The following is a 99625-nucleotide window of genomic DNA, read 5'->3' on the forward strand; positions in this document are numbered from 1 at the left end:
TCGCACGGAAGAGTTATTGGCCTTAAGCCCGTACGCGCTCATTCGCGGATTCTCCGGGGCCGACTGCTTCATCAGGGCGGTCAAGCAGGACTTCCAACCGTCTGAACCCCTCACCATTCGCGAGCACTTCTCAGCCAGTATCGTCCTCAACCAGCTCAACGTCACCATTCGACAACTGCTCGACCTCACGCACCAGACCAGCCACGGAGAGACCACCCGTGTGGTCGCCGATGCCGTGGCAGTGGGGCACCTCCAGTCCGAAGTCACCCGACTCGCCAGTCATAACTCATGCTCACGCCAGATCCTCATGGAGGCGATCAGACAGGCGACGGGAATCAGAGAACACGACGCCCTCCACGAAGCCTTCGAGGAGAGAGTCAGCATCCTCCATCTCTTCGGCACCACCGGCGGACTCGCGCACACCGAGGTGACGAGCCGCAGAGACCGCCGAAGCCCTTACTACTACGCACATCTGCTGGAGCATCTGAGCGTCCTGTCCGAGACGCCGCATCCTCCTCGCTTCGGACCGAAACTCGTCATGGAACTGCGGTCTCTGCCGAGTTGGAGCCACTTTGCGGCTTATCATATCCGTCTGGTCGATCATCTCATGCATCGCACGAACAAAGAACCCGGGATAGGCGACCTGGAACCAGGGTTCACCTGGACCCGGCGTATTCCTGAGTTCGAGCCCATCAGAACAGCGGTGCGACGCCATTGGGAGACGAGGGACCATTGATGAGGGTATTCGAAAAGTTCGCCGACGCGTGGCTTTCCTGCTTAGGCGATGTCTGGACCCACGGCAGCGACGTCACCGACGACGGCGTCTTCCTGCGCGAACGCCTGAACGTCAGCCTTTCAGCGCGCACCTGCGACCGGAGAGATTTCGTCGCAGCGGGCGCTGATGAGCGTCGCATCGATCTCATGCTCAGGAAGTACACGTCTCTTGAGCCGGTCGAGCCGTACGAGACCAGTTACGGCCGGTTGTTCCGCCGCCACATGGACGTTAATCAGATTGATTGGCTGATCGGGCGACTCAGAGCCAAGACGCACACGAAATCGGCTACCATCGGCTTCCATGCGCCGGGGAGCGATGCGTTGAGTTGCATCTCCCTCATGGACTGCAAGATCAGAGACGGCGCCCTGTCCCTCACCGCTGTTTACCGCAGCCAGAACATCTTGGCCAGTCAGCCTGGCAACGTCTGCGCCCTGCGTGATTTTCAGCAGGAGATCGCGCACGCAGTAGCGGCCGGTGTGGGCGCGCTGACTCTCCACATACTGTCGGCGCACATATACCAGCACGACTGGGATGCCACCCAAGAGCTCATCGGCGCACGTCAGCGAAGTGGGATGAATGTCTTATGAAGCGGAGATTCGGTAGGGTGAGGAAAGTCGAGTCCCGAGGCAGCAACAAGCTGGCCGAGGAGTGGGACGAGTTGGCCGCCGACCGTGATGCGATGATCAGCGAAGGCCGGGACCTCAGTTACCACCACATTCTTCTCCCCGCGCTCCACGGGTTGAGCGCATGCACTCTGGAGAAGACGGGTCGCATCCTCGATGTGGGATGCGGCACCGGAAAACTGGCGGCCGAACTGGCGGAACGATATCCGCAATGCGAGGTCGTGGCGATCGACCCGAGTTCACGAAGCATTGACATCGCGCGCTCGAAAGGCGGCCATTTCGAAGACGTGACGTTTCGCTGCGCCTCGATCGAGGGATACGCCGCCGACCTGGAAAACGCATCCTTCGATCTCGTCATCGCGAACATGCTGTTCCAGAACGTCGCCTCCATGCCCGACGCCCTGAAAGGATGCGTTGAGGTGATGAGGCCGGGCGCGGTACTCGTTTTCGCTGTGGCGCACCCCTGCTTCTGGCCGCGCTACTGGAAGTACGAGAAGGAACCATGGTTCCGGTACGACCGCGAGATCTGGATCGAAGCTCCGTTCCGCACCTCCCTTTCCCCGCACGAGACGTTGACCACCACGCACACCCATCGCCCCCTGAGCGCCTATCTCACCGCTTTCTCGCAGGCCGGACTCATCCTGGAGGAGTTGGTGGAGCCGTATCCGGATGAAGGCATCGAAGGCGAATACCCGATTGCCTGGGAGTTCCCCCGATTTCTGCTGGGACGCTACCGAAAGGCCTGTTAGCACACCTGTCAGCGTGTGAGCGAGGAGCCCCACATGTGGCAAGCACACGCCGCTGATGCCGGCGGCGAGCACATACCGATGCACCTGTCCCCTCACCGGCGGGCCGTGTGACTGAGTCGGAGCAGATTTCAGGTCGCGCCAGCGAACGGGCGGTCGAGACGGCATGGCATATTCACACGGAGCTGGGAAACTGGACTGCCAAGGCAGACGCCAAGGCGTCGTTCGCCCTCACCCTCGACTCGGCCGCCAGCGCTGGCGTCATCGCGCTCTCCAGCGACGACCATGTCTTCGCTCATCTGCACGGTTGGGGCGCCCGCTCCCTACTGTGGAGTGGAACCGCGCTCATCATCGTCTCCGGGCTCTTCGCCATGCTGGTCGTGATCCCGCGCATGCGGGCTCGCGCCATGGAGGCGGAAGCCGCCTCGAACTTCATCTACTTCGGCCACCTCATGCACCGACACACGGACGAGCTCGCGCGAACGCTCGAAGAGACCGACGTCCTTCCCGTCCTGAGCCGGCAACTCATCGTCATGAGCAAGATCGCCTGGGATAAGCACCGTCACGTCCAACTGTCCTTCGCCGCTTTCGGCGCAGGCGTCACGCTCGCCTTCCTCGCCTTCCTCGCCCGTTAAGCCGCGGACCTCCGTACAGCTCGACGAGCGACGGCCCATCCTGGCCCACAGCCGCCTGATCCAGTGCCGCATGAGGCAACGGGCAAACGAACGGCTCCCGACCGTCCACCCTGGTCAGGAGCCGTTCTCACTGTTCAGCGAGCGGAGGCGGTGGGATTTGAACCCACGGTGACATCGCTGCCACGACGGTTTTCAAGACCGTTCCCTTCGGCCGCTCGGGCACGCCTCCCCGCGCCGCCCTCGGTCGGTGGCGCGGGGACAAGACTAACGGGTCGGCAGGCGCGGGTGCGGGTCAGTCGTCGCCGAGGCGGGAGCCGAGGGTGACCTGGGTCGTGTGCTCCTGGCCGCCGCGCTTGTAGGTGATCGTGACCTTGTCGTCGGGCTTGTGGGTCCAGATCTCGCCGATGAGGGTCGGGCCGGAGTCGATCACCCGGTCGTCGAGCTTGGTGATGACGTCGCCGGGCTTGAGGCCCGCCTTGTCGGCCGGGCCGCCCCGCTCCACCGCGGCCGCGCCGCCCGCGCCCTGGTCGGTGATCTTGGCGCCGCTCGAGCCGTCCTCCAGCGAGACCGAGGCGCCGATCTTCGCGTAGACCGGCTTGCCCGTCTTGATGAGCTGCTGGGCGACGTACTTGGCCTGGTTGATCGGGATGGCGAAGCCCAGGCCGATCGAGCCGGACTGGCCGGCGCCGCCGAGGCCGCCGCTGCCGCCGCTGGTGGAGGACTGGATCGCGGAGTTGATGCCGATGACCGCACCGCGGGAGTCCAGGAGCGGGCCGCCGGAGTTGCCCGGGTTGATGGACGCGTCCGTCTGGAGGGCGCTCATGTAGGACGCCTTGCTGTCCCCGCTGCCGTCGCTGGAGGCGACCGGGCGGTTCTCGGCGCTGATGATGCCGGTCGTCACCGTGTTCGACAGGCCGAAGGGGGCGCCGATCGCGATCGTCTCATCGCCGACGGCCACCTTGTCGGAGTCGCCCAGCGCGAGCGGCTTGAGGTCCGAGGGGGCGTTCTTCAGTTTGACGACCGCGACGTCGTAGCCCTGCGCGTGGCCGACGACCTCGGCGTCGTACTTCCTGCCGTTGGGGAACGTGGCGGTGAGCTTGCCGCCGTTCACCGCGTCCGCCACCACGTGGTTGTTGGTGACGATGTGGCCCTGGGTGTCGAAGACGAAGCCGGTGCCGGTGCCGCCCTGGCCGTTGGCGCCCTCCGCCTCGATGGTGACGGTGCTCGGCAGCGCCTTGCCCGCCACGCCCGCGATCGAGTTCGGATCGCGCTTGATCTGCGCGGCGCCGCTGTCGGAGGCGGAGACGGTGGTGGACCCGTTGTCGTCGCCGCGGGCCAGCGTGTAGCCGATGCCCCCGCCCAGACCGCCCGCGACCAGCGCGGCCACCAGCACGGCGGCGACCAGCCCGCCGCGTCGGCCCCGGTGCTTCGGCTCGGGCTGCTGATAGGGGTACGGCGAGCCCCAGCCGCCGGTCCCGCCCGCGCCGCCCTGCGCGCCGCCGTGCATGTACGCCGGTGTAGCGGGGGCGGGCGGCGGCCACGAGCCGTCGACGGGCGAGCCGCTCTGCCCGACCGCCTGGGCCCCCTCATAGGGCGCCCCCTCGTAGGGCATCCCTTCGTAGGGCGCCCTCTCGTAGGCGGCGCCGGTCCCGCTCGCCGGCGTCGCGCCGTGCGGAGCGGCGCCGGGCATGTGCGGAGGCGCGCTGGGGGGAGGGGGAACGGCGCCGGCGCCCTGGCCCGCGTGCGGCTGCGGGGAGGCTGCGGGGTCCACCGGCACAGGAGGTGCGGACGGGGCCGGGGGTACCTCGGCGCCCTCGTTCTCGGTGCTCACAGCTCTTCTCCTCGATCCACGGCTGCTGTTGTCGGTCGCTCTCGGTCGCACTCGCCGAGCCCGCCGACGACCCGGCGTGCTCCACGTGCTCGATGTGCTCGATGTGCATCACGTGCACCACGTGCACCACGTGCTCCCGCTGTGCAGGTCACACGTGCGTCCATGTGTATGTCGTCAGCTTTTCCCACCGGGCGTCAGAGCACCATAAGCGGTCGCTGTGGGTCCGATCCCATTCCTTATATAGGGCATCTCCTGCGAAACGGACACTTTATCGACCTCCGTTCGCCGTCACGTCTACCCCGCGACGGTGGCACGATGACGCGGTGACCCACGCTCGCCGGCACCCCATCCAAGTCGTCGCCCACCGCGGAGCCTCCGAGGCCGCCCCGGAGCACACGCTGGCCGCCTACCGGAAGGCCATCGAGGACGGCGCCGACGCGCTTGAGTGCGACGTACGCCTCACCGCGGACGGCCACCTCGTCTGCGTGCACGACCGCCGGGTCAACCGTACGTCGAACGGGCGCGGCGCCGTCTCCGCCCTGGAGCTGGCCGACCTCGCCGCCCTCGACTTCGGCTCGGTGCGCGCCCGCGCGGCCTGGCGCGGCCGGGACGAGGAGCCCGACTGGGAGGTGCGGCCGGAGGACCCCGAGGAGACCTCGGTGCTCACCCTGGAACGGCTGCTGGAACTGGTCGCCGACGCCGGGCGGCGGGTCGAGCTGGCCGTCGAGACCAAGCACCCGACCCGGTGGGCGGGGCAGGTAGAGGAGCGGCTGCTGGCCCTGCTGAAACGGTTCGGCCTGGACGCCCCCGCCTCGGCCGCCGAGTCCCCGGTGCGTGTGATGAGCTTCTCGGCGCGGTCGCTGCACCGGGTGCGGGCCGTCTCGCCGACCTTGCCGACGGTCTACCTGATGCAGTTCGTCTCGCCCCGGCTGCGCGACGGGCGGCTGCCGGCGGGGGTGGGGATCGCGGGCCCCTCGATCCGGATCGTCCGCACCCACCCCGGCTACGTCGAGCGGCTGAAGCAGGTGGGACGCCAGGTGCACGTGTGGACCGTGAACGAGCCCGAGGACGTGGACCTCTGCGTCGAGCTGGGCGTGGACGCCCTCATCACCAACCGGCCGAGCGCCGTCCTGCGGCAGCTCGGCCGCTGATCGGACGCGGTTCCGTCACGGGGCTTGACCTGGGAGGTTCGGCTGAAGCATTGTCCAGGTCCCGGTTTCGGCCATACCGCAGAAATCCGGCCACACCCCGACGTGTGACGACGTGGGACGACAGGGAGTGCTCCGGCGCGCTCGGCGCGTGTGCGAAGCGTGTTCGGTCGTCGCGCGTGCGTCACCGGACGCGGAACGGCCGGTTTCCGCTTCCGGCCGCTGGGGCATCCACACCGTGGCGTGGGGCGAAGGAGGTCTCGGGGGTGGCGTTGGTGGTGGCACAGGAGGTGCCCGCGTCGTCGAGCATGGCCGTACCCCACGGCCCTGCGGGCGTGAGGGAAGCCCGGCACCGGATGCGCGATCAGTTGCGCGGCGGCGGCGTGCCGGAATCGATCGTCGACGACGCCGTGCTGATCCTCTCCGAACTGCTGGGCAACGCGTGCACGCACGGGCGGCCCCTGGGCGGTGCGGCCGTCGGCGACGGCGACGTACGGGCCGCCTGGCGCGTGGACGCGGACGGCCGGCTGGTGGTCGAGGTCACCGATGGCGGCGGTCCGACCCGGCCCGCCCCGGCCACTCCCTCGGTGACGGCGCACGGCGGTCGCGGGCTGAACATCGTCACCGCGCTCTGCGCCGACTGGGGCGTACGGGACGACGTGCACGGCGAGGTCACCGTGTGGGTGATCGTCCATGACGACGCGCGGGACCCGGACGCCGGGCGCCGCCGCGACGACTTCGCTACGCGCGTCACCGCCCCCTCGGTGTCGGCGATGGCCGAGCTGAGCTTCGCGGATGCTGTGGAGGAGCTGGACTGACGGTTGGGGGCGGCGTCTGGGCGCGGGGCGGGCAGTGTCTGGGTGCGTGGAGCGGGCCAGCGTCTGAGCGCGTGGAGCACGAGGGGCGGGCGCGGCGTCTAGGCACGGGGGGCACGCGGCGTCTGGGCGCGCGGGGCACAAGGGGCGGGCACGGCGTCTGGGCGCGAGAGGCATGCGGCGTCTGAGCGCGTAGGGCACAAGGGGCGGGCACGGCGTCTGGGCGCGCGGGACGCACGGCATCCGGGCGCGCGGGGCGCCGGCTCCGTCGCCCCGCCGCCGCCCCTTTTCCTCGCCCCGTGCGCAGCTCCCCTTCGGGGACGGCGCGAACGGCTAGGCTCGCGCCCGTACGAGACGAGCCGTAACCGGGAGACACCCAGATGGCCAAGAAGCGACCCCAGACGAAGGCCGAGCGCCCGCAGCTCACGGACGGGGAGATCCCGGTCGTCGGCGCCCGCGAGCCGTGCCCGTGCGGCAGCGGCCGGCGCTACAAGGCCTGCCACGGCCGAGCCGCCGCGCACGCCGCGACCGAGCTGGTGCAGCGGCCGTTCGAAGGGCTGTCCGGCGAGTGCGACTGGGTGGCGCTGCGCGAGCTGGTGCCCGCCGCCACGGCCCCGTTGACGCTCCGCGAGGGGCTGCCCGAGGGCGTCCCGTCGGTCAGCCTGGCCACGGTGCTCCCGATGGCCTGGCCCGCGCTGCGCCGCGAGGACGGCTCGGTGCTGATCGGCTTGCAGAACGACACCGCCTCCGGCGACATCAGCCGCGATCTCGCCGACACCCTCCAGCGCGCCCTGGAGGCCGAGCCGGGCACGCCCGTGCAGGGCCGCCGCGCCCCTGCCGAGGGCCCGCGACTGCAGGACCTGCTCGTCGCCGACGCCCCGTTCGAGCCGGTGGTGCACACGGGCTTCGAGTTCTGGGTCCCGGACGCGGAGAACGCCGCCCCGGAGGTCTCCGCGTCCCTGGAGCGCGCCAACGCGGCGGCCATCCCGACGGTGCGCCTGCACAGCGTCGAGGCCGCGTACTGGTGCGAGACGCCGGAGAAGAACCACCTGCGCTGGGTCATGCCGCACCCGGAGGAGGCACTGCTGGACGCCCTGGCGCGACTGCACGCGGCGGGCCGTTCGGACCTCGGCGAGGGCACCCGCCTGGTCGGCTCGTTCCGCGCGCACGGCCTCACGGTTCCCGTGTGGGACCTGCCCAGCGGGATGGGCGCCGAGGACATGGAGAAGCCGGCCGCCGAGTTCGCCGAGCGGCTGGCCGCCGCGCTGGCCGCGGACGCGTCGCTGACTCCCGAAGAGCGCCGGGCCCGTGGCGGCCTGACCAACCGGCAGGTCACGCTGAGCTGACGCTTCCGGGCCGCCGCCCCGCGGGCTGCCGCACCGCCCGCCGCGTGCGGTCGGCGCCGGTTCCGGAACAGGTGACCGCTGTCACAACTCCCGTCGCGTACGGGCCAGTCGGTGACCGGAAACGCAACCTGCGGGGTGACTGGAAAGCCAGGATCGAATTTGCGAACCGGCGATCTCTTGTTACCGTTCCAGTAGCCCGGTTGCTGGTGCATCCCCCGTCGCCAGCAACCGGGTCTTTTCATGCCCGCCGCCGCTCACCGAACGCGGTCGGACGGCAACTGCCCTCTTCCGAAGAAAAGTTGCTTGCCGCGCGCACTGGGTCCGCACGGTGCGGTCGCCGGGGGCCGCGCGAAGTCCGCCCGCCTGTCCCGTGTCCCGCGCGAGCCGCCGCGTCCGCATCGCCCTGGTCGCCCACCCGCCCCGCGGAAGCCGCCGCGTTCGCATCGGCCCGGTCGCCCCCGCCTCGCGGAAGCCGCCGCGTTCGCATCGCCCCGGTCGCCCACCCGCCCCGCGGGACCCGCCGTGCCCGCGGAACGGCGACCGCCCGCCCGTCCCGCTGGGGCGACGGCGAGCGGCAGGGCGACGGCGCGCGACCCCTACAACTCGGGCGCGCTCACACCCGTGTGCGTGAGGGCGTCGACCACGGCGTCCACCACCGCCTCGACGTCGGGCGCCCAGGGCGAGGCGGAGCCCGGCAGCGGGGCGCGCTGCCAGCGGATCCGCCCGGCGCCGGTGCCGGAGGGCGGCAGGGCAAGGTAGCCGCCCTCGCCGTGGAAGCGGAGCGAACCGGGCACGAAGTCCTTGGCGTGCAGCAGTTCGCCGAGCTGCTCCAGGGAGTACGGCTTGACGAGGATCGCCCAGCGCGCGGGCGAGGCGACGACCGGGCCGAGCCGCATCCCGGCGCGGTCGAGGGCGCGGACGGCGCGGGCGGCGGGGAGCGCCGGCAGGCTCACCGCGCAGGGCGCCCGGCCGCCGGTGGCCAGGACGACGGGCGCGGTCGGCCGGTTGGTCCACCACCAGCGCACCATCCGGGCGTCCGTGGTGGCCGCGAGGAGACCGGGTTCGAACGGGTGTGCTCCGGGCACCGTGCACGCGGGGTCGGAACAGCCGCAGCGGCCCGGCCGCCGCGCGTCCGGGGCCACGCCCGGCAGGACCGGCCACCCCCACCGGGCCGCGTAGGTCAGGGCCGCGCCGATCGGCTCGGACGTCCCGTCACCGCGCCCGGGGGTCGGCCTGCGTCGCCTTCCGGGGATCTCGCGCATGAGCGCTCGTTCCTTTCCGTTGCACCGCTGGCAACACCGTGGGCCACATCACACCATGGGTCGATCGCTGCACTTCGCCGTGCTGTGCGTACCTGTTGGCGCATCACGCCCCTGCCGCGAGCACGGGGCGCCTCTCCGGGCCGAGCATGGGCCGCCGTCGCGGCAGCCCGTCCACGCGTCTCACCAGAGCACGGGCATGGCGTGGGGTGGCGGAGCGTGGCGCTTTGCCGCCGCGCGTTCTGCTCTCCGCCGCCGTCACGCGAGGATGGGGCACGGTCGTCGGTGGCTAAGACGTCCGGGTCCGGCACCAGGTTCCGGGCGGCCCCCACCACCCCTGGCCTTCTCCGAGTACGTACCCATCACGACCGCTGTGACGCTCTGTCGAGCGCACCCAGTCGACCGCAGCGGACCTTCACCCGAGGCAGTTTCAAGCCAACTTCGTTACCGCGCAAGGGGTGTGAAGAGAGATCCCCGGAGACGCACGGACACCAGGAATCCCAGCAGGACAATACTGGACATCACCGCACGAGTGTGTGTACATGTGGAGACACTGCCGGCGGCGCAGAGGACATGGGGGTTCGCGATGCTTTTGAGCGGTACGCACCGGCCGGAGAGCCGGACGCCATGAACGCTCCCCACGCTTCGAAAGTGTCCGAAATCAATTCAACGGTTCCCGCTCCCGCACACACTGCCCCGCCCGCCTCCCCGGCCCCGGAGACCCCCGCCGACCCGCGTCCCGCACAGGCCCCGCACACGCTCCCCGCACCCGCCGGGCCGCACCGCCCGCCCGGCGCCCTCCTCCAGGACCGGCTCGCGGGCTGGGTCTGCGGCCTGACCGCCCTGCACGAGCTGACCGAGCGGCTGGCCAGGACCGACGAAGTCGACGACGCCCTGCGGGAACTGCTGCGCGCAGGCGCGGTCCTGGTGGGCGCACGGCGCGGCCTCGCCGTGCTGGAGCCCGAGGACGGCCTGGGCCCCGACACCACCGTCGGCCTGGGCCTGTCCCGCGCCGACCTCGGCTGCCTCGAGACCGTGCCGCGCGACGCGATGCCCCACGCCCCGCTCCTGGACGCCGCGGCCGGACCGCCCGGCGGCGACCGCGAGGCAGTGCGCCCCGACCTGTTCGCCGAGCCGGGCCTCGACCCGCGCCACCGCGAGGTCGCCGCCCGCCTCGGCTACGCCGCTAGCTACGCGCTGCCCCTGTCCGCCGAGGGCGCCGGTCGCCTCGGCGCCGCCCTGTGGCTCTACGACGAGCCCGCCGAACCCTCCGCGCGCCAACGCCGCCTCGCCGGCCTGTACGTCCGCTGCGCCGCCGAGCACCTGGGGCGGCTCCTGGAGCGTCACCGTACGCGCGCGTGCATGACGACGTTGTACGAGGAGCTGCTCCCCTCCCGGCTGCCCCGCGTCCCCGGCGTCCAGCTCGCCGCCCGGCGCCGCACCGGCCCGCGCGGCGGCGGCGACTGGTACGACGCGCTGCCGCTGCCCGACGCCGCGCTCGGCCTCGCCGTCGGCTCGGTCACCGGCGCCGGGCCCGGCGCGGTCGCCGCGGCGGGCCGGCTGCGCGCCTCGCTGCGGGCGTACGCGGTCATGGAGGGCGAGGATCCGGTGGCCGTGCTGTCCGACCTCGAACTGCTGCTGCGCCTGACCGAGCCCGCCCGCCGCGCCACCGCCCTGTTCGCCTACTGCGAGCCCGCGCTGCGCCGGGTCACCGTGGCCGGCGCCGGGCACAGCCCGCCGCTGCTGGTCGGCGAGCGGCGCACGGAGTTCGTGGAGACCTCCCTCTCCGCGCCGCTGGGCATGCTCGCCTGCTGGGAGGCCCCCAGCGTGGAGTTCCAGGCGGCCGCGGGCGAGACGGTGCTGCTCTACACCGACGGGCTGCTGCACCGCACCGGGGACCCCGCCGACCGCGCCTTCGCCCGGCTGCACGCGGCGGCCGCCGGCGTCCCGCGCGCGCTGCGCGGCGATCCGGGCGCGGTCGCCGACCACGTGCTGCGCACCGTGCTGCCGGACGGCCTGGACGCCTCCGGGGGCGTGGAGGACGTGGCGCTGCTGGCGGTGCGCTTCGAGTAGCGGGGCAGGGGGAGGGTCCGCAGCGGGCTGAGGGTCCGCAGCGGGCTGCGGATGACCCGCGCGTGGCCCGTGCGTGGTCCGTGCGTGGTCCGTGCAGAGCCCGCGTGCCGTTCGGGGGAGCGCACGCCAGTGCTGATGGGGGTCCTGTGGGGCTCCTGTGGGGCTCCTGTGGGCCCCTCCCCTCGGACGGCGGGGCCGACGGCTGGGGCGGACCGCTTCGGACAGCGCCCCCTGATGCACCCCTCCGCCCGGCCGGGGCGCGGCCGGGCGCTCGTCGGAGCCCTGGGCCATCGGGTCTGTCGGCCCGCCAGCCCGGAGTCCGTGCGGCGGGGGTCCGTCCATTGGGCTGGGGTCCGTTGGCCCAGGGTCCCGTGGGGCCGGGGGTCCGGGGGGGCCGGGGTCCGTAGGGCCCGGGTCCGTGGAACTCCCGGGATCCGTCAACGCCCTCCCGGGCCCCGGACCCCGAAGCCCCCGGGCCGCTCGCTCCCCGGGCTCCTGGGTCCCCCCGGTCCGTTCCCGCAGCTCCCGCGGTTCCCGTGTGGACGGGACGCCCCGCCGGTGACGGGCGCCGCCGCCCCGGGCCCCCTGCGGCGCGACCGTACGATGGGGAGTGGTTCAGTGCCGTACCGAGGAGGAAGACCGTGGCAGAGGAACTCCCGGCCGTATCGGATTCCGCTGCTGTCGCAGCGGGCCCGGAGGCCGAGCCCGAGGAGCCGATCAAGCAGCGCAAGAACGGCCTTTATCCGGGCGTGTCCGACGAGCTCGCCGAGAACATGACGTCCGGCTGGGCCGACACCGAGCTGCGCGACCTGAAGCCGGTCGAGCAGGCGGAGCACACCGCCCGCCGCCGCGCCGAGCTGTCCGCGCGCTTCCCCGGCGAGCGCCTGGTGATCCCCGCGGGCCGTCTGAAGGTCCGCTCGAACGACACCGAGTACCCCTACCGCGCGTCGGTCGAGTACGCCTACCTCACCGGCGACCAGACCGAGGACGGCGTCCTGGTACTGGAGCCCGTCGCGGACGGCCACCGGGCGACGATCCACCTGCTGCCGCGATCGGACCGGGAGAACGGCGAGTTCTGGCTCTCCGGGCAGGGCGAGCTGTGGGTCGGGCGCCGCCACTCCCTGGCCGAGGCCGGGCAGCGGTACGGCATCCCGGCCGCCGACGTGCGCGAGCTGCCGGAGCGGCTGCGCGAGGCCGCCGGGCCGGTCCGGGTGGTGCGCGGCCACGACGCGGAGGTCGAGGCGGCGCTGACCGACAAGGTCACCGCCGAGCGCGACGAGGAGCTGCGCGTCTTCCTCTCCGAGGCCCGTCTGGTCAAGGACGACTTCGAGGTCGGCGAGCTGCAGAAGGCCGTGGACTCCACGGTGCGCGGCTTCGAGGACGTGGTGAAGGTCCTCGACCGGGCCGAGGCGACCAGCGAGCGCTACGTCGAGGGTACCTTCTTCCTCCGCGCCCGCGTCGAGGGCAACGACGTCGGCTACGGCACCATCGCCGCCGCCGGACCGCACGCCTGCACGCTGCACTGGGTGCGCAACGACGGCCCGGTCCGCTCCGGCGACCTGCTCCTGCTGGACGCGGGCGTGGAGACGCACAGCCTCTACACCGCCGACGTCACGCGCACGCTGCCGGTGAACGGCACGTACAGCGAGATCCAGAAGAAGGTCTACGACGCCGTGTACGAGTCCCAGGAGGCCGGCCTCGCGGCCGTGCGGCCCGGCGCCAAGTACCGCGACTTCCACGACGCCGCCCAGCGGGTGCTGGCCGAGAAGCTCGTCGAGTGGGGCCTGGTCGAGGGTCCGGTGGAGCGGGTCCTGGAGCTGGGCCTCCAGCGCCGCTGGACGCTGCACGGCACCGGCCACATGCTCGGCATGGACGTCCACGACTGCGCCGCCGCGCGCACCGAGACTTACGTGGACGGCACGCTGGAGCCGGGCATGGTCCTCACCGTCGAGCCGGGCCTGTACTTCCAGGCCGACGACCTGACGGTCCCGGAGGAGTACCGGGGGATCGGCGTCCGCATCGAGGACGACGTGCTGGTCACCGAGGACGGCAACCGGAACCTCTCGGCCGCCCTGCCGCGCCGCTCCGACGAGGTCGAGGCGTGGATGGCGTCGCTGAAGAGCTGACACGTCACTGCGCGACGGCCGGGTTCCCTCGGGCGCCCGGCCGTTGCGCATGCCAGGAGGGGTCGCGCGCGGGGGGCGCGCGGGCCGCTCGCACGGAGGGCTCGCGCACGCGGGGCGCCTAGTCTCCGGCGCGGACTTCGTCAAGGGTTCCCGCGGTGGGCTCGTCCACCGCGGGGGGCGTTTCCCCGGCCGCGCGCCTGCCGCTCGGGGTCGTTCGGCGGGCTCGCGCACGCAGGGGCGCCTCGCACATTTGGGGCGCCTCCCACCGCGCCGACCTGGCGGGCTCGCGCACGCGGGTGCCTCCCGTCCCTTGGGCTTCAGGCACTGCTCGGCGGCACGGCCAGCTCGCGCACGCGGGTGCCTCCCCGCGCCCATTCCGGGGTCCCGCCGGGCCGAGGCGCCGGCTACACCGCCATCAGCGGCGGATCCTTGCGCCACTTGAGGACCTTGTCGAAGCTCACCACGGCGCCGCCGCGGTCCGGTGTGTTGCCGATGTGCACATGATCGGCGAGCTCCCGGATCAGGCACAGCCCCCGGCCGTGCTCGGCGTCGGCGGCCGCGGGGCGGACCGGCGCCCGCCAGGCGGCGCCGGTGAAGCCGGGGCCGGTGTCCGTGACCTCGATGCGGCACGTCTCCCCGTCGAGGTAGGCGGTGACGCAGTAGGCCTCGCAGTCGGCGTTCTCGAAGGTGTCGGCGTCGTGGGAGTCGCCGAAGTGTCCTGAGTCCTCGGCGTGTTCAGCGCGCCCGGCGGTCCGGGCGGCCCGTGGGCCGTCGGCGTAGCCGCCGTGCTCGACCGCGTTCGCGCACGCCTCGCTCAGCGCGACGGACAGGTCGTAGGAGATCTCGGGGTCGACTCCCGCGGTCTCCATCGCGCCGAGGAGCAGCCGTCGGGCGAGCGGCACGCTCGCGGCGTCGCGCCGCAGATGGAGTGACCACCAGATGCTCATGCTCCAGCCTCCCGGCCGCGGCTCGACATACCGTTACGTATTGCCCCGCGTGCCCGCGCGTAAGCACAGCGTGGTCGTCTCGTCGCTCGATCGGCGGATGTGGCCGGGGCGCGACTCGTGTAGGCCGGGGATCATCCGTCACGGAAGGTGACCTTCCGGGCGTACCGCATCTTGCGGACCTGGCGTACGGGGCGCGCGGGGCCAGTGCGATGATGAGCCCGCCATGTCTGCCCCCCGCTCGCGCACGGCACGCGCCGGTCGCGACCTCCGGATCCTGCGGGCCGCGGTGTTCGCCGCGGTCTGCGTCGTGCTGGCCGCCGCCGGTCACACGCTGGCCTCCTGCGCCACGGCGCCGCTGTGGACGCTGGCCGCGGGATTCCTCGGCACCCTCGCCGTCGTGGCGCCGCTCGCCGGGCGGGCGCGCTCGCTGCCGGGGATCGCGGCGCCGCTCGCGGTCGGGCAGATCGCGCTGCACACGCTGTTCGGCCTGGGGCAGCACGGCGCGGCGGGCATGGGGGCGAGCGGACCGACGTCCCTGGCGTCGTCCACGACGGCCACCGACGCCGGGCTCGTCGAGCGCGCCGCCCGGTTCATGTGCGGCGTGGGCAGCTCGTCGATCACCCCCGCCCAGGCGCACCAGATCCTCACCGAGGCGCACCTCTCCTCCGGCGCCCAGGCGCCCGGCGGCGCGCCGCACCACCCGGCGGACGCCCTGACCGCAGCCGGTTCGGCGTCCTCCCTGCTGCCGTCCACGCCCATGCTGCTGGGCCATCTGCTGGCCGCGCTCGTCGCGGGCTGGCTGCTGCGCCGGGGCGACCTGGCCCTGCTGCGGCTGATCGAGCTGTCGGCGCACGGCGTCGCCGAGGGCGCGCTCGTCCGCGCCCTGCGCGCGGCCCTCGCCCTGGTGCGCGCGCTGCGCGCCGGACTGCCCGCGGCGCCCGCGACCGGCCCGCGCCGCTCCCGGGCCGCCGAGCGCGCGCCCCTCGCGCCCCGCACCGTCGTCCTCCAGCACACGGTGACCCGCCGCGGGCCGCCGACCGCGGTCCTCGCCCTCGCCGCCTGACACGACGCGCCCAGCGCCCACCGGACCGCCCGCTACGGGTTCCGCCGAAGGGAGCCGCCGCCGTCGTGCGGCGTCCGCGCGCGCGGGCCGCCCGGCCGCACCGCAGCCGCTCCCGCGCACGCGCCTCCCTCTCAGCACCGGATCCGTCTCAGCGCCGGATCCGTCCGGCCCGTCCAGCGCCTGGTCACACCGGCGCTGTGCGGACACACCCGAAGTGGAGTGCTCTGTCATGAAGACCCTCAGCGCCCTCAAGCGCGCCGGCCACGGCACGTCGCGTCTCGCCGCCGTCGGCGCCCTCGCCGGGACCGCCGTCCTCGCCGTGTCCGTCCCCGCCTTCGCGCACGTCACCGTGCAGCCGGAGGGACCGGCCGCCAAGGGCGGCTACACCGTCGTCGACTTCAAGGTCCCCAACGAGCGCGACAACGCCGCCACCACCAAGGTCGAGGTGAACTTCCCCGCCGACCACCCGCTGGCCTCGGTGATGCCGCAGCCGATCGACGGCTGGAAGATCGACGTCACCAAGGCCAAGCTGGCCAAGCCGCTCGAGCTGGAGGGCGAGAAGATCTCCGAGGCCGTCACCAAGGTCACCTGGACCGCCGACGGCGACGGCATCAAGCCCGGCTTCTTCCAGAAGTTCCCGGTCTCCCTCGGCCAGCTTCCCCAAGACGCCGACCAGCTCGTCTTCAAGGCGCTCCAGACGTACTCCGACAAGGACGTCGTCCGCTGGATCGAGGTGCCGCAGAAGGGACAGGCCGAACCGGAGAACCCGGCCCCGGTGCTCCCGCTGGTCGCGGCCTCGGACGGCGACTCCGACGGCGCCTCCGCCCAGGGCGCCAGCACCGCGCCCGCCGCGCAGAGTGCCGCCGCTTCGAAGAGCGGCAGCGACACCACCGCCCGCGTCCTCGGCGTCGTGGGCATCGTCCTCGGCGCCGCGGGCGTGGCGTACGGCGTGTTCGCCGGCCGCCGACGTACCGCCGCCTGACCGTTTCGCCGTAGCTCGACCGCGCCGCGCCGGGGCCGTACGCCCTCACGGGACGACCCCGGCGCGTGCCGGAGCCCTTCACCTCTGGGACTTTCTCTATGCGTAAGAAGACGTTCGCCGCGGCGGCCCTGCTCGCCGCGGCCACGCTGACCCTGACCGGCTGCGGCAGCGGCGACCAGGGCGACAAGGCCGCCACCGTCGTCTCCGGGCAGACCGCGCAGCGGGCCGCCACCGTTCTCGACCAGCCGTTCGACAAGCCTGAGCTGGTGCTCACCGACACCCACGGCAGGAAGTTCGACCTCCGCAAGGAGACCGCGGGGCGGCCCACCCTCGTCTACTTCGGCTACACCCACTGCCCCGACGTCTGCCCGCTGACCATGAACAACCTCGCGGTCGCCAAGAAGAGCCTGCCGCGCGTCGAGCAGGACGAGCTGCGGGTGGTGTTCGTGAGCACCGACCCCGCCCGCGACACCCCCGCCGAACTGGGCTCGTGGCTCAAGGGCATCGACCCCCAGTTCATCGGCCTGACCGGCGACTTCGCCGCCGTGCAGGCGGGCGCCCGCAGCCTCGGCATCACCGTCGAGCCGACGCGGAAGGACAAGAACGGCAAGCTCGTCTCGGTGCACGGCACCCAGGTGATGGCCTTCTCGCCGAAGACCGACCGGGGCTACGTCCTCTACGGCGAGGACGCCACCGTCGACGACTACACCAAGGACCTCCCCAAGATCGTCCAGGGGGCGAACCCGTGACCCGCCGCACCTCTCTCCCGCTGAGGGCGACGGCCCTGACCGGGACCCTGCTCACCGGCACGGCCCTGCTGACCGGCTGCGGCGCCTCCGGATCCGGCGCGCACTCCGGCGCGTCGCTGGCCGTCGTCTCCTCCTACATGCCACAGCCGGTCTCAGCCACGATGGCCGCGGGCTTCCTCACCGTCGTCAACAAGGGCGGCGCCCAGGACGAACTGACCTCGGTCAGCAGCGACGCCGCCGACGCCGTCACCATGCACGAGACCGCCGACGGCGCGATGCGCGAGGCAGGCCGCCTCGCCGTCCCCGCACACGGTCGGCTCGTCTTCCGAAGCGGCGGCGACCACCTGATGTTCGACCGCCTGAAGCACCGCCCCGAACAGGGGCAGACCGTCACCGTCGACCTGCACTTCGCCCGGTCCGGCGACCTCCGGATCGAGATGCCGGTGAAGTCAGCCACGTACAACCCGGCGACCGGGCACTGAGGGAGGGACCACCGTGACGCAGACCACCGCCCCCCGCATCCGCACGCTGGCGCTGCTGCTGCTGGCCGTCGCCAGCATGCTCCTGGCCGGCGCGGGACCCGCCGCCGCGCACGCGGCGCTGACCGGCAGCGACCCGCAGCAGGGGGTGGTGGTCGACAAGGCCCCCACCCAGGTCTCGCTGACGTTCTCCGAACAGGTCGCCATGAACGACGGCTCCCTGCGCGTCCTGGACCCCAAGGGCGCACGCGTCGACACCGGCGCGCCGACGCACGTCGACGGCACCACCTACGCGATCCGGCTGCGCACCGGGCTGGCGAACGGCACCTACACCGTCGCCTACCAGGTCGTCTCCGCCGACAGCCATCCGGTCGGCGGCGCCTACACCTTCTCGGTGGGCGCCCCCTCCAAGACCTCGGTCGCGCTCAGCGGCCAGGAGGTGGGCGGCGGGATCGTCGGCTGGCTGTACGGGCTGGGACGCTACGTGTCCTACGCCGGGTTCATGGTGCTGGCCGGCGGCGCCGCCTTCGTCCTGGCCTGCTGGCAGCGCGGCGCCGGTGTCCGGCCGCTCCAGCGGCTCGTGGTCTCCGGCTGGGTCGCGCTCACCGCGGCCACCCTCGCCCTGCTGCTCCTGCGCGGCGCCTACACCACCTCCGGGAAGGCCGCGGACGTCTTCGACCTGGAGCTGCTGGGGCAGGTGCTCCAGACCAAGGCCGGGGCGGCGCTCGTCTCCCGGCTGCTGCTGCTCGCCGCCGCGGCGCTGTTCGTCGCGGTGCTCTTCGGCGCGTACGCGAAGCCGCCCGGAGGCGGGGAGCGCGCCGGGATCGCGGAGGGCGCGTGGGACGCGGAGGGCGCTGAGGGTTCGGCGGGTGCCGAGGGCTCGGAGGACTCCGGGGACGCGGAGGGTTCGACGGGAGCCGAAGGCGCGTCGGGCTCGGCGAGTGCCGAAGGCGCGGCGAGTGCCGAAGGCGCGGCGAGTGCCGAAGGCGCGGCGAGTGCCGAAGGCGCGGCGGGTGCCGAAGGCTCGACGGGTCCCGAGGGCTCGGATGAGGCCGGGGGTCCGGAGAGGGCCAGGGGCTTCGCCGAGGGCGGCGGTGAGGAGAACGACGGCGGGTCCGGCGAGGGTGCCGCGGAGGAGAGCGACGGCGGATCAAGCGAGGACGACGCGGAGAGCGAGGAGAAGCGGGACCTGACCTTCGGGCTCGCGATCGGCGGGACCGTGGTCGCCGCCGGACTCGCGGCGAGCTGGGCGATGGCCGAGCACGCCTCCGTCGGCCTTCAGCCCGGCATCGCGATGCCGGTCGACGTCGTGCACCTGATGGCCGCGGCCGGCTGGCTCGGCGGCCTCGCCGCCCTCCTGGTCGCGCTGTACCGGGCCCCCGCAGACACTCCGGTCCCCGCCTCGGCCGTACGACGGTTCTCCGTCCTCGCCTTCGGCTGCGTGACCGCCCTCGCCGCCACCGGCGTCTACCAGTCCTGGCGCCAGCTCGGCTCCTGGACCGCGTTCACCGGCACGGGATACGGACGCCTGCTCCTGGTCAAGATCGCCCTCGTGGCGCTGCTGGTCGGGACGGGCTGGTTCTCCCGGCGCTGGACGCGGCGGCTGGCCACGGCGGCGCAGGGCGATGCGGGGACGCCAGCCCAGGCGCCCGCGCCCGTACCCGCACTCGCGCCCACCGAGGGCACCCGGGCCGAGGGCGCCCCGGCCGATGACATGCGAGCCGATGGCACCCGGCCCCATGGCATCCCTGCCGAGAGTGCCGCCCGGCTCGCGAAGACCCGGCCCGGGGAGGCGGCCGTCGCCCGGACCCCGGCCGCGACCTCTCCCGCCGCGACCTCTCCCGCCGCGGAGTCGCAGGCCGCGCCCTCTCCAGCGCCGAAGACGGCCGCGCCGACCGCGACCGTACGCCGGAGCGCGGCCGCCGAACCGGGCGCGGACGGGAGCGATGCCCGGCGGGCCGCGCAGCTCGCCCGGCAGCAGGCCGCCGTGCACACCGCCCGGCAGCGGCGGCTGCGCGACGCCGATCCGCACCGCTACGGGCTGCGGCGCTCCGTGCTGGCGGAGGCGGGCATCGCCGTCGTCCTGCTCGCCGTCACCACGGTCCTGACGCAGACCGAGCCAGGCCGCACCGAGGAGGAGGCCAGGGCGGCGACCGGCGCGGCGACCTCCTCGTCCTCGTCGTCCGCCCTCCCCTCCTCCGGCGCCGTCACCCTCGACATGCCGTACGACACCGGCGGCCAGAACGGCAAGGGCGTCGTACGCCTCGACATCGACCCCGCACGCGTGGGCGGCAACGAGCTGCACCTCTACGTGCAGCGCCCCGACGGCACGGCGTACGACATCCCCGAGGTCAAGGTCGAGTTCACCCTGGCCGCGAAGAAGATCGGGCCGCTGCCGGTGGCCCCCGACCACATCACCACCGGACACTGGGCGGCGAGCGGAGTGCAGATCCCGCTGGCGGGCGACTGGAAGATCGCCGTGACCGTGCGCACCTCCGACATCGACCAGGTGACCGTCGCCAAGAACGCGCAGATCGGCTGAGCCCGCCATGACCGACCAGTCCCCCTCGAAGACCGCCGTCGGCCGGCTCCCCCGACAGCCCGCCACCCGGCCCGGGTCCCCGGACGGCTCTCCGGACGCCCCTTCCCGTACCGGTGTCTCGCGTCGGCGGCTGCTCGGCACGGCAGGCGCGACCGGGCTCGTTCTCGGCGCGGCGGGCGGCGCCGCGGGATACGCGGCGGCGCCCGCCGGGGCCGCGCCGCTGACCTCGCTGGGCGCCGACCGGGCGATGTTTCACGGGAAACATCAGCCCGGCATCACCGACGCGCTACAGGCCCACGGCCATCTCGTCGCCTTCGACCTGGCCGCCGGCGCCGGGCGCACGGAGGCGGCCGCGCTGCTACGCCGCTGGTCGGCGACGGCGGCACGGCTGATGGCAGGCGAGCCGTCCCCGCATGACGACACCGGCGTCGCCCAGGACGCGGGCCCCTCCTCGCTGACCGTGACCTTCGGCTTCGGCCACGGTTTCTTCGACCGGACCGGCCTCCAGAAGCAGCGGCCGTCCGCCCTCGATCCCCTGCCGGCCTTCTCCTCCGACCGGCTCGACAAGGCCCGCAGCGGAGGCGACCTGTGGGTCCAGATCGGCGCCGATGACGCCTTGGTCGCCTTTCACGCCCTGCGCGCGATCCAGAAGGACGCGGGCGGCGCCGCCCGGCTGCGCTGGCAGATGAACGGCTTCAACCGCTCCCCGGGCGCCACCGCCCGCCCCCTGACGACCCGCAACCTGATGGGCCAGGTCGACGGCACCCGCAACCCCAAGCCGTCCGACGACGACTTCGACCAGCGCGTCTTCGTCCTCGATCACGGTGAACCGGCGTGGATGGCCGGCGGCTCCTATGTCGTCGTCCGCCGCATCCGGATGCTCCTGGACGACTGGGAGAAGCTGGCGCGCGCCCAGCAGGAGAGCGTCATCGGGCGCCACAAGTCCGACGGGGCGCCGCTCAGCGGGGGCGCCGAGACGACCCCGATGGACCTGGAGAAGACCGGCGCGGACGGCTCGTACGTCGTCCCGGTCAACGCCCACGCCCGTATCACCCGTCCCGACCAGAACGGCGGCGCCGCCATGCTCCGCCGGCCTTTCTCCTTCCACGACGGCTACGGCGCCGACGGCGCCCCGGACGCCGGTCTGCTGTTCGTCTGCTGGCAGGCGGATCCGCTGCGCGGCTTCGTGCCCGTCCAGCGCAAGCTGGACCGCGGCGACGCGCTGTCGCCGTTCATCCGGCACGAGGCAAGCGGGCTGTTCGCGGCGCCGGGCGGCGCGGCGAAGGGCGAGTACGTGGGCCAGCGGCTGCTGGAGAGCTGACCGGCGCCGGGCCGGTCTCCTACGCGGGGGATGGCGCCGGGCCGGTTCCCGCGCGGAAGCTGACGCCGGGCCGGTTGCCGCGCGGAAGCTGACGCCAGGCCGGTTGCCGCGCAGAAGCTGACGCCAGGCCGGTTCCACGCGCGAGGGCCGGTGCGGGGCCGTTTCCCGCGCGGGAGCTGGCGCCGGGCCGGTTGCCGCGCAGGAATTGGCGCCGGGCCGGTCCCCGCGCGGGAGACCGTCGTAACAACCGTGCAGCAGGCCGCCGGAACACCTATGCAGAAGGCCGCCGACCGCCCCTCGGCCCGGAGACCATCGGCCTCGCGCGCCCGGGACGGGCGTCGCGGCTCGCACGGCTGACGCGGGCGGCGGCCATTAGGGTGAGGTCATGCCAGCGAGCTACGCGTATCTCGGCCCCGAGGGCACCTTCACCGAAGTCGCTCTGCGCACGCTTCCCGAGGCCGCCACCCGGGAATTGGTCCCCTACGTGTCCGTGCAGTCCGCGCTGGACGCGGTCCGCACCGGCGAGGCCGAGGCGGCGTTCGTGCCGATCGAGAACTCCGTCGAGGGCGGCATCACCACCACGCTCGACGAGCTGGTCGCGGGCGAGCCGCTGACGATCTACCGCGAGGTGCTGCTGTCGATCACCTTCGCGCTGCTGGCCAGGCCCGGCACCGCGCTGTCGGACGTCAAGACGGTCACCGCCCACCCGGCCGCCCAGCCACAGGTGCGCAACTGGCTGCGGGCCAACCTGCCGGACGCCCTGTGGGAGTCGGCCGCCTCCAACGCGGACGGCGCCCGGCTGGTCCAGGAGGGCCGCTACGACGCCGCCTTCGCCGGTGAGTTCGCCGCGGCCCGCTACGGACTGGCGCCGCTGGAGCGGGGCATCCACGACGCGGAGAACGCGCAGACCCGGTTCGTGCTGGTCGGCAGGCCCGCCCGGCCCGCCGCCCCGAGCGGCGCGGACAAGACCTCGGTGGTGCTCTGGCAGCGCGACGACCATCCCGGAGGGCTGCGCGACCTGCTCGGCGAGTTCGCCAGCCGCGGCATCAACCTGATGCTGCTCCAGTCCCGGCCGACCGGCGCCGGGATCGGGAACTACTGCTTCTGCGTCGACGCCGAGGGGCACATCAGCGACCGGCGGATGGCCGAGGCCCTGATGGGGCTCAAGCGGATCTGCCTCCAGGTGCGTTTCCTCGGCTCCTATCCGCGGGCGGACGTCGGCGTCGCCGATCTCCGGCCCCTGTTCGCCGGGACCTCGGACGAGGAGTTCATGGCGGCGGCGGACTGGGTGGCGCGCTGCCAGGACGGTCGTTTCTAGGCAGACCAGATCGGTGGCGACCGGTCTTATCTGCGGACCTTCGTTATCCACAGAAGTTATCCACAGGCAGCGCGATCGACCTGGGGACAAGTCGACACCAGCGGGCGTCCGGTCGACAAATCGGTCGCCGCCCCTTCCGCCGCACCCTCCTCCCGTAGGTCACCCTTCGCCCGTCTGTTTCCCTTGGTTCATCTTTTGGGACGACCCTTTTCCACCCGAAAGTGGATGTCAGGCAGGTTTGAACGGGGAATTATCCTGCCCCTCGACGCTTCCGGAGTGATCAATTCCAAAATCCACAGTTCTTACACACAGCCTGTGGATAACTCACCCGGAGGTGTGGATTCCTGTGGACGACCGTCGATCAGGCACCGCTCCAAGTCCCCTGCACCGCAAGGGAATCCGGTCAACCGGCCGTCCGCCCGCCGCCCCGTTCCAGGGAGAAGGCGCGTCTTTCCTTCACGCGCCGGGACGCACGCTGACACAGCGCGCAATTCGCTCATGACGGCGCGTGCGGCGCGCGGCCGCCCGCACCGTCAATACTGGTGCGTGAGCGGCGACGCGGCACCGGTAGCCTGGACCGCGTGATTGACCTTCGCCTGCTCCGTGAGGACCCCGACCGTGCGCGCGCTTCCCAGCGCGCCCGTGGAGAGGACGTCGCGCTCGTCGACTCCCTCCTGTCCGCCGACGAGCGGCGCAGGTCGTCCGGCGTCCGCTTCGACGAGCTGCGCGCCGAGCAGAAGGCGCTGGGCAAGCTCGTCCCCAAGGCCGCCGGCGAGGAGAAGGCCGAGCTGCTGAAGCGGGCGAGCCAGCTCGCCGCCGACGTCAAGGCGGCCGACGCCGAGCGCGACGCCGCCGACGCCGAGACCCAGGAGTTGCTGCTCCGGCTGGGCAACCTGGTGCACCCCGACGTCCCGGTGGGCGGCGAGGAGGACTTCGTCACGCTGGAGACGCACGGCACGATCCGCGACTTCGGCGCCGAGGGCTTCGCGCCCAAGGACCACCTGGAGCTGGGCCAGCTCCTCGGCGCGATCGACGTCGAGCGCGGCGCCAAGGTGTCCGGCTCGCGCTTCTACTTCCTCACCGGCGTCGGCGCCCTGCTGGAGCTGGCCTTGGTCAACGCGGCGATGGCGCAGGCCACCGCCGCGGGCTTCACGCCCATGCTGACCCCCGCGCTGGTCCGCCCCCAGTCCATGGCGGGCACCGGCTTCCTCGGGCAGGCCGCGCAGGACGTCTACCACCTGGACAAGGACGACCTGTACCTGGTCGGCACCTCCGAGGTGGCGCTCGCGGCGTACCACATGGACGAGATCATCGACGCCGACCGGCTGCCGCTGCGCTACGCGGGCTTCTCCCCGTGCTTCCGCCGGGAGGCCGGCTCGCACGGCAAGGACACCCGCGGCATCTTCCGGGTCCACCAGTTCGACAAGGTCGAGATGTTCTCCTACGTCTCCCCCGAGGACTCGCAGGCCGAGCACCAGCGCCTGCTGGACTGGGAGAAGCAGTGGCTGACCTCGCTGGAGCTGCCGTTCCGCGTGATCGACGTGGCCACCGGCGACCTGGGCTCCTCGGCGGCCCGCAAGTTCGACTGCGAGGCGTGGATCCCGACCCAGGGCAAGTACCGCGAGCTGACCTCGACCTCGGACTGCACCGAGTTCCAGTCCCGGCGGCTCCAGATCCGGATGCGCGACGGCAAGCAGGTCCGCCCGCTGGCCACGCTGAACGGCACGCTGTGCGCCGTCCCGCGCACCATCGTGGCGCTGCTGGAGAACCACCAGCGGGCCGACGGCTCCGTCCACGTCCCCGAGGCGCTGCGGCCCTACCTCGGCGGCCGGGAGGTCCTGGAGCCGGTCGCCCCGTGACCGCCACCGCTCACGCGGCCGCCGGCGACGACGTCTCCGGCGGCCTTCCGTACCGGCTCGTCGCCACCGACCTCGACGGCACGCTGCTGCGCTCCGACGGCTCGGTCTCCGCGCGCACCCGCGACGCGCTCGCCGCGGCCGCCGCGGCGGGCGCCGCGCACCTGGTGGTCACCGGCCGCGCCGTCCCCTGGACCCGGCACGTCCTCGACGACCTCGGCTACCGGGGCCTCGCCGTGTGCGGCCAGGGCGCCCAGGTGTACGACGCCGGGGAGCACCGCCTGCTCACCTCGGTGACCCTGGACCGGCGGCTGGCCGCGGTGGCCCTGGCCAAGATCGAGGCGGAGACCGGCCCGCTGCGCCTGGCGGCCGGCCGGGACGGTCTGGACGGCGAGGTGCTGGTGGGCCCCGGCTACGCCCTCACCGGCTCGCTCCCGGCCACCCCGCTCGCCGACGTCTCGGACCTGTGGGCCGCGCCGCTGAACAAGATCTACGTCCAGCACCCCACGCTGTCGGACGACGAGCTGGCCCGGGTCGCCCGGCAGGCCGCGGGCGGCTTCGTCTCGGTCACCGTGGCGGGCGAGGGGATCGTGGAGCTGCTGCCGCTCGGCCTGTCCAAGGCGACGGGGCTGTCGCTCGCGGCCCGGCGCCTGGGCGTCAAGGCGGCGGCCACGATCGCCTTCGGCGACATGCCCAACGACCTGCCCATGTTCGGCTGGGCCGCCTACGGCGTGGCCATGGCCAACGCCCATCCGGAGCTGAAGGCGGCCGCCGACGAGGTGACGGCCTCCCACGATGACGACGGCATCGCGCTGGTGCTGGAACGCCTGCTGGGCTGACCCGCCGCTCGCCGCTCGCCCCTCGTGGCCCGGCGCTTGCGGCTTGCGCCTCGTCGCCCGGCGCTCGCCTCTCGCCCTCGTCGCCCGCCGGTTGCGGCTTGTCGCGCGCCGTCGGGGACGCGCGGGTCGGTCCGCGGGCGGGCGCCGGTCAGTGATCGGCGCCCGCCCGCGGACCCTCCCTCACTCCTCTCCGGCGAGCGTGAGGGAGCGCAGCTTGTGCCCGGCGAACCAGGTGGCCAGCACGGTCACCAGGACCAGGAACACCGTCGCCGTGGGCAGACCCACGTCGGAGGTGACCATGTCCCCGCCGGCGACCTTGTGCGCCACCGCCAGGGCCCACTGCTGGACGCTCAGGGTGCGCGCCCCGGGCACCAGGGAGCCGAACAGCGCCTCCCAGATCAGGGCGTAGACCAGGCCGAAGACCACCGCGTGCCGGGAGACCGTGCCCAGCAGGAGGAACAGGGCCGCGTAGGCGATCGAGGCGACGAGCGCGGCCACCGTGTAGGCCGCGGCGATGTGCTGTCCGTTGCCGTTGAGGATCAGTCCGGCGACCAGGGTGGGGACGGCGGAGAACACCATGGTCACCGCGATCGCCACGATCAGCTTGGTGAAGACGATCGTCGGCCGCTTCAGCGGCTTGGACAGCAGGTACACCACCGAGCCGTCGTCGATCTCCGGGCCGATGGCGCCGGTGCCCGCGATGACGCCGATGATCGGCACCATGGTGGCGAGCGCGAACCCGCCCAGGACGTTCACCGCGGTCTGGTCGTCGGCGCCGGCCAGACCGCGGACGACTGCCGCGATCACGACGAGCAGCAGCGGCAGCGCGCCGAGGATGAGGGCCCGGCGGCGGCCGAGCAGGGCCCGGTAGGTGAGTCGGGCGACTGTGGGGTCGTACATCTTGGCCTCCTACGCCGCGACCAGATACGAGAAGACGGACTCTAGGGACTCGTCGGACGGCGAGACCGTGAGCAGGCGGATGCCGTGCTCCCGCGCCACGCGGGGCAGCAGGGCGGTGAACCGGCCGAAGTCGACGGCCTGGATCCGCAGCGCGCCCTCGGCCTGGTCCAGCTCGATGCCTGAGGTGGACGGATCGGCGATCAGGGCGGCCGCCAGGGCGCGGTCGTCGCTGGAGCGGACCAGGTAGCGGTGCGGCCGGTCGGTCATCAGCCGGCGGATCCGGCGGAAGTCGCCGCTGGCCGCGTGCCGCCCGGCGACGACCACCTCGATGTGCCAGGCGAGCTGTTCGACCTCCTCCAGGATGTGGGAGGAGAACAGCACCGTGCGGCCCTCGTCGCCCATGCGCCGCAGCAGTTCCATGAGCTGCATGCGCTGGCGCGGGTCCATGCCGTTGAACGGCTCGTCCAGCAGCAGCAGCGACGGGTCGTGGACGAGGGCGCTGGCCATCTTCACGCGCTGCCGCATGCCTTTGGAGTACGTGGCGATCTTCCGGTCCTGCGCGTACTCCATCTCGACCGTGGCCAGCGCCCGCTGCGCGGCCTTGGCGCCCAGCCCGTGCAGCTCGGCGTTGGCCAGGACGAACTCGCGGCCGGTGAGGAAGTCGTACATCGCCTCCCGCTCGGGGACGACGCCGATGTGCCGGTAGATCTGCTCGTTGCGCCACACCGGCGCCCCGTCCAGCGTGACGGTTCCGGTGGAGGGGGCGAGGAAGCCGCCCATCATGTTGATCAGCGTGGACTTGCCGGCGCCGTTGGGGCCGAGCAGGCCGGTGACGCCGGGGCCGATCGTCATGGTGATGTCGTTGACGGCGACCACGTTGCCGAACCAGCGGGAGACGTGGTCGATGCTGAGCGTGGTCACAGGCCCACCTTCTTGTAGCGGCGCAGCAGGAGGCCGTAGGCGGCGGCGATGAGGCCGAGTACGACCACCAGGTAGACGATGCCCTGCCCGGTCCCGGGGCCGACGGCGCCGGGCGCCGCGGAGGTGGCGCCCAGGAAGGCGGTCTGCACGCCGTCGATCAGGGTGACGGGGGAGAACAGGCCGATCCAGGGGATGGCGCCGGTGTTGTCGCGGGCGTCGGCGATGGCCTGGAGCGTGGAGACCGCGCCGTAGGAGATGACCATGACGGCGATCACGGCGGCGATGCCGAAGCCGCGGCGCGGGGTGAGCGCGGCGATCACCAGGCCGATGCCGGCGAAGAGCAGCGAGAGCAGTGCCACGGACACGAGCCCCTCGCCGAATCCCTTGGTCTGGTCGGCCACGTCGAGTTTGGCCAGCAGCGCGCCGGCGTAGAGCACGATCAGCGGCGCGCCGGTGAGGATGAACAGCGCCGAGGCCAGCGCCGCGTACTTGGCGCGGACGTAGTCGGCCGTCTCGATGGGCCGCGAGAAGTACAGCGGCACGGTCTTGAAGCGCAGGTCGCGCGAGACCGACTGGGGGGCCTGCGCGGCGAGGAACAGGCTGATGACGGCCTGCATGAGGACGGCGTAGCGCGTGTAGTCGACCGGCAGGTCCTTGGCCTTGGTGAAGACCGCGACGGCGACCATGATGGCCGCGGGCACGCACATCACCGCGAACAGCAGCATCGGCAGCACCTTGGACTTCACCGAGCGGCCGAGGCCGTAGGCGCCGCGCAGGGACTGCGAGTACAGCGAGCGCCGGGCGTAGGCGCGGCCGAGGCGGGGGCCGTCGTAGGTGCGGTAGCCGATGTCGTGGATCCGGGTCTGGCCGCCCGAGGGCGCCGCCGGGGGGTGCTCAACCGCCATGGCCGACCGCCTCCTTCCGCTGTCCGTCGTGCTGTTCTCCGTCTCGGAAGATCTCCGAGATCTGGTGCCTGCGCTGCTCCATGCGCACCAGGCCGAGGCCGAGGTCGGCGATGACGTCGCGGACCAGGTCGTAGGTCTCCTCGCCCTGCGCGGTGAGCAGCAGGACGTGCCCGGCGCCCGGCAGGCCGGCGCCGTCCTCGGTTCGCACCCCGCGCTCCAGGAGCGCGTCGCGCAGCGCGCGGGCGCCGTCGGGGTGCTCGTCGCTGTCGGTGACCTCGACGGCGAGCGTGGTCGTGGTCTGGGTGAAGTCGGTGGTGGAGCTGGAGCGCAGGAGCTTGCCGCCGTCGACGACGACGACGTGGTCGCAGGTGCGCTCCAGCTCGCCGAGCAGGTGGGAGGTGACCAGGACCGAGATGCCGAAGTCGGTGTGGATGCGGCGGATCAGGCCGAGCATCTCGTCGCGGCCGACCGGGTCGAGGCCGTTGGTCGGCTCGTCGAGGAGGACCAGCCGCGGATCGTGCACCAGCGCCTGGGCGAGCTTGACGCGCTGTTTCATGCCGGTGGAGTAGCCGCCGATGGGCCGGTAGCGCTCCTCGTACAGCCCGACGTGGCGCAGCGTGTCCGCGGTGCGCTCGCGGGCGGCGGCGGGCGGCAGACCGGACATGCGCGCCATGTGGACGACGAACTCGGTGGCCGAGACGTCGGGCGGCAGGCAGTCGTGCTCCGGCATGTAGCCGACGCGCTCGCGGATGGCCGCGCCGTCGGAGGCCACGTCGAGGCCCAGCACCTCGGCGCGGCCCTCGGTGGCGGGGGACAGACCCAACAGGATCTTGATCAGGGTGGACTTGCCGGCGCCGTTGGCGCCGACGAGTCCGGTCACACCGGGTCCGACGTCCACGGAGAGCCGGTCAAGCGCGGTCACCCGGGGGAACCGCTTGCTCAGGCTTTCGGTCGCGATCACAGTCACGTCGTCGACGGTAGTCAGGCGGGCGGGGTGCGTCGTCAGACCGCAGAGCCGTCTTGGCGTACGTCTGGGGTAGTACGGGGAGATGAGGGTCATCCCTGACGCGTCGTGCGGGGCGCCCCCTGACGCGCCGTCCGCGGTGGGGCGCCGTAGGGGCGGCGCCGTAGGGGCGCCGCGGGGGTCTCATGAGGGCGCCGTGGGGGGCGCCACGGGGTCGCCTCGGGGTGCGATCGTCCTATTGACGATGAGTCTAACGACTGCGACAGTCGCTCCCATCGCGTGCGGGGACAGACAGGACCGCCGGCGGGCCGAGGCCGCCGCCGGCGGGAGGACGGTTCGCCGCGTCCGCGGCGCCGGGCGGAGGAGAGGTGACGCGCGTGACGCCGCTGCAAGGGACGCGGGAGCGCCGGGTGCACTCCGGCGGGGTCGAGCTGTGCGTGGCCGAGCTGGGCGACCCGCGACGGCCCACGGTCGTCCTGGTGCACGGCTACCCGGACAGCAAGGAGGTCTGGTCCGAGGTCGCCGCCCGCCTCGCGGACCGCTTCCACGTGGTTCTGTACGACGTCCGGGGGCACGGCCGCTCCACCGCGCCGAAGCCGCTGCGCGGCGGTTTCACCCTCGACAAGCTCACCGACGACTTCCTGGCCGTCGCCGACGCGGTCAGTCCCGACCGGCCCGTCCACCTGGTGGGGCACGACTGGGGATCGGTGCAGTCCTGGGAGTTCGCCACCGTCGAGCGCACTAAGGGCCGCATCGCCTCCTTCACGTCCATGTCCGGCCCGTCCCTGGACCACTTCGGCCACTGGATCACCGCCCGCGTCCGGCGTCCCACACCGCGCCGGGTGGGCCAGCTCCTCGGCCAGGGCGCCCGGTCCTGGTACGTGTACCTGCTGCACACGCCCGCGCTGCCCGAACTGGCCTGGCGCGGTCCGCTCGGCCGGAGCTGGCCGGCGATTCTGCGGCGCGTCGAGAAGACGCCCGGCGGCGACTACCCGACCCCGTCCCTGCCGCGGGACGCGGCGCACGGCGCCTGGCTGTACCGGGACAACGTGCGGGCCCGGCTGCGCAGGCCGCGGACCGACGCCCGCGCACACGTCCCGGTGCAGCTCATCACTCCCGTACGGGACGCCTTCCTCTCCGAGCGGCTGTACGACGACCTGGAGCAGTGGGTTCCGCGGCTGGTGCGCCGCACGCTGGCAGCCAAGCACTGGATTCCGCGCACCCGGCCCGACCAGGTGGCCGACTGGGTGGCGCAGTTCGTGACGGCGACCGAGGAGGGGCGCCCCGCGACCGACGCGAGGGGGCCGTACGCCGACCGCTTCGCCGGTCAGCTCGTGTTGGTGACCGGGGCGGGCAGCGGCATCGGCCGGGCCACGGCGTTCGCCTTCGCCGAGGCCGGCGCCCGCGTGGTGGCCGTGGACCGGGACGCCGAGGCCGCGGTCCGCACCGCCGAGCTGGCCCGCCCCCTCGGCGCGCAGGCCGCCTGGGCGGAGGCGGTCGACGTCTCCGACGAACGGGCGATGGAGAAGCTGGCCGAGAAGGTCGTCGCCGAGTACGGCACGCTGGACGTGCTGGTGAACAACGCGGGCATCGGACTGTCCGGCTCGTTCTTCGACCACACCCCGGAGGACTGGAGGAAGGTCCTCGACGTCAACCTGTGGGGCGTGATCCACGGCTGCCGGCTCTTCGGACGGCAGATGGCCGAGCGCGGACAGGGCGGCCACATCGTCAACATCGCGTCCGCGGCGGCGTACCAGCCCTCGCGGGAGCTGCCCGCGTACAGCACGTCCAAGGCGGCGGTGCTCATGCTCAGCGAGTGCCTGCGCGCGGAACTGGCCGGACAGGGGATCGGGGTCACGGCCGTCTGCCCCGGGTTCGTCAACACGGGCATCACGTCGACGGCGCACTTCGCGGGCGCCGACGCGGAGGAGGAGAAGCGCCTCCGGCGGCGCGCGGCCCGGCTGTACGGGCTGCGCGACTATCCGCCGGAGAAGGTCGCCGAGGCGATCCTGCGCTCCGTGGTCCGCAACGAGGCCGTGGCGCCGGTGACGCCGGAGGCCCGTCTCCTGCACGCGATGTCCCGCTTCACGCCGCGGACGCTGCGCAGACTGGCTCGGGTGCGCTCGCGCCTGTGAGCCGGTCGCCCTCCTGGCACGGGCGGTCGCGAAGCGCCTTCGTGCGCACCGGGCGCCGCTCTGGACGGGGGATCGCGTCCCCCGGTGAAAAGGAACTGCGTGACGCCTGCTCCTCCCGGCACGCTGGTGGCATGGATGCACGACGCACCGTCAAGGTGTCGAAGTACCTCTCCCGGCACCTGCGCCACCAGCCCGAGAGAATCGGCCTCACCCTCGACGAGGGCGGCTGGGTCGGGATCGACGCGCTGATCGCGGCGGCGGCCGCGCACGGCTTCCGGTTCAGCCGCGCGGAACTGGACCGGGTGGTCGCCGACAACGACAAGCAGCGCTTCGCGATCGAGGGCGACCGCATCCGCGCCAGCCAGGGCCACAGCGTCGAGGTCGACCTCGGACTGGCGCCGGCGACCCCGCCGCCGTACCTCTACCACGGGACCGTGGCCCGCTGTCTGGACGCGATCCGGGCCGAGGGCCTACGGCCCATGAACCGCCACGACGTGCACCTCTCACCCGACAGGGAGACCGCGACCCGGGTCGGCGCCCGCCGCGGCCGCCCGGTGGTACTGGCCGTCGACGCATCCGCCATGCACCGCGACGGTCACACCTTCTGCGTCAGCGCCAACGGCGTCTGGCTGACGAAGAAGGTGCCCCCGCACTACCTGCGCTTTCCGTCGGCGCACTGACCGGACCGATCGCGCCGTCGGGCGGGGGCGGCGGTCACGCGGAACCGGGCGTCAGACGGGAGCGGCGGCCGGGACCGTCGCCTTGCCACGACCGAGGTCGTCGTCAGCGCGTGCCGACCCGGAGCCCGCGAGCGAAACCGGTTTCACGTGAAACATCCGCCGTCCCCCACGCTCCACGAGCCATGCAGGTCGTCCGACAGGCCAGCGTCCTAGCCGAGCTGGGCGACGGCCTCCGTGGCGATGCGCTCGAAGACGCCCTCGTCCACGGCGAAGTCCGAGTCCGGGATCGGCCAGTGGACGACGATCTCGGTGAACCCCAGATCCCGGTGCCGGCCGGCGAAGTCGACGAAGGCGTCGACGGACTCCAGCGGGCGGGCGCGGTCCGGGGTGAAGCCGGTGAGCCGCATCCAAGGGACTTCGGGCTGTGCCGGTTGGGAAAGGGGGACGGTACGGCAGCGCGACGGCCCAGCCATGCCGAGATGCACAAGGCCCAGCGGCTCGGCTGGGAGCAGACCAGCCGCGCGTGGCTCCAGGACCGTGTCCGCGCGGCCATCCCCCACGCAGCGGGGGTGGAGGAACTTCTCACCTACCTCGAAGCTGACGACATTGCCGTCAAGCCTCGCCGGGGACCCTCCGGAGACCTGCTCGGTTACTCCGTCGGCCGTCCCGGCGACGTGAACGAGAAGGGCGAGCAGATCTTCCATCCGGGCGGTCGGATCGCCCCCGATCTCAGCGTGCCCAAGCTTCGGGCGCGTCTAAAAGCCGGATCACCCGAGGAGCACCCCACCGCTCGTCGGGACCAGCCCGCCACCGACTGGCATCGCGCGATCGACGCCCTCGACACCCTGCACGCCGACCTCACCGACGACGCCCACGCCCAGGCGCACATCGACGCCCTCGGCGAACTGATCGAAGCCGCCGCTCAAAAGGTGCCCGCCCATGTGCATGAAGAACTTCGCAGCGCGGCGAGCACCTTCGCACGTGCCCAGCGTTGGCAGGTCCGTGCCGAGGACCGGGCGGCCCACGTCCTGCATGCAGCCGCGCGCGACCTCGCCCACGCGGTCAGCAGCCCCGTCGGCTCCTGCGAGAGGCAGCCGAGCTAAGGGAGTTGAGCACTGCGCGTCACCCCACCCGCGTACTGATCACCCGCATCCAGCACACCGGCCGCAACCCCGCTCCCAACCGCCGCGCGGAAGCCGCCCGCCGTCGGAGCACGGCGGCGTCGACCTTCCCGGCGCCGTACTCCCCGACTCCCACACAACCGGCTTCTGGCGCTGTGGTCGTCCGCGGTGCCAGCCACCACCGCCGTGCGTGACGCAATCGGCCGAGGTGGCTCTTGTCCGCTCAGCCCCGGTCGACCGTCAAATCGGTTCAGTCGCGCACAGAAGGGAGGAAAGGCACTGTGGGCCGTACGTCATGACGGCCCACAGGGCACTGATCTCCCGGGCGTCGGTCCAGGGGCCGCCGGTGGTCGGTGTGCTGAAGGGGACCACGTCGATGGCGTGATCCCGGAACGGCTCGGGGTGCAGGTAGCGCATGCCGCCGGTGCCGCAGAGGTACGCGTCGGCGCCGATCGCCCGCGTGAGGTCGGCAAGCCGTTCCGAGCGGCCGGAGCGTGCGGGGAGCGTGCTGCTGCGGGTGATGTGTCCGCGCCAGCCGAGCAGGTGGAGGAGGCGCCATGTGGAGGCTTCGGCGATGTCGGCTGTGCGGTCGGTCTCGTCCATGAGGTCGAGGAGCGGTTGCGTCACCGTGTGGAGGTGAGCACGGTGTGGGGCGGCTCCGTAGTACTGCTGGAGGAGCAGGCGGAGCCTTCGGCGGGATTTGGCGGGGTCGACGAGCCGTGCCTCGCGTATGAGGGTCGCCCGGCCGTGGGGCAGGCGGGTGGGGAGGGTGAGCCACTGCCGCCGACCGGGGTCGTTGAGGGAGGCGAGGCGTGTGCGGTGCTGGTAGTCGCGGCGAGCGAACTGCACGTCGTCCAGGACGATCCAGTAGTCCGCCGCGTACAGCTTGGCCAGGGTCGCCAGCCGGGGGAAGAGATTGGGCTGGTGGATCGCGCAGAGGGCGCTGGCTCGGGTGGCGGGGCGGGTGTGGTCAGTCGGCCAGGAGCCAGGCGTCGTAGCCGCGCCGGCACAGTCGCTCGAAGGCGTCGCGGACACGCTCCGGTACCTCCTGCTCGATGGCGAAGCCCCGGCGCGGGTACTCCATGACGCGTTGCGTGTCGCCAACCATCATGGCGATGAACTCCACCTCGTCGTCCTGCGCCTTGGCGTACTCGTCGAAGGTCACCTCCTGCGAGGCGCACCGGACTTGGACGTCCGGCCACTGCTTGCGGGACGTGGCGTACGCCCGCCGCTGCATGTAGGGCATGCAGACCAGGAGAACCGAGTCGACCTGGTGTCCGGCGTCCACCAGGACCGTGCGGGCGAATGTGAGGTTCTGGCCGGTGTTCGTCGCGCGTGGCTCGACGAGGACGACGCCCTCCGGAACCCCGAGGGCGATGGCTTTCTCACTGAAGTGGACAGCCTCGCCACGCGGGAAGCGCCCCAGGGTCGCCTCGGTGACGGCGCCGGTGAAGACCACGGTGGGGAAGAGGCCCGCGCGGTGGAGGTCGGCCACAGCGGTGGCGACGCCGATGTCGCAGCCGCCGAGGGCGACAGCGGCGGAGACCGGACGGACCTGGTGGTTCAGGACGTTGAAATCCCACAGGGCGCGGGCGTCGTCCCGGTCGGTGTCGGTGATCGGGGTCATGCGTGCTCCTCGCTGGCGCGGATGGTGTCGATGCTGCGCAGTTGGTGGCGGAGACCGTGCCGCGTGGCCAGGTCGGCGGCACGCGCGAGGATGGCGCGTCCCTCGTCGGAGGTGGCGGGGTCGGACAGCAGGATGTGGGCGTGCGCGGTGTCGATCTGTACGTGCTCCAGTGGTGAGGTGGGGCTGCTCGCCGCGCGTGCGGTGTCGATATGGCGCAGGGCGCGGGTGAGGTCTCCTGCGCCGCGGTGGGCCAAGGCCAGTTTCTGCTGGGTGACCGCCCACTCCTCGGGTTCGGTGAGGTCGTGGAAGTCCCGTGCGGCCGAGCGCATCAGCGCGATAGCCGGTGTGTTGTGGCCCTGTTTGGCCAGCGCGGTGCCGATCCACAGCCGAGCGCGGACGCCATCGCAGGCGCCGAGACGGCCGTCGTCGGTGAGCGCCCCGTAGCGGGAGGCGGCGGTGGTGAGCCATCCCGACATCTCCGCGACCACGGCGAGCGACAGCTCGATCTGGGCTGCCCGACGCGGGACGCCGAGTTCGGTGAACAGGCTGTGGGCGTCGCCGTACAGCGATGTCGCGGTGAGAAGGTCCCGCACCGTGCCCTGCAGGCGGCGCATGTCCCCGTTCAGGGTCAGCGACCGCGCGTAGAGGTAGCGGCCCCGCTCGTCGAGATCGCGGGCGGGGACGCGCCGCAGCCATCGGTCCAGCAGGGTGCCGGCGAACGCGAAGTCTTGGCGACTCAGGCAAACCGCGGCCCGCTCCAGGTCGTCGGCCCAGGTCTCGTATTCCGCCATGGTCGGCACCGCCTGGCCGCCGTCACGATGGCGGCCCGAGAGGCCCTGCTCGGCCAGCAGACGAGTGAAGCGCTCTGTGGCGGAGGCGTCCGCGCGGGCCAGGACGGTATCGAGGATGGCTTGACTGTCAGCCTGCGGTGTCGTGTCGCCAAGCAGCTTTTCCCACTTGGAGACGGTATTGACCGCCACGCCCAAGTGCTCGGCGAAACCGCGGACGCTCTGGCGCAGGGCCCACCGCAGCGCCCTGGCCTCCAGGCCGCTCCATCGGTGCACGGTCGCCACGTCCAGCTCCTCTCCGTAGTCATGGAAGCACGCCGGAGAGGAGGGGAGGGGCGGAAGTGGAACGGAAGTGGGACAGCGGGTGATTCCCCGGCTGGGCGCGGGACGACAGGCTCGACCTGTCCGCTCCGTCCCTACCGGATACGGGGAGCCCGCCCGTGGTAACCCTTACTGAACACCGCCCGGTTCGCCGGCCGGTCGTGTACGGCTATCTGCGCCTGGCCGGTGTCTCCCTCACCCGTGGCACGGTCCTGGCCGTGGCACTCGCCGACTACTGCCGCAGCCACGAACTGCGGCTGTCCGGGCTGTTCACCGAGCGCGGAGGACCGGCGAGCGGCTCGCCCGCCTTCTCCGGGCTGCTCGACGTCCTCGACCTTCCGGGCGCCTACGGCGTCGTCCTACCGAACGCCTTCCACCTCGGCCCCCGGAGCACGGCCGCCGAGCACGAGCGACAGATCAGGAAAACCGGCGCCCGCCTGCTGATGGTCCGGCCCCACCACCGAACGCCGGTCGCCGGCATCCCGAACTGAGGTGTGCCATGTCGAGAACCCTGCACCAGTACTTTGACGCCAGGCGTGCGTCCGTCGCTCTGGCCCGGCAGTTCGTGGTCAGCACGCTCTCCCTGTGGGGGATCAACGGCGAACCGGCCGAGGACATCCGTCTGTGCACCTCGGAACTGGTCTCCAACGCGTTGACGCACGGCACCCGCGCCGGCCACGGCATCCTCATCCGCCTCTCGGCCGACGACGACTACCTCCGCTTGGAGGTCCACGACAGCCGCGACGCCGCCGAGCACCGCCCCCACGTATGCCATGCCGGTGACACCGATACCGGAGGGCGCGGCATGAGCATCGTCGAGGCACTCGCCGACGACTGGGGCGTCGAGGACCGCGACCCTTCGGGCAAGATCGTATGGTCCCGTTTCAAGACCGTGACGGCGGCCCAGTCCGCCTGAGTGTCCCCTCTCATATCGCGAAGAGTCGGCACTGGGAACGAGGGGGGATGCCATAGAGCGTCCGCCGACCTGGCGCCACCGGCCTCGGACGTACGTGACCACGGCAGACGTAGGAACAGAGGGACGTAGGCTCGACGGCATGAGTCTGCGCCTGAGCACCGTGATCCTTCCCGTTGACCGCTGGCACGCGGGAGGCCGCGCAAAGTGGCTGCGCGCCGAGGAACTGGGCTTCCACGCCGCGTACACCTACGACCACCTGTCTTGGCGCAGCTTCCGCGACGGCCCCTGGTTCGGCGCCCTGCCCACCCTCACCGCCGCCGCCACGGCCACTGAGCGGCTCCGCCTGGGCACCCTCGTAACGTCGCCAAACTTCCGACACCCGGTCACGCTCGCCAAGGAGTTGATCTCTCTCGACGACGTCTCGGGCGGCCGGATCACCCTCGGCATCGGTGCCGGCGGCAACGGCTTCGACGCCACCGCGCTCGGCCAGGAGGCATGGACGCCGAAGGAGCGGGCGGACCGGTTCGGCGAGTTCGTGCCGCTGCTGGACCGGCTGCTCACCGAGGGCTCGGTCTCCCAGCAAGGCACCTTCTATTCGGCCGAGGAGGCCCGGAACATCCCTGGCTGCGTACAGCGCCCCCGGCTATCGTTCGCGGTGGCGGCGACCGGCCCGCGAGGATTGAAACTGGCAGCGCGCTACGGTCAGGCATGGGTGACGACGGGCGACCCGAAGTTGTACGAGACGGGAACCCCTGAGCAATCGGTGGAGGCGCTGCGCGGTCAGGTCCGGAGGCTCGGCAACGCGTGTGCGGAGATCGGTCGGGACGTGGCCGAACTCGACAAGATCCTCCTCCATGGCTTCACCCCTGACCGGAACCGGCCGCTAGAGTCCGTAGACGCTTTCGTCGACTTCGCTGGCCGCCACCAGGAGCTCGGCTTCACCGAGATCGTGATCCACTGGCCGATCCCCGACTCAGACTTTGCCGCCGACAAGGCAGTCTTCGAGCAGATCGCCACAGAAGCAGTCGCACAGCTCGGCTGAACGCCGACGATCGACGGGCAGTCTCGGGATGCCGACCACCATCCTCAATAGGGCTTGATCTCTCCCACATCCCATGAGAGCCTGCAAGGCTTTGCTCACAGCGATGAGGTGTTGGGGGAGAAAATGACGATGCCGTCGGCAAACCCGGGGCAGGGTGGCAGGGAGGAGAAGGTCGCCAGGCTGGCCGCCGGTTCCGCCAACTTCGGCCACCTTCTCGGCCACCAACCCTTGCTTGTGACTCTCGGATGCTCGGCGGAGTCATACGTCCACACCGACCCGCACGCCGCGATGTTCAAGTGTCGGCTCTTCGGCGAAGTCATGGCTCGGCATCTGCTCGCACTGGTCAACGTCAGGGTGTCCAGCACGAGTCAGTTTGACCGGGTCAGGGCTCTCGCTGATCACGGTGTGCTTGTGCCGCAGGTCCACGCTTGGTTCGAAGAGATCCGGTTGACGGGCAACCGGGCGGTCCACGAGTACTACGCGAACGTCCGTGCCGCGCTCCAGACGGTGGAGGCGTGTTTTCGGCTCGGAGACTGGCTGCATCGCTCTCTCACCCCTGCCGACACCACACACCGGGTGTTCCTGGCTCCGGCCCGGCCTTCTGCTGCCCCTGTTCCCACCACCGCCGCGGACCAGCAAGAGCTGGAGCATCTCCGCGGCGAGCTTGAGGCATACCGCAGGCGGCTGGAAGAGGCGCGGCTCCGCTTCGATGGCAAGCAGGACAGGCTGGAGCGCGAGCAGGCCGCCCGAGCCCAGGCCGAGACGGAACTGGTAGAGGCCGAGACGGAGCGTGCTGCGCTCCACGATCTAGTCGCCGAACTCAGCGAGCAGATCGACGAGCTCACCGCAGCGGCCCTGGAAGCCGGCACGCCGACCCAGCCGCTGGACAATGCATCGAAGCGGGACGAGTTCATCTCACATGCGCAGAAGGCCGCCCGGCCGCCGATGAACGAAGCCCAAGTCCGCAAGGAGCTCGACAAGGTTCTCGAAATGGCGGGCTGGACCGTCCAGGACGACAACTCGAAGAACCTCTTCGCCGGGCAGGGCGTCGCGGTGGCGGAGGTATCCACGGCCGTCGGCCGGGCCGACTACCTCCTGTACGTCGACCAGCGGCTAGTGGGAGTCATAGAGGCCAAGCGGGAGGGTGCCGACCTGGAGGCAGCCATGCAGCAGGCGGCCCGTTACGCCACCGGTCTCACGCGTAGCCAGCAGCTCAGCGCCTGGCGCGCCAGCCTGCCCTTCCGCTACGTGGCGGACGGCAACACCGTCCGATTCCACAACGCCCTCGACCCGTCTCCGCGTACCCGTGAAATCTTCGCCGTGCACCGTCCGGAGACGATCGCCCGCTGGATCGACGAGGCCGAGGCGGACCCGGCCGCGCCGACTCTGCGGGCACGTCTTCGTCGACTTCCGCAGACCTTCCTCGACCCTGACCCGCTCCGCCCCGCCCAGGTGAAGGCGATCACCAGGCTGGAACGCTCGCTGGCCAAGGACGACCCCCGCGCCCTGATCCAGATGGCCACCGGGGCCGGCAAGACGTACACGGTGGTCAGTGAGAGCTACCGGCTCCTCAACCACGCGGGTGCCAAGCGGGTGCTGTTCCTGGTGGACCGGAACAACCTGGGCACGCAGGCGGCCACGGAGTACGAGAACTACGACACTCCGGACGACGGCCGCAAGTTCACCGAGCTGTACGTGGTGCAGCGGCTCGCTGGTGACACCGTTCTTGGCTCGGCCCATGTCGTGGTCTCCACGGTGCAGCGGCTGTGGATGGCGCTGACCGGCCGACCCGTTCCCAGTGCAGACGACAACGACGAGAAGCTCGACGGCTATGACCTCGTAAAGGAGCCGGTGGAAGTCGCCTACAGCCCGGACCTCCCTCCGGAGACCTTCGACCTGATCGTGGTCGACGAGTGCCACCGTTCCATCTACGGCAAGTGGCGCGCGGTGCTGGAGTACTTCGACGCACACCTGGTCGGACTGACCGCGACTCCTGTAGCCCAGACCTTCGGCTTCTTCTTCCAGAACCTTGTCAGCGAGTACCCCTACGAGCAGGCGGTCGCCGACAGGGTCAATGTGGACTTCGACGTCTTCCGTATCCGCACCGAACTCGGCGAGAACGGCGGCACGATCCCCGCGGAGACCGTCGTGCCGATGCGTGAGCGCAAGACCCGCCGGGAGCGCTACCAGGAGCTGGAGGATGACCTGGAGTGGAAGGCGTCGCAACTGGGACGCCAGGTGATCAGCAAGGGGCAGTTGAAGCTCGTTCTGGAGACGTTCCGCGACCGTCTCTTCACAGATATTTTCCCACCGGTCGGTGAGGGAGAGACACAACGATCGCGTACTCACGTCCCCAAGACACTGATCTTCGCAGTGGATGACAACCACGCTGACGAGATCGTGCAGATGGTCCGGATGGTCTTCGGAGAGAACGGCACCGACGGCTTCTGCCGGAAGATCACTCACGCCGCAAAGCGACCGGCAGAACTGATCAAGGCATTCCGCAACAGCCCCGAAATGCGCATCGCGGTGACCGTCGACATGATCGCCACTGGTACAGACATTCCGCCGCTGGAGTGCGTGTTCTTCCTTCGCAATGTGAAGAGCTGGGCCTACTTCGAACAGATGAAGGGTCGAGGTTCCCGGACGGTCGACCCGGCGGAGTTTCAGGCGGTGACTCCGGATGCCAGGGTCAAGGAGCGGTTCGTGATCGTGGACGCGGTCGGCGTGACGGACTCCCCCCGCGTGGATGCCCGCCCGCTCAATCGGGCCACGGAGCGCAAGCTCCCGCTGGAACGGCTTATGGCCAAGACGGCGGGCCTCGCCATGACCGAGGACGAGATCGCCACCCTGGCCGGACGCCTTGCCCGACTGGATCACCAGCTCACCTCCGACGAACGAGCCGAGATCGAAGAACTCGCCGGCCAGCCCTTGCAGGAGATCGTTGGCGGCCTGGTACGCGCGGTCGACCCCGACCAGCAGGAGCGTGCCCGCCGCATTGGCGGCCCGGAGCAGATCCGGCAGGACATGATCGAAGCTCTGAAGCCGATCGCCTCCAACAGCGAGCTGCGTGCCCGCCTCATGTCGATGCGCCGCGCCCACGACATCGTCATCGACGAGGTGAACGCGGACAGTCTGATGGAGGTGCGGGGCGTCACGGCGGACGAACTCGCCATGCGGCGGGTCACCTCGTGGCAGCAATACCTCAAGGATCATCAGGACGAGATCGCCGCGTTCAACATCGCCTTCAGCGAGCGGCGTGACCCGAGGGAGGTCTACCACCGCCTCCGCGACCTCGCACGCCGTATTGAGCGTCCCCCTTTCCAGTGGACCCCGACGGGTCTCTACGAGGCGTACATCCAGCTCGGGAAGGCAAGCGAACGGCCGAAGGGCAAGGCCGGCGTGGTTGACCTCATCGGGCTGCTCCGCTACGAGCTGGGCCTCGACGAGGAGGTCCGCCCCTACCGGGTACTCGTGGAGGAACGGTACGCAGCTTGGCGGACCCGGCAGGAGCAGGCGGGCGCGTCCTTCACCGCGGACCAGGTGTGGTGGCTGGACAAGATCGTGGATGTGATCGCGACGGACGCTGCGATCGAACCGGACCAACTTCGCGACGTACCCTTCATCGAGCGCGGTGGCGTAGACGGCTTCCTGAGGGACTTCGGAGCCGAACGCGGGGCCGAGATACTGGATGAGATGGGACGGGAGCTGGGTGCGTGAGTGAGGGCAGGATTCCTTCGGAGCTATCGGAGGGATGGGCCTGGGCGAAGCTCGCCGAGGTAGTCGACGTACTCGACAGTCTTCGAGTTCCCGTCAGTGCAAAGGAACGAGCAAGTCGGCACGGAGATGTCCCCTATTACGGTGCCGCAGGGCAGGTCGGATGGATCGATGAGAAAATCTTCAACGAAGACCTGATCCTCCTCGGCGAAGACGGTGTTCAATTTTTCGACATCACCAAAACAAAGGCTTACGCCATTTCCGGACCGGCATGGGTGAATAATCACGCTCACGTTCTTCGCGCATCCAAGGGCGGTATTTACTGGAAATACCTAATCCACTATCTCAATTATTTCAATTACGAGGGTTTCGCAAACGGGACAACGCGCCTCAAGCTCACCAAAGCAGCGATGCTAAGAATTCCCCTTCCCATCCCTCCGCTGGAAGAGCAGTGGCGCATCGTCTCCGCACTAGAGGAACAGCTGTCGAGGCTCGATGCCGCCGAAAAGGTTCTTCACGACAGTGCACGAAGAATTGAGCGGTATATTCAAGTCTCCTTGCATCGCATGACGTCGAACTATCGCACCGTTCATCTGCGAGACGTTCTCACTGGGGGGCTGACGAACGGCCGATCCGTGCCTACACGCGCGGGAGGATTTCCGGTCCTTCGCCTCACCGCCCTATCGGGTCCGCATGCCAATCTTGCGCGACGCAAGGATGGCGACTGGGAAGCGAGCGAAGCGGAGCCCTTCCTCGTTAAGCCCGGCGACTTCCTTATTTCTCGCGGAAATGGCTCCGTTTCTCTGGTCGGACGTGGTTCGCTCGTCTCGGAAGTTGAGGCTCCGGTCGCCTATCCAGACACCATGATCCGGGCACGCCCCAACATCATTAAGATTTGTCCGGATTATCTTCGGATCATTTGGTCATCGCCGCACGTGAGGCAGCAAATCGAAAGGCGGGCGCGCACCACCGCAGGAATCCACAAGGTCAATCAGAAGATTCTAGGTGCTGTGGAATTTCCCCTGCCAGATCTGCTCACCCAGAAAAAAATCAGTGCCGAGTGGTCCGAGCTTGAGCAAAAAGCGGGCCGCCTGAGCCGTAGTGTCTCAGCCAGCAAGCACCACAGCACTAGCGTCCGCCGCTCCCTCCTGGCTGAAGCCTTCGCCGGCCGCCTGGTCCCCCAGGACCTCGCGGACGAACCCGCCGAAGCCCTACTTGCCCGCGTGCGCGCCGAGCGGGAGGCGGAAGGCACGTCGAAGGTGTTTGCGCGCCGGGCTCCCGCCGCGCGCAAGCCGAGGAGCGCACCAGCACCAGAAACACACCCACCACCCCAAGCCAATACCCCCGCCTCCGCCACCCAGCCCCCCTTCGACCTGGAGTTTCCCTCGTGACCACGACCGAGGCCCGTCGGCTCGTTGACAAGCTCTGGAGTTACTGCCACGTTCTTCGGGACGATGGCGTCTCCACCATCGACTACGTCGAGCAGCTGACACTCCTCGTCTTCCTCAAGATGGCGCATGAAGCGCAGTCCCGGCCGCCGACCTTTCGAGAGCAGATCATGCCCGAGGGGCCCGTCTGGGAAAACCGGGGATGGCCCGAGTTGTTGAACAACGACGGAGCCGCGCTCGAAGACGCGTACACGGAACTCTTGGAGGACCTCGGAAATCAGCGGAAAGACACCACCTTCCACCTGATCTTCAACGGGGCCCGGAACCGTATCCATGACCCCGCCAAGCTCAAGCGCCTCGTAAAGGACCTGATCGACAGGGAGAACTGGTCAGGCCAGAAGACCGACATCAAAGGCGACGCGTACGAGGAATTGCTGTCTCGGGGGGCCGAGGACATCAAGTCGGGTGCGGGCCAGTACTTCACCCCGCGCCCGCTGATCCAGGCCATCACCGATTGCGTCCGACCTACACCTGACGACACGATCACCGACCCCGCCTGCGGAACGGGCGGCTTCCTCCTCGCGGCAGCCGAGTACATCCTGCACGAGCGCGGTGGTTCTCTCACCCCTGAACAGCGTAAGCACCTCAGCAGCGGCGGAATCTGGGGCACCGAACTGGTCAAGAACACCGCACGGCTTGCCGCGATGAACCTTTTCCTGCACGGTATCGGCCAGCCCACCGGACCTGCCCTCGTCCGTTCCCGCGACGCCCTCGCCGTGCCGCCCGACAAGCGGGCAAGCCTCATCCTCGCCAACCCGCCGTTCGGCAAAAAATCTTCCATCACCGTCTACGGCGATGACGGGTCCGCCGCCCGTGAGGCCATCGCGTACGAGCGGCGCGACTTCTGGGTGACGACGACAAACAAGCAACTCAACTTCGTGCAGCACATCGCCTCGCTGCTGGAGATCCACGGCCGGGCGGCCGTTGTCGTCCCCGACAACGTGCTCTTCGAAGGCGGCGCCGGCGAGACCGTTCGCCGACGACTGCTGAACGAGTACGACGTCCACACGCTCCTGCGCTTGCCCACCGGCATCTTCTACGCGGGCGGCGTCAAGGCCAACGTGCTGTTCTTCGACCGCAAGCCTGCCCGCCCCAACCAGCCCTGGACCGAAAAGCTCTGGGTCTACGACTTCCGCACAGCCCAGCACTTCACGCTGAAGCAGACACCGCTCACCCGGTCTAACCTCGAAGACTTCGTACAGTGCTTCAAGCCCGACGAAGACCGGGCGAAGCGCGTGGAGACCGAGCTGTTCAAGCCCTTCACTTACGACGAGTTGATGGCCCGTGACAAGGCAGACCTCGACATCACTTGGCTCCGTGACCCGAGCCTAGACGACGCGTACAACCTTCCTGCACCAGAGGTTCTGGCGGCCGAGATCGTAGAGGACCTCCAGGCTGCCCTGTCGGAGTTCGCTGCGATTGCCGAGACGCTGGAGCAGGCGAAGGCTGATCGCCAGCCGTCAACCGGGTCGGAGAACGTGGAGAACGGATGACCCGAGATGCGGTCATGCCCGGGCAGGGTAATGACAGGAGGCTCGCCAACTCAGCTCCACCCTAGGTCCCTTGTCAGTGCTCAGGTTTAGTCTTCGGCCATGCGACCGCCTCTTGAGAACGTTCCGCGCAATGCGCTCGTACAGAACCTGGAGCTGATCGAGCCAGGGCTCCGGGCCGTTCAGTTCAAGGAGTACCCGCTACCCAACGCACACGGCACCAGGGGGAGCATCGACATCCTGGCCCGTGATCGCCATCAGATGTGGGTGGTCATCGAGCTGAAACGGTCCCGGTCCAGCGCGCGGCAAGCCTTGCACGAGGTCAACAAGTACACCGAGCTCCTCTGCCGGGAGAAGAACCTCGCGCCGGACCGCATCCGTGCGGTGATCGTTGCCATGCCGGACGACTGGGAAGAACTCCTGATCGCCGTCAGCCACGCCGCGCGCGACTGGAGTCATGATCTTCGCGGGTACCAACTGCTCCTGGACAGCGACGGCACCCCCATCGGGACCGAACGGGTGGAGCTTCTGCCTCGGGCGTTCGAACCCCGCATCACCCCCATCCACAATCTGTTTTTCTTCGCCACGGAGGAACAGCGTGAGCAGGGCTGGAGGATCATCTGCAAGGTCGCGGACGAGTTGGGGGCGCTCGACCTGCTGGCGGCGGATCTGGACCGGGTAGCGGAGAAGCACTACATTCCTGCGCCTTTCGGCCTGTACCTAGCGGTAGGCCGGGTGAACGAGGAGCTCGCCGCAGCGGATCTCCTGGGTGGTTACGACGGGCCGGAGTCGTTCGCCGCAGAGCACCAGGCCGAGTACCTGGCCCTCTGCGAGCTCTGCAACCGCCTTGCGCGCAGCAAGCTGCGTGGAATGAACATGGAGTCTGCACGGCCAGGGCTGTTGAAGAATCTCCGTGACGACCCCAACTGGGCCATCCAAGGCTTCCGAGGTACCGGCGCCTACGACCACACAGCCGCGTTCGAGCAGCAGGACCTGTTCCGCTTCCTGACCGGGGATGAACGAGGCGACAGTCAGATCCTGTACACAGGCACCGCCAGCCCGCAGATTGCCAGCCGTTGGAAGGCATTTAGGCAGGAGGCTCGGCAGAGCTTCGCCGGCAACCACGAGTGGGAGTCACTCGTGGACGGCCGGCTCGACGAGTTGGGCCCGAAGGTCGGTGAGGGAGACGTCGGACTGCACGTATACAACCCCTGTGACCTCCTGCAAACAATCATCCATGGGTGGCCGGACGGCCTGGAAAACCTTCTGCCCATGGTCATGGGCGAGGCCGTGCCACGCCACGGGCTACGCCACTCGGTGCGTGGCGCCCTGTGCTGGAACGGCCGAGGCATGTCGTTGCCCGATGCGGTACAGCTCGTGTACCGCGATCCGCTGTTCCTGATGAGCAACATGTACGCGGGGACCGTGTGGGAACGTGACCGAGAGCTCTTGGATCTCCTCGGCCTGCACTACGTGCTCTTGGAGAAGATCGGACCCGTTGGATCCGAGGCGACGGTGGTCGACGAGCACCGCGTCTGGGTACATCGAGATCAGGGTCCTCGCGTCTACTCCTCCGACACGGACCCTCGCGGTTATGCACAGGCGTACGCGAGCATTGCGGCTGATGGCGAGATCATCTCGATCGGGCAGTACCTCAACAGACATTCTCACGAGGTGGAGCTGGTGGCCCGGGAGTACCGCGCCTTCACTCATGGCCTTTAGCGCTCGCCGGATTCGGTAGTGGCCAGTCTCATAGCACCGCGAATGAGCAGGTCAGCATGCGATAGGTGAAAAAGGCTTGACTGAGGTCACAAGGGTCCCCAGCCGGATCCGCTCGGTGGCGCCCGCGGCGGCGGTGAGTGTGGGCACCGCGCCGAACCACGGTCCGTCGCGGAACGAGCGCCAGGACAGGTGGTCGTAGGTATAGGCGCCGTGGAAGCCGAGCTGCTCGGCGCGGGTCCACTGTGCGCGACCGCCTTCGTGCCAGCGGCGGACAGGGAGGATGACGGTGCTCAGACGCATGACTCCGACAATACGTGGGCGAGGACGAACGGCGGAGGGCCCCGCATGACCAAGGCTGGACCGGGGGCGGCTCAGGGTGTCGGGGAACCGTCGCTTGCTGATCTCGTCGAGCGGAGCGTCGGACTGAAAGGAGACCTGGTCGCCTTCGCGCAACGCGCCCGCTTCGACCGTTGGTTGACGCCCCTCCCCGTCCTGCGTGAGAAAGGATTGGCTGAGGTCACGAGGCGCCCTCGGCGCTTGCGGACCACAGATGTGCGGGCGTTCGCACGGCCGTGCGGGGGATACGGGACAATGACCCGGTGACCTCAGCGACCCGACAGCCCGAGCCCCCGGCCTCTGACCAGCTCACGACCTCGCTCGCGTCAGGAGGCGCCGCCATCGTCCCGCCCCGGCTGATCGCCACCGACCTCGACGGAACCCTGCTGCGCGACGACAGGACGGTCTCGCCCCGCACCGTCGCCGCACTGGCCGCCGCGGAGAAGGCCGGCATCGAGGTCTTCTTCGTCACCGGCCGTCCGGCCCGCTGGATGGACGTGGTCAGCGACCACGTGCACGGCCACGGCCTGGCGATCTGCGGGAACGGCGCCGCCGTCGTCGACCTGCACGGAGGACCCGGCGCCCACCGCTTCGTCAAGGTGCGGGACCTGGCGCGGGAGACCGCGCTGGACGCCGTGCGGCTGGTGCGCGACGCGGCGCCGGGCACGGTGTACGCCGTCGAGCAGACCTACGGCTTCTACCAGGAGCCGGACTATCCGGAGCTGCACATGGAGGCGCCGGACGCGCTCGCGCCCGCCGAGGAACTGCTCGCGCCGGGGGGCGCCGCCGCCGGGCAGCCGATCCTGAAGATCCTCGCCTACCATCCGACGCTGGACCCCGACGGATTCCTCACCGCCGCCCGCCTCGCCGTCGGTGAGCGCGTCGCCATCACCCGGTCCAGCCCCAGCGCCCTGCTGGAGATCAGCGGACCGGGCGTCTCCAAGGCCAGCACGCTCGCCCTGTGCTGCGCGGAGCGCGGCATCTCGCACGAGGAGGTCGTCGCCTTCGGCGACATGCCGAACGACGTGGAGATGCTCACCTGGGCCGGGCGGTCGTACGCCATGGGCAACGCCCATCCCGACGCCGTCGCCGCCGCGTCCGGCCGCACCGACGGCAACAACGAGGACGGAGTCGCGGCCGTGATCGAGCGCCTGCTGGAGGAGCGCGCTTAGGCGCTCCGTCTGCTGGAAGAGCGTGCGTAAACGGTTCGCCTGCTGAGGCACGAGCGCTCCGCATGCTGAAACGCAACCGCTTCGCGTGCCGAGGGAAGCGTCCGGTGCCCCTACCCCGCCGCGGCCGGCGCCTCGCTCGCCGCCTCCCGTTCGGCCATCCGCCGCAGCGGACCGGGCAGGGCGGCCAGCTCGGCGTAGCCGCCCCGCTGGACCACCCGGCCCTCCTCCAGCACGATCACCTCGTCCACCGCCCGCAGCCCGGCCAGGCGGTGGGTGATGAGCAGCGTCGTACGGCCCTCGGTCGCGGCCAGAAGATCCTCGGTGAGCGCGTCGGCGGTGGGCAGGTCCAGGTGCTCGGCGGGCTCGTCGAGCACCAGGACGGGGAAGTTGGCGAGCAGCGCACGGGCCAGGGCGAGCCGCTGACGCTGACCGCCGGAGAGCCGCGCGCCGTGCTCGCCGACCAGGGTGTCCAGACCGTCGGGCAGCGTGTCGGCCCAGTTCAGCAGCCGCGCACGGGCGAGCGCGTCGCGCAGCTCGGCCTCGGTCGCGTCCTTCTTCGCGAGCAGCAGGTTCTCCCGCATGGAGCTGTCGAAGAGGTGCGCGTCCTGGGCGCACAGCCCGACGAGGCGCCGTACGTCGTCGCCGTCCAGGTCCCGGGCGTCGGTCCCGCCGAGCGCGTACGTGCCCGCCTGGGGGTCGAGGAACCGCAGCAGCACCTGGGCGAGGGTCGTCTTGCCGGACCCGGAGGGCCCGACCACGGCCACCCTGCGACCCCGGTCCAGGGTCAGGTCCACCTCGGTGAGCGCGTCGCGGTCCTGTCCCGCGTGCCGGGCGGTCAGGCCGCTCACGGTGAGGGGGAACGGCGTGCGCGGCGCCGGGAGGGGCCGCTCCGGTTCACGGACCGGGGCCGGGGCGTCCAGCACCTCGTGCACCCGCTCCGCGCTGCGACGCACCCGCTGCCGGTACCGCACGGCGAGCGGCATGCCGAGCACCGCCTCGAAGGCGGCCAGAGGGGTGAGCACGACGACGGCCATGGCGACGCCGCCGAGGCGCCCGTCGGCGACCGCCCTGACGCCGGTGAAGGCGGCGGCGGCGACGGTCAGTCCCGTGATCAACGCGGTGAGACCGTCGCCGAGGGCGGTGGCGGCGGCCGCGCGGGAGGCGATCCCGGTGAGGACGGCGTCCGCCCGCCGTGCCGCGGCGGCGCGGGAGGGCAGCGCCCCGGCGACCGTCAGCTCGGCGGTCCCGGTGAGCAGGTCGGTTACGCGGGTCGCGAGCGCTCCGCGCGCGGGCGCCAGCCGCCGCTCGGCGTGCCGGGCCACCGCGCCGGTGACCAGCGGGACGCCGACGCCGGCGAGGAGCAGGCCCGCGGCGAGGACCGCACCCGCCTCGGGGAGCAGCCAGGCCATGAAGCCGACGGAGGCGGCGGACACGGTCAGCGCCGCACCGGCGGGCAGCAGCCAGCGCAGCCAGTAGTCCTGGAGCGCGTCCACGTCGGCGACGAGGCGCGTCAGCAGGTCGCCTCGGCGCAGCGGGCGCAGCCCGGCGGGCGCCAGCCGCTCCAGGCGGCGGTAGACGGCCACCCGGGTGTCGGCGAGCATCCGCAGCACCGCGTCGTGCGACACCAGCCGTTCCCCGTACCGGAACACGGCGCGGCCGATGCCGAAGGCCCGCGTCGCCGTCACGGCGACCATCAGGTACAGCACGGGCGGCTGCTGGGACGCCCGCGAGATGAGCCATCCGGAGGTGGCCATCAGCCCGACGGCGCTGCCGAGGGCGAGGCTGCCGAGCAGCAGGGCGAGGGCCAGTCGGCCCCGCCGGGGTCCGGACATCGCGCGGACCCGGGCGAGCGCGTCGCCCGCCGCCGGACCGGAGCGCCGCCCCGCTCCGACCACCGGGACGGGGACGGCGGCCGCGGGCGCCGCCGGGGCCGACCGTCCGTTCAGGGGGGCCGTCGCGGCGGCGTCCGGTCCCGGGGACGGGGCGCCGTCCAGCCGTACGACCCGGTCGGCGGCCGCGAGCAGGGCCGGGCGGTGCACGACGAGCAGCACCGTCCGCCCCGCCGACAGCCGTCGCACCGCCTCCACGACCTCCGCCTCGGTCGCTCCGTCCAGTGCGGCCGTCGGCTCGTCGAGCAGCAGGACGGGGCGGTCGGCGAGGAAGGCGCGGGCGAGCGCGAGCCGCTGGCGCTGCCCGGCCGACAGCCCGGCGCCGTCCTCGCCGAGCACGGTCCGTACGCCGGCCGGAAGGGCGTCCACGAACTCCAGGGCGCCGGCGTCGGCCAAGGCCGCGCGGACGGCGGCTTGATCGGCGTCGGGCCGCGCGAGTCGCACGTTCTCGGCGATGGTCCCGGCGTACAGGTGCGGGCGCTGCGGCACCCAGGCGACGCGCTCGCGCCACTGCGCCAGATCGAGGCCGGCGAGGTCGGCGCCTCCGACGAGGACCCGGCCCACGGCGGGCGGCACGAAGCCCAGCAGCACGTTCAACAGCGTGGACTTGCCCGCGCCGCTCGGGCCGACGAGGGCGACCGTCTCCCCGGGCCGCACGGCGAAGGACACGTCCGTCACGGCGTCGGCGGACCGCCCCGGGTAGCGGACGCTCACTCCCTCGAAGGCCAGCCCTCCAGCGGGAACGGCGTGCATGCCCGACGGGGGCGCCGGCGTCTCCAGCACGGTGAAGATCTCCTCGGCGGCGGCCAGCCCCTCCGCCGCCGCGTGGTACTGCGCTCCCACCTGGCGCAGCGGCAGATACGCCTCGGGCGCGAGCACCAGGACGAGCAGGCCGACGGAGAGGTCCATGTCCCCGTGCACGAGCCGCATGCCGATCGTCACGGCGACCAGCGCCACCGACAGCGTGGCCAGCAGCTCCAGCGCGAAGGAGGACAGGAAGGCGACGCGCAGGGTGCGCAGGGTCGCCTGACGGTACTCACCGGTGATCCGGCGGATCGACTCCGCCTGCGCCTTGGCCCGGCCGAACACCTTCAGGGTCGGCAGCCCGGCCACCACGTCCAGGAAGTGCCCGGACAGCCGGGACAGCAGCCGCCACTGACGGTCCATGCGGGACTGCGTGGCCCAGCCGATCAGGATCATGAAGACGGGGATGAGCGGGAGGGTGGCGACGATGAGGACCGCCGACACCCAGTCCTCGGTGACGATCCGGGCGAGCACCGCTGCCGGGACCACGACCGCCAGGCCCAGTTGGGGCAGGTAGCGGGAGAAGTAGTCGTCCAGCGCGTCGACGCCCCGGGTCGCCAGCGCGACCAGCGAGCCGGTCCGCTGCCCGCTGAGCCAGCCGGGGCCGAGCGCGGCCGCTCGTTCCAGCAGCCGCCCCCGCAGCTCGGACTTCACCGCCGCACTCGCCCGGTGGGCGGCCAGCTCAGTGAGCCAGGAGACCAGCGCCCGGCCCCCGGCCACGGCCGCCAACAGCAGCAGCGGACGGCCCAGTTCGGCGACCGTCATCCGGTGCTGGAACGCGCCGACCACCGTCTCGGCGATGAGCATGGCCTGGGCGATGACCAGGAACGCGCCCAGGGCGCCCAGGCCGACGACGGCGATCAGGAAGAGCCGGGTGGTCTGGGCGTAGCGGAGGAGACGCGGATCGATCGGTTTCACGTGAAACAGGCCCTTCAGTCCCTTGGAATGTGTTTCACGTGAAACACATCCCGGTCGGACTCAGTGAACGGCGTCGGCGAGGTGCTGCGTGCCGATCCGCTTGCGGAACACCCAGTACGTCCATCCCTGGTACAGCAGGACGATCGGCGTGGCGATGGCCCCACACCAGGTCATGATCTTCAGGGTGTACGGGCTGGACGAGGCGTTGGCGACCGTCAGGCTCCAGTGCGCGTTCAGCGTGGAGGGCATGACGTCGGGGAACAGCGACAGGAAGAGCATCGCCACCGCGGCCACGATGGTGACGCCGGACAGGGCGAACGCCCATCCCTCCCGGCCGGCCTGGTTGACCGCCAGCGCCGCGGCCAGGGCCGTGACGGCCACGATCAGCGCCACCAGGCTCCACCCGTCGCCCGAGGCGGACTGGGTCCACAGTAGGAAGACCAGCGCGACGGCGGTCGCCGCGAGCCCCACGCGCAGGGCCGTGCGACGCGCCCGCTCCCGGATGTCGCCGACGGTCTTCAGGGCCGCGAACACCGACCCGTGGAAGGTGAACAGCGTCAGGGTGACCAGCCCGCCGAGGAGCGCGTACGGAGAGAACAGGTCGCCGAGGCCGCCGGCGTAGTCCATGTGCCGGTCGATCGGCACGCCGTGCACGACGTCGCCGAAGACCACGCCCCACAGGAAGGCGGGGATCAGCGAGGACCAGAAGATCGCGGCCTCCCAGCGGCGCTGCCAGTTCTCCTCGGGTCGCTTGGCCCGGTACTCGAACGCGACTCCGCGCACGATCAGGCAGAGCAGGACGGCCAGCAGCGGCAGGTAGAAGCCCGAGAACAGCGTGGCGTACCAGTCGGGGAAGGCGGCGAAGGTCCCACCGGCCGCGCTGAGCAGCCAGACCTCGTTGCCGTCCCAGACCGGGCCGATGGTGTTGATCAGGACCCGTTTCTCCGCGCGGTCGCGGGCGAGCAGCTTGGTGAGGACGCCGATCCCGAAGTCGAATCCCTCCAGGAAGAAGTAGCCGGTCCACAGGACGGCGATGAGGACGAACCAGACGTCGTGCAGTGCCATGACGGTGACTCCCTCGGCCTAGTAGGAGAAGGCCATCGGCCGGTCGGCGTCATGGGTGTCGCCGCCGATCCTGGTGGGCGGGGCGAGGTCGGCCTCGGTCAGCTCGGGCGGCCCGGCCTTGACGTACTTCGCGAGCAGCTTCACCTCGACGACGGCGAGGACGGCGTAGAGCAGCGTGAAGACGCTCATGGAGAGGGCGACCTCGGCCTGGGAGACGCCGGGGGAGACCGCGTGCCGGGTCTGCAGGACGCCGTAGACGACCCACGGCTGGCGGCCCGTCTCGGTGAAGATCCAGCCCCAGGAGTCGGCGATCAGCGGGAAGGCCAGGGTCCAGATCGCGACGAGCCAGTACAGCCCGCCGAGCCGGGGGCTGAGCGCCTTGTTCCTGAAGAGCACCAGGTGCGGGACCTCGTCCTCGCCCACGCGCAGGTGCTGGGGCAGCAGGAACTTCTTGCGGGTCAGCCAGAGGCCGGCCATGCCGACGGCGAACGAGGCCATGCCGAAGCCGATCATCCAGCGGAACGCCCAGAAGGTGACCGGGATGATGGGCCGGTAGTCGCCGGGGCCGTACTTCTGCTGCTCGGCGCGGTTGGTGTCGTTGATGCCGGGGACGTAGGAGTGGACGTCGTCGTCGGCGAGGAACGAGAGCACTCCCGGGACCGACAGTTCGACGCTGTTGTGCCCCTTGCTGACGTCGCCGTACGCGAAGATCGAGAACGGCGCGGACTTCTGGCCGTTCCACAGCGCCTCGGCGGCGGCCATCTTCATCGGCTGCTGCCTGAACATGACCTTGCCGAGCGTGTCGCCGCTCACCGCGGTGAACAGGCCGGCGATGGCGACGGTGATCAGGCCCATCCGCAGCGAGGTCTTCATGACGGTCACGTGCCTCTTGCGGAAGAGGTGGAAGGCCGCGACGCCGACCACGAAGGCGCCGCCGGTCAGGAAGGACGCCGCGAGGGTGTGAAACGCCTGGGCGAGCGCGGTGTTCTGGGTCAGCACGGCCCAGAAGTCGGTGAGCTGGGCGCGGCCCCGGACCTTGTCCATCCGGTAGCCGACGGGGTGCTGCATCCACGAGTTGGCCGCGAGGATGAAGTAGGCGGACAGGACGGTGCCGATCGACACCATCCATATGCAGGCCAGGTGGATCCTCCGGGGGAGCTTGTCCCAGCCGAAGATCCACAGTCCGATGAAGGTGGACTCGAAGAAGAACGCGATCAGGGCCTCGAAGGCGAGCGGGGCGCCGAAGACGTCTCCGACGAAGCGCGCGTAGTCCGACCAGTTCATGCCGAACTGGAACTCCTGCACGATGCCGGTGACCACGCCCATGGCTATGTTGATCAGGAAGAGCTTCCCCCAGAACTTGGTCGCCCGGAGGTACCTCTCCTTGTCCGTGCGCACCCACGCGGTCTGCAACCCGGCCGTCAGGGCCGCCAGGGAGATCGTCAGGGGAACGAACAGGAAGTGGTAGACGGTCGTGATGCCGAACTGCCAGCGCGCCAGCGTCTCCGGCGCCCATGCGAGGTCCACGTCCTCACTCTCCTTACGTCGGCGCGCCCGCAGCGGTGGGTTTGCCGATGTGTCCTGCACGACAACACACCTACCGGACGCGCTTGTGAATGCGTTCACATTCACAAGCCAGTATGACGCACCCCTCCGCACAGTCAGGCGCCGGGGGCCCGCTTCTCTGTGTGACGTCGATCCCTTAAGAGCAAACGGCCCCGCGGCACGCCTCACCGCGACCCACGGCCGAGAACCCGGCCCGGCCCGGCCCGCCCCCTGGCTGAGCACCGCGGCCTTCGGCCTGGGGAACACCGAGGGCCTGCCCCACGGCTGTGATCCGCCGGGCAGGCCCCGAACAGCAGGGAGAGCTGCTCAACCTGGAGAGCCGCTCAGCCTTCCCGGCGGAACGCCTCCGCCGCCTTCAGGAAGAGATCGTTCGCCTCAAGCTCCCCGACAGTCACCCGCACACCCTCGCCCGGGAACGGCCGGACGACCACGCCCGCCTGCTCGCACGCGTGGGCGAAGGCGGCCGTCCGCTCCCCCAGCCGCAGCCACACGAAGTTGGCGTGCGTCTCGGGCACCGTCCAGCCCTGCGCGCGCAGCCCGTCGACCACGCGCGTGCGTTCGCACACCAGCGAGCCGACCCGGCCCAGCAGCTCGTCCTCGGCGCGCAGCGAGGCGATCGCCGCCTCCTGCGCGAGCTGGCTCACGCCGAAGGGCACCGCCGTCTTGCGCAGCGCGGCCGCCACCGGCTCATGGGCGATGGCGAAGCCCACCCGCAGCCCGGCCAGGCCGTACGCCTTGGAGAAGGTGCGCAGCACGCACACGTTGGGCCGCTCCCGGTACAGCGCCACTCCGTCCGGCACCTCGGGGTCGCGGATGAACTCGCGGTAGGCCTCGTCGAGCACCACCAGGACGTCCCCGGGCACCCGGTCGAGGAAGCGCTCCAGCTCCCGGCGCCGCACCACCGTGCCGGTCGGGTTGTTGGGGTTGCAGACGAAGACCAGACGCGTGCGGTCGGTGATCGCGTCCGCCATGGCGTCCAGGTCGTGCACGTCGCCCGGGGTCAGCGGCACCTGCACCGAGGTCGCCCCGCTGATCTGCGTGATGATCGGATAGGCCTCGAAGGAGCGCCAGGCGTAGACGACCTCGTCGCCGGGGCCGCTGGTGGCCTGGATGAGCTGCTGGGCCACGCCGACGGAGCCGGTGCCGGTGGCCACGTGCGCGGCCGGCACGCCGAAGCGCTCGGCCAGCTCGTCGATCAGGGCGGAGCACGCCATGTCCGGGTACCGGTTCAGGGCGCCGGCCGCCGCCGCCACCGTCGCCATGACGCCGGGCAGCGGCGGATACGGGTTCTCGTTGGAGGACAGCTTGTACGCCGCCGGTCCGCTGGCCGCCGCCGCGGGCTTGCCCGGCTTGTAGGTGGGGATACCCGCCAGCTCGGCGCGCAGCTTGGGGCTCGTCTCGCTCACCGCAGTCCTCCTCGTGACCACCACCGGCTTCTCAATACTGCATACCCTATGAGGATTAGACGCCCCTGCGTAGAGGGGCGAGAGCCTTGCGACACCGAGGCGAGATGCTTCCGGCGCCCGAGGCGAGATGCTCCCGGCGCGCGAGGCGAAAGGCTTCCGCCGCGCACCCGCATCCCGGGCGCCGCCGAGCGAAACCGCATCGACCGGGGCGAATCAGGGGCGCATCTCACGCATATCCGCGCGCCGGTGGTTCGCGCCGTGGCGCGCGTCCCCCGTGCAGGTGAGTTGAGACCTCTTCGAGACCTGGGGGACTCGACAGGCTCATGACCGCCACCGCGCCATCTCATGGCGTCCAGACGGCCAACGGTCTTTGATTCCACGGTACGCGGCAGGCTGCGACCTTGCAGAAACGTGCCTGTCAGGGCGTGCATATGCGTCCGCACTACCCCGTCGCCTGAGCCCTACTATCGGCTCGCCATGACAGCAGCAGGGAAGCATCAGGTGAGCCGCGCGGAAACCTCACGTCGAGGCAGTCGACCGGGCCGGGCGGGCATCAGAGACGTGGCCGCCGCCGCCGGGGTCTCCATCACGACCGTGTCCGACGCGCTCAACGGCAAGGGCCGGCTCCCAGACGCCACCCGGCAGCACGTCCGCGAGGTCGCCGACCGGCTGGGATACCGCCCGTCGGCCGCCGCCCGCACCCTCCGTACCGGAAAGTCGGGCCTGATCGGCCTGACCGTGACGACGTACGGGGATGAACCTTTCACCTTCACCGAGTTCGCGTACTTCGCCGAGATGGCGCGGGCCGCCACCTCCGCCGCGCTCGCCCGCGGCTACGCCCTCGTCATCCTGCCCGCGACCTCCCGCCACGACGTGTGGTCGAACGTCGCTCTGGACGGCACGGTCGTCATCGACCCCTCCGACCAGGACCCGGTCGTCAGCGAGCTGGTCCGCCAGGGCTTACCCGTGGTCAGCGACGGCCGCCCGGCGGGCACGCTCCCGGTCACCGCCTGGGTCGACAACGACCACGAGGCCGCCGTCATGGACATCCTCGACCACCTCGCCGAGGCCGGCGCCCGCCGCATCGGCCTGCTCACCGGCACCACCACGGACACGTACACCCACCTGTCGACGACCGCCTACCTGCGCTGGTGCGAGCGCGTCGGCCAGGACCCGGTCTACGAGGCGTACCCGGCGCACGACCCGTGCGCGGGCGCCGTCGCCGCCGACCGCCTGCTGGCCCGCCCCGACCGCCCGGACGCCGTCTACGGGCTCTTCGACCCCAACGGCACCGATCTGCTCGCCGCCGCCCGCCGCTACGGCCTGCGGGTCCCCGACGACCTGCTGCTGGTCTGCTGTAGCGAGTCCACGGTGTACGCCAACACCGAGCCGCCCGTCACCACGCTGTCGCTCAAGCCGCGCCGCATCGGCACGGCGGTGGTCCAGCTCCTCATCGACGCCATCGAGGGCGTCCAGTCCGATCAGCCGGTGCAGCAGGTCGTCCCGACCGAGCTGATCGTGCGGACCTCCTCCCAGCGGCGCCCGCCGCGCACGACCGTCAGCCCGCCGCGTACGGCGGAGGAGCGGTAGGGCGGGCGGGGCGGGCGGCTCAACGGCGGGCGGCCGGGCGGCTCGGCGGTGGCGCGCGGCAGGACCGCCGCAGCGCGCTGTGGCGTGGCGGGACACTCCGCGGCGCCACGGGCGGCCGGCTCGGGTAGGCGTGGTCGCGGCGCGGGGACATGCGGCGCCGAGGCACGGGATCGTGTGCCGTCGCGGCGGGCCGCGTGCGGCGGCGCGCCGGGGGAGAGAACGAGGCAGCCGGTCGCGGCGCCGCCGAAGACCCCCATTCGGGGCGAAAGCCGCGAGGAACCTGAGTCGCGCTCCGATTCACCACCCCTGGGTCATCACATGGCGCGATCCGCATTCCTATGATGGGCGCACGACACCGCGGGCCGCTGCGACCAGGCAGTCCGAAGCGGTGCAGACGCGGCGCGATGGTGGAGGGGTCGATGACTCAGGGGGCCGGTCAGGGACCCACGGCGGAGCGGACGGCGACGCTGCGCGACTTCCGGGTGCCCGCGTACGTGAACGGGACCGGTCCGGACCCCCACGGCACGCATCCCGCCGACGCGCTCAGGCCCGCCGAGGAGAGCCGCCCGGCGTCCGCCGAGGAGGACTGCCCGGAGGCGTACACGCCCACCGAGCGCGACCTCCCCGTCATCAGCCGCGGCGCCACGACGCAGCTCCCCGTGGACCCCGACGCCGCCGCGGCCGGGCAGGCCGTCACCGGACAAGGCCCCCTGTACGTCGTCGGCGACGTGCACGGCTACCTCGACGAACTGCTCGCCGCGCTCCGGGAGCAGGGCCTGATCGACGCCGCCGGCCAGTGGTGCGCGGGCCCCGCCCGGCTGTGGTTCCTCGGCGACTTCACCGACCGCGGCCCGGACGGCATCGGCGTCATCGACCTCGTGATGCGGCTGTCCGCCGAGGCCGCCGCGGCCGGCGGCTACTGCAAGGCCCTGATGGGCAATCACGAACTGCTGCTCCTGGGGGCCAGGCGGTTCGGCGACACGCCGGTCAACTCCGGCGCGGGCACCGCCACCTTCCAGGCGGCCTGGCTGCTGAACGGCGGCCAGAAGGCCGACATGGAACGCCTCCAGGACCACCATCTCCAGTGGATGGCCCGCCTCGACGCGGTCGAGGAGGTGGACGGCTACCTGCTCCTGCACTCCGACACCACCGCCTACCTCGACTACGGCGACTCGATCGAGGCCGTCAACGACACCGTCCGCGAAACGCTCACCCGCAACGACGCGGACGAGTGCTGGGATCTGTTCCGCAAGTTCACCAAGCGCTTCTCCTTCCGCGACGAGGGCGGCGCCGACGCCGTGCGCTCCCTGCTGGATACGTACGGCGGCGCCCGTGTCGTTCACGGCCACAGCCCGATTCCCTACCTGCTGGGCGAAGTGGGCTCCGAGGACGGCGACGACAGCGCGGGCCCCGTGGTCGAGGGACCGCACGTCTACGCGGACGGGCTGGCCATCGCGATGGACGGCGGCGTGACCATGTCCGGAAAGCTGCTGGTCCGGCAACTGCCGCTGGAAGCCTGACCGTTCGGTCCACCGACGGCGGCGCCGGGCGCCCGCGCCGATCGGCCCGCAATTTGTGGAAACCCCCTGTCACCGCGCGCCGTCGCGGCTCTACCATCGGCGTATCCGTAGCAGACTCCCCTCCGTTTCTGCCCGACGGCTCGCCGCCATGCGAGCCCCCAGCCCTACGGAGCATCGGGGGATGCACATGAACAGCGTTCCGCAGCACCTGATGAGCGAGGACCGCCAGGATTACGAGCGGATCCTCGATGAGGCGCTGCGCTCCGCCCCACTGCGCCCGGAACTCGCCGCGGTGGGACAGCGGCTCAGCGCCGAGCAGCTTCGCACCATGGCGCTCAACGCCACCGCCCTGATCACCGCGTCGGCGGCGACCGAGTACCACCGCTACGTCGCGGTCCGCCAGGAGATGCGCCGCCCGGCACCGCCCGCCGTCCGCGAACCCGAGTCCGGCGAGCCCGGCATCGGGGGGCAGGAAGCCGGCGAGACGGGCGGCGCCGTGTCCGGGCTCGCCGCCGCCGTGGGAGAGGTCACCGGGACCGCCGGCGCGGGCGCCGGGGCCGTCGTCGCGGTCCTCGCCCCCGTCCTCGCCGGCATCGCGGCGGCCCTCTTCCTGCTCGTCGGGTACCTGCTGAAGATGCTGAACCCGGCGCGCGCCTTCGGCCAGACCATGGTCACCGCGGGCTGGGTGTTCGGCGTGGTGACCGCCGCGGCGATCCTGGTCGCGGGCACGGGACTGCTGCTCACCGCCCTGCGCAACCGCCCCTCGCCGGAGACCGGCCGCTACGGCGCCCTCAACGCGGAGCTGACCCGGACGCGGGACGCCTGGCACAAGGCACTGCTCGAACGCGGCATCCTGCCGTTCTTCCGCGAGGCCCTGGCCGCCCCCGACCGGGCCGCGCTGCGCCGCACCGAGCCCGCGGAGCCGAGCGGCCGCATCCCGCACCTCGGCTACGACGCGCCCGGGTTCAGCAGCCCCGACGACGGCGCCTCCCACGCCCGTCCGAGCTTCACCAGCCCCGACTTCACCAGCCCGGAGTTCGGCGGACCCGAGCAACGCCCGAAGTGACCGGCACCCGAGACGGCACGGGAAGCCGCGCCGGTCGCGCCCGTGGTGGGCGGCGCGAGCCGCCGCGCCGCCCGGCGGCGGCCCCGTCCCGCGGTCCGGTCCGGTCCCGCGATCCTGGCGGCGGTACGAGCGCGATCCGAGCTGCGATCCGAACGAGGTCCAGGCGGCGAACCGAAGGAAGCCCAGGCGGCGAGTCGGCCTGAGCGACGACGAGCAGCCGGACGTCATCGCCGCGGCTCCCCCACGTCTCGCTCAGGAGGGTGTGGGAGACCTGGGGACGGACACGCGCCGAACCGCCTCGGAGACCGGCCGAGAGGACGGCGAGGTCTCCTCGTGAGGCGGCGCCCTGGGTGGGTCCTCGGCTGTGCGCTGTCCCCGGCGCTGCTCCTGACGGTGGGCACGTCGGACGGCGGCGCGCCGGGCACAACCGATCCCACGGCCTCCCGCCCCCGCAGAAAGCCGTCGGAGCCCCGCGCCGGAGGCCCAGAACCAGGAGCGCTTCAGCCCGGCGTGACGCGCCGACGCACGAGGGCAGCGCATCGGCGCCGCCCTCGCCACGCCCTCACTCCGTGATCGGCAGGTAGACCCGGTTCCCCGCCTCCGCGAACTCCTTCGACTTCCGCAGCATCCCCTCCGCGACCTCCTCGGCCGTGGCCCCCTTCCCCGCGTCGCCGCCGAACCGCTCCGCGATGTCCTGGCTGATCTTCATCGAGCAGAACTTCGGCCCGCACATGGAGCAGAAGTGGGCCGTCTTGGCGGGTTCCGCCGGAAGCGTCTCGTCGTGGAACTCCCGTGCCGTGTCCGGGTCGAGGGCCAGGTTGAACTGGTCCTCCCACCGGAACTCGAAACGGGCGTCGGACAGCGCGTCGTCCCACTCCTGCGCGCCCGGGTGGCCCTTGGCCAGGTCTGCCGCGTGCGCCGCGATCTTGTAGGTGATGACGCCGGTCTTGACGTCGTCGCGGTCGGGCAGACCCAGGTGCTCCTTGGGCGTCACGTAGCAGAGCATGGCCGTGCCCCACCAGGCGATCATCGCGGCGCCGATGCCGGAGGTGATGTGGTCGTACGCGGGCGCGACGTCCGTGGTCAGCGGGCCGAGCGTATAGAACGGGGCTTCATCGCAGATCTCCTGCTGAAGGTCGATGTTCTCCTTGATCTTGTGCATCGGGACATGGCCCGGACCCTCGATCATCGTCTGTACGTGGAAACGCCTGGCGACGGCGTTGAGTTCCCCGAGTGTGCGCAACTCCGCGAACTGCGCCTCGTCGTTGGCGTCGGCGATCGAGCCCGGCCGCAGACCGTCCCCGAGGGAGTACGTGACGTCGTAGGCCGCGAGGATCTCGCACAGTTCCTCGAAGTGCTCGTAGAGGAACGACTCCTGGTGGTGCGCCAGGCACCAGGCGGCCATGATCGAGCCGCCGCGCGAGACGATGCCGGTCTTGCGGTGCGCGGTGAGCGGCACGTACGCCAGGCGCACACCGGCGTGCACCGTCATGTAGTCCACGCCCTGCTCGGCCTGCTCGACGACCGTGTCCTTGTAGATCTCCCAGGTCAGTTCCTCGGCCCGGCCGTCGACCTTCTCCAGGGCCTGGTAGAGCGGGACCGTGCCGATCGGCACGGGGGAGTTGCGCAGCACCCACTCGCGGGTGGTGTGGATGTTGCGGCCGGTGGACAGGTCCATGACCGTGTCGGCGCCCCAGCGGGTCGCCCAGGTCATCTTCTCGACCTCCTCCTCGATGGAGGACGTCACCGCCGAATTGCCGATGTTGGCGTTGACCTTCACCAGGAACCGCTTGCCGATGATCATCGGCTCGATCTCCGGGTGGTTGACGTTGGCCGGCAGGACGGCGCGGCCCGCGGCGATCTCCTCGCGGACGACGTCGGGCGCCACGTTCTCCCGGAGCGCGACGAACTCCATCTCCGGTGTGATCTCCCCGCGTCGGGCGTAGGCGAGCTGTGTGACCGCTCGGCCGTCGCGGCTCCGGCGGGGCTGGCGCGGACGGCCCGGGAAGACCGCGTCGAGATTGCGCAGCCCGCCGCGCGGAGAGGTGTGCTTGATCCCGTCGTCCTCGGGGCGGACGGGACGGCCCGCGTACTCCTCGGTGTCGCCGCGGGCGGTGATCCAGCTCTCCCGCAGCGGCGCCAGGCCCCTGCGGACGTCGGTGTCGACGAGCGGATCGGTGTACGGGCCCGAGGTGTCGTACAGCGTGACCGACTTCCCGTTGGTCAGGTGCACCTGACGGACCGGCACCCGCAGGTCGGGGCGCGAGCCCTCGGCGTACGCCTTGTGCCAGCCGACGGACCTCCCGGCCCGCCCGTGCGGGGCGCTCTGCTCCTCATCGTTGGACGTCTGCGTGGAGGCAGGCGTGCGTGCGTCCTCGTTGGTCATGAGACCTACTCCCTACGCCGGCATTACCCGGTAACAGGTTCGGCGGTCGGCGCAGCGATTCCCGTCCGTCGACGTCTCGCGGGGAACGGCTAACGTTCCACGTGAAACATCGCGTTGGCGAAGGTCAGCGCCCTCTCAGCCCGGTGCTCCGAGCTCCCGCGTGTGCAAAGGCGTCTCCACGCTAGCGTCATGTATGGCGCGAAGAACAGTGGGCGCCCGCCGCTCTTGGGAGGATCCGCCCGTGACCACGCCCCAGCAGTACCCTCAGCCACTGCCCGAGCCGTCCCGCGGACGCGGCGCCGGGCACGGCCACCGTCCCGGCGACGAGTACAGCCACCGTCCTGGCGACGAGCACGCGTCCTCGCACAGCAGGGAGCAGGCGCAGGCGCAGGCGCCAAGTCACGGCTCCGGGCATGACTCCGGTCACCGGCCCGGCCAGAGCCACGGGCACGGCGACGGGCACGGGCACAGCCACAGCCATGGCCCGGCCGCTCCGGTCTCCCGGCATCTGCGCAGGGTCATCGCCGCGATCCTGATCCCGTTCGCCGCCGCGGTGGCAGCCGGTCTCGTCGTGCTCTGGCCCGGCGGCGCCCCCTCGCACCACCGCACCGGCGTCGGCTTCGACCGGCAGACGCAGCAGGCCACCGTCGCCCAGGTGGTGAAGGTGAGCTGCGCGTCGGTGAACGCCTCCGGCGGCGCTCCGACCGGGGGCGCGTCCACGGCCGGGGGCGCGTCCGCGCAGGCGCAGGCGTCGAAGGTCTGCAAGAAGGCCACGATCCGCGTCAGTACCGGCAAGGACACGGGGCGCACCTTCACCGAGATCGTGCAGCCGGACCAGCCGCGGCAACTGCACCAGGGCGAGAAGGTCGTGGTCGCCTACGAGCCCTCCGCGCCGAAGGAGCTCCAGTACTCGGTCACCGACGTCGACCGGCGTTTCCCCATGGCGCTGCTGGCCGGTGTGTTCGCGCTCGCCGTGGTCGTCGTCGGGCGCATGCGGGGCGTGATGGCGCTGGTCGCGCTGGCCGTCAGCTTCCTGGTGCTGAACCTGTTCGTCCTCCCGGCGGTCCTTCAGGGCTCGAATCCGCTGGTCGTCGCGGTGGTGGGGGCCAGCGCCATCATGCTGATCGCGCTCTACATGTGTCACGGCCTGTCCGCGCGCACGTCCGTGGCCGTGCTCGGCACGCTCATCTCCCTGGTGCTGATCGGCGTCCTGGGCTCGCTGTTCATCGGCTGGGCGGCGCTCACCGGCAACACCGACGACAACACCGGTCTGATCCACGGCCTGTACCCGTCGATCGACATGAGCGGTCTGCTGCTGGCCGGGGTCATCATCGGCTCGCTCGGCGTCCTCGACGACGTCACGGTGACGCAGACGTCGGCGGTCTGGGAACTGCACGAGGCCAACCCCGCGATGGGCTGGCGCGGACTGTACCGGGCGGGCATCCGCATCGGCCGCGACCACATCGCCTCCGTCGTCAACACCCTCGTCCTCGCCTACGCGGGGGCCGCGCTTCCGCTGCTGCTGCTCTTCTCCATCGCGCAGAGCAGCGTGGGCGCCGTCGCCAACAGCGAGCTGGTGGCCGAGGAGATCGTCCGCACGCTGGTCGGCTCGATCGGCCTGGTCGCCTCGGTGCCCGTCACCACCGCCCTCGCGGCGCTCGTGGTCTCGGCCGACCGCACGGCGCCGGCGAACGCCCCCGGCCGCGTCGCGGCCGGTGCGCCGGCGCCCGCGCGCGGGGGGCGGGGCAGGCGCCGCAAGCGCTGACCGGCCGGAGAGCGCGGACCGCTGGGCGCCGACGGCGCTGACCCGGCGGCCGGTGCGGACTCCTGGGCGCCCCGTCCGCCGACGGAGCACCGGAGCGCGCCGTGAGGGCGTCCGTGGAGGAGCGTTACGCCACTGCATGCGCGGCGTTGCAGAAACGCTTCAGCCCGCGCTCTGCTCCTCGGCCAGGATGCGGTACAGGGCCTCGTCGAGATGGGCGTCGAAGTCGTCGAGAGCACCCTCCTGGCCCAACGGCACCAGCTTGTCCGTCCGGTCGAGGAAAGCCACCAGCGGGGCCGTGGAGGAGCGGAACAGCGCCCGCTCGGCGCCGACCTGAAGGCGGATCAGCACCTCGCTCAGCGAGTCGGCGGCGGCGGGAGAGATCCGCACATCGCCCTCCCCGCACGGCGCGCCCACCCCGTCGATCAGCAGTTCCCTGCCGAAGGCCCAGGTCACCGGGGCGTCCCCGGGCAGATGGAACGTCAGCCGCACGGCATAGGGATCACAGGTCTCGTACCGCAGCTCCACCGGGATGCGGAACGAGAGCTCCTCGGAGACGAGAAAGCTCATCATGACCTCTGCCTGTACGGACTCACGCATCGCTACCCCGTCATCTGCCGTCGACTGGCCGGGAGACATCCCTATGACACTGGCGATATCTTGCAGAAAGTGCACGACAGACCACAAGGAGTGATTTTTCAGATACTGATAGCGAGCGCGAGGGCGCCCACCCGCCGCCCCACCTCGTACTGGAGTTGGCGGGCCGCGGGCATCAGCCGTTCGGCCTGGTGGGCGGGGAGCGAGAGCGCCACCGTCGCCGCCGTGGCGCCGACGGTGATGGGGACGGCCGCGCAGACCGTTCCCGGCGCGTACTCCTGCCGCTCCGTCACCGGCTGCATCCGCGGCATCCCCTCCAGCCGCCGCAGCAGACCCCGCTCGTCACGGACCGTGTGCGGGGTGATCGGCCGCACCGGGTACCGGTCCAGATGGTCGCGGCGCGCGCCGTCGTCGAGTTGGGACAGCAGGCACTGCCCGACGGCATGGGCGTGTCCGGTCTCCCGGAAGTCGGCCCACTCCTCGGCGGCCGGGGCGGCCGGGCTGCCGGAGACGTGCATGACTTCGATCTCGCCCTCCCGGTACCTCGCGTAGTACACCGGCGCTCCGATCGCATCACGCCAGTGCGCCAGCGTCTCGGCGATCGTGGCGCGACGTTTCTGCTCTGCTCCGCCGCTGCTCAGCCGCTCGGCCGCCTTCCCGAGGAAGAACAGCCCCTGGTCCCGGTGCAGGTAGCCCTCGTGCACCAGGGTGCGCAGCAGGTGGTAGGCGGTGGGCAGGGCGAGGCCGGTCTCGCGGGCGAGCTGCTTGGCCGGCACCCCGTACGCGTGCTCCGCCACGGTCTCCAGCAGGCGCATGGCCCGCTGCACCGAGCCGATGAGGGTCTGCGGGGCCGGTGCGGGCCGCTGCTCCCGGACCGCGGGGCGGGACTGCCCCAGCGGGCGTCTGGAGCGCGGCTGCGCGGGCAGCGACGCAGACGGCGCCGGAACCGGCGCCCGGGGCGCCGGTGGCGCGTGCGATACGGCGGGGGCGGGTGCGGTGTCAACCGTGGCCAAGGGTCACTCCCGGAGCACGAGGGGGCAGCCCGTGCGGGGGACACGGGTGGGGAAACGCTGCCCGCGGGGGCCTGCCCCCGCGTCGATTCCCGGACCTTATCCGTCCGCTGCCGCTCAGGGACGGCCCGGCCGGGAATGTTCCCCCCACCGAGGGAACCGGCGTTCCGCGTCACCGGCCGCCGGTCCGCCCGGCGGTCACCAGTCGCGCGAGGACGAACCCGCCGTGAACTTCCGCGCGACGTAGATCACGGCGCCCACCAGGGCCACGAAGACCAGCAGCTTGAACAGCAGGTAGATCACGAAGTGCAGCACGCTCGCTATCAGGCCGCCGAAGACGACCAGGGCGATGACCGGCACCGCGATCCACTTCACCCACCACGGCAGACTCGCGACGACCTCTCGCATGCCCCTCATCCCCATCTCTCCGCCGGCCCAGCGCCGGATCCCGTCGACCGCCCGCGCTTCTCGGCGGCGGGCGCTGTCGATTTCCTGAAGTCGATGCTAGGGCCGGCAACGGCTCCGACGGGGGTCCCGCATCCCTTGTCCTCCCCTGATCGTTCCCCTAGGGAACCCCGAGACGGCGCATCAGGCTTCCGGCGGAGAGAAGACCACCAGGACCCTCAGATCCTCGCTGATGTGGTGGAACCGGTGGGCGACGCCGGCCGGCACGTACACCACGCTGCCCCGCGCCACCTCGGTCGTCTCCGCGCCGACCGTGATCGAGGCGCGGCCGCTGACGACGACGTACACCTCGTCCTCGCGGTGCGGCTGCTGCGGATCGCGCTCGCCCGCGTCCAGGGCGTACAAGCCGACCGACATGTTGCGCTCGCGCAGGAACTGGAGATACGCGCCCTGGTGGGCGGCGCGCTCAGCCTCCAGTTCGTCCAGCCGGAATGCCTTCATCGTCCTCGCCCGCATTCGTAGTCGATCTCTTTCTGCCACGATCAGACACATGATGAATTTCGTAGTCAAGACGCTCGCCAACGCGGGCGCTCTGGCGGTCGCCGTCTGGCTGCTCGACAAGATCACCCTGACCGGCGGCGGCACCGCTCGGAAGGTCGGCACGCTCATCGTGGTGGCCCTGGTGTTCGGGCTGGTGAACCTGCTGGTGAAGCCGGTCGTGAAGGTGATGACCTTCCCGCTGTTCGTCCTGACGCTCGGCCTGATCACGCTCGTCGTCAACGCGCTCATGCTGCTCCTCACTTCGTGGGTGTGCGGCAAGCTGCACCTCAGCTTCCACGTCGAGGGCTTCTGGACCGCCGTCCTCGGCGGCCTGATCGTCTCGGTCGTCTCCTGGGCGCTGAACATGGTCCTGCCGGACGAGGACTGAGCGCCGCGGCTGGCCGCCCTTCTCGGGCCGGCGTCCCCGGGGAGGGGCGGACCGGCTCCACGAGGCGTCCTGAGAGGGTGGGGGCAGCGAGCCCGGCCCGACGGCCGCGGCGCCCGAGCACGAGAAGGGACGGGGCGGCATGAACGACTCCGCTGAGAACGGCGCCCCCGGCGCACCGGCGGCGACGGCACGGTCGGCGCCTCCGGCCGGCGACGGCACGCGCGCGGTCCGGGCCGGGCTGCCCGAACCGGTGAAGCACGAACCGACGCTGCCCGGCCCGGTGTTCGCCGCCCACTTCCACCTGCCCGGCGACCCGACGGGCCCGTACGCCTACGGCCGCGACGAGAACCCGACCTGGACGCTGCTGGAGCGCGCCATCGGCGAACTCGAAGCCCCCGGGCGGGACGGGGCCGAGACACTGGTGTTCGCCTCCGGCATGGCCGCCGTCTCCTCGGTGCTGTTCTCCCAGCTCCGCACCGGGGACGCGGTGGTCCTGCCCAGCGACGGCTACCAGGCGCTGCCCCTGGTGCGCGACCAACTGGAGGCGTACGGCATCGAGGTGCGCACCGCCCCGACCGGCGGGGACGCCCAGCTCGACGTGCTGGACGGCGCCCGGCTGCTGTGGATCGAGTCCCCGTCGAACCCCGGGCTCGACGTGTGCGACATCCGGCGCCTGGCACAGGCCGCACACGCGCGCGGCGCCCTGGTCGCCGTCGACAACACTCTGGCGACGCCGCTGGGGCAGCGCCCCCTGGAGCTGGGCGCGGACTTCTCGGTGGCCAGCGGCACCAAGCAGCTCACCGGGCACGGCGACCTCCTGCTGGGCTACGTCGCCGGCCGGGACGCCGGGGCCATGGCGGCCGTGCGCCGCTGGCGCAAGATCGTGGGGGCGATTCCCGGACCGATGGAGGCATGGCTCGCGCACCGTTCGATCGCCACGCTCCAGCTCCGCGTCGACCGGCAGAACGCCACCGCGCTGGCCCTCGCCGAGGCGCTGCGCGGACGCGCCGACGTCACCGGCCTGCGCTACCCGGGACTGCCCGACGACCCCTCGCACCCGATCGCCTCCCGGCAGATGCGGCGTTACGGGTGCGTGGTCTCCTTCACGCTGCCCACGCGCGAGCGGGCCGACGGCTTCCTCGGCACCCTGCGCCTCGTGGACGACGCGACGAGCTTCGGCGGGGTGCGCTCCACAGCGGAGCGGCGCGGCCGCTGGGGCGGGGACGCGGTGCCGGAAGGCTTCGTGCGGATGTCCGTCGGCGCCGAGGACCCCGCTGACCTGGTGGCGGACGTGCTGCGCGCGCTGGACGCGTCGGCCTGCTGACCGGCGCCGCCCGGACCGGCCCCCGGGTCGCCTCCCCCAGGCCGACCGCTCGGCAGGACGGCGGTCCGAGCCTCCCCCCTCGTGGCTCGGACCGCCTTCGGTTCCGCGAGCCAAGAACCGCGCGCACCAGGCTAGTTGACTGCCTGTCAGTGTCCAATCACAGTAGCGACAGAGACCTATCGCCATATTTATGGTGGGGCGCTGCCGGGGGGCCGGGCAGAAGAGGGCCGCGAGGGGAGGGCGAGCGTGGACCTGGCGTTGCTGCGCACATTCGTCACCGTGCACCGGGCGGGTTCCTTCACCAGGGCGGCGGCTCTGCTGGGCCTCTCCCAGCCGGCCGTCACCTCCCAGATCCGCACGCTGGAGCGACAGCTCGGCCGACCCCTGTTCCTGCGCCAGGCACGCGGCGTGACCCCGACCTCCATCGGCGAGGAACTCGCCCACAAGGCCGCCCCGCATCTGGACGCCCTGGTGGAGATCGCCGAGGCGGGACTCGACGACGAAGCCTTCCGGACGCTGCACCTGGCCGGACCGCCCGAGTTCACCGCGGAACGGGCGCTGCCCGCGCTGACCCGACTGACCAGGGACCCCGGGCACGATTTCGCCGTTCGCGCCGCCTTCGGCACCACCGAAGAGGTGCTGGAGGGCCTGTCCGCCGGGCATCACGATCTGGCCATCACCACGGCCCGGCCGCGCGGCGCGCTGTTCTCGGTAGCTCCGCTGTGCGACGAGGAGCACGTCCTGGCCGCCGCTCCTCACTGGGCCGACGCGATCGGCCCGGTGCAGGCGGGCCCCCGGGGCGTCACCGCGCTGGCGGGCGTTCCTCTGGTCGAGGTCCACGAGTCGCTGCCCTTCGTCTCCCGCTACTGGGCCTCCGTCTTCGAGTGCCGGCCGACCGTGTCCGGCGCCGTGATCGCCCCTGATCTGCGTGCGGTCCTCGCCTGCGCGGCCGCGGGAGCGGGGCTGGCGGTGCTGCCCCGCTACCTGTGCGCCTCCGCCGTAGCCCGGGGAGACGTGGTGGCCCTGCACGAACCGGCGGTGCCGCCCCTGCGCACTTATTTCCTGGTGGTGCGCACCGGCACGCTGGCGCTGCCGCACGTGGCCCGCGCGCATGAGTGGCTGTTGCGTGCGAGCGCTGACTGGAGTTGAGGCTCCGGGAGAGGGGATGTCACCCAGAGCGCTGAGATGACGACGTTTCGCGATGTTTCACGTGGAACAGGCTGGGCCACATTTCTCCCATGACCGTCCGACCCGTGGTCAAGCGCACCGCACGAGCCGTTCTCCTCGACGGCGACGACCTGATCCTGATCAAGCGCACTAAGCCCGGCGTCGACCCCTACTGGGTCACTCCCGGAGGCGGAGTCGAGCCGGAGGACACCACCGTGGCCGACGCCCTCCATCGCGAGGTGCACGAGGAACTCGGCGCCAAGATCACCGACGTGGTGCCCTGCTTCGTCGACACCGTGGAGCACATCGGCGAGGACGGCGGCGCGACCGGCGTGAAGGTGCAGCACTTCTTCGTGTGCCGCCTGGAGTCGATGGACTTGTCCCAGCGGCACGGCCCCGAGGTGGAGGCGCCCGCTGGCGAGTACGAGATCGTACGAGTCCCGTTCACCCGGGTCGGCATCGCCTCCGTGCACCTCGTCCCGTTGTCGCTGCGGCACTTCTTGGACGGCAATATCGAGGGCGTCCGCGCCCTGCACGCGCCCGACCTCGGCTGACGGGCCCGGCGTTTCACGTGAAACGCCGGGTGGCTGAGCCCACGGCGCTCCAGCGGCCCGACCCAGGGGACGGAAACGCTCCAGCGGCCCGCCTCAAGGGACGGAAGCGCTGCCCTGCCGGGCCGGAAGGGCGTGCGCGGCTGCCAAAAGCAGTGGACGCGGGCGGCGGCTGGCGGCCAACCTGACCGGCGTGCCGATCTCCCCGCCGCTCTGCCCATCCGTCGCCTGACGACCGGCGACCTCACCGCATGCGCCGACTTGTCCGAGGACCGGGGGTGGCCGCGCGAGGAGCACAAGTGGGGCCTCCTGCTCGCCTCCGGGACGGGATACGGCATCGACGACCCCGACGGCGGCCTCGTCGCCGCCTGCGTCGTCACCGCGTACGGACCCCAGGACCGACCCGACCTCGGCGCCATCGGCATGGTCCTGGTCGCCGAACGCCACGCCCGCCGCGGCGTCGGCCGCCGTTTGATGCGCCACGTCACCGCAGCGATGGGGACCACTCCGCTGACGCTGCACGCCACTGCGTACGGGCGCCCGCTCTACGAGGAACTCGGATTCGAGACCGTCGGCCGGGCGGAGATGGTTCGGGGCCGCTTCACCCCGGAGGGATCTCCGTCCTCCGTCGCCACACGGGCGGCCACCTCGGAAGACCTCCCCGCCATCCTCCGGCTCGACGAGGAGGTGTTCGGCGCCGATCGCACCTTGCTCCTCGTCCGGCTGCCCGCGTTCGCGGACCAGGTACGGGTCGCCGAGGACGCCGAGGGGATCACCGGGTACGCGGCGGCTTGGCCGAACATGGACACCCACGTGGTGGGCCCTCTCATCGCCCGGGACACCGAGACGGCCAAGGCCCTCGTCACCGACCTCGCCGCCCGCACCGACCGCGCCCTGCGCACCGACGTCGACGTACGGCACGAGGAGCTGCTGGACTGGCTGAAGCGGCGCGGACTGGCCTCCGTCGCCCACAACGCGGTCATGACCCAGGGCATCGCGGAGCTTCCCGGTGACTGGCGCCGCCGGTTCGCTCCGCTGACCGTCGCGGCGGGGTGAGCGTCACACGAGCGCTACCACCGCGGTGACGCCGAAGGCGTGGTCCTGCTCCGGCGCCGCAGCTCCCGACGCCGCCCTGCGCGAGGCTCCCGACGTCGCCGCCGAGAACCCTAAGCTGGTACCGCTGGTCTGGGCCGTCGAGTCGCTGCACGCGCCCGTCCCGGCGTGATCCGGCGGGGCAGGCGTCCTCGATAGGGTGCGGGAATGGGAGAGCTTGACATACGCCCGGCCGAGGCCGACGACGTCCCGGCCATCGTCGCCATGCTGGCGGACGACCCGCTGGGGGCGCAGCGCGAGTCGCCGGACGACCTGACCCCGTACCTGGCCGCGCTGGAACGGCTCGCCGCGGACCCGAACCAGCACCTCATGGTGGCGGTGCGCGCCGACCGGGTCATCGGAACGCTTCAGCTCACGATCATCCCGGGTCTGTCCCGGCGCGGCGCCACCCGTTCGATCGTCGAAGCCGTCCGCGTCCACGCCGACGAGCGGGGCAGCGGACTGGGCACGCAGCTCATCGAGTGGGCCGTCGACGAGTCCCGGCGTCAAGGGTGCGGCCTGGTGCAGCTCACCTCGGACGCCTCCCGCACCGACGCCCACCGCTTTTACGAAAGACTCGGCTTCGAGGCGTCCCACGTGGGCTTCAAGCTGAGTCTCTGAGACTCGGGCTCACGCGCCGAGGGACTAGGGCGCACGCTGCGTACGCCGGGCCTCATGACCGTCGCCGGGGGCTGTTTCACGTGAAACAGCCCCCCTCGGCGGGGCGATGTCGTCGCCTCCCGGAACGGGCAGGGACCTACGGCCGCCGCTCGATCCCCCGCCAGCCCTCCTGATCCACGCCGCCGGGCACCGCGGACTGCTCGTCGTACGGCTGCCGCGTGAACACGAACGATCCGAGGTCGAGGTGGTCCACGGAGCCGTCGTCCCGCCGCACGGGCCGCAGCAGCTCTCCGGCGTAGTACCCCTCCAGCCCCGTCCAGGTGCCGTCGCCGTTCGGCCGGAACCGTGAACGCCGACCGGAGCCGGACAGCGGCTCCAGGGACGCGAACCCGTCGGCGGTCAGCCGCAGACCGAAGCCCTGCGTGCCCCAGTACCACGGTCCGGCCAGCTCCAGCACCGACGGATCGACCTCCCGCAGCGGCCGCCAGGGCTCCGGAATCCGCGGTTCGGCGTCGGCGACGATCCGCACGAGATCGGCGCCCACCGCTGCCACCGGCACGCCGGAGGTGCAGTTGGCCAGCACGACGGCGGCCACGTCGTCGTCCACGGCGAGGGTGAGGGAGGCGACGAAACCCGGCAGCGACCCGCCGTGGCCCACCAGCAGTCGTTCGCCCGAGCGGCGCAGCTCCAGGCCCAGACCGTAGGCGTACCCCGCCGCCACGTCCGCCGGCTCCTGCGGGGCCGCCGGAGTCCGCATCTCCCGCAGTGAACCGGCGCTGAGCACGCGGTCGTCCCCCTCGGTGAGGAAGGCCGCGAACCGGGCCAGGTCCCCGGTCGTGGACCACAGTTGCCCCGCGGGCGCCATCCGGCCGAGGTCCTCGGCCGGCTCGGGCAGCAGCACGTCGGCCCAGGGGTGCACCGCCCAGCCGCCGGCGTGGGGGGCTCGGGGCCGCGTGCCGGTCCGCGTCAGCCGCAGAGGTTCGAGCACTTCTTGCTGGAGAACGGCCTCCCACGCGGCGCCGCGCAGCCTCTCGACCAGAGCGCCCAGCACGGTATAGCCGGGATTGGAGTAGTGGAAGCGACGGCCGACCGGATGCCGTAGCGGCTTCTCCCCCAGGACGTCGGAGAGTTCGGGGCGCAGGGTCCCGGGGGTGCGCTCCCACCAGGGCGCGGGCGACTCCGCGGCCAGACCGCCGGTGTGCGCCAGCAGGTCGGCGATCGTGGCCTCTCCCGCGCCGGTGCCCGGCAGATGCTTCTCCAGGGGGTCGCCGAGATCGAGCACGCCCTCATCGCGTAGCCGCATGACGAGCACGGCGGTGAAGGTCTTGGTGATCGAGCCGATGCGGTACTGCGTGTCCTCGTCCGGCGCGTGACCGTCCACCGACGTCCGCGCACCGTGCCAGACGGCCCGGCCGCCACGGACCACCGCTGCGGCGAGGGACGGCGCCCGCCCCTCGGACTGGGCCACGGCGATGCGGTGCCGAAGGGCCCGGCGCGTGCCGGGGAGCAGATCATCCTCAGGTGTCGTCATGCCCCCAGTCCATCCGATCCGCACACCCGCGTCGAGCAGCTTTCCCCGCACGCGTGAAGCAGGGAAAGCCCTCCGCCCGAGGCGGCCACCGCATCGAAGGTCCGGCGGACACGAGCGCGCTCCCGGTTCCTGAGCTGTGGCGGACCGCCGACGCCGTCCGTCATCGGCTCCCAGTGCGCGGGAGACGAAGCTGGCGTCCGAGGAGATTCACGCGAGCCGTCAGAGAGTGGGGAGCATGCCTCCGTCGACCGAAACGGTGATGCCGGTGAGGTAGGAGGCGCGGGGGGAAGCGAGGAAGGCGATCAGCTCCGCGGCTTCTTCGGGCCGTCCGGGGCGGCCGAGCGGGGCGGCGAGGCGCTGGTGCAGCTCCTTGCGGAGGGCGTCCGGGTCGCGGCCGCTGTCCGCCGCCGCCTTGCGCAGGATTGCTTCCGCCGCGTCGGTCTCGATGAGTCCGGGCATGACCGCGGTGACGCGCACGCCGTGGGGTCCGCAGGCGGGTGCGAGGCTCTTGCTGTAGGCGTTGAGGGCGGCCTTGGCCGCGGCGTAGGGGAAGCCGTTGGGCTGGGGGTAGCGGGCGGCGTTCGACGACACGTGACGAAGGATGTCGGTGCAGCGACGGATGTTGGCCCGCTCGGCGTCGACGTCGAGCAGCGCGGGCACCACCTCCTGGGTCCAGGAGTGTGCGGCGATCTCGTGACCCGCCTCGTGCGCGGCCATGACGGTCTCGGGGTGCCGCTCGGCCACCAGTCCGTTGACGCCGACGGTGGCGGGCAGGTCGCCGAGGACGTCGAGCAGCCGCCCGATGCCGGTGGTGACGCCGTGGTCCGCCCAGGAGGCGCTGTGCGTGTCGTCGACGCCGGACAGCGGCCACACCGCGGCCATCGGCGCGTAGGCGGGCCAGTGCCCCGGTGACCACAGCTCCAACGCGACGGTGACCAGCGCAACGACCTTCCGCCCGCCCGGCCATCGGATCTCTGCCCTCATGCGGTTCCCCCGTTCGGTAGCTTCCGCCGTGGACGCTGGTGAGGCGGTAGGTACCTCCGGGTTCCTGGCGGCGGGCTACCGTCGGGGCATCCGTGAGTACTCCGGCAGCGTCTTCCTCGCCGACTGCCCGGCTCGGCTGGCGATCGAGATCATCGCCGACAAGTGGGCGGTGGTCGTGCTGTTCGCGTTGAGCCGGGAACCGTGCAGGCACGGCGAGTTGGTCGACCTGATCGGCGGAATCTCGCGGAAAGTGCTGACCCAGACGCTGCGTCGGTTGCAGGGGTACGGCCTGGTCGACCGCCGCTGCGAGGCCGGGAGGATCGCTTACGTGCTGACGGACTTTGGCCGGACGCTGGCGCAGCCGATCGCCGTGCTGACGGGGTGGGCTCACGAGCACGGCGCGGCCGTGGTGACATTCCGGGAGTCCGAAACGGACCAGGTTCACTCGGCCTCCCCCTGACCGCCCGCCACCGCCGTCTAAGCGCGGACGGTGCCTGGCGGGGGATGCGGGCGACAGTTGACGACGGATGACTGGCCGATCGGCGCGACGCCGGACCAGAAGCACCGTCACCCGGAGGGGTGAAGGCTTCGGCCGGGGAGTCTCACCACGCCGACATGTCTCACGATGTGTCGGCAGGCGGCTGTCTCAGACCGGTGTCTTTTCCTCAGGCTGTCCAGCAGGCTGCAACGCGGCCCGGGGTGTCACGAACCTTCATTGGCAACCATCCGTTCCACCCACTCACCCATCTTCACTGCCCGCTCGATACGGCTGACGATGTCCTTCAATGCCGAGGTTCACTTCCCCAGTAGCCATCGCTGGAGTGCGACGATCTTCACCCTCGCCGAGGTGGACCGACTGATGAGGAGATGGGAGGGGATCGGAGAAGCGGCAGCAGGCCGCTGCTTCCGGTAGTCAGACGCGCTGATCGTTCGAGTTGAGCAACTGATCGCGTGAGTGACCGCCGGTCTGCCGACCGGCGCGGTCCAGCCGTCGCCGGCACCGCCGACGATATGGCGAGTCGACACTTCGGCTGATCAGTGCAGCGCAGGTTGCACACGAACATCCCGAGCGTCGTCGCCGACAAGCGCCTGCGGGACTACGGACGGGTTGATCAGCCCATAATCGGAGTCAGTGCCGAGCGAACCGGCGCATCGTACCCGCCCGGGTGCACTCACCGCGATCGGAGAGCATCGTGAAGAACAGCGCGTTGTGGCGAGTGGTCGACAACGAGAGTGGTAACCAGTCCATCGTCAGCACGCCCTCCGAGGCGGTCGCGTTCGTCAACAGCCGGTTCGACACCGATGACGACGACGACCCGTTCAGCATCACCAAGGTCGGCCCTCTCCTTCCGAAGCCGCTCGGGGTCATCACCCCATGGGCGACCAAGAAGGACGACGAGCGAACCGACGGGCGTACTGCGCCGATCATCATCAGGCCGGTTGTGACGGATGACGCCATCGAGTGCGATGATGTCGTGCTCTGGGGCGACGTGTATGTCTCGTGGGACCATGACATGTACACCATCGCAGGGCCGGATGGCTCCGAGTACAGCGAGGCTGACAGCGCGGCCGAGTTGAGCGAGATCCTCGACGAGTACGCCGGCGACTACGAGTATGTGCCTGAAGGGTCTGACAGCCACACGCGGCCGAACCCGCGAGAGTTGATCCGCTACGGCGCCCATGAGTGTGCCGACCGGTTCGGGCACCTTGACGACGACGCACTGCTGTGGCTTGCTGCCACCCGCATCACGCTCACCCTGTGGCGCAACACACCCGTCGAGAACTGGCACGCTGGGAAGAGTCCGCTGCACGACGGCACGATGATGAGGATCAACGCGGCAACCACCCGGATCGTGCGCTCGATGCTGTCGTTCGACCATGTCGACTGGATCGCTGTCGGTCTCGCGATCGTCAACCCGTCTCGGGTTCTACCGACCGGGCAGTCCGTGCTCGAACTCGGGCTGGCCTGCCACAACCCTGACGACCCGGCGCACGAGGTTGATCCGCGAGAAGAGCTCGCGGAGATGGCACAGGACGCGATCGGTTGGGGTCGAACGTACCGCCTTCGCGAGAAGGAGTTCGGCCTGCGAACGCTGATCGAATTTTTCTGCGCGTTCGACAACGGCTGGTTCGGAGCACCGAGTTGGGGGCGCATCGTCGATCGGTTCCTTACGGCTGTCGACGACCGGGAGAATGCGCACTGGCGCATGCACCAGGACGAGCCTTGGTTCGACGAGTGGTTCACCAACCGCCCGGCCGACATTGCGGACACCACGGAATTTCGTCGGCTGCTCCATGCCGGGCCCGACCTGCTGTCCGAGGAGGCCGCCGAATGGTGCGTGCAAGGTGCCATCGGCTACGTCTGCCAGGACGACCACGCGAACGGCTGCCCACGATGCGGTATCCCACTGGCAACGGAGTCCCCCAACGAGTGAACGTGGGCACCAGCGTAGAAAAGCAGCAATAGAGCCTTGCCAAATCTAGGGCTCGACATACCCTCTCTACCGACCTCAACGGCCTAGTTCACCGGCGGGCTGGTCCACGAAATCCTCCTCTCCTTGTCGAGAGCGAAGCCGTCCCGCTCCAAGCGGATCCTGATGTCGACGAGCCACTTCGGTGTGCCATGGTCGTTCGGGTTTCGGTATGCACGGATGAAGTCCTCGAAACCAAGAGGGCACGCCGAACGTGAGTCGGGTCAGACCAGTCCACACCCTCTGCATACATCATGAACTCGGTCCGCCGAGCACCTGAATCCTGGTACTTCAGCTCATCTGGGGGTACAGGCGCGAACCCGTGGTCCTCCCATAGCTCAGCCACGATTCGGATGGTCAGGTCCGTGGCCAGAGAGCGGAAGGCGTTCCGGGTTGCGGGGCTCACCAGCTCCCGCCGTACAGTGACGGTTATGCTCTGACGATAGGGAGTACACCCCGACACCGTCACGGCCTTTTCCCAACAACGTCTACTCACCCGTTGAGGATCCCTCAGCCCCACGAGCAGTGCAGGCTTCAGACATTGGCTCCTGAATCCTCCTCGTCGTTCAAGTCGTACGGCGGGATGGTCCATCGCAGCACCATCTCGCCCGTCTCGTCGGCTTCGAGCGTGACTGGATAGACCTGGCCAGCTTCTCGCTCACCGTGGTGTCTCATCGAGTGGTCGCCTTGGTCCCATTCAATGCCGAGCACCTGGCTGCCGCTAACATCGATCGCGCCGACGCGGAGCGGGTGGTGCCATCCGGCCCGCCGGAAGCGGTGGTAGTCGGTGTGCTTGTCGATCGAGACCATGAGGCCCCTGCCGTGGAGGCGGTCGCACCAAGCGGTGAGTGCAGCCGCGTGCGCGGCTGCCTCGGCCAGCGGGAGGTCGAGCCACCCGTACGGTCCGGCGACGCCGTACTGCGCAATCCGCTCTCCACCGAACTCGGCGTGTGCGTCTTCCGCATACCGGCCCCAAAAGGTGACATCGGCTAGCCCGTTGGCCGGCTCGTCGTTCATCCCCGTCCAGGCGTCCAACACCACAGCATCGCCGATGACCATGCCGCACCGGTCGACGGGCAGGTCCCCGATCCGCACCGGTCCCGACCGGTCCGCTGCCTCAGGCCACGTGCGACCGAGGCTGATCTCCAGGGTGGCGATCGTCGGCTCCTCATCGAACGGGGATGGTGAGGTGCTCGCCCTGACCTTCAACGGCCGGTCATCATCCGCCGGGATGGCGACTGCCTCGCACAACCACTCACGAAGATGTCCTCCCCCCGACGACGCGGCCGTCCTGGCCCGCTCCGACAGGGGCTGCCCCAATTCCCGCCAGTAGTCGATCCACCCGGCCATGCCGAGGACCAGCACACCGGACGGCACATTGACGGTTCCAAGGTCGACGACGGTCTCAGACATGCACTGATTGTGCCTTCCCAGTACGACAGGCCTCATTACGAGGTGCTGGCGTCCCTCGCCGATGCCTCCGAGCTGCGGCGACGACCTCCTCGCCAACCGGTATCAGCCTCATCGGGCGTCCGCGCTCGGCGCGCTCATACAGGGGGTGTCCGAGGTCTCGTTCTAGGCGGCTGATCTGGGTCACGAGCGCCGATTGCTTGACCCCGAGGGCTTCGGCGGCCTCGCGCATCGTCGGATAGGAGGCGGCTGCCACAAAGCGGTCCAGTCGTTGCCACGCGTAGGGACTGGTGAGGGCCATCCGCAGGATGGGTGGCAGCGTGGCGGTCGTGTCGGTGACCCTGAGGGCGGCGTTGTGGCTTCCCCCACCGCGTGGCCGGAGCGGGATTTCGTGGGTGTGTGCCCACCTGGTCATGTTCGCGATGCTCATTCCTTTCTCGCGGGCGAGGTCGGGCAGGGTCCGCTGGTGGAGGACGTATTGCTCGAAGAGCCAGGCGCGGTCGACGTCGCCACATCGTTTGTAGTCCTGCGGTCCGTTGCGGAGGGGGATGCCGTATGCACGGACGAGGCCGGTCAGGACGCCGCGGGAGAAGCCGGTGAGGGCGGCGATCTGCTTCAACGAGCGGTGTTCGCCGAGGTAGAAACGGGCGAAGGTCTCTTTCGGCAGTACCCGGCGGGCTTGGAACCGGATGCGGCCAGTAGCTCTGGCGATGCTTATCGTCAGCGGGGCTGCGGGGGCTGGGTGTTCGTCGAGGAGGTGCCGGACGGCCTCGACGGTTGTTCCCAGGACTTGGGCGGCGTGCTGAGCGGGGTGCTGGCGTTCTCGGACGAGCTGGTGCAGGCGGAGCAGGTCGATGTGCGCCGGATCCGGTCCGGGTAGGGAGAGGCCGGCCAGCAAGGCGATGGGCGGTTGCCAGGTCACGGGCTCGTCGTGGATGTGACGCGAGGCCAGGAAGTCGAAGGCTTCCTGATGGAGGGCGTGGGCGAGTTCGGGAGTCTGGAGTGCGGTGCGCCTCATGGAGGCTGCCCGGAACCCTGGGCTGTCGAGCCCGCCCAGGTCGTCTGGGACGGCCTCGGCGGGCAGGCCGCTGAGTCTGCGGAAGAGCTGGCTGCGGGCCATGCGTTCGCGTTGGTCGGCTCCTGGCGGTGTTCCCGTGTGGCGGCAGATCTCCAGCCAGCGGTCGTGGGGAAGCAGGCCGGTGTAGTCAAGGATTCGGCGCCGGTCGTAGTCGATGGGGATGTTGTCGGCGTCGAGGTGGTCGGTGAGCCGGGTCAGTGCGGTGACGATGTGCGGCCACTGCGGAAGATCATCGAGTTCCTGGAGAAGGCGCGAGATCTCGATGCCGTCAGTGACGCCGCCGGCCAGGACCGCGGCCTGGTCCAGGGAGAGACGGCCGTCGGGGGCCAGCAGCAGGGCGGCGAGGACGGGGGCCAGGGTGCGTGCGTAGATTCCGTCGGGTGGTGCGAGGCAGATCGCCCATGCGGGCCAGAAGAGCGTGGGGACCTTCCTAGAGCGTTGCTCAATGGCCTGCGTGGTCATGGTCGGCCGTCGCGGCGACCGGGTCGTAGTGCGGTAGCGGAGGTACTCGCTGGGCCTCAGGGACGGGGCCAGCGCGGCCAGATGCACGGACTGCAGCACCGGGCTGATGCCCCGGCCCCAGTCGTCAATGCTGGTCGCCGAGATCTGCGCGAGCTCGTCACGCACTGCTTCCAGCAAGCCGCGCAGGGCCTCGCCGGCCGGGTGGATTCCGGGCCTCTGCAGGATGTTCAGGGCACAGGTGATCGCGACCGCGGTGTCTACGGCCTGCGGTGGGGCCATGAAGCCAGGACGGTCTGCCACCTGCCCGGCACCCGCGGGCCCCTGGGCGAGATATGCCGCCGTGATGTCTTCGGGGAGCCACTTCCCCAGAGCTCGGGCGGGGAGGTCTGCCAGGAACCGGATGCCCAGTGCCCTGATGTCGGCCAAGACGGCGACCGTCGGCTGCGGGTTAGCTGCATAGGGGCCGAAGGAAGCCGTCGTGTGGTCGATAGCGGCCAGCACTTGGTCCTGCGCAGCGAGAACGGGGTGCTCGGGAGGCAGGTGGAGTGTCGCAACACGGCGAAGGTCACTCCCGCATCCGGCGGTGACCGGGCCGCCAGGCCGGGTCGGCGGGTTGCCGCACAGCGCCGGCTGCGGGACGGAACCGCCCGAGCAGGGCCGCTGCCTGGGAACCCTTTCGCAGTCGGGGCAACAGTCGGCCAGTAGCCTGCGGTGGCGGGTGCAGACGAAGGAGAACCCGAGCCGCCATGACAGCGGCCAGCGGCCGTCGTTGTCCTCCAGGCAGTCCGGGCAGAACCGGGACCCCCGTCCGCGGCCCCAGAGGACATGCCGCGACACGAGCCGTCCGCCCGCGCCCGTCCGCAGAGCCCTTCCCTCGAAGTGGGCCAGCGTCATTGCGGTGACCGCCTGCGTGCTGTGCCGGTCGCGTGCGCGACGGAAGCGGTCGACCGCTCGTCGAGGAAGATCGTCCAGTCGGCCGGGATGCCGTCGTGCTGGTTTCCGGCCCGCTGGCGCACGGGGAAGCCCAAGTGCAGCAGGACATCGCCGAGTGCGGTGTCCATCCGCCGGGCTGTCGCTTCCAGCCAGGAGTCCAAGGCCTCGCCTGGCAGCGGGGGAAACCGGATCGGTAGCGTGCGGTCCGGCGCCCTCATACGGCTCGTCGGTTTCCGGAGCGCGGGCGGCTGGTCAGCTTCCTCTTCTCCAGTGCGGCCTGGAGTTCGAGACGGGCCGCCTCGGATGCTTCGTCGTTCCTCACCTGGTCCATCAGCTCCTGGTCCAGCCGTTCGGCACCGGTGCGGACCGCCCGCTGGCAGCCACGGTTGATCAGCGTCATCAGCGAGCCGATGTGCCCGGTGCTGCGTGCGAAGAGGTAGTCCGACAGGTCGTCCGCGAGCATGCCGGGGTGCTTGTCCACGAGCACGATGCGCTGTTCGAGGGCCAGCAGCATCTGCCGCCACTCTCGGCGCCCGGCCTCCGCCTCGATGGTGAACGGGCGAAGCCCCAGGCGGGTGGTGCGGCGGCCGGTCTGGGCCAGCGGTGCCGCGCCCGTTCGCGCCTTCGCCGAACAGGCCCTTCTCCGCGAGCTCGACCCCCACCATCAGCAGTGTCACCGGGAACTCGTTGGCGATCCTCTTCAGGTGGTTGCTCACCTCGATGCCGCTCCTGTGCCCCCACTTTAGGAAGTGCAGATCGTCCAAGACCACCAAGCGGACTTCACACGACAGCACGCAGTCCAGCACCCGCCGTCCGAACTGCGCGGTGGTGCCCCGCCCATGCCCGGGGTGACCGAAGAACTCCAGCATGGCCCGGTTGAGGTCCTTCATCCCGGTGTTCCCGGTCAGCCCGACCCGGCAGACGGGGATCCTCTCGTGTCCCTGGCCTGTGAACGATCCCGACTCCTCGATCTCCCGCCGATGGAAGTCGCGGGCGAAGGCCAGTACCGAGGTCGTCTTGCCGAGCCCCGGGAACGCGTCGACGGCAACCGCCCCTTTGGCCTTGTCGCCGTCCTGCTCGTTACTGTCGACGATGTCCCACAAGTCCTCTTGGAGCTCTGCCAGTTGCGGTGTCTTGACGGGTCCGATGTTCGCGTGCCACGTCCGGCGCTGCCGGTCGCAGTCCGCCCGCTCCTGTGCAGCCAGGGCCTTCAACTGCTTGCGGGTCAGCAGGTCGGGTCGGCTGCGGCGGGGACTCTCGGCGAACACCTTGAAGTCCTCCTTCCGCGACAGGGCGAGATTGGCAGGTCCCGGAACACCGTCTTCGCTCACACGTCCTCCAGCGCATCGGTGTAGAAGTCGTCTTCTGCGGCGAGGTCCTCCAGATCGGCCTCGTCGTCGTCCCGCGTGTCCGCGACCGCCTCGGACTCCTGCGGTTGCGCGGCCTCCTCGTCCTGGCCAAGGGCCCTGCGTACGGACGGCAGCGAGACGACCGCCTCCTCTCGCCTCCGGGAAGCTCGATGGCGGCCTGCTCGCGCGAGAGTCGCAGGGCCATGCGCCGCTCGGCGATCGTGGTACCCAGCCCGAGGTTCCACCGCTGAAGCAGATCCGCGACGGCGAGGCGGTCGTCGGGAAGCGGTACTACGAGGCAGCCAATCTGCGGGCGAACACCAACGCGTCCTCGCTCAGCGGCATCTCGGCCGACGGCGCGTGCTCCCAGACCAGCGTGTGCCAGGACCCGGTGGCCGGATCGCGGAAGTAGATCCGGGTGATGTCGTCAGGATCCACCTGGAACGGCCAGCCGTTCTTCACCGGCGCGTCGTAAGGACTGCGGATGCCCGGCCCCGGCAGGCCCTGGCCGCGATAACGGCGCCGACGGATCTCCACGCCGTAGTGCTGGACCGTGCGCCACTCGGTCTTCAAGAACTCGAAGGCCAGGTCCCGGTCGCGGGGTGCTTCGATGTAGCCCGCCCGCGCCATGCCGTGCTCGAACATCTTCGCCGGGGACATCCGCAGGCCCGGAAGCCCTGGATCGACCAGACTAGAGTGCGGCCTGCAGTGATAGACCGTCGCGGTCCACTCCCGGATGATCGCCTCCAACTCGCCGAGGAAGAAGAACGCGTCGTCCTCCGGGCTCTCGCCCCGCGAGTGGATATCGGGCCCCTTGTAGCCGGGCAGCACCTGCAGCAGCCCTTCCCGCAGGGTCCGGAAGTAGCGCTCCACCGGCCCCTTGTCGCGGCCCGTCCGCAGGCGGGCCGGCTGGATGGAGATGCCCATCCGGCGGCAGACGCTGGTCAGATGTTCTGAGACGTAGACCTTGCCGTGGTCGACTACCAGCGTCTCGAGAACAAGGGGCGGCGAGGCCAGCCCCGGCCCGGTGGCTCCCTCGACATCGACCAGGACGGTGCGGGGAATGCAGTGCTCGGGCCAGACCGCGTGCCGCGGCCAGTCCCGCCCCGCCGGCCTCGGCCGAAACGACTGGAACAGCGCAGCGCTGACATCCACCGCCTTCGTCGAGACCGGCGTGAGCCGGATCCCCGTGATACAGCGGGTGTACCAGTCCATCCCGACGCTCAACTCGGCCTGCACCCACTTGAGCGTCAGCGGATCGAACGCGAAGACGTCCAGGCGCGTGGAGTCCATCACCGGGTACTCACCCGGTCGCGTCGGCCGCAGCTTCCCGTACGCGCCCCCCGGCCGGCCAGCGATGTCCCGGTTGCGCTTCGTACTCAGCCGGAACAGCGGATGCTGCCACTCAAGCTCCTCCATCAGCCGAAACGCCGTCGCCCGACTCGGCTGCGGTACCACTCCCTCACCGAATCGCGCGATCACCCTGGCCCGGGTCCGCTCGATCACCATCGTCCGCGACGGCCGCGACTGATCGGTGTGCTCGACCATCACCTCCACCGCGGTCTCCGCCCACCGGTCATCGACCGCGGTCTGCGACCGCCCCGAACGCGTCCTCCCTGGTGCAAGGCCAGCTTCGCCGTGCTGGAGAAATCCTGCTACCCAGCGCTCGATAGTGCGGACCGTCACGCCAAGTTCCGCCGCCTTCCTCCCTTCCATCGGTGCCGCTGCAGCGTAGGCGGCCTTCGGCTCATCCCTGGTCGCCAACTCCTCACTGCCGGAGCGGTATCCAGTCAGCACCTCGCGGACGTGCCCCGCCCGCTCCAGGACCTTCTGCCTCTCCTCCGCACCAAGCTGCCCGAGGACCACGGAAGCGATCTCGCCTTGGTCGCGTGCGGACGGTCCCGGGCCGTCAGGACTGCAGTGATCTGCGAATCTCAGCTAGGCGTCGGATCCGGCTTCCATCCGACATCGACCGTGAGATTCCGACATGAAATCTGAGACCCTACAACGCCCTGATCAGGTCTGCGCCATGTCCACGAAGCGCGAGTAGTGGCCCTGGAAGGCGACTGTGATCGTGGCGGTCGGGCCGTTTCGGTGCTTGGCGACGATCAGGTCGGCCTCGCCGGCGCGGGGCGACTCCTTCTCGTAGGCGTCCTCGCGGTGCAGCAGGATGACCATGTCGGCGTCCTGCTCGATGGAGCCGGACTCGCGCAGGTCGGAGACCATCGGCTTCTTGTCGGTGCGCTGTTCGGGGCCGCGGTTGAGCTGGGAGAGCGCGATGACCGGGAGCTCCAGCTCCTTGGCCAGCAGCTTGAGGTTACGGGACATGTCCGAGACCTCCTGCTGGCGGCTCTCGGCCCGCTTGGAGCCGCCGGACTGCATGAGCTGGAGGTAGTCGATGACGACCAGCTTGAGGTCGTTGCGCTGCTTCAGGCGCCGGCACTTGGCGCGGATCTCCATCATCGACAGATTCGGGGAGTCGTCGATGTACAGCGGCGCCGCCGAGACGTCCGGCATGCGGCGGGCCAGCCGCGTCCAGTCCTCGTCGGTCATGGTGCCCGAGCGCATGTGGTGCAGCGCGACGCGGGCCTCGGCGGACAGCAGGCGCATCGCGATCTCGTTGCGGCCCATCTCCAGCGAGAAGACCACGCTCGGCAGATTGTTCTTGATCGACGCCGCGCGCGCGAAGTCCAGCGCGAGCGTCGACTTGCCCATCGCGGGACGGGCGGCGATGACGATCATCTGGCCCGGGTGCAGGCCGTTGGTCAGCGAGTCGAAGTCGGTGAACCCGGTGGGCACACCGGTCATCTCGCCGCTGCGCGAGCCGATGGCCTCGATCTCGTCGAGAGCGCCCTCCATGATGTCGCCCAGCGGCAGGTAGTCCTCGCTGGTGCGCTGCTCGGTGACCGCGTAGATCTCGGCCTGGGCGCGGTTGACGATCTCGTCGACGTCGTCGTCGGCCGCGTATCCCATCTGCGTGATCCGCGTGCCCGCCTCGACCAGGCGGCGCAGGACCGCGCGCTCGTGCACGATCGCCGCGTAGTACGCGGCGTTGGCCGCCGTGGGGACGGTCTGCACGAGGGAGTGCAGGTACGAGGCCCCGCCGACCCGGTTGATCTCGCCGCGCTTGGTCAGCTCGGCGGCGATGGTGATGGGGTCGGCCGGCTCGCCCTTGGCGTAGACGTCCAGGACTGCCTGGTAGATCGTCTCGTGTGCGGGCTTGTAGAAGTCGTGGCCCTTGAGGACCTCGACGACGTCGGCGATGGCGTCCTTGGACAGGAGCATGCCGCCGAGGACGGACTGCTCCGCGTCGAGGTCCTGGGGCGGGACCCGCTCGAAGGACGAGCCGCCGCCGTCCCACTTGCCGTCGTCCTGGCCGCGGTCGTGCTGCTCGTCACGGCCCCGGCCGTGGTCGGGGCGGCGCCGGGACGCGGGAAGGCGGTCCCCGGGTCCGCTGTCGGCCCACGGGTCGTCCAAGGGCTCGGAAATGCTCACCGAGCGACCTCCTCCCGTCCGCCGAGCGGACCTCGCCGTGCTCGTCATTTCTACGGCACGGCACTGACACATCGAGCAGCCCGACTCCGCTTCCGGCGCGTCGTTCTCCGACCGTTCGCCAGCAGGCGAACGGAGCGGGACGCCGGACCACGGTAGGCCCCCGGGCACCGTCAGCCAATCTGGTTATCCACAGGCCATGTGGACGACCGACCCGGTTCTGTGGAGAACTCGCCGAAACCTGTGCACGACCCGGTGGACAGCACTGTGAACAAGTCCTCCCCTTTTTTGTGAAGGCCGCTCTGAGCTGCGGTTTTCCCGTCCACCGGCTGTGCAGAAGAAAAACTTTCCGACTCGGGCCAAGATCCCTTCGAACGGTGCGCACAAGTGCGCAGGACACAACGTCAAGTAAGAGTCTCAAGTGTTTTGCGTCTCTTACCTGTGGACGATTAGATTGAAGCCCATGACACAGGCCCCCGCGCCCCGCACAAGCGCCCGGCACCGGCACGACCGAGAGATCGTCGCGCTGGCCGTCCCGGCCTTCGGGGCACTCGTCGCCGAGCCCCTCTTCGTGATGGCCGACAGTGCGATCGTCGGCCACCTGGGCACGGCGCAGCTCGCGGGACTCGGTGTCGCCTCGGCCCTGCTCACGACCGCCGTCAGCGTCTTCGTGTTCCTCGCCTACGCCACCACAGCCGCCGTCGCCCGGCGCGTGGGCGCGGGCGACCGCCGGGCCGCCATCCGCCAGGGCATGGACGGCATCTGGCTGGCGCTGCTGCTCGGCGCCGCCGTCATCGCGGTAGTGCTGCCCGCCGCCCCGGCCCTTGTGGACCTCTTCGGCGCCTCGCACACGGCCGCTCCGTATGCGACGACCTACCTGCGGATCTCCGCCCTGGGGATCCCGGCCATGCTCGTCGTGCTCGCCGCCACCGGCGTGCTGCGCGGACTCCAGGACACGCGGACGCCGCTCGCCGTGGCCGTCGCGGGCTTCGTCGCCAACGCCGCCCTCAACGCGGGCCTCGTCTACGGCGCCCGGCTCGGCATCGCCGGCTCCGCCTGGGGAACCGTCATCGCCCAGTGCGGGATGGCCGCCGTCTACCTCGTCGTCGTGGTGCGCGGCGCCCGCGGGCACGGGGCGTCTCTGCGCCCGGACGCCGCCGGGATCAGAGCATCGGCCCAGGCCGGAGTGCCCCTGCTCATCCGCACGCTCTCCCTGCGCGCGGTCCTGATGATCGCCACGGCGGTCGCGGCCCGCCTCGGAGACGCCGAGATGGCCGCCCATCAGATCGTCCTGTCCCTGTGGAGCCTGCTCGCCTTCGCGCTCGACGCCTTCGCGATCGCCGGGCAGGCCATCATCGGCCGCTTCCTGGGCGCCGAGGACGCCGAAGGGGCCCGGAACGTCTGCCGCCGCATGGTCCAGTGGGGCATCGCGGTGGGCGCGGTGCTCGGCCTGCTGGTCATCGTGGGGCGCCCGGTGCTCCTGCCCCTGTTCACCGGCGACTCCGCCGTGAAGGCCACCGCCCTCCCCGCACTGCTGGTGGTGGCGCTCTCCCAGCCCGTCTGCGGAGTCGTCTTCATCCTCGACGGCGTGCTGATGGGCGCGGGCGACGGCCCCTACCTCGCCGGCGCCATGCTGGTCACCCTCGCGGTCTTCGCCCCGGCCGCGCTCATGGTGCCGCTCCTCGGCGGGGGACTCACCGCGCTGTGGGGAGCGATGGCACTGATGATGCTCGTGCGCATGCTCACGCTGTGGCTGCGGGCCCGCTCGGGCCGCTGGCTGGTGACCGGCGCCACGCGCTGAGCCGAAGGGCACGCCGAGCTGAGCGTGCATCCCGAACTGAGGGCGAGTGCCGAGCCGAGCGTGCGTGCCGAGCCGAGCGCGCCCAGCAGGAGGACACGCGTCCGCCTCGAGCCGCCGCACGTTTCACGTGAAACGTGGCGCGCAGAAGGGCCGCACCCCAGTGGAGTGCGGCCCTCTGCTAGCCGATGCGGCCGAGTACGGCGATCAGCCCGCGACGACCTCGACGGCGACCTTGGCCGCGACCTCGGGGTGCAGACGCACGGACGTCTCGTGGGCGCCCAGGGTCTTGATCGGCGCGCCCAGCTCGATGCGGCGCTTGTCGACCTCGGGACCGCCGGCGGCCTTGATCGCGGAAGCGACGTCGGCCGGGGTGACGGAACCGAAGAGACGACCGGCGTCGCCGGAGCGAACGGCCAGGCGGACCTTCACGCCCTCGAGCTGGGCCTTGATCTGGTTGGCCTGCTCGATGGTCTGGATCTCGTGGATCTTGCGAGCACGACGGATCTGCTCGACGTCCTTCTCGCCGCCCTTGGTCCAGCGGATGGCGAACTTCCGCGGGATCAGGTAGTTGCGAGCGTAACCGTCCTTGACGTCGACGACCTCGCCCGCGGCGCCGAGGCCGGAGACCTCGTGGGTCAGGATGATCTTCATGAATGGCTCACCCTTCCCTTATCGCGCGGTGGAGGTGTAGGGCAGCAGCGCCATCTCACGGCTGTTCTTGACTGCCGTGGCGACGTCACGCTGGTGCTGCGTGCAGTTGCCGGTCACGCGGCGGGCACGGATCTTGCCGCGGTCGGAAATGAACTTCCGCAGCATGTTCGTGTCCTTGTAGTCCACGTACGTGACCTTGTCCTTGCAGAATGCGCAGACCTTCTTCTTAGGCTTGCGCACAGGCGGCTTCGCCATGATGTTTCTCCTGTGTGATCAAGAAGTGGGGTGCGGCCCGCCTTCGCCCGGACCGGGGGAACCGGTCCCCGGGACTAGAAGGGGGGCTCGTCCGAGTAGCCGCCACCGCCGCCAGAGTTGCCGGAGCCGCCGCCCCAACCGCCGCCGCCCTGGTTGCCACCGGCGGGAGCGCCGGTCGCCCACGGGTCGTCGGCGGGAGCGCCGCCGCCCTGCTGGCCGCCGCCGGAGCCGCCGCCCCAGCCGCCACCGCCCTGGCCGCCACCGCCGCCGTAACCGCCCTGGCCGCCGCGAGCGCCGCCGGAGGACTTGGTGACCTTGGCGGTGGCGCTGCGCAGGCTGGCGCCGACCTCGTCGACGTCCAGCTCGTAGACCGTGCGCTTGACGCCCTCACGGTCCTCGTAGGACCGCTGCTTCAGCCGGCCCTGCACGATGACGCGCATGCCTCGCTGGAGCGACTCGGCGACGTTCTCCGCCGCCTGGCGCCAGACCGAGCAGGTCAGGAAGAGGCTTTCGCCGTCCTTCCACTCGTTCGTCTGGCGATCGAAGGTGCGGGGCGTGGACGCGACGCGGAACTTCGCGACCGCCGCACCGGAGGGGGTGAAGCGCAGCTCGGGGTCGTCGACAAGATTGCCGATGACCGTGATGACGGTCTCGCCTGCCATGGGGTACCTCTCGGCGGGTTTGCTGCTGGCTGCTGGTGTTGCTTCTCGGTTCCCGAGGCCGGCTGAGCGGGAGGGCTCAGTGGGTCTCGGGGCGGAGGACCTTGGTCCGGAGGACCGACTCGTTCAGGTTCATCTGGCGGTCGAGCTCCTTGACGACCGCAGGCACGGCCTGGAGGTCGATGACCGAGTAGATGCCCTCGGGCTTCTTCTTGATCTCGTACGAGAGACGACGACGGCCCCAGGTGTCGACCTTCTCGACCTTTCCGCCGCCGTCACGGACGACAGAGAGGAAGTTCTCGATCAGCGGGGAGACAGAGCGCTCCTCGAGATCGGGGTCGAGGATGACCATCACCTCGTAGTGACGCATGTGGAACCCACCTCCTTTGGACTCAGCGGCCACGGTCGTTCCGTGGCAGGAGGGTTGCGATGCGTGCGCAATCGTGCTGACCGGTTCAGTGAATCAGCCGGCACTGACAATCGGGGTCGGCCTAAGGCCGCACCGGATGGTCGCCAAGCCGCCACCGGACCGTCGCCAGGTTGGACCGGCTTCAGTCGGGGCAGACACGAGTGCAGACGGTACACACTACCCGCACCCCGGCTTCCGGTTGAAATCGGGTCGCAGGACCCGGCAGTCTGGACACCTCGGGTGTGCACGGCGCTACCATGCGCCGCCTTTCGCAGGAGGTGCCCATGGCACAGACGATGCGACCGAACACCGCCGCGAGCGGCAGCAGCGGCCTCTTCGCCACCGACGGCAAACGCCACCTTCTCCAGGAGACCCTTCTCGCGGTGACTCTGGTGCTGGGCGTGCTGGCGTTCGTCACCGGCCTGTTCTTCCACGGCCTGCATCTGCTGAGCTCCTGGACGGGGCTGGCCGGCATCGCCACTGGCGCGTACGGCCAGTGGATCTCCGTGACCACCCGCGAGCGCTTCGGGCTGATCCTCGGCCTGGGCGCCTCCGCGATCGGCTTCTTCCTCGGGATGGCCCACGGCGGCCTCTTCGGCGGCCTCGTCATGTGACGCCGCCGGGCACACCGGCCGTTCCCGTACCGGACGGCGCCCGCGGAGGCCGGCGGGCGCCGTCCGGGACGCCCGGGGAGCGACCCCGCCCCCCTACGGCCCGCGGCGCCGGCCGCGTACGGCCAGAGTGCGCGCTCCCCGGGGCGCAGTAGGCTTCGGCGCGAGAGCCGGAGCCCCTGAACCCATGGGGACACGCCAGCCCGAGGAGCGCCCCGAATGAGCCTGACCCTGAGGACCATCAGTCGCGAGCAGCATCTGGCCTACATCCAGAGCCTGCCGGCGGCGAGTCACATGCAGGTCCCGGCGTGGGCGGACGTGAAGGCGGAGTGGCGCTCGGAGAACCTGGGCTGGTTCGACGAGCGCACCGGCGAACTGGTCGGCGCCGGCCTCGTGCTGTACCGGCAGCTTCCCAAGATCAAGCGCTACCTCGCCTACCTGCCCGAGGGCCCGGTCATCAACTGGTACGCGCCGAACCTCGACGACTGGCTCCAGCCGATGCTGGCGCACCTGAAGCAGCAGGGCGCCTTCTCGGTGAAGATGGGGCCGCCTGTGGTGATCCGGCGCTGGAGCGCCGAGACCATCAAGAAGGGCATCCAGGACGCGGACGTCAAGCGGCTGCGCGATCTGGAGGCCGACTTCATCGAGCCCCGGGCCTTCGAGGTCGCCGACAAACTGCGCCGGATGGGCTGGCAGCAGGGCGAGGACGGCGGCGCGGGCTTCGGCGACGTCCAGCCCCGCTACGTCTTCCAGGTGCCGCTGGCCAACCGCTCTCTGGAGGAAGTGCACAAGAACTTCAACCAGTTGTGGCGCCGCAACATCAAGAAGGCCGAGAAGGCGGGCGTCGAGGTCGTCCAGGGCGGCTACCACGACCTGGGAGAGTGGCAGCGGCTGTACGAGATCACGGCGGTCCGCGACCACTTCCGGCCCCGCCCGCAGTCGTACTTCGAGCGCATGTGGACGGCCCTCAACAGCGAGGACCCCAACCGCATGCGGCTGTACTTCGCCCGGCACAACGGCGTGAACCTGGCCGCGGCGACGATGCTGGTGGTCGGCGGCCACGTCTGGTATTCCTACGGCGCCTCCGACAACATCGGCCGCGAGGTCCGGCCGTCCAACGCGATGCAGTGGCGAATGCTGCGCGACGCCTACGCCCTCGGCGCGACGGTCTACGACCTGCGCGGCATCTCCGACTCGCTGGACGAGACCGACCACCTCTTCGGCCTGATCCAGTTCAAGGTCGGCACCGGCGGACAGGCCGCGGAGTACCTCGGCGAGTGGGACTTCCCGCTGAACAAGCTGCTCCACAAGGCGCTCGACATCTACATGTCCCGTCGCTGACCCGGCGTTCCTCGTCCGTCGGCCGCATCGTCCCTTCCCGGCCCTCTCGTCCGCTCGGTCTCTCGTCTCCTCTTGTCCCTCTGATCCCTCTCATTCGTCCGGTCTCCGCTGAGACATCGTCGACCATCCCCTACTCCTGCGACACGCAGACACCAGAAAGGTCTCAGGTCCGGCCATGGCGCTCACGCTTTACGTCGACACCGCGCGCTGGCGGGCGCATCACAAGCACGTGCAGGAGCAGTTCCCGGGCCTGGTCCCGGTCTGCAAGGGCAACGGCTACGGCTTCGGCCACGAGCGGCTGGCGGAGGAGGCGACCCGGCTGGGCTCGGACGTCCTCGCCGTGGGCACGACGTACGAGGCCGCGCGGATCAAGGACTGGTTCGGCGGTGACCTGCTGGTGCTGACGCCCTACCGGCGCGGCGAGGAGCCGGTGCCGCTGCCCGACCGGGTGATCCGCTCGGTGTCGTCGGTCGACGGGGTGTACGGCCTGGTCGGGGCGCGTGTCGTCATCGAGGTGATGTCCTCGATGAAGCGACACGGCGTCAGCGAGCAGGACCTTCCGCACCTGCACGCCGCGATCGAGAACGTGCGGCTGGAGGGCTTCGCCATCCACCTGCCGCTGGACCGCACCGACGGCTCGGACGCCGTCGAGGAGGTCATCGGCTGGATGGACCGGCTGCGTGCGGCACGGCTGCCGCTGCACACGCTGTTCGTCAGCCATCTCAAGGCGGACGAACTGGCCCGGCTCCGGCAGCAGTTCCCGCAGACCCGGTTCCGCGCCCGCATCGGCACGCGGCTGTGGCTCGGGGACCACGAGGCCACCGAGTACCGGGGCGCCGTCCTGGACGTCACCCGCGTGTCCAAGGGCGACCGCTTCGGCTACCGCCAGCAGAAGGCCGCCTCCGACGGCTTCCTGGTGGTCGTGGCGGGCGGCACGTCGCACGGAGTGGGGCTGGAGGCGCCCAAGGCGCTGCACGGCGTCATGCCGCGCGCCAAGGGGGTCGCCCGCGCCGGCCTCGCCACGGTGAACCGCAACCTGTCGCCGTTCGTCTGGGACGGACGGCAGCGCTGGTTCGCCGAGCCGCCGCACATGCAGGTCTCCATCCTGTTCGTGCCCTCGGACGCCGAGGAGCCGAGGGTCGGCGACGAGCTGGTGGCCCATCTGCGGCACACCACCACGCAGTTCGACCGCATCATGGACCGCTGAGCGGGCACGACGACCGCTGATCACGCGAGAGGCGGCGCCCGGGGTATCCCGGGCGCCGCCTCTCGCTCGCGTACTCGGGCCGCTTCGCCCGGTGTTCGCTCAGAGCGAACGACCCTCGGGAGGCGCCGCGGGGCGGCGGCCCCACTCCACCGCGGTCCCCTCGAACCCGCTCGCCGAGGGCCGCCGCTGGGCCGCGGCGCCCAGCACGAAGACGTCCGGAGCGCCGTCGAGCACACCGCCCGAGGGATCGTCGTCCCCCGCCCGGCGCACCACGTCCCGCTCCGGCAGCAGGACGTCGCGGACGACGACCGCGCACAGGTACAGCGTCCCCGCCAGGTGCGCCACGATCGCCCAGTGGTAGCCGTCGGTCGGCAGACCCTTGTGGGCGTCGCCGCTGGTCGTGTAGGCGAGGTACAGCCAGATCCCGAGGAAGTACGCCACTTCGCACGCCTGCCAGATCAGGAAGTCCCGCCACTTCGGGCGGGCCAGCACCGCGAGCGGCACCAGCCACAGCACGTACTGCGGCGAGTAGACCTTGTTGGTGAGGATGAAGGCCGCCACGACGAGGAAGGCGAGCTGGGCGAAGCGCGGCCGGCGCGGGGCCATGAGCGTCAGCGCCGCGATGCCGAGGAAGCACAGCACGACCAGCAACGTGGCGACGGTGTTCACGAAGTCGGTGCTGGGCGGCTCGGTCGAGCTCTGGGACCAGATGAGCCAGAAGGAGCCGAAGTCGACGCCCCGGTCGTGACTGAACTTGTAGAACTGCCACCAGCCGTCGGGGGCGAGCGCCAGCACCGGAAGGTTCACCGCGAGCCAGGCGACCGCCGCGCCGGCCGCGGCCTTGCCGAATTCCCGCCACCGGCCCGCTCGCCAGCACAGCACGAACAACGGGCCGAGCAGGAAGATCGGGTAGAGCTTGGCGGCCGTGGCGAGCCCCAGCAGGACGCCGAAGGCGACGGGGCGCCGCCGGGACCACATGAGCATCGCGGCGGCCGTCAGGGCGACCGCCAGCAGGTCCCAGTTGATGGTGGCGGTCAGCGCGAAGGCGGGCGCCAGGGCCACCAGCAGCCCGTCCCACGGCCGCCGGGCGTGCGTCCGGGCCACGCAGACGGCGATGACCGCCGCGCACGCCATCAGCATCCCGGCGTTGGCCATCCAGTACCACTGCTCCTGGTGCTGCATGCTGCCGCTGTGCGGCGTCAGCCAGGAGGCGACCTCCATGAACACGCCGGTGAGCACTGGATACTCGAGGTACGGCATGTCGCCGGTGAGCTTGTCGAAGTAGGGCACGAGACCGTCGGCGAACCCGCGCCCCTGATAGAGGTGCGGGATGTCCGAGTAGCAGGCCTTCGTGTACTGCGAGCTGGCCCCGAAGAACCAGGCGCTGTGGTAGCAGGGCGCTTTCTGGACCAGGCCGAGGGCGAACATGCCGATCGCGACGAGGACGACGACGCGCACCGGAGTCCACCAGGAGGTCCCCAGCAGGGCGTGCCGCCCGAGCGGGCCGCCGATCAGCTCGCTGCCGGCCGCGGCGACCTCGTCTTCCCGCGTCGGCCGCACCGGACCGGGCTCGGGCTCGTGGGCGCTCGCTTGCGTCGATTCAGCACTGGGCATGCCGCCATCCTGCCGTACGCGTCCGGGTCTACGCGGCGGGCCGCCGCACCGTGCTGGTGCGGCGGCCCGTGTTTCACGTGAAACGCCCTCGGCGACAGGGCGCCGCTAGTTGTTCGTGCCTCCGAACCAGCCTCCGCCGCCGCCCCGGCTGGTGCCCCCGTTGCCGTTGCCGGAGGTGGTGCCGCCGGGCTCGGTGGGCGTCGGGGACGGGACGCCGCCGTCCGCACCGCCGTTGCCCCCGTTGCCGCCGTTCCCTCCGTTGCCCCCATTTCCGCCGTTGCCGCCGTTGCCGCCGTTCTGGCCGCCGCCGTCGGTGCAGCCGAAGAAGCCGCAGTTCGACGGGGTCGGGGTGGGCGACGGGCTGGGCTGCGTCTTGCTGGGGGAGGGCGACGGCGTCGGACTGGGCGACGGGGTCGGCGTGGGGGACGGAGTGGGCGTCGGGCTCGGCGCGGGGTTGACGATCTGGCCGATGGGCTGCGGCGCCGGGAAGGGCTCGGCCGGCTGGCCCTGGAGCGCCTGGAACATGTAGTCGTGCCAGATCTCGGCCGGGAAGGAGGCGCCGTGGATCTTCCTCTGGCCGCCCGTTCCGTACATCTCCTCGAACCTGCGTGCCTTGTTCCCGGCGTCGTCGTCGAGCCGGAACATGCCGACCGCGGTGGACAGTTGCGGGGTGTAGCCGATGAACCAGGCGGACCTGTTGCCGTCCGTGGTGCCGGTCTTGCCGGCTACCTGGCGGCCGGGCAGCTTGGCGTTGGTGCCCGTGCCCTTCTCGACCACGGTCCGCAGCACGTCGGTGACGTTGTCGGCGACCTTGTCGGTGAAGGCCTGCTTGGGCTTCGCCTCGTGCGTGTAGACCTTCCCCTTCTGGCTCTTGACGTAGCGGACCGAGAACGGCTCGTTCTGCTTGCCGCTGGCGGCGAACGTCGCGTAGGCGCCCGCCATGCGGATGGCGCTGGGGTCGGAGATGCCGATGGAGAAGGACGGGAAGGTCGTGCCGGCCAGGCTGTCCTGCTTCAGGCCCGCGTCCAGCGCGGCCTGCTTGACCTTGTCCAGGCCGACGTCCATGCCGAGTTGCACGAAGGCGGAGTTGACCGACTCCCGCATCGCCTCTCGGAGATCGATCATGTGGCTCGGCGCGGCGCCGTAGGACTCGTGGCCGTCATTGCTCTGGAGCCACTCCTTGCCCTTCTCGTTCTTCCAGACGGTCCCGTCGTAGTTCTTGATCTTGAGATTGTTCTGGCCGCTGAACCGGCTCCGCGGCGAGACCTGCGTGCGTTCGTCCTGCGCCTGCGTCGGGTCGCCGTTCGGATCGCGGACGCCGTCCCGCATCGCCGCGGCCAGCACGAACGGCTTGAACGTCGACCCCACCTGCGCACCCGTGGCGTCGGCGTTGTCCGTGAAGTGCCGAGTGGCGTCCTCGCCGCCGTAGATCGCCACCAGAGCGCCCGTGGACGGGTTGACCGAGGCCCCGCCGAACTGGACGTGCGTGTCCGTCTTAGGACGCTGCTGGGGCTTGATGTTCGCCTGCTGGACCTTCTTGACCGACGTCTCCAACTGCTCGACCTTCTTCTTGTCGAAGGTCGTGTGGATCTCGTACCCGCCCCGCTGGAGGTCGTCGGCGGTGATGTTCGAGTTGTGGATGAGATAGCCCTTGGCGAGGTCGACGAGGTACCCGACCTGGCCGCTCAGCCGGGTGTTCGACCGCGGGTTCTGCCACCTGGGCAGCCCCCGGTACTTGTCCCGCTCCGCGGCGTTCAGATGACCGTATTGGACCATCTTGTCCAGGGTGTTCTGCATCTGGATCTGGGCACGCCTCTTGTTGGCCTCGGGCGTGGCCGCCGGGTCGATGGACGTGGAGCCCGCCGGGTCGAAGTACGTGGCGCCCTTGAGCATCGCCGCGAGGAAGGCGCACTCACCGGCGTTCAGGTGCTTGGCGTCCTCGTTGAAGTAGGCGCGCGAGGCCGCCTGGAGGCCGTAGGCCCCCCGCCCGTAGTAGGCGGAGTTGAGGTAGCCGGCCATGATCTCCGACTTGGGGATCCGGGCGCCGACCTTGATCGCGACGAAGATCTCCTTGAACTTGCGGGAGATGGTCTGCGACTGGTCGTTGAGCATCGCGTTCTTGACGTACTGCTGGGTGATGGTCGATCCACCCTGTGTCTGGCCGCCCCGCGCCATGTTGAGCACGGCGCGCGCGATGCCCGTCGGGTCGACGCCGGAGTCGGTCTCGAAGGTCTTGTTCTCCTGCGAGATGACGGCGTAGCGCATGTCCGCCGGGATGTCCTCGTAGTTGAGCACCTGGCGGTTGATCTCACCGCCCGTCCGCACCATCTCGCTGTCGTCGGACCAGTAGAAGACGTTGTTCTGCGCCGTCGCGGTCTTGGCGACGTTAGGGATGCCCACCATCGCGTAGCCGATCCCCGCCACCGCAACGAGGCTGCCGACGAAGCCGATGACCAGGCCCGACACGAGCTTCCAGGACGGCGTCCACCGCCGCCAGCCGTACTTGCCCGCCCGCGGGTAGTCGATGATCCGCCGGCCGGCGGGTGCCGCCGCGCGTCCGCGGCCGGGTCCGTTCGGGCCCGCGGGCCCGGTCCCTCTGCGCCGGCCGGCGTTGCGCTGCGCGGCCCGGCGGGCCTCGGCGCGTCCGCCGGGCGGACGCTGCTCACCCCCCGCGCCGTACAGGCCGGACGCATAGGACGTCGACGCGGACGACTCAGCGGAGTCGGCGGGAGATCCGGTGGCGCCTCGCGGTGCCGCACGGCGGCCGGAGGACGGACCGGACTGGCCACGCCGGGCCGCGGCACGTCCGCCTCCCTGCGGCTGCGGCGGTTTGCGACGGTGCTCGCTCATCGAACGATTACTCCTCGGGCAGGCGCACCCGTGCGCCTGGAAACGGCGGCTGGTTTCCGGTCCCCCCGAAGTACGGATGTGGTCGGTCGCGCATTCACCCGTACTGCGCCGAGGACGAGGACGCCCCCCGGCGCCGCTCGGTTCCCGGTGGTCTGCATGGCGCACAGACTACGCACCGCCACACCCTCACGTGCTCCGAAGTTCATCCCAAACCAGGCAACTTGCCCGCACTGAAACCGCGATGTGATCCCGTTCACGATCCCCGCTCTTGTCGCGGACGCGAGGTCGTTCTATCGTCTGGATGTATCGAGTCGATACATCAGCGCGAGATAAGCATCGTCACGGCACCCCGGCGGCACCGGCCGCCCGCGGGTCGCGGCAGAGAGGAGGCGACTGTGGGCCGGCGTTCCGGAATCCTTGAGTTCGCCGTACTCGGGCTGCTCCGCGAGTCTCCGATGCACGGCTACGAGCTGCGCAAACGACTCAATACGTCACTGGGTGTGTTCCGCGCGTTCAGCTACGGGACGCTCTATCCCTGCCTCAAGACGCTTGTCGCCAACGGCTGGTTGACGGAGGAACCGGGAAACACCACCGAGGACGCCGTCGCCGCTCCGCTCGCGGGGCGGCGCGCCAAGATCGTCTACCGGCTGACGGCGGAGGGCAAGGAGCACTTCGAGGAGCTGCTCTCCCAGACGGGCCCCGACGCATACGACGACGAGCACTTCGCCGCGCGCTTCGCCTTCTTCGGGCAGACGTCGCGCGACGTCCGCGTGCGTGTGCTCGAGGGCCGCCGCAGCCGGCTGGAGGAGCGCCTGGAGAAGATGCGCGCCTCCTTGGCGCGCACCCGGGAGCGCCTCGACGACTACACCCTTGAGCTCCAGCGCCACGGAATGGAGTCCGTGGAGCGCGAAGTGCGCTGGCTGAACGAGCTCATCGAGAGCGAACGGGCCGGGCGGGTCCTCCAGGGCCCCGCCTCCGGAGGATCCGGTTCCGCTCAGCAGGACACCACATCTGGAACGACGGGCGGCCTGCCCCGGTCCGGGGATTCCTCCCGGCCGGATACGCCCGACGACACCGCCACGTGAGGTCCCGTCGGGACTTCACCGAGTACACACAGGGAGCAACCGGAATGGGTTCGGTTCGCGTAGCCATCGTCGGCGTGGGCAACTGCGCCGCATCGCTGGTGCAGGGCGTCGAGTACTACAAGGACGCCGACCCGGCGTCCAAGGTCCCGGGCCTGATGCACGTGCAGTTCGGCGACTACCACGTGCGGGACGTCGAGTTCGTCGCCGCATTCGACGTCGACGCGAAGAAGGTCGGCCTCGACCTCGCGGACGCCATCGGCGCGTCGGAGAACAACACCATCAAGATCTGCGACGTCCCCTCCGCCGGTGTGACGGTCCAGCGCGGCCACACCCTCGACGGCCTCGGTAAGTACTACCGCGCCACCATCGAGGAGTCCGCCGACGAGCCCGTCGACGTCGTCCAGGTCCTCAAGGACCAGCGCGTCGACGTCCTGGTCTGCTACCTGCCCGTGGGCTCCGAGGCTGCGGCGAAGTTCTACGCCCAGTGCGCCATCGACGCCAAGGTCGCCTTCGTCAACGCCCTCCCGGTCTTCATCGCCGGCACCAAGGAGTGGGCGGACAAGTTCACCGAGGCCGGCGTCCCGATCGTCGGCGACGACATCAAGTCGCAGGTCGGCGCCACCATCACGCACCGCGTCATGGCCAAGCTGTTCGAGGACCGGGGCGTCGTCCTGGACCGCACGATGCAGCTCAACGTCGGCGGCAACATGGACTTCAAGAACATGCTCGAGCGCGAGCGCCTGGAGTCCAAGAAGATCTCCAAGACGCAGGCCGTCACCTCCCAGATCCCCGACCGGGACCTCGGCGAGAAGAACGTCCACATCGGCCCGTCCGACTACGTGGCCTGGCTCGACGACCGCAAGTGGGCCTACGTCCGCCTGGAGGGCCGCGCCTTCGGCGACGTCCCGCTGAACCTGGAGTACAAGCTCGAGGTCTGGGACTCCCCGAACTCCGCGGGTGTCATCATCGACGCCCTGCGCGCCGCCAAGATCGCCAAGGACCGCGGCATCGGCGGCCCGATCCTGTCGGCCTCCTCGTACTTCATGAAGTCCCCGCCGGTGCAGTACTTCGACGACGAGGCCCGGGAGAACGTCGAGAAGTTCATCCGCGGCGACGTCGAGAGCTGAGCGCTCCCGCGCACCGCTCCTGCCAGCGCTGAAGCCCCCGGTCCGTGCACGTCAAGCGTGCGCGGGCCGGGGGCTTCGGCGTACGTCGCCGCCGCGGTTGCGGCGGCTATGGCACGGTTTGAGAGCCAGTAAGTGTCACATCAGGGACACAGACTCCTAGCGCGGTACGAGATCATCGGCGGGCGGCTGTACCTTACGTGCGTCTTACTTCGACGCCATGTTCGCGTCATGGCGCCCACGCACTAGGGGGACTCCCACGTGACCACTCCGCCGCCCCAGGGCCACAACCCATATGCCCAGGCGCCCACCCCTCCGGTGGGGCAGCCCGGTCAGCCGGGAGTCGCGCAGCCGTACCCCCCGTTCCCGCCGCAGCAAGGAGCGCCGTACCCGCCGTCGCAGGGAACGCCGTACCCCCCGCAGCAGGGAATGCCGTATCCCCCGCAGCAGGGTGCGCCGGTTCCGCCGCCGCCGGCGCCCGCGGGCAAGCGCATAGGCAAGAAGGCCCTGCGCATCATCGGCCTCATCGTCGTCGCCGTGATCGTGGCCCTGATCAAGTTCGGCGCGGGCTGGTTCCTGACGCGCGACGACGCCGAGACCACCTCGGTCGGCTCGTGCATGCACAACGACGGCTCGATGGACAAGGCGGACCTCAAGGAGGTCGACTGCTCCTCCAGCGGCGCGCAGTACAAGGTGGTCCAGAAGTTCGACGGCTCCTCGGACGAGGACAAGTGCAAGGCCGTCACCGATGCGACGATCTCCTACGTTCAGTACGGCGGCGGCCACGACGTGGTGCTCTGCCTGAAGGAGACCAAGTAGCGCTCTGGCTCATGCCATGACGAAGGGGCGGTGTTTCACGTGAAACACCGCCCCTTCGTCATGCGCGACGCGGACGCGTCCCGCGGCGGGGGGGGGGGGGGTGGGGGGGAAACACAGCACCCCCCCCGGGGGCGGCGGGGGAGG

At 70.7% G+C, this 99625-nt stretch carries 80 protein-coding genes, 1 tRNA gene, 6 pseudogenes and 1 riboswitch (1 of these 88 cut by a window edge); of the genes and pseudogenes, 49 read left to right on the forward strand and 38 right to left on the reverse strand.

Annotation, left to right across the window (positions count from 1 at the left end):
- The 4 genes from ABZ861_RS15610 to ABZ861_RS15625 all read left to right on the forward strand — a co-directional run.
- A protein-coding gene (locus ABZ861_RS15610; protein ID WP_361629699.1) for a hypothetical protein crosses the window boundary here: on the forward strand, positions 1 to 736 show its 3' end. The gene continues 1043 nt to the left of window position 1, outside the view; the window shows 736 of its 1779 coding nt (coding positions 1044-1779); its start codon lies off the left edge, out of view; the stop codon is at positions 734 to 736.
- Positions 736 to 1362: a thymidylate synthase gene (locus ABZ861_RS15615; RefSeq protein WP_361629702.1), complete on the forward strand. Its 627-nt coding sequence runs from the start codon at positions 736 to 738 to the stop codon at positions 1360 to 1362. Before ABZ861_RS15610 ends, ABZ861_RS15615 begins: the two co-directional genes overlap by 1 nt.
- Positions 1363 to 1379: 17 nt before the next feature.
- Positions 1380 to 2147 carry a class I SAM-dependent methyltransferase gene (locus tag ABZ861_RS15620; RefSeq protein ID WP_361629705.1) on the forward strand — a complete coding sequence of 256 codons (768 nt, stop codon included), beginning with the start codon at positions 1380 to 1382 and terminating at the stop codon, positions 2145 to 2147.
- A gap of 107 nt (positions 2148 to 2254) precedes the next feature.
- Entirely contained in the window at positions 2255 to 2779 is a 525-nt protein-coding gene (locus ABZ861_RS15625) for a Pycsar system effector family protein (protein ID WP_361629708.1), read from the forward strand.
- A gap of 142 nt (positions 2780 to 2921) precedes the next feature.
- On the opposite strand, the gene ABZ861_RS15630 is transcribed toward ABZ861_RS15625, so the two are convergent.
- Together ABZ861_RS15630 and ABZ861_RS15635 are read right to left on the reverse strand one after the other, a co-directional pair.
- A tRNA-Ser gene (locus ABZ861_RS15630) sits at positions 2922 to 3008 on the reverse strand.
- Positions 3009 to 3071: 63 nt separating this feature from the next.
- The gene (locus ABZ861_RS15635) at positions 3072 to 4610 is read right to left on the reverse strand and encodes a trypsin-like peptidase domain-containing protein (protein WP_361629711.1); all 1539 of its coding nucleotides are present in this window, start codon (positions 4608 to 4610) and stop codon (positions 3072 to 3074) included.
- Positions 4611 to 4933: 323 nt separating this feature from the next.
- Here ABZ861_RS15635 and ABZ861_RS15640 point away from each other — a divergent pair, with 323 nt between their 5' ends.
- The 3 genes from ABZ861_RS15640 to ABZ861_RS15650 all read left to right on the forward strand — a co-directional run bounded on the left by ABZ861_RS15640 (position 4934) and on the right by ABZ861_RS15650 (position 7919).
- Complete coding sequence (locus ABZ861_RS15640; protein ID WP_361629714.1) at positions 4934 to 5761, forward strand: glycerophosphodiester phosphodiesterase; 828 nt, start codon at positions 4934 to 4936, stop codon at positions 5759 to 5761.
- Positions 5762 to 6024: 263 nt separating this feature from the next.
- Positions 6025 to 6576: an ATP-binding protein gene (locus ABZ861_RS15645; protein WP_361629717.1), complete on the forward strand. Its 552-nt coding sequence runs from the start codon at positions 6025 to 6027 to the stop codon at positions 6574 to 6576.
- A gap of 377 nt (positions 6577 to 6953) precedes the next feature.
- Positions 6954 to 7919 carry a DUF5926 family protein gene (locus ABZ861_RS15650; RefSeq protein ID WP_361629720.1) on the forward strand — a complete coding sequence of 322 codons (966 nt, stop codon included), beginning with the start codon at positions 6954 to 6956 and terminating at the stop codon, positions 7917 to 7919.
- Between the two features lie 596 nt (positions 7920 to 8515).
- Here the strand turns inward: ABZ861_RS15650 and ABZ861_RS15655 are convergent.
- Entirely contained in the window at positions 8516 to 9181 is a 666-nt protein-coding gene (locus ABZ861_RS15655; RefSeq protein WP_361629723.1) for a bifunctional DNA primase/polymerase, read from the reverse strand.
- Positions 9182 to 9805: 624 nt separating this feature from the next.
- Here ABZ861_RS15655 and ABZ861_RS15660 point away from each other — a divergent pair.
- Together ABZ861_RS15660 and ABZ861_RS15665 are read left to right on the forward strand one after the other, a co-directional pair.
- Positions 9806 to 11251 carry a PP2C family protein-serine/threonine phosphatase gene (locus ABZ861_RS15660; protein ID WP_361629726.1) on the forward strand — a complete coding sequence of 482 codons (1446 nt, stop codon included), beginning with the start codon at positions 9806 to 9808 and terminating at the stop codon, positions 11249 to 11251.
- 641 nt (positions 11252 to 11892) lie between these two features.
- Positions 11893 to 13377: an aminopeptidase P family protein gene (locus ABZ861_RS15665; RefSeq protein WP_361629729.1), complete on the forward strand. Its 1485-nt coding sequence runs from the start codon at positions 11893 to 11895 to the stop codon at positions 13375 to 13377.
- 404 nt (positions 13378 to 13781) lie between these two features.
- Here ABZ861_RS15665 and ABZ861_RS15670 read toward each other — a convergent pair whose 3' ends face one another.
- Positions 13782 to 14324, reverse strand: a complete 543-nt coding sequence (locus ABZ861_RS15670; RefSeq protein WP_361629732.1) for an ATP-binding protein — start codon at positions 14322 to 14324, stop codon at positions 13782 to 13784.
- Positions 14325 to 14547: 223 nt separating this feature from the next.
- Between ABZ861_RS15670 and ABZ861_RS15675 the strand changes: the two genes are divergently transcribed.
- The 9 genes from ABZ861_RS15675 to ABZ861_RS15715 all read left to right on the forward strand — a co-directional run bounded on the left by ABZ861_RS15675 (position 14548) and on the right by ABZ861_RS15715 (position 25473).
- Entirely contained in the window at positions 14548 to 15387 is an 840-nt protein-coding gene (locus tag ABZ861_RS15675; RefSeq protein ID WP_361629735.1) for a hypothetical protein, read from the forward strand.
- 229 nt (positions 15388 to 15616) lie between these two features.
- Positions 15617 to 16369 carry a YcnI family protein gene (locus ABZ861_RS15680; RefSeq protein WP_361629738.1) on the forward strand — a complete coding sequence of 251 codons (753 nt, stop codon included), beginning with the start codon at positions 15617 to 15619 and terminating at the stop codon, positions 16367 to 16369.
- Positions 16370 to 16467: 98 nt separating this feature from the next.
- The gene (locus tag ABZ861_RS15685) at positions 16468 to 17118 is read left to right on the forward strand and encodes an SCO family protein (protein WP_361629741.1); all 651 of its coding nucleotides are present in this window, start codon (positions 16468 to 16470) and stop codon (positions 17116 to 17118) included.
- Between the two features lie 65 nt (positions 17119 to 17183).
- Positions 17184 to 17600, forward strand: a complete 417-nt coding sequence (locus ABZ861_RS15690; RefSeq protein ID WP_361629945.1) for a copper chaperone PCu(A)C — start codon at positions 17184 to 17186, stop codon at positions 17598 to 17600.
- Positions 17601 to 17613: 13 nt separating this feature from the next.
- Entirely contained in the window at positions 17614 to 20139 is a 2526-nt protein-coding gene (locus tag ABZ861_RS15695; protein ID WP_361629744.1) for a copper resistance protein CopC, read from the forward strand.
- 7 nt (positions 20140 to 20146) lie between these two features.
- Complete coding sequence (efeB, locus tag ABZ861_RS15700; protein ID WP_361629747.1) at positions 20147 to 21460, forward strand: iron uptake transporter deferrochelatase/peroxidase subunit; 1314 nt, start codon at positions 20147 to 20149, stop codon at positions 21458 to 21460.
- Positions 21461 to 21845: 385 nt separating this feature from the next.
- Positions 21846 to 22778, forward strand: a complete 933-nt coding sequence (pheA, locus tag ABZ861_RS15705) for a prephenate dehydratase (protein WP_361629750.1) — start codon at positions 21846 to 21848, stop codon at positions 22776 to 22778.
- Positions 22779 to 23359: 581 nt separating this feature from the next.
- The gene (gene serS, locus ABZ861_RS15710) at positions 23360 to 24637 is read left to right on the forward strand and encodes a serine--tRNA ligase (RefSeq protein WP_361629753.1); all 1278 of its coding nucleotides are present in this window, start codon (positions 23360 to 23362) and stop codon (positions 24635 to 24637) included.
- The gene (locus tag ABZ861_RS15715) at positions 24634 to 25473 is read left to right on the forward strand and encodes an HAD family hydrolase (protein WP_361629756.1); all 840 of its coding nucleotides are present in this window, start codon (positions 24634 to 24636) and stop codon (positions 25471 to 25473) included. Before serS ends, ABZ861_RS15715 begins: the two co-directional genes overlap by 4 nt.
- A 180-nt stretch (positions 25474 to 25653) precedes the next feature.
- Here ABZ861_RS15715 and ABZ861_RS15720 read toward each other — a convergent pair whose 3' ends face one another.
- The 4 genes from ABZ861_RS15720 to ABZ861_RS15735 are packed head-to-tail and all read right to left on the reverse strand — an operon-like array spanning position 25654 to position 29160.
- Complete coding sequence (locus ABZ861_RS15720) at positions 25654 to 26373, reverse strand: ABC transporter permease (RefSeq protein ID WP_361629759.1); 720 nt, start codon at positions 26371 to 26373, stop codon at positions 25654 to 25656.
- A gap of 9 nt (positions 26374 to 26382) precedes the next feature.
- A complete protein-coding gene (locus ABZ861_RS15725; RefSeq protein WP_361629762.1) occupies positions 26383 to 27294 on the reverse strand; it encodes an ABC transporter ATP-binding protein in 912 nt (303 codons plus the stop codon).
- Entirely contained in the window at positions 27291 to 28199 is a 909-nt protein-coding gene (locus ABZ861_RS15730) for an ABC transporter permease (protein WP_361629765.1), read from the reverse strand. The genes ABZ861_RS15725 and ABZ861_RS15730 overlap by 4 nt, the downstream gene beginning before the upstream one ends.
- Entirely contained in the window at positions 28189 to 29160 is a 972-nt protein-coding gene (locus tag ABZ861_RS15735; protein ID WP_361629948.1) for an ABC transporter ATP-binding protein, read from the reverse strand. Before ABZ861_RS15735 ends, ABZ861_RS15730 begins: the two co-directional genes overlap by 11 nt.
- Before the next feature lie 380 nt (positions 29161 to 29540).
- Between ABZ861_RS15735 and ABZ861_RS15740 the strand changes: the two genes are divergently transcribed.
- Entirely contained in the window at positions 29541 to 31298 is a 1758-nt protein-coding gene (locus ABZ861_RS15740) for an SDR family oxidoreductase (protein WP_361629768.1), read from the forward strand.
- A 131-nt stretch (positions 31299 to 31429) separates the two neighbouring features.
- Complete coding sequence (locus tag ABZ861_RS15745; RefSeq protein ID WP_361629771.1) at positions 31430 to 31978, forward strand: RNA 2'-phosphotransferase; 549 nt, start codon at positions 31430 to 31432, stop codon at positions 31976 to 31978.
- 209 nt (positions 31979 to 32187) lie between these two features.
- Here ABZ861_RS15745 and ABZ861_RS15750 read toward each other — a convergent pair.
- A pseudogene (locus ABZ861_RS15750) lies at positions 32188 to 32379 on the reverse strand (LLM class flavin-dependent oxidoreductase); the annotation flags it as partial.
- Between the two features lie 9 nt (positions 32380 to 32388).
- On the opposite strand from ABZ861_RS15750, the pseudogene ABZ861_RS15755 reads away from it, so the two are divergent.
- A pseudogene (locus tag ABZ861_RS15755) lies at positions 32389 to 33293 on the forward strand (mobilization protein); the annotation flags it as partial.
- 46 nt (positions 33294 to 33339) lie between these two features.
- On the opposite strand, the gene ABZ861_RS15760 reads toward ABZ861_RS15755, so the two are convergent.
- The 3 genes from ABZ861_RS15760 to ABZ861_RS15770 are packed head-to-tail and all read right to left on the reverse strand — an operon-like array spanning position 33340 to position 35799.
- Entirely contained in the window at positions 33340 to 34134 is a 795-nt protein-coding gene (locus ABZ861_RS15760; protein WP_361629774.1) for a WbqC family protein, read from the reverse strand.
- Complete coding sequence (locus tag ABZ861_RS15765) at positions 34070 to 34726, reverse strand: YdcF family protein (RefSeq protein ID WP_361629777.1); 657 nt, start codon at positions 34724 to 34726, stop codon at positions 34070 to 34072. Before ABZ861_RS15765 ends, ABZ861_RS15760 begins: the two co-directional genes overlap by 65 nt.
- Positions 34723 to 35799, reverse strand: coding sequence for a hypothetical protein (locus ABZ861_RS15770; RefSeq protein ID WP_361629780.1), 1077 nt, complete (start codon positions 35797 to 35799; stop codon positions 34723 to 34725). The genes ABZ861_RS15765 and ABZ861_RS15770 overlap by 4 nt, the downstream gene beginning before the upstream one ends.
- Before the next feature lie 155 nt (positions 35800 to 35954).
- Here ABZ861_RS15770 and ABZ861_RS15775 point away from each other — a divergent pair, with 155 nt between their 5' ends.
- The 7 genes from ABZ861_RS15775 (at position 35955) to ABZ861_RS15805 (ending at position 46170) form a co-directional block, all read left to right on the forward strand.
- The gene (locus ABZ861_RS15775; protein WP_361629783.1) at positions 35955 to 36326 is read left to right on the forward strand and encodes a hypothetical protein; all 372 of its coding nucleotides are present in this window, start codon (positions 35955 to 35957) and stop codon (positions 36324 to 36326) included.
- An 8-nt stretch (positions 36327 to 36334) separates the two neighbouring features.
- Positions 36335 to 36751, forward strand: coding sequence for an ATP-binding protein (locus ABZ861_RS15780; protein ID WP_361629786.1), 417 nt, complete (start codon positions 36335 to 36337; stop codon positions 36749 to 36751).
- Positions 36752 to 36890: 139 nt separating this feature from the next.
- The gene (locus tag ABZ861_RS15785) at positions 36891 to 37793 is read left to right on the forward strand and encodes an LLM class flavin-dependent oxidoreductase (protein ID WP_361629789.1); all 903 of its coding nucleotides are present in this window, start codon (positions 36891 to 36893) and stop codon (positions 37791 to 37793) included.
- Positions 37794 to 37916: 123 nt separating this feature from the next.
- Positions 37917 to 41513 (forward strand): DEAD/DEAH box helicase family protein, encoded by a 3597-nt coding sequence (locus ABZ861_RS15790; protein WP_361629792.1) that lies wholly within the window; start codon positions 37917 to 37919, stop codon positions 41511 to 41513.
- Positions 41510 to 42901, forward strand: a complete 1392-nt coding sequence (locus ABZ861_RS15795) for a restriction endonuclease subunit S (protein WP_361629795.1) — start codon at positions 41510 to 41512, stop codon at positions 42899 to 42901. The genes ABZ861_RS15790 and ABZ861_RS15795 overlap by 4 nt, the downstream gene beginning before the upstream one ends.
- Complete coding sequence (locus tag ABZ861_RS15800; RefSeq protein WP_361629798.1) at positions 42898 to 44451, forward strand: class I SAM-dependent DNA methyltransferase; 1554 nt, start codon at positions 42898 to 42900, stop codon at positions 44449 to 44451. The genes ABZ861_RS15795 and ABZ861_RS15800 overlap by 4 nt, the downstream gene beginning before the upstream one ends.
- Positions 44452 to 44550: 99 nt before the next feature.
- Entirely contained in the window at positions 44551 to 46170 is a 1620-nt protein-coding gene (locus ABZ861_RS15805; protein WP_361629801.1) for an endonuclease NucS domain-containing protein, read from the forward strand.
- 51 nt (positions 46171 to 46221) lie between these two features.
- Here the strand turns inward: ABZ861_RS15805 and ABZ861_RS15810 are convergent, their stop codons facing one another.
- Positions 46222 to 46470: an LLM class flavin-dependent oxidoreductase gene (locus ABZ861_RS15810; protein WP_361629804.1), complete on the reverse strand. Its 249-nt coding sequence runs from the start codon at positions 46468 to 46470 to the stop codon at positions 46222 to 46224.
- 281 nt (positions 46471 to 46751) lie between these two features.
- Here ABZ861_RS15810 and ABZ861_RS15815 point away from each other — a divergent pair, with 281 nt between their 5' ends.
- Positions 46752 to 47678, forward strand: a complete 927-nt coding sequence (locus tag ABZ861_RS15815) for an HAD hydrolase family protein (RefSeq protein ID WP_361629951.1) — start codon at positions 46752 to 46754, stop codon at positions 47676 to 47678.
- A gap of 110 nt (positions 47679 to 47788) precedes the next feature.
- Here ABZ861_RS15815 and cydD read toward each other — a convergent pair whose 3' ends face one another.
- The 4 genes from cydD to hisC all read right to left on the reverse strand — a co-directional run bounded on the left by cydD (position 47789) and on the right by hisC (position 55326).
- A complete protein-coding gene (gene cydD, locus ABZ861_RS15820) occupies positions 47789 to 51289 on the reverse strand; it encodes a thiol reductant ABC exporter subunit CydD (RefSeq protein ID WP_361629807.1) in 3501 nt (1166 codons plus the stop codon).
- A 60-nt stretch (positions 51290 to 51349) separates the two neighbouring features.
- Complete coding sequence (gene cydB / locus ABZ861_RS15825) at positions 51350 to 52354, reverse strand: cytochrome d ubiquinol oxidase subunit II (RefSeq protein WP_361629810.1); 1005 nt, start codon at positions 52352 to 52354, stop codon at positions 51350 to 51352.
- Positions 52355 to 52372: 18 nt separating this feature from the next.
- Positions 52373 to 53881 carry a cytochrome ubiquinol oxidase subunit I gene (locus tag ABZ861_RS15830; protein ID WP_361629813.1) on the reverse strand — a complete coding sequence of 503 codons (1509 nt, stop codon included), beginning with the start codon at positions 53879 to 53881 and terminating at the stop codon, positions 52373 to 52375.
- Positions 53882 to 54243: 362 nt separating this feature from the next.
- The gene (gene hisC, locus ABZ861_RS15835) at positions 54244 to 55326 is read right to left on the reverse strand and encodes a histidinol-phosphate transaminase (RefSeq protein ID WP_361629816.1); all 1083 of its coding nucleotides are present in this window, start codon (positions 55324 to 55326) and stop codon (positions 54244 to 54246) included.
- Positions 55327 to 55803: 477 nt separating this feature from the next.
- Between hisC and ABZ861_RS15840 the strand changes: the two genes are divergently transcribed.
- The 3 genes from ABZ861_RS15840 (at position 55804) to ABZ861_RS15850 (ending at position 59502) form a co-directional block, all read left to right on the forward strand.
- Positions 55804 to 56916 carry a LacI family DNA-binding transcriptional regulator gene (locus tag ABZ861_RS15840; RefSeq protein ID WP_361629819.1) on the forward strand — a complete coding sequence of 371 codons (1113 nt, stop codon included), beginning with the start codon at positions 55804 to 55806 and terminating at the stop codon, positions 56914 to 56916.
- Positions 56917 to 57335: 419 nt separating this feature from the next.
- Complete coding sequence (locus ABZ861_RS15845) at positions 57336 to 58436, forward strand: metallophosphoesterase (RefSeq protein ID WP_361629822.1); 1101 nt, start codon at positions 57336 to 57338, stop codon at positions 58434 to 58436.
- Between the two features lie 181 nt (positions 58437 to 58617).
- On the forward strand, positions 58618 to 59502 hold the full coding sequence (locus tag ABZ861_RS15850) for a hypothetical protein (RefSeq protein WP_361629825.1): 885 nt from the start codon (positions 58618 to 58620) through the stop codon (positions 59500 to 59502).
- A 562-nt stretch (positions 59503 to 60064) separates the two neighbouring features.
- On the opposite strand, the gene thiC is transcribed toward ABZ861_RS15850, so the two are convergent.
- Positions 60065 to 61888 carry a phosphomethylpyrimidine synthase ThiC gene (gene thiC / locus ABZ861_RS15855; RefSeq protein ID WP_361629828.1) on the reverse strand — a complete coding sequence of 608 codons (1824 nt, stop codon included), beginning with the start codon at positions 61886 to 61888 and terminating at the stop codon, positions 60065 to 60067.
- Positions 61881 to 62058: riboswitch (TPP riboswitch) on the reverse strand. Its footprint overlaps the gene before it by 8 nt.
- Positions 62059 to 62129: 71 nt before the next feature.
- Here thiC and ABZ861_RS15860 point away from each other — a divergent pair.
- Positions 62130 to 63653 (forward strand): YibE/F family protein, encoded by a 1524-nt coding sequence (locus ABZ861_RS15860; RefSeq protein WP_361629831.1) that lies wholly within the window; start codon positions 62130 to 62132, stop codon positions 63651 to 63653.
- Between the two features lie 159 nt (positions 63654 to 63812).
- Here ABZ861_RS15860 and ABZ861_RS15865 read toward each other — a convergent pair whose 3' ends face one another.
- The 4 genes from ABZ861_RS15865 to ABZ861_RS15880 form a co-directional block, all read right to left on the reverse strand.
- Positions 63813 to 64250, reverse strand: coding sequence for an SsgA family sporulation/cell division regulator (locus ABZ861_RS15865; protein WP_361629834.1), 438 nt, complete (start codon positions 64248 to 64250; stop codon positions 63813 to 63815).
- A 98-nt stretch (positions 64251 to 64348) separates the two neighbouring features.
- Positions 64349 to 65143: a helix-turn-helix domain-containing protein gene (locus tag ABZ861_RS15870; protein ID WP_361629954.1), complete on the reverse strand. Its 795-nt coding sequence runs from the start codon at positions 65141 to 65143 to the stop codon at positions 64349 to 64351.
- Positions 65144 to 65455: 312 nt separating this feature from the next.
- Positions 65456 to 65665, reverse strand: coding sequence for a DUF5326 family protein (locus tag ABZ861_RS15875; protein ID WP_361629837.1), 210 nt, complete (start codon positions 65663 to 65665; stop codon positions 65456 to 65458).
- Between the two features lie 180 nt (positions 65666 to 65845).
- Positions 65846 to 66163, reverse strand: a complete 318-nt coding sequence (locus ABZ861_RS15880) for a cupin domain-containing protein (protein ID WP_361629957.1) — start codon at positions 66161 to 66163, stop codon at positions 65846 to 65848.
- Between the two features lie 49 nt (positions 66164 to 66212).
- On the opposite strand from ABZ861_RS15880, the gene ABZ861_RS15885 reads away from it, so the two are divergent.
- From ABZ861_RS15885 to ABZ861_RS15915, 7 genes and pseudogenes are all read left to right on the forward strand, one after another.
- Complete coding sequence (locus ABZ861_RS15885) at positions 66213 to 66590, forward strand: phage holin family protein (protein ID WP_361629840.1); 378 nt, start codon at positions 66213 to 66215, stop codon at positions 66588 to 66590.
- A gap of 139 nt (positions 66591 to 66729) precedes the next feature.
- Positions 66730 to 67914: a cystathionine gamma-lyase gene (locus ABZ861_RS15890; RefSeq protein ID WP_361629843.1), complete on the forward strand. Its 1185-nt coding sequence runs from the start codon at positions 66730 to 66732 to the stop codon at positions 67912 to 67914.
- 246 nt (positions 67915 to 68160) lie between these two features.
- Positions 68161 to 69063: a LysR family transcriptional regulator gene (locus ABZ861_RS15895; RefSeq protein WP_361629846.1), complete on the forward strand. Its 903-nt coding sequence runs from the start codon at positions 68161 to 68163 to the stop codon at positions 69061 to 69063.
- Between the two features lie 89 nt (positions 69064 to 69152).
- Entirely contained in the window at positions 69153 to 69635 is a 483-nt protein-coding gene (locus tag ABZ861_RS15900) for an NUDIX hydrolase (protein ID WP_361629849.1), read from the forward strand.
- 258 nt (positions 69636 to 69893) lie between these two features.
- Entirely contained in the window at positions 69894 to 70688 is a 795-nt protein-coding gene (locus ABZ861_RS15905; RefSeq protein WP_361629852.1) for a GNAT family N-acetyltransferase, read from the forward strand.
- A gap of 67 nt (positions 70689 to 70755) precedes the next feature.
- A pseudogene (locus tag ABZ861_RS15910) lies at positions 70756 to 70857 on the forward strand (MarR family transcriptional regulator); the annotation flags it as partial.
- Positions 70858 to 70892: 35 nt separating this feature from the next.
- Positions 70893 to 71345: a GNAT family N-acetyltransferase gene (locus ABZ861_RS15915; RefSeq protein ID WP_361629855.1), complete on the forward strand. Its 453-nt coding sequence runs from the start codon at positions 70893 to 70895 to the stop codon at positions 71343 to 71345.
- 136 nt (positions 71346 to 71481) lie between these two features.
- On the opposite strand, the gene ABZ861_RS15920 is transcribed toward ABZ861_RS15915, so the two are convergent.
- Together ABZ861_RS15920 and ABZ861_RS15925 are read right to left on the reverse strand one after the other, a co-directional pair.
- The gene (locus ABZ861_RS15920) at positions 71482 to 72876 is read right to left on the reverse strand and encodes a serine hydrolase domain-containing protein (RefSeq protein ID WP_361629858.1); all 1395 of its coding nucleotides are present in this window, start codon (positions 72874 to 72876) and stop codon (positions 71482 to 71484) included.
- Between the two features lie 219 nt (positions 72877 to 73095).
- On the reverse strand, positions 73096 to 73860 hold the full coding sequence (locus ABZ861_RS15925) for an SDR family oxidoreductase (RefSeq protein WP_361629861.1): 765 nt from the start codon (positions 73858 to 73860) through the stop codon (positions 73096 to 73098).
- 88 nt (positions 73861 to 73948) lie between these two features.
- Here ABZ861_RS15925 and ABZ861_RS15930 point away from each other — a divergent pair, with 88 nt between their 5' ends.
- Both ABZ861_RS15930 and ABZ861_RS15935 read left to right on the forward strand, forming a co-directional pair.
- Complete coding sequence (locus tag ABZ861_RS15930; RefSeq protein WP_361629960.1) at positions 73949 to 74320, forward strand: helix-turn-helix domain-containing protein; 372 nt, start codon at positions 73949 to 73951, stop codon at positions 74318 to 74320.
- 733 nt (positions 74321 to 75053) lie between these two features.
- Positions 75054 to 76295 (forward strand): hypothetical protein, encoded by a 1242-nt coding sequence (locus tag ABZ861_RS15935; RefSeq protein WP_361629864.1) that lies wholly within the window; start codon positions 75054 to 75056, stop codon positions 76293 to 76295.
- Between the two features lie 570 nt (positions 76296 to 76865).
- Here the strand turns inward: ABZ861_RS15935 and ABZ861_RS15940 are convergent.
- The 8 genes and pseudogenes from ABZ861_RS15940 to dnaB all read right to left on the reverse strand — a co-directional run bounded on the left by ABZ861_RS15940 (position 76866) and on the right by dnaB (position 85058).
- Complete coding sequence (locus ABZ861_RS15940) at positions 76866 to 77744, reverse strand: hypothetical protein (RefSeq protein WP_361629867.1); 879 nt, start codon at positions 77742 to 77744, stop codon at positions 76866 to 76868.
- Positions 77737 to 79782 carry a LysR family transcriptional regulator gene (locus ABZ861_RS15945; protein ID WP_361629963.1) on the reverse strand — a complete coding sequence of 682 codons (2046 nt, stop codon included), beginning with the start codon at positions 79780 to 79782 and terminating at the stop codon, positions 77737 to 77739. Before ABZ861_RS15945 ends, ABZ861_RS15940 begins: the two co-directional genes overlap by 8 nt.
- A gap of 258 nt (positions 79783 to 80040) precedes the next feature.
- Positions 80041 to 80175: pseudogene (locus ABZ861_RS15950) on the reverse strand (hypothetical protein); the annotation flags it as partial.
- Complete coding sequence (locus ABZ861_RS15955) at positions 80172 to 80342, reverse strand: hypothetical protein (RefSeq protein WP_361629966.1); 171 nt, start codon at positions 80340 to 80342, stop codon at positions 80172 to 80174. The gene ABZ861_RS15955 and the pseudogene ABZ861_RS15950, both read right to left, overlap by 4 nt.
- Positions 80343 to 80428: 86 nt before the next feature.
- Positions 80429 to 80728 (reverse strand): hypothetical protein, encoded by a 300-nt coding sequence (locus ABZ861_RS15960; RefSeq protein ID WP_361629870.1) that lies wholly within the window; start codon positions 80726 to 80728, stop codon positions 80429 to 80431.
- A gap of 190 nt (positions 80729 to 80918) precedes the next feature.
- A pseudogene (locus ABZ861_RS15965) lies at positions 80919 to 81545 on the reverse strand (ATP-binding protein); the annotation flags it as partial.
- Positions 81542 to 83480 (reverse strand): annotated as a pseudogene (locus ABZ861_RS15970) (helix-turn-helix domain-containing protein); the annotation flags it as partial. The pseudogenes ABZ861_RS15965 and ABZ861_RS15970, both read right to left, overlap by 4 nt.
- Before the next feature lie 99 nt (positions 83481 to 83579).
- Complete coding sequence (dnaB, locus tag ABZ861_RS15975) at positions 83580 to 85058, reverse strand: replicative DNA helicase (protein ID WP_361629873.1); 1479 nt, start codon at positions 85056 to 85058, stop codon at positions 83580 to 83582.
- Positions 85059 to 85518: 460 nt separating this feature from the next.
- Between dnaB and ABZ861_RS15980 the strand changes: the two genes are divergently transcribed.
- The gene (locus ABZ861_RS15980) at positions 85519 to 86856 is read left to right on the forward strand and encodes an MATE family efflux transporter (RefSeq protein ID WP_361629876.1); all 1338 of its coding nucleotides are present in this window, start codon (positions 85519 to 85521) and stop codon (positions 86854 to 86856) included.
- Positions 86857 to 87060: 204 nt separating this feature from the next.
- On the opposite strand, the gene rplI is transcribed toward ABZ861_RS15980, so the two are convergent.
- From rplI to rpsF, 4 genes are all read right to left on the reverse strand, one after another.
- A complete protein-coding gene (gene rplI, locus ABZ861_RS15985) occupies positions 87061 to 87507 on the reverse strand; it encodes a 50S ribosomal protein L9 (RefSeq protein ID WP_361629879.1) in 447 nt (148 codons plus the stop codon).
- Between the two features lie 18 nt (positions 87508 to 87525).
- A complete protein-coding gene (gene rpsR, locus ABZ861_RS15990; RefSeq protein WP_003949403.1) occupies positions 87526 to 87762 on the reverse strand; it encodes a 30S ribosomal protein S18 in 237 nt (78 codons plus the stop codon).
- 74 nt (positions 87763 to 87836) lie between these two features.
- Complete coding sequence (locus tag ABZ861_RS15995; protein WP_361629882.1) at positions 87837 to 88424, reverse strand: single-stranded DNA-binding protein; 588 nt, start codon at positions 88422 to 88424, stop codon at positions 87837 to 87839.
- A 76-nt stretch (positions 88425 to 88500) separates the two neighbouring features.
- Entirely contained in the window at positions 88501 to 88791 is a 291-nt protein-coding gene (gene rpsF / locus ABZ861_RS16000; RefSeq protein WP_361629885.1) for a 30S ribosomal protein S6, read from the reverse strand.
- Positions 88792 to 89114: 323 nt separating this feature from the next.
- Here rpsF and ABZ861_RS16005 point away from each other — a divergent pair, with 323 nt between their 5' ends.
- From ABZ861_RS16005 to ABZ861_RS16015, 3 genes are all read left to right on the forward strand, one after another.
- Complete coding sequence (locus ABZ861_RS16005; RefSeq protein ID WP_361629888.1) at positions 89115 to 89444, forward strand: hypothetical protein; 330 nt, start codon at positions 89115 to 89117, stop codon at positions 89442 to 89444.
- Between the two features lie 216 nt (positions 89445 to 89660).
- Entirely contained in the window at positions 89661 to 90782 is a 1122-nt protein-coding gene (gene femX, locus ABZ861_RS16010; protein WP_361629891.1) for a peptidoglycan bridge formation glycyltransferase FemX, read from the forward strand.
- A 175-nt stretch (positions 90783 to 90957) separates the two neighbouring features.
- The gene (locus tag ABZ861_RS16015) at positions 90958 to 91989 is read left to right on the forward strand and encodes an alanine racemase (RefSeq protein WP_361629894.1); all 1032 of its coding nucleotides are present in this window, start codon (positions 90958 to 90960) and stop codon (positions 91987 to 91989) included.
- 99 nt (positions 91990 to 92088) lie between these two features.
- On the opposite strand, the gene ABZ861_RS16020 is transcribed toward ABZ861_RS16015, so the two are convergent.
- The gene (locus ABZ861_RS16020) at positions 92089 to 93603 is read right to left on the reverse strand and encodes a glycosyltransferase 87 family protein (RefSeq protein ID WP_361629897.1); all 1515 of its coding nucleotides are present in this window, start codon (positions 93601 to 93603) and stop codon (positions 92089 to 92091) included.
- Positions 93604 to 93708: 105 nt separating this feature from the next.
- Positions 93709 to 96453, reverse strand: a complete 2745-nt coding sequence (locus tag ABZ861_RS16025; RefSeq protein ID WP_361629900.1) for a transglycosylase domain-containing protein — start codon at positions 96451 to 96453, stop codon at positions 93709 to 93711.
- A gap of 395 nt (positions 96454 to 96848) precedes the next feature.
- Here ABZ861_RS16025 and ABZ861_RS16030 point away from each other — a divergent pair, with 395 nt between their 5' ends.
- The 3 genes from ABZ861_RS16030 (at position 96849) to ABZ861_RS16040 (ending at position 99481) form a co-directional block, all read left to right on the forward strand.
- Positions 96849 to 97538 (forward strand): PadR family transcriptional regulator, encoded by a 690-nt coding sequence (locus ABZ861_RS16030; protein ID WP_361629903.1) that lies wholly within the window; start codon positions 96849 to 96851, stop codon positions 97536 to 97538.
- A 44-nt stretch (positions 97539 to 97582) separates the two neighbouring features.
- Positions 97583 to 98665 (forward strand): inositol-3-phosphate synthase, encoded by a 1083-nt coding sequence (locus ABZ861_RS16035; RefSeq protein ID WP_361629906.1) that lies wholly within the window; start codon positions 97583 to 97585, stop codon positions 98663 to 98665.
- 426 nt (positions 98666 to 99091) lie between these two features.
- Positions 99092 to 99481 carry a hypothetical protein gene (locus tag ABZ861_RS16040; RefSeq protein ID WP_361629910.1) on the forward strand — a complete coding sequence of 130 codons (390 nt, stop codon included), beginning with the start codon at positions 99092 to 99094 and terminating at the stop codon, positions 99479 to 99481.
- The last annotated feature ends 144 nt before the right edge of the window (positions 99482 to 99625 follow it).

The sequence above is a fragment of the Streptomyces sp. NPDC046985 genome (assembly GCF_040644415.1).
Lineage (GTDB): Bacteria > Actinomycetota > Actinomycetes > Streptomycetales > Streptomycetaceae > Streptomyces.

What these genes read in the sequence shown, in the direction of transcription:
- ABZ861_RS15955 (WP_361629966.1), bottom strand. Translation starts at nt 80,342, where the DNA reads ATGGACACCGCACTCGGCGATGTCCTGCTGCACTTGGGCTTCCCCGTG.
- cydB (WP_361629810.1), bottom strand. Translation starts at nt 52,354, where the DNA reads ATGGCACTGCACGACGTCTGGTTCGTCCTCATCGCCGTCCTGTGGACC.
- ABZ861_RS15920 (WP_361629858.1), bottom strand. Translation starts at nt 72,876, where the DNA reads ATGACGACACCTGAGGATGATCTGCTCCCCGGCACGCGCCGGGCCCTT.
- ABZ861_RS15865 (WP_361629834.1), bottom strand. Translation starts at nt 64,250, where the DNA reads ATGCGTGAGTCCGTACAGGCAGAGGTCATGATGAGCTTTCTCGTCTCC.
- ABZ861_RS15780 (WP_361629786.1), top strand. Translation starts at nt 36,335, where the DNA reads ATGTCGAGAACCCTGCACCAGTACTTTGACGCCAGGCGTGCGTCCGTC.
- femX (WP_361629891.1), top strand. Translation starts at nt 89,661, where the DNA reads ATGAGCCTGACCCTGAGGACCATCAGTCGCGAGCAGCATCTGGCCTAC.
- ABZ861_RS15685 (WP_361629741.1), top strand. Translation starts at nt 16,468, where the DNA reads ATGCGTAAGAAGACGTTCGCCGCGGCGGCCCTGCTCGCCGCGGCCACG.
- rpsR (WP_003949403.1), bottom strand. Translation starts at nt 87,762, where the DNA reads ATGGCGAAGCCGCCTGTGCGCAAGCCTAAGAAGAAGGTCTGCGCATTC.
- ABZ861_RS15840 (WP_361629819.1), top strand. Translation starts at nt 55,804, where the DNA reads ATGACAGCAGCAGGGAAGCATCAGGTGAGCCGCGCGGAAACCTCACGT.
- ABZ861_RS15890 (WP_361629843.1), top strand. Translation starts at nt 66,730, where the DNA reads ATGAACGACTCCGCTGAGAACGGCGCCCCCGGCGCACCGGCGGCGACG.
- ABZ861_RS15670 (WP_361629732.1), bottom strand. Translation starts at nt 14,324, where the DNA reads ATGAGCATCTGGTGGTCACTCCATCTGCGGCGCGACGCCGCGAGCGTG.
- ABZ861_RS15880 (WP_361629957.1), bottom strand. Translation starts at nt 66,163, where the DNA reads ATGAAGGCATTCCGGCTGGACGAACTGGAGGCTGAGCGCGCCGCCCAC.
- ABZ861_RS15655 (WP_361629723.1), bottom strand. Translation starts at nt 9,181, where the DNA reads ATGCGCGAGATCCCCGGAAGGCGACGCAGGCCGACCCCCGGGCGCGGT.
- ABZ861_RS15940 (WP_361629867.1), bottom strand. Translation starts at nt 77,744, where the DNA reads ATGTCTGAGACCGTCGTCGACCTTGGAACCGTCAATGTGCCGTCCGGT.
- ABZ861_RS15680 (WP_361629738.1), top strand. Translation starts at nt 15,617, where the DNA reads ATGAAGACCCTCAGCGCCCTCAAGCGCGCCGGCCACGGCACGTCGCGT.
- rplI (WP_361629879.1), bottom strand. Translation starts at nt 87,507, where the DNA reads ATGAAGATCATCCTGACCCACGAGGTCTCCGGCCTCGGCGCCGCGGGC.
- pheA (WP_361629750.1), top strand. Translation starts at nt 21,846, where the DNA reads ATGCCAGCGAGCTACGCGTATCTCGGCCCCGAGGGCACCTTCACCGAA.
- rpsF (WP_361629885.1), bottom strand. Translation starts at nt 88,791, where the DNA reads ATGCGTCACTACGAGGTGATGGTCATCCTCGACCCCGATCTCGAGGAG.
- ABZ861_RS16040 (WP_361629910.1), top strand. Translation starts at nt 99,092, where the DNA reads ATGCCGTATCCCCCGCAGCAGGGTGCGCCGGTTCCGCCGCCGCCGGCG.
- ABZ861_RS15875 (WP_361629837.1), bottom strand. Translation starts at nt 65,665, where the DNA reads ATGCGAGAGGTCGTCGCGAGTCTGCCGTGGTGGGTGAAGTGGATCGCG.
- ABZ861_RS15850 (WP_361629825.1), top strand. Translation starts at nt 58,618, where the DNA reads ATGCACATGAACAGCGTTCCGCAGCACCTGATGAGCGAGGACCGCCAG.
- ABZ861_RS15960 (WP_361629870.1), bottom strand. Translation starts at nt 80,728, where the DNA reads ATGCTGCTGGCCCTCGAACAGCGCATCGTGCTCGTGGACAAGCACCCC.
- ABZ861_RS16035 (WP_361629906.1), top strand. Translation starts at nt 97,583, where the DNA reads ATGGGTTCGGTTCGCGTAGCCATCGTCGGCGTGGGCAACTGCGCCGCA.
- ABZ861_RS15745 (WP_361629771.1), top strand. Translation starts at nt 31,430, where the DNA reads ATGGATGCACGACGCACCGTCAAGGTGTCGAAGTACCTCTCCCGGCAC.
- ABZ861_RS15900 (WP_361629849.1), top strand. Translation starts at nt 69,153, where the DNA reads ATGACCGTCCGACCCGTGGTCAAGCGCACCGCACGAGCCGTTCTCCTC.
- ABZ861_RS15650 (WP_361629720.1), top strand. Translation starts at nt 6,954, where the DNA reads ATGGCCAAGAAGCGACCCCAGACGAAGGCCGAGCGCCCGCAGCTCACG.
- ABZ861_RS15660 (WP_361629726.1), top strand. Translation starts at nt 9,806, where the DNA reads ATGAACGCTCCCCACGCTTCGAAAGTGTCCGAAATCAATTCAACGGTT.
- ABZ861_RS15720 (WP_361629759.1), bottom strand. Translation starts at nt 26,373, where the DNA reads ATGTACGACCCCACAGTCGCCCGACTCACCTACCGGGCCCTGCTCGGC.
- thiC (WP_361629828.1), bottom strand. Translation starts at nt 61,888, where the DNA reads ATGACCAACGAGGACGCACGCACGCCTGCCTCCACGCAGACGTCCAAC.
- ABZ861_RS15995 (WP_361629882.1), bottom strand. Translation starts at nt 88,424, where the DNA reads ATGGCAGGCGAGACCGTCATCACGGTCATCGGCAATCTTGTCGACGAC.
- ABZ861_RS15730 (WP_361629765.1), bottom strand. Translation starts at nt 28,199, where the DNA reads ATGGCGGTTGAGCACCCCCCGGCGGCGCCCTCGGGCGGCCAGACCCGG.
- ABZ861_RS15785 (WP_361629789.1), top strand. Translation starts at nt 36,891, where the DNA reads ATGAGTCTGCGCCTGAGCACCGTGATCCTTCCCGTTGACCGCTGGCAC.
- ABZ861_RS15675 (WP_361629735.1), top strand. Translation starts at nt 14,548, where the DNA reads ATGTCTGCCCCCCGCTCGCGCACGGCACGCGCCGGTCGCGACCTCCGG.
- ABZ861_RS16015 (WP_361629894.1), top strand. Translation starts at nt 90,958, where the DNA reads ATGGCGCTCACGCTTTACGTCGACACCGCGCGCTGGCGGGCGCATCAC.
- ABZ861_RS16025 (WP_361629900.1), bottom strand. Translation starts at nt 96,453, where the DNA reads ATGAGCGAGCACCGTCGCAAACCGCCGCAGCCGCAGGGAGGCGGACGT.
- ABZ861_RS15980 (WP_361629876.1), top strand. Translation starts at nt 85,519, where the DNA reads ATGACACAGGCCCCCGCGCCCCGCACAAGCGCCCGGCACCGGCACGAC.
- ABZ861_RS15915 (WP_361629855.1), top strand. Translation starts at nt 70,893, where the DNA reads ATGGGAGAGCTTGACATACGCCCGGCCGAGGCCGACGACGTCCCGGCC.
- ABZ861_RS15845 (WP_361629822.1), top strand. Translation starts at nt 57,336, where the DNA reads ATGACTCAGGGGGCCGGTCAGGGACCCACGGCGGAGCGGACGGCGACG.
- ABZ861_RS15765 (WP_361629777.1), bottom strand. Translation starts at nt 34,726, where the DNA reads ATGACCCCGATCACCGACACCGACCGGGACGACGCCCGCGCCCTGTGG.
- ABZ861_RS15805 (WP_361629801.1), top strand. Translation starts at nt 44,551, where the DNA reads ATGCGACCGCCTCTTGAGAACGTTCCGCGCAATGCGCTCGTACAGAAC.
- efeB (WP_361629747.1), top strand. Translation starts at nt 20,147, where the DNA reads ATGACCGACCAGTCCCCCTCGAAGACCGCCGTCGGCCGGCTCCCCCGA.
- ABZ861_RS15615 (WP_361629702.1), top strand. Translation starts at nt 736, where the DNA reads ATGAGGGTATTCGAAAAGTTCGCCGACGCGTGGCTTTCCTGCTTAGGC.
- ABZ861_RS15885 (WP_361629840.1), top strand. Translation starts at nt 66,213, where the DNA reads ATGATGAATTTCGTAGTCAAGACGCTCGCCAACGCGGGCGCTCTGGCG.
- ABZ861_RS15810 (WP_361629804.1), bottom strand. Translation starts at nt 46,470, where the DNA reads ATGCGTCTGAGCACCGTCATCCTCCCTGTCCGCCGCTGGCACGAAGGC.
- ABZ861_RS15925 (WP_361629861.1), bottom strand. Translation starts at nt 73,860, where the DNA reads ATGAGGGCAGAGATCCGATGGCCGGGCGGGCGGAAGGTCGTTGCGCTG.
- ABZ861_RS15790 (WP_361629792.1), top strand. Translation starts at nt 37,917, where the DNA reads ATGACGATGCCGTCGGCAAACCCGGGGCAGGGTGGCAGGGAGGAGAAG.
- ABZ861_RS16020 (WP_361629897.1), bottom strand. Translation starts at nt 93,603, where the DNA reads ATGCCCAGTGCTGAATCGACGCAAGCGAGCGCCCACGAGCCCGAGCCC.
- ABZ861_RS16005 (WP_361629888.1), top strand. Translation starts at nt 89,115, where the DNA reads ATGGCACAGACGATGCGACCGAACACCGCCGCGAGCGGCAGCAGCGGC.